This window comes from Halobacillus salinus (assembly GCF_004684905.1).
GTDB lineage: Bacteria > Bacillota > Bacilli > Bacillales > Halobacillaceae > Halobacillus > Halobacillus salinus.
The window spans coordinates 1-115,343 of the sequence record NZ_SRJC01000005.1 but is presented as its reverse complement, the minus strand read 5'-3'; the positions used below and the strand labels follow the sequence as shown (position 1 = coordinate 115,343).

General features: G+C 47.0%; 115 protein-coding genes (1 of these 115 running past the window's edge). 20 read left to right on the top strand and 95 right to left on the bottom strand.

Features of this window, described 5'->3' with window-relative positions; all coding sequences use genetic code 11:
- The 4 genes from E4663_RS20290 to manA all read right to left on the bottom strand — a co-directional run.
- A protein-coding gene (locus E4663_RS20290) for a hypothetical protein (RefSeq protein WP_277752123.1) crosses the window boundary here: on the bottom strand, positions 1–30 show its 5' end (the start). Its footprint begins 96 nt before the window's first position; 30 of the gene's 126 nt are visible here — the first part of the coding sequence; the start codon lies at positions 28–30; its stop codon lies off the left edge, out of view.
- Between the two features lie 304 nt (positions 31–334).
- Positions 335–796: an IDEAL domain-containing protein gene (locus E4663_RS16155; protein ID WP_241657223.1), complete on the bottom strand. Its 462-nt coding sequence runs from the start codon at positions 794–796 to the stop codon at positions 335–337.
- A gap of 578 nt (positions 797–1,374) precedes the next feature.
- Positions 1,375–3,081 carry a phospho-sugar mutase gene (locus E4663_RS16150; RefSeq protein ID WP_135328374.1) on the bottom strand — a complete coding sequence of 569 codons (1,707 nt, stop codon included), beginning with the start codon at positions 3,079–3,081 and terminating at the stop codon, positions 1,375–1,377.
- 24 nt (positions 3,082–3,105) lie between these two features.
- A complete protein-coding gene (gene manA / locus E4663_RS16145) occupies positions 3,106–4,065 on the bottom strand; it encodes a mannose-6-phosphate isomerase, class I (RefSeq protein WP_193554861.1) in 960 nt (319 codons plus the stop codon).
- 325 nt (positions 4,066–4,390) lie between these two features.
- Here manA and E4663_RS20090 point away from each other — a divergent pair, with 325 nt between their 5' ends.
- Positions 4,391–4,573: a hypothetical protein gene (locus E4663_RS20090; RefSeq protein ID WP_135328372.1), complete on the top strand. Its 183-nt coding sequence runs from the start codon at positions 4,391–4,393 to the stop codon at positions 4,571–4,573.
- Between the two features lie 56 nt (positions 4,574–4,629).
- Here E4663_RS20090 and E4663_RS16135 read toward each other — a convergent pair whose 3' ends face one another.
- The 3 genes from E4663_RS16135 to E4663_RS16125 form a co-directional block, all read right to left on the bottom strand.
- Positions 4,630–6,033: a sucrose-specific PTS transporter subunit IIBC gene (locus E4663_RS16135; protein WP_135328371.1), complete on the bottom strand. Its 1,404-nt coding sequence runs from the start codon at positions 6,031–6,033 to the stop codon at positions 4,630–4,632.
- Between the two features lie 156 nt (positions 6,034–6,189).
- Entirely contained in the window at positions 6,190–7,179 is a 990-nt protein-coding gene (locus tag E4663_RS16130; protein WP_135328370.1) for a LacI family DNA-binding transcriptional regulator, read from the bottom strand.
- Between the two features lie 247 nt (positions 7,180–7,426).
- Positions 7,427–7,660 carry a hypothetical protein gene (locus E4663_RS16125; RefSeq protein WP_135328369.1) on the bottom strand — a complete coding sequence of 78 codons (234 nt, stop codon included), beginning with the start codon at positions 7,658–7,660 and terminating at the stop codon, positions 7,427–7,429.
- 314 nt (positions 7,661–7,974) lie between these two features.
- Between E4663_RS16125 and E4663_RS16120 the strand changes: the two genes are divergently transcribed.
- The 4 genes from E4663_RS16120 (at position 7,975) to E4663_RS16105 (ending at position 12,370) form a co-directional block, all read left to right on the top strand.
- Positions 7,975–9,270, top strand: coding sequence for a homoserine dehydrogenase (locus tag E4663_RS16120; protein ID WP_135328368.1), 1,296 nt, complete (start codon positions 7,975–7,977; stop codon positions 9,268–9,270).
- A gap of 1 nt (position 9,271) precedes the next feature.
- A complete protein-coding gene (thrC, locus tag E4663_RS16115; RefSeq protein ID WP_079478006.1) occupies positions 9,272–10,327 on the top strand; it encodes a threonine synthase in 1,056 nt (351 codons plus the stop codon).
- Positions 10,324–11,238 (top strand): homoserine kinase, encoded by a 915-nt coding sequence (gene thrB, locus E4663_RS16110; protein WP_135328367.1) that lies wholly within the window; start codon positions 10,324–10,326, stop codon positions 11,236–11,238. Before thrC ends, thrB begins: the two co-directional genes overlap by 4 nt.
- Before the next feature lie 745 nt (positions 11,239–11,983).
- A complete protein-coding gene (locus tag E4663_RS16105; protein WP_079478004.1) occupies positions 11,984–12,370 on the top strand; it encodes a hypothetical protein in 387 nt (128 codons plus the stop codon).
- 45 nt (positions 12,371–12,415) lie between these two features.
- Here the strand turns inward: E4663_RS16105 and E4663_RS16100 are convergent, their stop codons facing one another.
- Positions 12,416–12,907 carry a sigma-70 family RNA polymerase sigma factor gene (locus E4663_RS16100; RefSeq protein WP_135328366.1) on the bottom strand — a complete coding sequence of 164 codons (492 nt, stop codon included), beginning with the start codon at positions 12,905–12,907 and terminating at the stop codon, positions 12,416–12,418.
- Between the two features lie 191 nt (positions 12,908–13,098).
- Here E4663_RS16100 and E4663_RS16095 point away from each other — a divergent pair, with 191 nt between their 5' ends.
- The 3 genes from E4663_RS16095 to E4663_RS20015 are packed head-to-tail and all read left to right on the top strand — an operon-like array spanning position 13,099 to position 14,096.
- Positions 13,099–13,557: a sigma-70 family RNA polymerase sigma factor gene (locus tag E4663_RS16095; protein ID WP_158290519.1), complete on the top strand. Its 459-nt coding sequence runs from the start codon at positions 13,099–13,101 to the stop codon at positions 13,555–13,557.
- A 52-nt stretch (positions 13,558–13,609) separates the two neighbouring features.
- Positions 13,610–13,897 (top strand): hypothetical protein, encoded by a 288-nt coding sequence (locus tag E4663_RS16090; RefSeq protein ID WP_135328364.1) that lies wholly within the window; start codon positions 13,610–13,612, stop codon positions 13,895–13,897.
- A 37-nt stretch (positions 13,898–13,934) separates the two neighbouring features.
- On the top strand, positions 13,935–14,096 hold the full coding sequence (locus tag E4663_RS20015; RefSeq protein ID WP_168927360.1) for a hypothetical protein: 162 nt from the start codon (positions 13,935–13,937) through the stop codon (positions 14,094–14,096).
- A 277-nt stretch (positions 14,097–14,373) separates the two neighbouring features.
- On the opposite strand, the gene E4663_RS16085 is transcribed toward E4663_RS20015, so the two are convergent.
- Both E4663_RS16085 and E4663_RS16080 read right to left on the bottom strand, forming a co-directional pair.
- Entirely contained in the window at positions 14,374–15,267 is an 894-nt protein-coding gene (locus E4663_RS16085; protein ID WP_135328363.1) for an AEC family transporter, read from the bottom strand.
- 572 nt (positions 15,268–15,839) lie between these two features.
- Positions 15,840–16,481: a M15 family metallopeptidase gene (locus tag E4663_RS16080; protein WP_135328362.1), complete on the bottom strand. Its 642-nt coding sequence runs from the start codon at positions 16,479–16,481 to the stop codon at positions 15,840–15,842.
- A 116-nt stretch (positions 16,482–16,597) separates the two neighbouring features.
- Here E4663_RS16080 and E4663_RS16075 point away from each other — a divergent pair, with 116 nt between their 5' ends.
- Both E4663_RS16075 and E4663_RS16070 read left to right on the top strand, forming a co-directional pair.
- Positions 16,598–17,404 (top strand): CHY zinc finger protein, encoded by an 807-nt coding sequence (locus tag E4663_RS16075; RefSeq protein WP_079477998.1) that lies wholly within the window; start codon positions 16,598–16,600, stop codon positions 17,402–17,404.
- Between the two features lie 72 nt (positions 17,405–17,476).
- Positions 17,477–18,196, top strand: a complete 720-nt coding sequence (locus E4663_RS16070) for a DsbA family oxidoreductase (RefSeq protein ID WP_135328361.1) — start codon at positions 17,477–17,479, stop codon at positions 18,194–18,196.
- Between the two features lie 453 nt (positions 18,197–18,649).
- Here the strand turns inward: E4663_RS16070 and E4663_RS16065 are convergent, their stop codons facing one another.
- The 7 genes from E4663_RS16065 to E4663_RS16035 form a co-directional block, all read right to left on the bottom strand.
- Complete coding sequence (locus E4663_RS16065) at positions 18,650–19,000, bottom strand: hypothetical protein (RefSeq protein ID WP_135328360.1); 351 nt, start codon at positions 18,998–19,000, stop codon at positions 18,650–18,652.
- Between the two features lie 56 nt (positions 19,001–19,056).
- Positions 19,057–21,009 carry a beta-galactosidase gene (locus tag E4663_RS16060; RefSeq protein WP_135328359.1) on the bottom strand — a complete coding sequence of 651 codons (1,953 nt, stop codon included), beginning with the start codon at positions 21,007–21,009 and terminating at the stop codon, positions 19,057–19,059.
- A complete protein-coding gene (locus tag E4663_RS16055; protein WP_135328358.1) occupies positions 21,010–21,957 on the bottom strand; it encodes an aldose epimerase family protein in 948 nt (315 codons plus the stop codon).
- A 20-nt stretch (positions 21,958–21,977) separates the two neighbouring features.
- On the bottom strand, positions 21,978–24,191 hold the full coding sequence (locus E4663_RS16050; RefSeq protein ID WP_135328357.1) for an alpha-galactosidase: 2,214 nt from the start codon (positions 24,189–24,191) through the stop codon (positions 21,978–21,980).
- 15 nt (positions 24,192–24,206) lie between these two features.
- Positions 24,207–25,016: a carbohydrate ABC transporter permease gene (locus E4663_RS16045; protein WP_135328356.1), complete on the bottom strand. Its 810-nt coding sequence runs from the start codon at positions 25,014–25,016 to the stop codon at positions 24,207–24,209.
- A 14-nt stretch (positions 25,017–25,030) separates the two neighbouring features.
- Complete coding sequence (locus E4663_RS16040) at positions 25,031–25,942, bottom strand: carbohydrate ABC transporter permease (RefSeq protein WP_421803884.1); 912 nt, start codon at positions 25,940–25,942, stop codon at positions 25,031–25,033.
- A gap of 345 nt (positions 25,943–26,287) precedes the next feature.
- Positions 26,288–27,598 (bottom strand): ABC transporter substrate-binding protein, encoded by a 1,311-nt coding sequence (locus E4663_RS16035; RefSeq protein ID WP_135328407.1) that lies wholly within the window; start codon positions 27,596–27,598, stop codon positions 26,288–26,290.
- A 243-nt stretch (positions 27,599–27,841) separates the two neighbouring features.
- Here E4663_RS16035 and E4663_RS16030 point away from each other — a divergent pair, with 243 nt between their 5' ends.
- On the top strand, positions 27,842–29,059 hold the full coding sequence (locus E4663_RS16030; protein ID WP_135328354.1) for an ROK family transcriptional regulator: 1,218 nt from the start codon (positions 27,842–27,844) through the stop codon (positions 29,057–29,059).
- A gap of 65 nt (positions 29,060–29,124) precedes the next feature.
- Here the strand turns inward: E4663_RS16030 and E4663_RS16025 are convergent, their stop codons facing one another.
- Positions 29,125–30,018, bottom strand: a complete 894-nt coding sequence (locus tag E4663_RS16025; protein ID WP_135328353.1) for an ROK family protein — start codon at positions 30,016–30,018, stop codon at positions 29,125–29,127.
- Entirely contained in the window at positions 29,996–30,430 is a 435-nt protein-coding gene (locus E4663_RS16020) for a hypothetical protein (protein WP_135328352.1), read from the bottom strand. The genes E4663_RS16025 and E4663_RS16020 overlap by 23 nt, the downstream gene beginning before the upstream one ends.
- 141 nt (positions 30,431–30,571) lie before the next feature.
- Between E4663_RS16020 and E4663_RS16015 the strand changes: the two genes are divergently transcribed.
- Entirely contained in the window at positions 30,572–31,933 is a 1,362-nt protein-coding gene (locus tag E4663_RS16015) for a TrkH family potassium uptake protein (RefSeq protein ID WP_135328351.1), read from the top strand.
- Between the two features lie 611 nt (positions 31,934–32,544).
- Here E4663_RS16015 and clpP read toward each other — a convergent pair.
- The 8 genes from clpP to E4663_RS19850 form a co-directional block, all read right to left on the bottom strand.
- Positions 32,545–33,120: an ATP-dependent Clp endopeptidase proteolytic subunit ClpP gene (gene clpP, locus E4663_RS16010; RefSeq protein ID WP_135328350.1), complete on the bottom strand. Its 576-nt coding sequence runs from the start codon at positions 33,118–33,120 to the stop codon at positions 32,545–32,547.
- A gap of 17 nt (positions 33,121–33,137) precedes the next feature.
- Positions 33,138–33,740 carry a sigma factor-like helix-turn-helix DNA-binding protein gene (locus E4663_RS16005; RefSeq protein ID WP_135328349.1) on the bottom strand — a complete coding sequence of 201 codons (603 nt, stop codon included), beginning with the start codon at positions 33,738–33,740 and terminating at the stop codon, positions 33,138–33,140.
- Between the two features lie 169 nt (positions 33,741–33,909).
- Complete coding sequence (locus E4663_RS16000) at positions 33,910–36,294, bottom strand: immune inhibitor A domain-containing protein (RefSeq protein ID WP_135328348.1); 2,385 nt, start codon at positions 36,292–36,294, stop codon at positions 33,910–33,912.
- Positions 36,295–36,613: 319 nt separating this feature from the next.
- A complete protein-coding gene (locus tag E4663_RS15995) occupies positions 36,614–37,582 on the bottom strand; it encodes a sugar phosphate isomerase/epimerase family protein (RefSeq protein ID WP_135328347.1) in 969 nt (322 codons plus the stop codon).
- A gap of 16 nt (positions 37,583–37,598) precedes the next feature.
- Positions 37,599–38,627 carry a Gfo/Idh/MocA family protein gene (locus E4663_RS15990; RefSeq protein ID WP_079477987.1) on the bottom strand — a complete coding sequence of 343 codons (1,029 nt, stop codon included), beginning with the start codon at positions 38,625–38,627 and terminating at the stop codon, positions 37,599–37,601.
- Positions 38,624–39,664: a Gfo/Idh/MocA family protein gene (locus E4663_RS15985; RefSeq protein ID WP_135328346.1), complete on the bottom strand. Its 1,041-nt coding sequence runs from the start codon at positions 39,662–39,664 to the stop codon at positions 38,624–38,626. The genes E4663_RS15990 and E4663_RS15985 overlap by 4 nt, the downstream gene beginning before the upstream one ends.
- A gap of 14 nt (positions 39,665–39,678) precedes the next feature.
- A complete protein-coding gene (locus tag E4663_RS15980; RefSeq protein WP_135328345.1) occupies positions 39,679–40,398 on the bottom strand; it encodes a ThuA domain-containing protein in 720 nt (239 codons plus the stop codon).
- 182 nt (positions 40,399–40,580) lie between these two features.
- Positions 40,581–40,736, bottom strand: coding sequence for a hypothetical protein (locus E4663_RS19850; protein WP_158290518.1), 156 nt, complete (start codon positions 40,734–40,736; stop codon positions 40,581–40,583).
- 199 nt (positions 40,737–40,935) lie between these two features.
- On the opposite strand from E4663_RS19850, the gene E4663_RS15975 reads away from it, so the two are divergent.
- Positions 40,936–41,679, top strand: coding sequence for a sugar phosphate isomerase/epimerase family protein (locus E4663_RS15975; RefSeq protein ID WP_135328344.1), 744 nt, complete (start codon positions 40,936–40,938; stop codon positions 41,677–41,679).
- A gap of 336 nt (positions 41,680–42,015) precedes the next feature.
- Here the strand turns inward: E4663_RS15975 and E4663_RS15970 are convergent, their stop codons facing one another.
- Positions 42,016–42,321 carry an XRE family transcriptional regulator gene (locus tag E4663_RS15970; RefSeq protein ID WP_079477983.1) on the bottom strand — a complete coding sequence of 102 codons (306 nt, stop codon included), beginning with the start codon at positions 42,319–42,321 and terminating at the stop codon, positions 42,016–42,018.
- Positions 42,322–42,413: 92 nt separating this feature from the next.
- Here E4663_RS15970 and E4663_RS15965 point away from each other — a divergent pair, with 92 nt between their 5' ends.
- Positions 42,414–43,133 (top strand): CBS domain-containing protein, encoded by a 720-nt coding sequence (locus E4663_RS15965; protein WP_135328343.1) that lies wholly within the window; start codon positions 42,414–42,416, stop codon positions 43,131–43,133.
- Positions 43,126–44,850, top strand: coding sequence for an ABC transporter ATP-binding protein (locus E4663_RS15960; protein ID WP_135328342.1), 1,725 nt, complete (start codon positions 43,126–43,128; stop codon positions 44,848–44,850). The genes E4663_RS15965 and E4663_RS15960 overlap by 8 nt, the downstream gene beginning before the upstream one ends.
- A gap of 257 nt (positions 44,851–45,107) precedes the next feature.
- Here the strand turns inward: E4663_RS15960 and E4663_RS15955 are convergent, their stop codons facing one another.
- From E4663_RS15955 to E4663_RS15935, 5 genes are all read right to left on the bottom strand, one after another.
- Positions 45,108–46,064 (bottom strand): class F sortase, encoded by a 957-nt coding sequence (locus tag E4663_RS15955; protein ID WP_135328341.1) that lies wholly within the window; start codon positions 46,062–46,064, stop codon positions 45,108–45,110.
- A gap of 27 nt (positions 46,065–46,091) precedes the next feature.
- Positions 46,092–47,411 (bottom strand): copper amine oxidase, encoded by a 1,320-nt coding sequence (locus E4663_RS15950; protein ID WP_135328340.1) that lies wholly within the window; start codon positions 47,409–47,411, stop codon positions 46,092–46,094.
- 126 nt (positions 47,412–47,537) lie between these two features.
- On the bottom strand, positions 47,538–50,606 hold the full coding sequence (locus E4663_RS15945) for an efflux RND transporter permease subunit (RefSeq protein ID WP_135328339.1): 3,069 nt from the start codon (positions 50,604–50,606) through the stop codon (positions 47,538–47,540).
- Between the two features lies 1 nt (position 50,607).
- Entirely contained in the window at positions 50,608–51,936 is a 1,329-nt protein-coding gene (locus tag E4663_RS15940; protein WP_135328338.1) for an efflux RND transporter periplasmic adaptor subunit, read from the bottom strand.
- A 447-nt stretch (positions 51,937–52,383) separates the two neighbouring features.
- Entirely contained in the window at positions 52,384–53,004 is a 621-nt protein-coding gene (locus E4663_RS15935) for a hypothetical protein (RefSeq protein WP_079477976.1), read from the bottom strand.
- A gap of 185 nt (positions 53,005–53,189) precedes the next feature.
- On the opposite strand from E4663_RS15935, the gene E4663_RS15930 reads away from it, so the two are divergent.
- Both E4663_RS15930 and E4663_RS19845 read left to right on the top strand, forming a co-directional pair.
- Positions 53,190–53,369 carry a YjfB family protein gene (locus E4663_RS15930; protein WP_135328337.1) on the top strand — a complete coding sequence of 60 codons (180 nt, stop codon included), beginning with the start codon at positions 53,190–53,192 and terminating at the stop codon, positions 53,367–53,369.
- A 137-nt stretch (positions 53,370–53,506) separates the two neighbouring features.
- The gene (locus tag E4663_RS19845) at positions 53,507–53,683 is read left to right on the top strand and encodes a hypothetical protein (RefSeq protein ID WP_158290517.1); all 177 of its coding nucleotides are present in this window, start codon (positions 53,507–53,509) and stop codon (positions 53,681–53,683) included.
- A gap of 21 nt (positions 53,684–53,704) precedes the next feature.
- On the opposite strand, the gene E4663_RS15925 is transcribed toward E4663_RS19845, so the two are convergent.
- Both E4663_RS15925 and fabZ read right to left on the bottom strand, forming a co-directional pair.
- Positions 53,705–54,007, bottom strand: coding sequence for a hypothetical protein (locus tag E4663_RS15925; RefSeq protein WP_135328336.1), 303 nt, complete (start codon positions 54,005–54,007; stop codon positions 53,705–53,707).
- An 86-nt stretch (positions 54,008–54,093) separates the two neighbouring features.
- Positions 54,094–54,516 (bottom strand): 3-hydroxyacyl-ACP dehydratase FabZ, encoded by a 423-nt coding sequence (gene fabZ, locus E4663_RS15920; protein WP_135328335.1) that lies wholly within the window; start codon positions 54,514–54,516, stop codon positions 54,094–54,096.
- Between the two features lie 142 nt (positions 54,517–54,658).
- Between fabZ and E4663_RS15915 the strand changes: the two genes are divergently transcribed.
- Positions 54,659–54,802, top strand: a complete 144-nt coding sequence (locus E4663_RS15915) for a lmo0937 family membrane protein (protein ID WP_135328334.1) — start codon at positions 54,659–54,661, stop codon at positions 54,800–54,802.
- Between the two features lie 49 nt (positions 54,803–54,851).
- On the opposite strand, the gene E4663_RS15910 is transcribed toward E4663_RS15915, so the two are convergent.
- The 50 genes from E4663_RS15910 to rpoE form a co-directional block, all read right to left on the bottom strand.
- Complete coding sequence (locus tag E4663_RS15910) at positions 54,852–55,343, bottom strand: GNAT family N-acetyltransferase (RefSeq protein ID WP_135328333.1); 492 nt, start codon at positions 55,341–55,343, stop codon at positions 54,852–54,854.
- Between the two features lie 93 nt (positions 55,344–55,436).
- Positions 55,437–56,519 carry a class I SAM-dependent methyltransferase gene (locus tag E4663_RS15905; protein ID WP_135328332.1) on the bottom strand — a complete coding sequence of 361 codons (1,083 nt, stop codon included), beginning with the start codon at positions 56,517–56,519 and terminating at the stop codon, positions 55,437–55,439.
- A gap of 5 nt (positions 56,520–56,524) precedes the next feature.
- Positions 56,525–57,847 carry an FAD-dependent oxidoreductase gene (locus E4663_RS15900; protein WP_135328331.1) on the bottom strand — a complete coding sequence of 441 codons (1,323 nt, stop codon included), beginning with the start codon at positions 57,845–57,847 and terminating at the stop codon, positions 56,525–56,527.
- 154 nt (positions 57,848–58,001) lie between these two features.
- Positions 58,002–58,313, bottom strand: a complete 312-nt coding sequence (locus E4663_RS15895; RefSeq protein ID WP_079477969.1) for a DNA-directed RNA polymerase subunit beta — start codon at positions 58,311–58,313, stop codon at positions 58,002–58,004.
- A gap of 19 nt (positions 58,314–58,332) precedes the next feature.
- Positions 58,333–59,154, bottom strand: a complete 822-nt coding sequence (locus E4663_RS15890) for a flagellar hook-basal body protein (RefSeq protein WP_079477968.1) — start codon at positions 59,152–59,154, stop codon at positions 58,333–58,335.
- A gap of 15 nt (positions 59,155–59,169) precedes the next feature.
- Complete coding sequence (locus E4663_RS15885) at positions 59,170–59,997, bottom strand: flagellar hook-basal body protein (protein ID WP_135328330.1); 828 nt, start codon at positions 59,995–59,997, stop codon at positions 59,170–59,172.
- Between the two features lie 74 nt (positions 59,998–60,071).
- The gene (mreB, locus tag E4663_RS15880) at positions 60,072–61,067 is read right to left on the bottom strand and encodes a rod shape-determining protein (RefSeq protein WP_079477966.1); all 996 of its coding nucleotides are present in this window, start codon (positions 61,065–61,067) and stop codon (positions 60,072–60,074) included.
- Positions 61,068–61,281: 214 nt separating this feature from the next.
- Entirely contained in the window at positions 61,282–61,554 is a 273-nt protein-coding gene (gene spoIIID / locus E4663_RS15875; RefSeq protein WP_135328329.1) for a sporulation transcriptional regulator SpoIIID, read from the bottom strand.
- A gap of 362 nt (positions 61,555–61,916) precedes the next feature.
- Positions 61,917–62,783, bottom strand: a complete 867-nt coding sequence (locus tag E4663_RS15870; RefSeq protein WP_241657222.1) for a stage II sporulation protein SpoIIQ — start codon at positions 62,781–62,783, stop codon at positions 61,917–61,919.
- A 121-nt stretch (positions 62,784–62,904) separates the two neighbouring features.
- Positions 62,905–63,894: a stage II sporulation protein D gene (gene spoIID / locus E4663_RS15865; protein WP_079477963.1), complete on the bottom strand. Its 990-nt coding sequence runs from the start codon at positions 63,892–63,894 to the stop codon at positions 62,905–62,907.
- 273 nt (positions 63,895–64,167) lie between these two features.
- Positions 64,168–65,478, bottom strand: coding sequence for a UDP-N-acetylglucosamine 1-carboxyvinyltransferase (murA, locus tag E4663_RS15860; RefSeq protein WP_135328328.1), 1,311 nt, complete (start codon positions 65,476–65,478; stop codon positions 64,168–64,170).
- A gap of 33 nt (positions 65,479–65,511) precedes the next feature.
- On the bottom strand, positions 65,512–66,207 hold the full coding sequence (locus tag E4663_RS15855) for a YwmB family TATA-box binding protein (protein WP_135328327.1): 696 nt from the start codon (positions 66,205–66,207) through the stop codon (positions 65,512–65,514).
- A gap of 93 nt (positions 66,208–66,300) precedes the next feature.
- Positions 66,301–66,534, bottom strand: a complete 234-nt coding sequence (locus E4663_RS15850) for a DUF1146 family protein (protein WP_079477960.1) — start codon at positions 66,532–66,534, stop codon at positions 66,301–66,303.
- Between the two features lie 201 nt (positions 66,535–66,735).
- Positions 66,736–67,140 carry a F0F1 ATP synthase subunit epsilon gene (locus E4663_RS15845; RefSeq protein ID WP_079477959.1) on the bottom strand — a complete coding sequence of 135 codons (405 nt, stop codon included), beginning with the start codon at positions 67,138–67,140 and terminating at the stop codon, positions 66,736–66,738.
- 74 nt (positions 67,141–67,214) lie between these two features.
- Positions 67,215–68,627: a F0F1 ATP synthase subunit beta gene (gene atpD, locus E4663_RS15840; protein ID WP_079477958.1), complete on the bottom strand. Its 1,413-nt coding sequence runs from the start codon at positions 68,625–68,627 to the stop codon at positions 67,215–67,217.
- Positions 68,628–68,747: 120 nt separating this feature from the next.
- Positions 68,748–69,614, bottom strand: coding sequence for a F0F1 ATP synthase subunit gamma (locus E4663_RS15835; protein WP_079477957.1), 867 nt, complete (start codon positions 69,612–69,614; stop codon positions 68,748–68,750).
- A 115-nt stretch (positions 69,615–69,729) separates the two neighbouring features.
- Complete coding sequence (gene atpA / locus E4663_RS15830) at positions 69,730–71,238, bottom strand: F0F1 ATP synthase subunit alpha (RefSeq protein WP_135328326.1); 1,509 nt, start codon at positions 71,236–71,238, stop codon at positions 69,730–69,732.
- A gap of 15 nt (positions 71,239–71,253) precedes the next feature.
- Positions 71,254–71,802 (bottom strand): F0F1 ATP synthase subunit delta, encoded by a 549-nt coding sequence (locus tag E4663_RS15825; RefSeq protein WP_079477955.1) that lies wholly within the window; start codon positions 71,800–71,802, stop codon positions 71,254–71,256.
- A complete protein-coding gene (atpF, locus tag E4663_RS15820; protein WP_135328325.1) occupies positions 71,799–72,323 on the bottom strand; it encodes a F0F1 ATP synthase subunit B in 525 nt (174 codons plus the stop codon). Before atpF ends, E4663_RS15825 begins: the two co-directional genes overlap by 4 nt.
- A gap of 231 nt (positions 72,324–72,554) precedes the next feature.
- Positions 72,555–72,767 carry a F0F1 ATP synthase subunit C gene (gene atpE / locus E4663_RS15815; protein WP_079477953.1) on the bottom strand — a complete coding sequence of 71 codons (213 nt, stop codon included), beginning with the start codon at positions 72,765–72,767 and terminating at the stop codon, positions 72,555–72,557.
- A 48-nt stretch (positions 72,768–72,815) separates the two neighbouring features.
- Positions 72,816–73,538, bottom strand: a complete 723-nt coding sequence (atpB, locus tag E4663_RS15810) for a F0F1 ATP synthase subunit A (protein WP_079477952.1) — start codon at positions 73,536–73,538, stop codon at positions 72,816–72,818.
- Positions 73,539–73,562: 24 nt separating this feature from the next.
- A complete protein-coding gene (locus E4663_RS15805; RefSeq protein WP_079477951.1) occupies positions 73,563–73,931 on the bottom strand; it encodes an ATP synthase subunit I in 369 nt (122 codons plus the stop codon).
- A gap of 1 nt (position 73,932) precedes the next feature.
- Positions 73,933–74,154, bottom strand: a complete 222-nt coding sequence (locus E4663_RS15800) for an AtpZ/AtpI family protein (protein WP_135328324.1) — start codon at positions 74,152–74,154, stop codon at positions 73,933–73,935.
- Positions 74,155–74,367: 213 nt separating this feature from the next.
- Positions 74,368–76,467, bottom strand: a complete 2,100-nt coding sequence (locus tag E4663_RS20285; RefSeq protein ID WP_135328323.1) for a S8 family serine peptidase — start codon at positions 76,465–76,467, stop codon at positions 74,368–74,370.
- A 92-nt stretch (positions 76,468–76,559) separates the two neighbouring features.
- Entirely contained in the window at positions 76,560–77,687 is a 1,128-nt protein-coding gene (gene wecB, locus E4663_RS15790) for a non-hydrolyzing UDP-N-acetylglucosamine 2-epimerase (protein ID WP_135328322.1), read from the bottom strand.
- Between the two features lie 36 nt (positions 77,688–77,723).
- On the bottom strand, positions 77,724–78,356 hold the full coding sequence (gene upp, locus E4663_RS15785) for a uracil phosphoribosyltransferase (protein ID WP_079477948.1): 633 nt from the start codon (positions 78,354–78,356) through the stop codon (positions 77,724–77,726).
- A gap of 831 nt (positions 78,357–79,187) precedes the next feature.
- Positions 79,188–80,441 carry a serine hydroxymethyltransferase gene (locus tag E4663_RS15780; protein ID WP_079477947.1) on the bottom strand — a complete coding sequence of 418 codons (1,254 nt, stop codon included), beginning with the start codon at positions 80,439–80,441 and terminating at the stop codon, positions 79,188–79,190.
- Between the two features lie 23 nt (positions 80,442–80,464).
- Entirely contained in the window at positions 80,465–80,995 is a 531-nt protein-coding gene (locus E4663_RS15775) for a TIGR01440 family protein (protein WP_241657225.1), read from the bottom strand.
- A gap of 139 nt (positions 80,996–81,134) precedes the next feature.
- Positions 81,135–81,575 carry a ribose 5-phosphate isomerase B gene (rpiB, locus tag E4663_RS15770; RefSeq protein ID WP_079477945.1) on the bottom strand — a complete coding sequence of 147 codons (441 nt, stop codon included), beginning with the start codon at positions 81,573–81,575 and terminating at the stop codon, positions 81,135–81,137.
- A 49-nt stretch (positions 81,576–81,624) separates the two neighbouring features.
- Positions 81,625–82,950, bottom strand: a complete 1,326-nt coding sequence (locus E4663_RS15765) for a methyl-accepting chemotaxis protein (protein ID WP_135328321.1) — start codon at positions 82,948–82,950, stop codon at positions 81,625–81,627.
- Between the two features lie 25 nt (positions 82,951–82,975).
- Complete coding sequence (locus E4663_RS15760; RefSeq protein WP_135328320.1) at positions 82,976–83,584, bottom strand: low molecular weight protein arginine phosphatase; 609 nt, start codon at positions 83,582–83,584, stop codon at positions 82,976–82,978.
- A gap of 77 nt (positions 83,585–83,661) precedes the next feature.
- A complete protein-coding gene (locus tag E4663_RS15755) occupies positions 83,662–84,198 on the bottom strand; it encodes a manganese efflux pump MntP (protein WP_135328319.1) in 537 nt (178 codons plus the stop codon).
- Positions 84,199–84,258: 60 nt separating this feature from the next.
- On the bottom strand, positions 84,259–85,296 hold the full coding sequence (locus E4663_RS15750; protein ID WP_135328406.1) for an L-threonylcarbamoyladenylate synthase: 1,038 nt from the start codon (positions 85,294–85,296) through the stop codon (positions 84,259–84,261).
- A 239-nt stretch (positions 85,297–85,535) separates the two neighbouring features.
- Positions 85,536–85,847: a hypothetical protein gene (locus tag E4663_RS15745; protein ID WP_079477941.1), complete on the bottom strand. Its 312-nt coding sequence runs from the start codon at positions 85,845–85,847 to the stop codon at positions 85,536–85,538.
- 70 nt (positions 85,848–85,917) lie between these two features.
- Positions 85,918–86,514: a stage II sporulation protein R gene (gene spoIIR / locus E4663_RS15740; protein ID WP_079477940.1), complete on the bottom strand. Its 597-nt coding sequence runs from the start codon at positions 86,512–86,514 to the stop codon at positions 85,918–85,920.
- A 125-nt stretch (positions 86,515–86,639) separates the two neighbouring features.
- Positions 86,640–87,506 carry a peptide chain release factor N(5)-glutamine methyltransferase gene (prmC, locus tag E4663_RS15735; RefSeq protein ID WP_135328318.1) on the bottom strand — a complete coding sequence of 289 codons (867 nt, stop codon included), beginning with the start codon at positions 87,504–87,506 and terminating at the stop codon, positions 86,640–86,642.
- Entirely contained in the window at positions 87,499–88,569 is a 1,071-nt protein-coding gene (gene prfA, locus E4663_RS15730; RefSeq protein WP_079477938.1) for a peptide chain release factor 1, read from the bottom strand. Before prfA ends, prmC begins: the two co-directional genes overlap by 8 nt.
- Positions 88,570–88,644: 75 nt before the next feature.
- Positions 88,645–89,043: a hypothetical protein gene (locus E4663_RS15725; protein ID WP_079477937.1), complete on the bottom strand. Its 399-nt coding sequence runs from the start codon at positions 89,041–89,043 to the stop codon at positions 88,645–88,647.
- A gap of 96 nt (positions 89,044–89,139) precedes the next feature.
- Positions 89,140–89,436 carry a four-helix bundle copper-binding protein gene (locus tag E4663_RS15720; protein ID WP_079477936.1) on the bottom strand — a complete coding sequence of 99 codons (297 nt, stop codon included), beginning with the start codon at positions 89,434–89,436 and terminating at the stop codon, positions 89,140–89,142.
- Between the two features lie 345 nt (positions 89,437–89,781).
- Positions 89,782–90,399: a thymidine kinase gene (locus E4663_RS15715; protein ID WP_079478459.1), complete on the bottom strand. Its 618-nt coding sequence runs from the start codon at positions 90,397–90,399 to the stop codon at positions 89,782–89,784.
- 301 nt (positions 90,400–90,700) lie between these two features.
- The gene (locus E4663_RS15710; protein ID WP_079477935.1) at positions 90,701–90,946 is read right to left on the bottom strand and encodes a type B 50S ribosomal protein L31; all 246 of its coding nucleotides are present in this window, start codon (positions 90,944–90,946) and stop codon (positions 90,701–90,703) included.
- A gap of 146 nt (positions 90,947–91,092) precedes the next feature.
- Entirely contained in the window at positions 91,093–92,394 is a 1,302-nt protein-coding gene (gene rho / locus E4663_RS15705) for a transcription termination factor Rho (protein ID WP_079477934.1), read from the bottom strand.
- A 418-nt stretch (positions 92,395–92,812) separates the two neighbouring features.
- Positions 92,813–93,781: a class II fructose-bisphosphatase gene (gene glpX / locus E4663_RS15700; protein WP_079477933.1), complete on the bottom strand. Its 969-nt coding sequence runs from the start codon at positions 93,779–93,781 to the stop codon at positions 92,813–92,815.
- Positions 93,782–93,842: 61 nt separating this feature from the next.
- Positions 93,843–95,129, bottom strand: coding sequence for a UDP-N-acetylglucosamine 1-carboxyvinyltransferase (locus tag E4663_RS15695; RefSeq protein WP_079477932.1), 1,287 nt, complete (start codon positions 95,127–95,129; stop codon positions 93,843–93,845).
- Between the two features lie 69 nt (positions 95,130–95,198).
- Positions 95,199–95,840: a fructose-6-phosphate aldolase gene (gene fsa / locus E4663_RS15690; protein ID WP_079477931.1), complete on the bottom strand. Its 642-nt coding sequence runs from the start codon at positions 95,838–95,840 to the stop codon at positions 95,199–95,201.
- 113 nt (positions 95,841–95,953) lie between these two features.
- Positions 95,954–96,820 (bottom strand): class II fructose-1,6-bisphosphate aldolase, encoded by an 867-nt coding sequence (fba, locus tag E4663_RS15685; protein WP_079477930.1) that lies wholly within the window; start codon positions 96,818–96,820, stop codon positions 95,954–95,956.
- Between the two features lie 153 nt (positions 96,821–96,973).
- The gene (locus E4663_RS15680) at positions 96,974–97,345 is read right to left on the bottom strand and encodes a response regulator (RefSeq protein WP_079477929.1); all 372 of its coding nucleotides are present in this window, start codon (positions 97,343–97,345) and stop codon (positions 96,974–96,976) included.
- A gap of 303 nt (positions 97,346–97,648) precedes the next feature.
- The gene (locus tag E4663_RS15675; protein ID WP_135328317.1) at positions 97,649–99,250 is read right to left on the bottom strand and encodes a CTP synthase; all 1,602 of its coding nucleotides are present in this window, start codon (positions 99,248–99,250) and stop codon (positions 97,649–97,651) included.
- A 203-nt stretch (positions 99,251–99,453) separates the two neighbouring features.
- Positions 99,454–99,819: a hypothetical protein gene (locus E4663_RS15670; RefSeq protein ID WP_338323654.1), complete on the bottom strand. Its 366-nt coding sequence runs from the start codon at positions 99,817–99,819 to the stop codon at positions 99,454–99,456.
- A complete protein-coding gene (gene rpoE / locus E4663_RS20330) occupies positions 99,764–100,003 on the bottom strand; it encodes a DNA-directed RNA polymerase subunit delta (protein WP_338323653.1) in 240 nt (79 codons plus the stop codon). The genes E4663_RS15670 and rpoE overlap by 56 nt, the downstream gene beginning before the upstream one ends.
- A 254-nt stretch (positions 100,004–100,257) precedes the next feature.
- Between rpoE and E4663_RS15665 the strand changes: the two genes are divergently transcribed.
- Positions 100,258–100,578 (top strand): hypothetical protein, encoded by a 321-nt coding sequence (locus tag E4663_RS15665; protein WP_079477926.1) that lies wholly within the window; start codon positions 100,258–100,260, stop codon positions 100,576–100,578.
- Between the two features lie 514 nt (positions 100,579–101,092).
- Here the strand turns inward: E4663_RS15665 and icmF are convergent.
- From icmF to E4663_RS15625, 8 genes are all read right to left on the bottom strand, one after another.
- Positions 101,093–104,338, bottom strand: coding sequence for a fused isobutyryl-CoA mutase/GTPase IcmF (gene icmF, locus E4663_RS15660; RefSeq protein ID WP_135328316.1), 3,246 nt, complete (start codon positions 104,336–104,338; stop codon positions 101,093–101,095).
- Positions 104,339–104,340: 2 nt separating this feature from the next.
- Positions 104,341–104,976 (bottom strand): TetR/AcrR family transcriptional regulator, encoded by a 636-nt coding sequence (locus tag E4663_RS15655; protein ID WP_135328315.1) that lies wholly within the window; start codon positions 104,974–104,976, stop codon positions 104,341–104,343.
- A complete protein-coding gene (gene meaB / locus E4663_RS15650) occupies positions 104,969–105,913 on the bottom strand; it encodes a methylmalonyl Co-A mutase-associated GTPase MeaB (RefSeq protein ID WP_135328314.1) in 945 nt (314 codons plus the stop codon). The genes E4663_RS15655 and meaB overlap by 8 nt, the downstream gene beginning before the upstream one ends.
- Before the next feature lie 87 nt (positions 105,914–106,000).
- Positions 106,001–107,143 carry an acyl-CoA dehydrogenase gene (locus E4663_RS15645; protein WP_135328313.1) on the bottom strand — a complete coding sequence of 381 codons (1,143 nt, stop codon included), beginning with the start codon at positions 107,141–107,143 and terminating at the stop codon, positions 106,001–106,003.
- Between the two features lie 12 nt (positions 107,144–107,155).
- Positions 107,156–108,301: an acyl-CoA dehydrogenase gene (locus E4663_RS15640; RefSeq protein ID WP_079477921.1), complete on the bottom strand. Its 1,146-nt coding sequence runs from the start codon at positions 108,299–108,301 to the stop codon at positions 107,156–107,158.
- 21 nt (positions 108,302–108,322) lie between these two features.
- Complete coding sequence (locus E4663_RS15635) at positions 108,323–109,174, bottom strand: 3-hydroxybutyryl-CoA dehydrogenase (RefSeq protein WP_079477920.1); 852 nt, start codon at positions 109,172–109,174, stop codon at positions 108,323–108,325.
- Positions 109,175–109,191: 17 nt separating this feature from the next.
- On the bottom strand, positions 109,192–110,379 hold the full coding sequence (locus E4663_RS15630) for an acetyl-CoA C-acetyltransferase (RefSeq protein ID WP_079477919.1): 1,188 nt from the start codon (positions 110,377–110,379) through the stop codon (positions 109,192–109,194).
- A gap of 173 nt (positions 110,380–110,552) precedes the next feature.
- A complete protein-coding gene (locus E4663_RS15625; protein WP_135328312.1) occupies positions 110,553–112,685 on the bottom strand; it encodes a (Fe-S)-binding protein in 2,133 nt (710 codons plus the stop codon).
- 167 nt (positions 112,686–112,852) lie between these two features.
- Between E4663_RS15625 and E4663_RS15620 the strand changes: the two genes are divergently transcribed.
- On the top strand, positions 112,853–114,031 hold the full coding sequence (locus E4663_RS15620) for a phospholipase D-like domain-containing protein (RefSeq protein ID WP_135328311.1): 1,179 nt from the start codon (positions 112,853–112,855) through the stop codon (positions 114,029–114,031).
- A gap of 3 nt (positions 114,032–114,034) precedes the next feature.
- On the opposite strand, the gene E4663_RS15615 is transcribed toward E4663_RS15620, so the two are convergent.
- Both E4663_RS15615 and E4663_RS15610 read right to left on the bottom strand, forming a co-directional pair.
- Positions 114,035–114,214, bottom strand: coding sequence for a XapX domain-containing protein (locus E4663_RS15615; protein ID WP_079477916.1), 180 nt, complete (start codon positions 114,212–114,214; stop codon positions 114,035–114,037).
- Positions 114,215–114,528: 314 nt separating this feature from the next.
- Positions 114,529–115,343, bottom strand: an 815-nt coding sequence (locus E4663_RS15610; RefSeq protein ID WP_135328310.1) for an IS256 family transposase, incomplete at its 5' end; no start/stop codon positions are given.

The following is a 115,343-nucleotide window of genomic DNA, read 5'->3' as shown; positions in this document are numbered from 1 at the left end:
ATTCTCCAGCAATTCTTTTAAGCCTTCCATAGCTCCTCCTTCTAATCGGGAACAATCGACTTCTAAACACTTTATTCGCAAACTGTCAGAGCTTTGTGACTGTTCTTGTATGTAAACCAGAAACTACCATTCGACTTCAAAACCTATCAAAGTGACTGAATTTTCTATACGTAATTCCAAAATACAACATTTTATACATAAATACAACAATTATTAAAAGTTTACCTCTCTTTTTTTTGCAAGTTATGAAAGATTATTAACTTAATAGGTAGTAACTACTTGCAAACGCACAAAAAAATCCCATGGCATGATATCCACGGGATTCGCTCTTCTATCAAGAATGCGAGGACTGTTGTCTATTTAAGTTATTCCATAGATTCGTCAGCACTTCGAACGATTCACGGTCTTGCTCATCAATAGAGCGATCAATCAAGCGGCGCAAGTTCTCTTTCTCCAGCTGTACAATGATTTCCTTCGCTTCCTCCATACTTTCCTGCCCTTCTAGTTGTTCATCGTCGTCATAGTAAGGAGACACAATCGAATCAAGATGAGTGATGAATTCTGGAATGGCTAATAGGTCGGCGACCGAAACGTACACGATCTTCTTCTCTCGTTGGAAAACGAAAATATCAAATACGTTATGAACACGTTTCCGGCTTCTGTCTACGATGATTTCTCTCGACTCCATCGGGACGAATTGATACAACTCTTGATCAATGAATAATGAAAAATACTGGTAGGCTAACACGACTCGAATAAAGCGTTTATCTTCCTTGACGTAGTACGGCTTCAACATCTTTATGTTCAGCAAATTGGCCCACCCTTTCATTAAATCTGAATTTTCAGTATTTTATTCCATTATGGCTGATTTGGTAACGAATTGAAAGTCTTTTCTGAGATTCCGCGCTTTCAATTTCGTCTCAATCCTGACATGTTGGGAAAAGGAATTTTGATTTGTTTCCTCTTTAATTCCCTCATCTCCCTTAATGAAACTATTATGATGATTTTCGGGTGGGTATTGGTGTATTCTATGTCGAATCGGAGCTTCTTGGGTAGGCGATTTAATGCTTATTTACTTATTTAATTATGGAGTATGGTTCTGTTACAAGTTAGGTTTACAGTGGTGTGAAAAACATCTCCCTTTCCGCGGCGGACGCCGAGCTACCTCAGGCTTTGCCTTCGGGGATCTCGCCGTTGTCCGTGCATCCCGCAGGAGTGTCGATGTTTTCCACACCACTGTGCTATAAATTTCAAGAACAGAACCTAGCTTTATCAGATTAGCAAAAGTGGCCACTATTTTTATGAGACAAAATAACCAACTACCTTTAAGAATAAATAAAAAGACTCCAACGCAATGCGCTGGAGTCTTTTTTATTAGATCAGTGCGTGCAGTCGTTCGTTGACTGTGGACTTCAGTGAGGCAAGCAGGTCGTCGCTTGCTTGTTTGGAGTCAGTTTTCACGCCGTAATAGAATTTGATTTTCGGCTCTGTTCCAGATGGACGGAGGCAGAACCAACAATCGTCTTCCAAGATGAACTTCAATACGTTCGATGTTGGAAGGTCGATTTCTTCTTGCGTACCTTCTTGAACATAGTGACGCTTCGTAGTCGCATAGTCTTCGATAGAGATGACTTTCTTGCCACCGACTTCTTTGATGTCCGCCTCGCGGAAATCATCCATGATCTTCTTGATCGTGTCTGCTCCTGATTTCCCTTCAAGCTTCACAGAATGAAGGTCTTCTAAGAAGTAACCATGTTTTTCATATAGATCGTTCAATGCATCAAGGAGCGTCTTCCCTTGGTTCTTCCAGTGAGCAGCTACTTCTGCGATCAACACGGCAGCTTGGACGGCGTCCTTGTCACGCGCGAAGTCTTTTACAAGGTAGCCGTAGCTTTCTTCGTAACCGAACAGGAAGCTGTATTCGCCTGTTTCTTCATACTCACGGATTTTCTCTCCGATGAATTTGAACCCTGTCAATGTATCCAGCGTTTTCGTATTATGCGCATCAGCGATGACGCGACCGAATTCGGACGTTACGATCGTTTTGATCAATAGTCCATTATCTGGTAGATTCGTAGACTGTTCCAAGATGTAGTCGAGCATCAAAGCACCCGTCTGATTTCCTGTTAGTACTTTGTATTCACCGTTCTCATCCGGTACTGCTACACCTAGGCGGTCCGCATCCGGGTCTGTCGCCATCAGTAGGTCAGCACCGATTGCTTTACCTTGATCGATTGCTACAGCAAACGCCTGGTGTTCTTCCGGGTTCGGCGACTCGACGGTCGAGAACTCTGGATCCGGCTTCGCTTGTTCTTCGACGATGTGCACTTGTGAGAAACCGATCTGTTTTAGACCTTTCTCGACTAGGTCACGCGCCGTACCGTGAAGTGGTGTGAACACAAGCGAGATATCCTTCTTAACTTCCGGCTGGATGGAGACCGTTTTCAGTTTCTCCATATAAGCAGCATCGACTTTTTCATCGATCCAGTTCAACAGACCGGACTGCTCCAGTTCTTGTTGATCTGCTGCTTCGACGTTCAGTTCGTCTTCCACTTTGTTTACGAAGTCGATCATAGATGCCGCTTGTTTAGGTGGAAGCTGACCTCCGTCTTCGTTGTAGGCCTTGAATCCGTTGTATTCCGGTGGGTTGTGGCTTGCAGTGACTACTACTCCCGCTGCAGTCTGTAAATGACGGACCGCAAATGAAAGCTCAGGTGTAGGTCTTAGCGAAGTGAATACGTAGGACGGGATACCGTGATGCCCTAGCACACGTGCCGTTTCGACAGCGAACTCTTTTGACATGTAACGGGAGTCATAAGCAATTGCTACGCCGCGCTTCGACAACCCTTGATCGTTTACATAGGAAGCTAGTCCTTCTGCTGCTTTTCTTACTGTGTAGATGTTCATGCGGTTCGTACCAGGTCCGAGTTTGCCTCTCATGCCACCTGTTCCGAATTCCAAATCTTTATAAAAAGCGTCTTCTAATGATTGTTCGTCCTTCTCGATGGTAAGGAGTTCATCCGCCAACTTACTATCTAACTCCGTAAACGCTTTCCATCGATCATATTCTTCTTTCCACATGTACATCACTCCTGTTCTGTTTTGTTAGGCTTTATTAGAATGAGAGACAATCAATTTTGCTTGTCCCTTCAATTGAAATGAATCCATTGTTGCTGGGATGATGAAATGATCTCCTTTTTCTATGGAGAACGTTTTGCCATCTGTTACGACTTCTCCCTCTCCTTCGAGGACACTCATCAATTGGTAGGTTTCTGTCTTCAAATCCTGACTCGTTCCATCAAGGGTCCAGTGATAAACCGAGAAGTATGTCTCTTCTGTCAGAGTTTCTTTACGCAGTCCCGCTTCTAAGCTATGAGTACGCTCGATTGCAGGATCCTCGTGAGGTGTGTTCGTCACCTCAAGCGACTTCTCCAAGTGAAGTTCACGCTTCTTGCCATCGCTCCCGACACGATCGTAGTCATAGACACGGTACGTGATATCTGAGCTTTGCTGGGTTTCGAGGATTTGAATACCTGCTCCGATTGCGTGGATCGTACCACTCGGAACGTAGTAGAAGTCTCCAGGTTGAACCGGAATTCTACGTAAAAGGCTCTCCCATTCTCCATTCTCCACCATTCGCTCTAATTCCTGTTTATTTTTGGAATGATGTCCAAAAATAATTTCCGCGCCAGGCTCACAGTCGATGACGTACCAGCATTCGGTCTTCCCGTAGTTCTGGTTTTCTACTTCGCGGGCATATGTATCATCAGGATGGACTTGCACGGAAAGATCCTTCTTCGAATCGAGGATTTTGACGAGCAAAGGAAATTCTTCCCCTGATTCATTCGCAAATAATTCGCGATTGTCCTCCCACGCTTCTTTCAACGTCTTCCCTTCCAGTGCACCATTCTGAATGACGTTCGGTCCATTAGCGTGGCCGGAAATGCACCAAGCTTCTCCTGTCTGTTCAGACGGGATGTCATAGCCGAACTTATCACGGAGTGCGGTGCCTCCCCATATACGTTCTTTCATTTCTGGTTGTAAGAATATCGGTTCTCTATAGATGGTCTCTACCTTCTTTCTATGGTGAATTCTTACATGAATTGTATCATATTTTTATCATTATATTTGCCTATATTTATGAAATGGTAATAAGTCATTGTTAGAAACTTAAACTTGCAGGTTAAGAGAATGGTTCTGTCTCACTCGTTAAGTGGATAGCGGGGTGGGAAACGACTCTCTTTCCGCGGCGGACGGTGAGCTACCTCAGGCTATGCCCTCGGGGATCTCACCGTTGTCCGTGCATCCCGCAGGAGTATCGCCTTTTCCCACCCCACTTTACGAGAAATAGAGAAACAGAACTTATCTATCTTGTATCATTTTCTTTCTAATGAGCAAAAGCAGAATCAACCAACTAGAGCGTAGGCAACATACGCAGACTCCTGTGGGAACAGCACGAGGTGAAGACCCCGAATCAAAGCGTTCTTTGCTTTGTGAGGAGGCTGAGGCCGTGCCCGCGGAAAGCGAAGTATGTTGCCGGAGCGGAGCGATGCATGTACATATGACGGCATAAACAAAACCCGAACTAACCGTTCGGGTTTTGTAGTAAATACATTCTATTAGATTACCTTATTTTTTCTCTAACATCTTATCATCGTAACCGAATGCCCACGTCAATCCGAACGCTACACCAATCGCGATGGCGTTAGCAAGGAAGTAGAGTACGAGTGAGAAGATCGGGTCGAGATACAGTAGCATCCCTGGAATAACGGTTATCGCCATACCAGAAGCTGTGATGTTCATAATCGCTGCAGCGAATCCTCCTGCTGCTCCTCCGATCAGTCCCATTACGAATGGTTTTACGTAACGGAGGTTGACACCGAAGATTGCTGGTTCCGTGATGCCTAGGAACGCTGACAGTGCAGATGGCAGTGCCAATGCTTTCATTTTCTTCGCTTTCGTTTTCAGTCCAACGGCTAGCGCTGCGCCACCTTGAGCTGCGATCGCAGCTGTGATCAGTGGGTTGAAGGCGTTCTCACCCATACGCTCTAGAAGCTGAATCTCAAGCAAGTTGAAGATGTGGTGGACACCAGTGATAACGATGACTTGGTGAAGTCCACCGATGATCAGACCACTAAGTCCGAATGGCAAGTCCAATACAAATAGTGTCGCAGAGAAGATACCATTTTCTACTATGTGGAAGATTGGTCCGATGACGAACAAGCCTAATGTAATCATAATCAATAGTACTAAGAAAGGCGTCAGAATCAAGTCGAGCGCTTCCGGCACCCGTTTCCGTAATCCTTTTTCAAGCTTGGCACCGACGATACCGGCGATGAACGCTGGCAGAACGGAACCTTGATAGCCGATGACTGGGATAAAGCCTAGGAACATGATCGGTTCGACTTCACCGCCAGCTGCTGCCCATGCGTTCGGCAAGGCTGGCGACACGAGCATGAGCCCGAGTACTATACCGAGAATCGGACTGCCCCCGAACACTTTGAATGTCGACCAAGCGACGAGTGCTGGTAAGAAGATGAACGCGGTGTCCGTCAGAACCTGGGTAAACAGAAGGAAGTTCTCCGAAATGTCATCAGGTGTAAGTCCGATTAGAGCAAGAATTTCAGGTTGTGTCACGAGACCACGTAGTCCCATGAACAGACCCGTTGCAACTAGGGCTGGGATAATCGGTACAAAGACGTCACCGAATGTACGGATCCAGCGTTGGAATACGTTGCCCTGCTGTTTCGTCTCCTCTTTCATTTCCGATTTCGATTTGCCCTCGATATCAAGTTTCATGACCTCTTCGTACATTTTGTTAACAGTACCTGTACCAAAAATGACTTGAAGCTGTCCTGAGTTGTAGAAAGCTCCCTTCACTTTATCCAGTTCTTCAATCGCGGAGATATCCGCCTTTTCTTTATCGTGCAGCATAATCCGAAGACGCGTCGCACAGTGGGCTACAGAAGCTACGTTATCCGCTCCACCCGCTGCCTCAATGACCTGTTTTGCAATAGTTGAGTTGTCAGCCATCTGTCCATTCTCCTTTCTGATTGTGGTGTAAACATGTAATCGATTACACATCAGTTGAAAATAATAGCGTAATCAATAATTGAATTAGGAACACAAAAGATAAATGCTTAAAAAAGCAATGTGTGAACGATTACATGATTACGCTTACAGTTGGAACTATACACTATTTCTCATAATCAGTCTATAGGTCAATTCGAATTTTTTGTCTATTTTTTCATTTTTCAGTTGGCGAAGTAGCAATTCCGCCGCTTTCTTCCCGGCATCTTTGTTATGGTAATCGATTGTCGTCAAAGATGGTGTGATATATTTAGACAACGCGGAAGCACCGATGCCGACAACCGCCATCTCTTCTGGGATGGTGTAGCCTTGCTCTTTCAAGTACTCCATCGCTCCAATTGCCATACGGTCCGTTACGGCGAATAATGCAGTAGGCTCTTGCCCTTTGCTGCGTTTCAAAATGGACTTCATTTGTTCATAACCGGATTCGATGCTGAAATCGCCTTGCCCGATCCAGGTTTCCTGTATCTCGAGACCGTTCACCTTCATCTTATCTCGGTAAGCTTGTTCTCGTAGTCCACCGACAGATGGATCATCGTGTGTTACCCCGATAAAAGCGATGCGCTCGTGCCCTTTGTGGATGAGCATGTTCGTTAGGTCCGCAGCTGCATGGTAGTCGTCATAGACTAACGAGGGCACTCCCGGCAGTTCCTGCCCAATGGCAAGTACAGGGATGTCGATATTGTGAATCGCCTTGATCAGTTCTTCATTCACATTCGTTGCAAGCAGAATGATGCCGTCGACGTGACGGGTTTTCAACAAGCGGATATATTCGATCTCTTTTTGCTTATTCAGTTCTGTATCGGTCAATAGAATTTGGAAGCCTTCTTTGGCAAGCTCTTCATTGATTCCGTTGACGACTCTCGTGGACGTCTCGGTACTAAGGCGCGGTAATATAATGCCGATGACACCAGAGCGCTTTGTTCTAAGAGACTTGGCCGACTGGCTCGGCATGTAGCCGGTCTCTTCGACGATTTTCATGATGCGCTTCCTGACGTCTTCACTTACATAACCACTATTATTCAATGCTCTCGACACGGTCGTACGAGAGACTTTCGCCATTTGTGCGATATCGTTGATTGTTGTCATAGCTTTGGTCCTCCATGGAATCGTTTTCACCTTTATCGTAGAAGATATGTGGGGAATTGTCTAGAGGATCCGCTTGAAAAAAATGCGGAAGGAGCGACAAGGACAAAGGGTGTGGGGTAAATAGAAGTCTAAACGTAGCGATTGAATGGTGCAAAGCCAAGGAGATGAGTGCCTGTTCCAAACCGATATATAGACATATTACCGAATAAAAGAGGAAGCCGTCCTTCCGGTTGATGCGTTCCGTATGTCAGCCGATCGCTGAGCGGATACTGCTTCTGATATGCCGGTACATTTTCACATTACGCTGCGCAGGCTGAATGTCTGAATCGATGACTTCATCTGCCCGGTAGACGGCTTCCCTGCCCACTTGCTGGAACTCTTCCACTTTCCCGTCCAGCCCGTATTCCCCAATGATTTCTCTGATATACCCTTCATACACTCTCAGTGGACCGCGTAACGGTCCGAATGGCGTTTCGATCATACCTAACTCCTCCTTCTTTTGAACTATATAGTTATTATCAAACTATTTCCAAATTTAGTCAAGAACTGATTTTTTATAATAATTGTCGACTATTCTCTATATAAAGGGACAGAAATTAACTTTTTCATTATAGGAACTGCTGTTTTCTTTTCTTATTTTATTGTAAAAATAGGAAATCCCCTCTTTTCATTTTATCTCATAAATCTTAATATAAAGTTAATTCAGACATTTTCTTGTAAGTGCTTCTGGTTTCCGTTACAATGTCCTTTATATATAGAATATTGTACTCATCAAGTGGACAAGGAGTGTGAATGATGCAACAGACGATTACCGTGGGATTATTAGGGTTAGGAACCGTCGGAAGCGGGGTCATTGAGATCCTTCGCGACCATCAGGAACAGATTCAACATAAAACAGGGTGTGCCGTTACCATTAAATCGGCATTAGTCAGTGATTTATCGAAGCCGCGCGATCTACATGGCGAGGCTATTCAGCTGACCGATCGTTATGAAGATATTACACGCGATGCAGATATTGATGTCATCGTCGAAGTAATGGGTGGAATCGATCACACCTTACCAATATTATTAGAAGCTATTGAAAATAAGAAACATATCGTGACGGCGAACAAGGATCTGATCGCCCAGCACGGCGCTGCATTATATGAAGCGAGTCAACAGCATCAAACCGACCTTTATTATGAAGCGAGTGTTGCAGGTGGTATTCCTATCATACGCTCTATCATAGACGGCTTGGCTTCAGACCGTATTACGAAAATGATGGGAATCGTCAACGGAACGACGAACTACATCATGACGAAGATGGCCCAAGATGGCGTCGACTTCGATACCGTGCTGAAAGAGGCACAGGATCTCGGGTTTGCAGAAGCCGATCCGACCGCTGACGTAGATGGACTCGATGCCGCGCGTAAGATGGCGATCTTGTCGATTCTCGGATTCTCGATGCCTTTCCAACTCGATGATGTGGAGGTGAAAGGGATACGCGGGGTGACGCAAGACGATATCCGCTATGCAGAAGAGCTCGGGTATCGGATCAAATTGATTGGAGTGGCAGAACACGATGAAGCAGGCGTTGCCGTCAGCGTCGAACCGTGCCTACTCCCTGTCCAACATCCCCTCTCCTCTGTAAACGATGAGTTCAATGCCGTTTACGTTTACGGAGAAGCTGTCGGCGAAACGATGTTCTACGGTCCAGGAGCCGGTAAACTTCCGACCGCAACGGCCGTCGTCTCGGATTTGATTGCTGTCGTGAAAAACATCCGCCTCGGTACGACCGGTACGGACCAAGTACAGCCGCAGTTCCCGAACCAATTGAAAGATAAGAAAGAGAAACAGACGAAGAAGTATATCCGTCTCCAAGTTCTGGATGAACCTGGTGTACTGAATGAAATTACTCAAGTGTTCGCGGGATACGGCGTTTCATTCGACCAAGTGATCCAGCGTTCCACTGACCAGCCGGATCAGCGGGAACTTACGCTGATGACCCACCTTGTCAGTGACCAGGACATCGAACAGGCTACGCACGACCTTGAAGGCATGCGTTCCGTCTCAGCGATCAACAGCATTTATCGAGTAGAAGGAGGAAACTAACATGTGGCAAGGCTTACTTCATCAATACCGTGATTTATTACCGGTGACAGACCAGACTCCTGCTCTGACGCTTCACGAAGGGAATACACCGCTGCTTCCGATTCCTACTATTTCGAAAGAGTTCGGCATTGAAGGCTACGTGAAAATCGAAGGTGCCAACCCGACCGGATCTTTCAAGGACCGCGGTATGGTGATGGCGATGGCCAAAGCGATTGAAGAAGGTTCGAAAGCGGTCATCTGTGCGTCGACCGGAAATACGTCGGCTTCCGCTGCCGCTTTCGCCGCTCGCGCCGGTCTCCGCTGCATCGTCGTGATTCCCGATGGGAAGATTGCACAAGGTAAGCTCGCCCAAGCCGTCATGTACGGCGCTGAAATTTTCGCCATTAAAGGGAACTTCGACCAGGCTCTGCAGATGGTTCGTAAGATTGCCGAAGAAGAGCCGATCACGCTTGTAAACTCGGTGAACCCTTACCGGATTGAGGGCCAAAAGACGGCTGCTTTCGAAGTGTGCGATGCGCTCGGCGAAGCACCAGACGTCCTCTCCATCCCTGTCGGCAACGCTGGTAACATTACGGCTTACTGGAAAGGTTTCAAAGAATACCACGACAAGCACGGTTTTGGATTGCCGAAGATGGTCGGTCATGAAGCGAGCGGTTCCGCCGCTATCGTCCGCAACCAAGTGATAGAAGAGCCGGAGACGCTTGCGACCGCCATCCGTATCGGTAACCCTGCTAGTTGGAAAAAAGCCATCCAAGCGAAGGAAGAATCAGGCGGCTTAATTGATGAAGTGACAGATGACGAAATCGTCGAAGCTTATCAACTGCTCGCCGAGAAAGAAGGCGTATTCGCAGAACCCGCTTCGTGCGCTTCCATCGCCGGCATGATCAAACAGGTGAAAGCAGGTACGATTCCACAAGGCTCGAAAGTCGTCCATGTGCTGACAGGAAACGGACTGAAAGACCCGGTGACAGCGATTGATACTAGCCCAGTCAAACCGACGGTCATTGAAAACGACTTCCACGAGTTCAAGTCAGCGTTATCCGGAGTCACAACATGAATCCGTTCCGAATCCATGTCCCGGCCACTTCTGCGAACTTAGGACCGGGATTCGACTCGATCGGCATCGCCTTATCCAAATATGTCACGCTCGACTGCCAGCAAGCAGAAGACTGGCAGTTCATCGTACCGGAACAGGACCAAGCCTATATTCCATCCGGTAAAGACAACTTGATTTACAAGTCAGCGATTTACACGGCACAATCACAAGGTCATGAGTCACTTCCCGCTTGCGAGGTCCATTTGACGAGTGACGTCCCGATCGCACGCGGCCTCGGCAGCTCTTCTACTGCCGTCGTCGGTGGGATTGAACTCGCCGACCACCTGCTGGGACTCGGGCTTTCTTCTTTTGAAAAGTTGAAAGTCGCCTGCGATATCGAAGGGCATCCGGACAATGTCGCCCCTGCGATATTCGGTGGGATCATGATTTCTACTTTTGACGGAGAAAATCTCGATTACGTTCCTTTCACCGAAGGACTCGAGAAACTGACGTGGCTTGCCATCGTTCCGGATTATCATGTGGAAACGGAGAAAGCGAGACAATTGCTTCCGAGAGATCTTTCTTATAAAGATGCGGTCCATGCGAGCGGCACGGCGAATGTACTTGTCGCAGCGCTCGCCCAGCAAAATTGGCCACTTGCCGGGAAGATGATGACGCGTGATCAATGGCACCAGCCCTATCGCAAGCAATTGATTCCATGCTTCGAGGATGTTCAGCGGATCGTCGAGGAAGCTGGTTCGCTCGGCATGTACCTCAGTGGTGCCGGTCCAACTATGGTTGCCCTATTCGACCAGTTCGACCGTGACACACTCGATTACTTGTCCAGGAAGCTTGCGGATTACGCCGTCTATCCTTTGCAAGCGGATTTGAATGGTGTTTATACCGAACCTCATGCCGTATCTAAGAAATAAGCCATAAAAACAGACGCCTAAGGTGCTTCCTTAGGCGTCTCAGTGTGTCTATGGAGTATTTTCGGTTCTTCCAGGTGTAGAAAAGTGGTGTTGGAGAAACGGTTCGCTTTCCGCAGGCGTCCGGTGAGCCTCCTCGCTCCCTTCGGTCTCTGTGGGGGCTCACGCTGTACTCCGATCCTGCAGGAGTCTACCCGTTTCTCCAACACCGTTACAAAATCAGCAGGAACCTCTTATGCTTCCCGACCAAGAATAGCTAGCAATAATGGCCCACACTAAGGGAATTTCCACTCATAAACGCACGGTTTTGTTTGCGCTAACTATGGATAAGGGGGCTGGAAAACAACTCGACTCCTGTGGGATGCACGGGATAGTCGAGATCCCGCAGAGAGCAAAGCGATCGAGGAAGCTCGACACTCGCCCACGGAAAGCGAGTTGTTTTCCAGACCACGAAACACTATGCTTCCTAACAAAACCAAACTATACACTTCTTCAACAACCTACGCCTAAGACGCTTCCTTAGGCGTCTGTTTATGGTTGAAAAAGTAAAAGGTACATTTCATTACCTTACCATACATATTCTTTCTAACTTATTCGTCTCTTCCAATATTGGGGCATGTTAGTATACTATTATTTTACAAAACGTTCAATTAAACAAAAAAATAAAAAAAATCATTATAGAATACTATTAAAGTTGTACATTTTTGTATACAATGTGAGTAGATAATAAAAAGAAGGGGATATAGATATGGCAAAAAAGAGTAAACAATACGACTACGACTTGGAAGAAGTAAAACGCCTGATCGGCGAGACCGACAAGAATTACCGCGAGATCTCAGCCGAAACTGGCTGCCCTTACGCGAGTGTCGTCTATCACGGCAGAAAGATCCGCGGACGCGTTAACCGCTCGCATAAGTATGACGCGATGGAGCAGACTACTCCATCTCCGGCATCTTTGCAAATGCCTGTCTTCACGGAAGAAGCGCAGAGCACATCATACGAAACTTCTGGGACTACGTTAAGTATCTCCCGCAAAGACATATCAATCGACGATGCACAAGCGGAAGCTGAGAGAATGATTCAAGCAGCTCGAGCGCTCGGATTGAACAGAATCAACCTTACAATAGAAAAATAATCGAGATCCGCGCATGGACTGACTACCCATGCGCGCTTTTTTATGTCATTCGACTCGAAGCCCTTCTTTCAACTTCCTGCGCGCATGTCTCCCCCAGTTTTTCACAGCGTCCCGCGAAACGCCCTCTAGTGCTGCAATTTGTTCCACAGAATAGTCCTTGATGATGAAATAGGTTACCCACTTCCATTGATTATCAGATAAGAGTCCCTTCACTTGTTCCCACAACTCATGGTCGACCATATAATCTTCGACAGAACAGCATTCTTCCTCGGATCTCTGATCACGATATGCCTGGTCGTTATCCTGTTGGCGGGAGAGTTTCCGTATGTAGTCGATCAGGGCATTGCGAATTTTCCAATTGGCGTAGGTGGAGAAAGCCCCCTTCTTCTCATCATGTGTAAGAGCTGCCTGCCATAATGCTTCTTGTCCGACGGCATAATACTCGCCTGTACCGTCATAAATATGTAAGTGATGAATATGAAAATGTATCCGCTCTTTATTCTCCGACAAAATACGCTCGAACCTGATATCATCCACTGCAACGAACCACCTTTTCCTATTATTTCCTTTCTACTACTATAATCGTTATAAAAACGCTTTTTGGTGTCACGTTTTTGCGAAAAATTCAATTTTTATCCAATTTTGTTGTTAAAAAGTGAATTTTGTACTAGAAAATACTTCCATTTAATATGTATTTAGATAATAATAGAATAGAAAGGAGGGAACCTATGAAAATCCCGACATTCGTAGAGTGTGAGAAATTCTTGTATGCTTCTCTACGGAAATTCGGCATCGCCGAACCGTTTGATGACTTCCTGCAGGACGCGTATTTCATCTACCATTCATGCTGTGAAAAGTATGACGGGTCCTTAAGCAAATTCACTACCTACTTCGTGTACAAATTCGAGTATCACCTCAAGTCCTACCTCAGAGATGAACACAGAAAACGACAGACGCTCCACTTACTTCACAGTCCGCCTATGGTCGAATGTCCAATGGATGAGCCACTCCTTCTCCTAGATATCCTCCACCACCATCGCTTGACCCCACTGGAGCAAGAGATTTTTCTTCTTTCGTACAAAGGCCTTCCGATGAGCCTTATCGCCACTCGAAAACAGATCAGTTTATCCACCGTCAAACGGACCCGTAAGCAAATCAAACAAAAACTACTGTTGGATGCTGTTTAAGCATTTTCAGAAAAGGGAATTCTAGTAGTATTACACGAACGGAGGAATCGTATTGGAACAACCTTCTCGTTCTCTCGTACCTTTGAAGAAGATTTGGTTAGATGACACACCGACTGGCTTTACCCATGCATTCGTCGAGCGCCTCGCTTATGAATGGATGATCGAAATCGTAAACCCCGTCCCTATCCCCCTCATGGAAAACCGGGAGTATGTACTGACCCTTTCTTTCGAAGAGCAGGACGGCTATTTCTTCTCTTCTTTGAATATCGAATCGTTCGAGATTGCAGAAGGAAATGATTTTACCGTGTACAGATTTTTTATGTATCCGGCCGATCAATGATATAGTGGTAACAGTCTGAACGAAAGGAAGAGTCGTTTTGGTTTACTTAATTTTCGCGTTGTTCTTTCTCGGTTATTTCCTAGTTGGCTCCCTCACTGATATGGTGGAGCTTTCCTCGATTGCAGCTATGATAAGTATTGTGTTTGTTTTCGGGAATATATATATGTTCTGGAAAGAGAGAAAGAAAAAAGAAGACTAAAAAAGGAGTCCCGTATTGGGACTCCTTTTTGTATTTAGTGGATGTACTATCGGTTCTTCCAAGTTGAAGAGTAGCGGTGTTGGAGAAACGGTTCGCTTTCCACCGGCGGTCGGTGAGCTTCCTCGTTCGCTCGCTCACTGCGGGATCTCACACTGTCCTATTATCCGGTAGGAGTCTACCCGTTTCTCCAACACCTCAGCTAGGACTAGAAGGAACCTCTTCTATTTTTTCTATGAGGTACGTCCTTTTCTAGTCTTACAAAACCATTATTCCTCGCCTAAATAATCGTAAGGACAATGGGGATTGTCAGGACGCTTATTAGGGTGGTGACTAGGGTGATGCTGGATACTAGGTCTGGTTTGGCGTCGAATTGGACGGCGTACATCGTTGTTGTAGCGGCGGATGGCATGGCGGTCGCTACGATCAAGACGCTTGCCATCAGGTCGCTCATCGGGAGAACGATGGTGAGTGCCCAGGCAATCAGTGGTGAACCGACAAGGCGCAGGCTGGCTGCGAAAGATATTTTGCTCCAGTCGAGATTCTTCACCGTGATATTAGCAAGCTGCATCCCTAGTAGAATCATAATCGTCGGAATCGTCGCGTTCCCGACCAAATCTATACTCGACATGAAGTTATCTGATATTGGAATGCCTGTGTATTTGAAAAGTAAGGCGATCCACACGGCGTGGGTCGGTGGCATTTTCAGTACGGTTTTGACAGCCATGCTGATTCCGGTCGTTCCTTTCGCTGCGTAATAAACGCCGAAGAAGTTCATGACGATTTGTTGCAGCACCATGAAGGAGACGGCATAAACGAACCCTTCGTCGCCGAACGCGAACAAGATAATTGGTGAACCATAGTTCCCCGCGTTCATGAATGCAGTTGATAGAATCGTGCCACTTTCGGTTGCTGTGTCGTACCGAAGTACTTTGGCAGCGATTTTATTGATAAAAATAATAGCAAATAAAAGTAGTATGGAAAATACGATCATCATGAAATAGTCTCGATCGAATTCCGCGTTATAGAACGTCTCGAAGACTAAGCAAGGTAACATGATATAGAGAGCCACCGTTGAGATGGACTTGATTTCGAGTTTCAGGATTTTCTGAAGTGCATAGCCGGATGCGAATACTAGAATGACTGGAAGGACTACTTGAAAGAAGATCCCCATTTCCGACTCCCCCTCTCAAACTTTATAACTGTAATAGTTTATCAGAATATGGGATTTGATGATACCGAAATGCAACGTGGTTGAGAAGAAGTGGGGAGAATGGTTTTGTTATGAAATGTAGTGTGTCGTGGTCTGGAAAACAACTCGCTTTCCGTGGGCGAGTGTCGAGCTTCCTCGCTCGCTTTGCACGCTGTGGGATCTCGACTATCCCGTGCATCCCACAGGAGTCTCGTCGTTTTCCATCCCACTTCGCGACGTACGTGCGAACAAAACCTACGCTAATGAGTGGAGATTCCCATACGTGTGGACTATAATAAACCCCTATTCTTGGTCCGGAAGCATAAGAGGTTCACACTTATTTTAGTGAGGTGTTGGAGAAACGGGGAGACTCCTGCAGGACCGGAGTACAGCGTGAGACCCCACAGAGACCAAAGGGAGCGAGGAGGCTCACCGGACGCCTGCGGAAAGCGGACCGTTTCTCCAACACCACTTTCCCACACATCGAAGAACCGAGAATACTTACTCGACACCCTGAAAACCCTATCTTCTATCTAGAAGATAGGGTTTTTGTATTAATGTCTACTCAATAACGATTGCGTGATTGGTCCGACGAGTCCGTCTACTTCGATGGCATGATCCTCCTGGAACTGTTTGACGGCTGCTTCTGTGCGGGGGCCGAAGCTTCCGTCTATTTTTAAATGGTAGCCGCTTGCACAGAGGGTCCGTTGAAGTTCTGATACAGCTCGTCCTTTGTCCCCTCGCCTGAGAACATCGTACGATGATTCCGACCACTCCAAATGTGGATAATCAGGAAAAGAGCTCCAGTCCCCTCCCCATAAGAACCCGATTTCTTTTGCAATGGCTGCCACCCGCTTCCAACGATTATCGACGTTCCACAATGCTTTCGAACCGTCAGACGTCACTAGGAAAAAGTCGACAGCGCGTCCTTCGTTGTGTACGCTTTGGCCTGGTTTGGCATTCGTGACAATGGGACCAGCGCTTCCGTAAGACTTCCCTCTCCACACATAATCCTTCCTGCCTTGTCCGTATAAAGCAGCCTGCCTCTCAAGAGAGCGATACCCTGACGAGATTTGTACGCATATTTTTTCTTCATAAGCTCGTGCGATCAGTAGTAATGCTTTTTCTTTGACGATGGGTTTCACTTTGCCCATCCGCTCTGCACTCCGTTTTTTCAACGTTTGTAATGCAATCATGTCATCCCCTCCTGCTTCTATAATCGAAGCAAGTCGAGAAAAGGTAGCATGATTCCGGCGATTGATTTATACAATGATACAAAAGGCTTGGACTTTTTCAGAAAGGAAGATCGCTTATGATTTGTGTTCATTGTCAATACGAACAAGAAGCCGGCAACTACTGCAACGTGTGTGGCACACCTTTCTACGATTCATTGATGGTCCCGGAAGATGGGCCGGTCTATGAAGTATTGGACGCCGCCGAACCGCGGAGCGAATTCCGTTCAACCCGTCACGAGAAAGATAAAATTCCCTTCTCCACGTATTTGAAAGAACACCTAAAACAGCCTGGTAAAGGGTTTGCGGCAGAGGAAGACATGTTTACGTATGGGCTGATGGTTATCGTGTTCTACATGTTCGCCTTTGCGTTGAGCTTCTATTTCTTGGCGAACAAACTCTACACGATCATGTTGGGCGGCCTTGCTACGCTATTCACGGAAACCGGATACCAACAGTCGCTCCCTTTTCTCAACTTGACGTCCACCATCCTATTCTTCATCGCCTTGTTCACCTTCTCTACTTTGTTCTGTCTGTACGTCGCGGCGAAATGGATGGGGGAAGGTCTGTCGGTGCGGTTGCTCGTGGCACAGTTCGGCAGCGTCATCTTACCGTTTACGCTCGTGAACATTCTCGCACTATGCTTCGGCCTTGCCGGTGCTGGTGGTTTGACGCTTTTCACAACTGGGGTATCGCTCTTCTTCCTCATTGCGATCATGCCTGCTCTACTCATCTACCACAGAGGGATGCGTAGCTCTAGAACATTGAATATCGTCTATTGGAGTATCGGAACGACGGGTGCTTCGATGTTGATTTCTTATTTGATTATCCGTTATTTCATCATCGATTTCGTCAAGCAGCTACAGGACGTCGCACCGTTCCTGTAGAGAAACAGATTGATGGCTTTCATTATCGAACGGGCGTACAATGGAAGTGAATCTTGATACGAGGTGATGATGATGAAAATCGAAGTATGGTCAGATTTTGTCTGCCCGTTTTGTTATATAGGAAAAGCTAGACTGGAGAATGCGCTGGAAGCATTCCCACAAAAAGATCAGGTTGAATTAGTGTTCAAAAGCTTTGAACTCGATCCTCAAGCAGAGAAGAACACAGGACAGAACATCCATGAAAAATTGGCTGCCAAATACGGCCGTTCCCTTGAAGAAGCGCGCGGCATGACGGCAAACATGACGGAACAAGCGAAAATGGAAGGGCTTGATTTCCGCTTTGACGACATGGTGCCAACGAACACCTTCGACGCTCACCGTATTGCGAAGCTAGCGGAATCGAAAGGAATCGGATTGACTGTCGCTCAACGCTTCTTCCAAGCTGTCTTCACAGATGGCGAAGACGTCGGTGACCACGACACACTGATCCGCCTTGCTACAGAAGCTGGGTTAGACGAAAGCAACGTGAAAGAGACGCTTGAAAGTGATGCGTTCACGGAGCAAGTACGTTCTGAACAAGGCGAAGCTTATCAAATCGGCGTCCAAGGCGTACCTTTCTTCGTCATCAACCGTAAGTACGCTATTTCTGGCGCCCAGCCGAAAGAAACATTCACGCAAGCGTTGGAGAAAGCTTTTGAAGAAGAAAAAGCGACACCTCAATTTGAGACGTTTTCTCAAAATGAAGATGCCGCTTGTACGGAAGATGGCTGCGAAGTCCCGAAAAATCAATAAGTCATATGAAAAAGCCTCGCTGAATAGCGAGGCTTTTCTAGTGTTGAGACGTCGGTTCTACTAGATATTGTAGCCCGGGTTTGGAGAAACGGGTCGCTTTCCACGGGCGTCCGCTGAGCCTCCTCACTCCCATCCGGTCGTTGCGGGGTCTCAGACTGTACTATGTTCCCGTAGGAGTCTCCCCGTTTCTCCAACCCCTTTACGTTAACGAGTCTGAACCTCTTTTGCTTCCTTTTATATGTATGTAGAGCAATTGATTTCTTAATAGGGTAGGTTCTGTTCCCACACATTTGAACAAAGTGGGGTGGAAAACGACGACACTCCTGCGGGATTATACGGACAACGGCGAGATCCCCGAAGGCGAAGCCTGAGGTAGCTCGGCGTCCGCCGCGGAAAGGGAGTTGTTTTCCACCCCACGCCCCACTAACTCTAAAAACAGAACCGTTCTCCAGTTTACTTTAATTGCTGCAAAACCATACCCTCGAGAACATGAACATCCGTCGATCGAAACCGTATCCCCTGATTGTCGATGATGAGGATGCTTCCATCCCCCACATTCAACCCCGTTTCATACTCCTCATCCAACACTTGATGCTTCACATGCGCTTGAATCCCTTTACGGAGGAGTAATGATTTCAGCGGCTGGAATTCCGATTTCGGTATAGGTTCTTCCTCATAGAAAACGACGATGTTCCACTCTTTCTCGGTCGTTGTCAAAAATGGGTTGAGCAACTGTTGGGTCGAGACCTCGCCCCCGCATCCGACAAGCAGAAGGAAGATACATAGCATGGCGCTTCGCTTCATGGCGTCACCTTCTTTTTGTACTATCCTACGCTTGTCTTCCTCGGGATATGAACGAGCTATGGCTTCATGATTTTACTTTCGTACGGGTCGAGGTTCTCGTTGTAGAACGTCTTCACTTGATCGGTGTGGTTCATTACGAACAAGTAATCCTCTCCGTTCACGCTGCGGTGGTAAACTTCCACTCCGTCATCCGATTCGATCGTGTCGATGCCGTGCGATTGCAATACGTTTTCTGCAATCAAATCGAGCGCCGCTTCGTCGAGACCTCCGCCGATGTAGAAGACGCGCCCCTTCCCGAACTGGTTCTCCGTGACGGCTGCGTATTTTTGATAAAAGGAATCGGAGTACTGATACAGGACTTCGGCAGACTCTGGCACAAGAAGGTCTCTCCAGACGGACATGTTGGCAGGAACTTCTGCAAACTCCCCGTGCCCTTTCAGCGGCAAGGCATGTTCATTCGTCAAGGACTCGATTTCTTCCACTCGCGCTCCGACAAGGTCCCGCACAGGTCCTGGGAGTACGTGGCCGAGTCGCAAGTTGTTCGTCTTATCTTTCAATCCGGCACGGAAGGAGAAGATGACCGTTCCACCTTGTTCCGCAAAGGTACGCAGTCGATCCGCTAACGCTTCGTCCAGCACCAGCATGACCGGAACGACGACTACTTTGTATTTTTCCAGTGGACGATCTGCCGGAATCACGTCTAGATGGATATTCTTTTTATAAAAAGGACGGTACAACCGCAGCAGTTCTTCGTTGAAATCAAAGTCTTTACTCTGGATCTGGGAGCGCCATGACCAAATGTTGTCGTAGTCATACAGCACCGCGACGTCGGATGTAATCTCAGAATCTAACAGTTCGCTGTGAGACTGGATTTCGTTGAATACCGACTGCACTTCGTGGTACTTGCGTCCGTACACGTTGTCGTGGTCGACGACGCCATAACAGAATTGTTCCGCGCCTTTTGTCATCCCGCGCCAACGGAAATACAGCATATTCGAGCACCCGTGCGCGAAGGCTTGATAGGACCACATTTTCGCCTGGTTCGGTCTCGGCAAGTAACCGATGACGTCATGCCCTTGGGCGCCCATCAATTCTTCGACGATCCAGTAATTCTGGTTGAGCAGTCCGCGGTTGAAGTCGTGCGTCATCGCGATTGCTTCTGGAGGAATCGGCTTCTCGAGCCCTCCCCATACCGGGTAGTTATCGTAAGAGACATAGTCCATCACTTGGACGTTATCGGCATGGTCGAACCATTTATCGAAAAATCCGCCCGAGACGTTCGTCGTCACAGACTGGTGGTTGCCTTTGAATTCACGTACGATTGCCGTCATTTCGTGGGTGAAGCGGTTCACGGAAACTGAACGGAAGCGTGCCCATTCGAGCTTCAGGCTCGGGTTGTGCGTCGTTACCGTCGGCTTCGGCACCGGGATTTCCGAGAAGTCATTGTACGTCTGCCCCCAGAAAATCGTCCCCCACTCTTCGTTCAGCGCATCGACTGATCGATATTTTTCTTCCAAGTAGGAGTGGAAAGCAGCCTGGCATTGGTCGCAATAACATTGGTCACTGCCTTCGTGTCCGAACTCGTTATCGATCTGCCAGGAGACGATCGCTTCTTCTTCTGCATACTGCTGGACGAGCTTCAACGTGATCCGTCCTGCATATTCCCGGTACACTTCCGAGTTGAAGCAGTACTGTCGGCGTCCTCCAAAGACGCGCTTGTTGCCATATTCGTCCTCGGCTAAGATCGAAGGATTCTCTTTCGCCAGCCAGGCTGGGAACGTCGCTGTCGGGGTTCCGAACATGACGTGCATGCCTTTTTGCTTAATCTTTTCAATCGCTCCGTCAAAGAAGGAAAAGTCGAATTTGCCTTCTTCGGGCTCCATCAAGTGCCAAGCGAATTCCCCGATCCGCACCATGTTGGCTCCTAACCCTTTGATTCCTTCCAAGTCTTCCTCGATCATCGCTTTCGGCCAATGTTCTGGATAGTAATCTACACCTAAATAGGTCATTTATGCCCCTCCAAACTCCATAGTAAATGTCCATTCATACGTGCCATGTGCGGGAATGTTGGAACACTTCCCAATTTTATTCGCGACGTAGACATCATCAAACAGACCGGTGCACGGTTCTAATGCCACGTTGTATTCGCCGCGGTAACCGCCTCTTGTTTTCCAAACGCCTAAGTAAGGTACTTTTTCGTGTGGGAAGTGGTACGTCAACTTTTTACCGATTTCCGGCTGGACGAGGGAACACCATCCTTCTTTCAACCGCTCAGCGAAGTACACTTTTTCTATCGTCCCGTCTTCTAGAGGTTGAAGCTTCGACAAGTCGATGTCTTCTTGTGAAGAGAGAGACTGTGTAAGTGGATAAGCATGCTGCTTGCCCCAGGTCCCGAGGTGACGGGTTCCTTGCTCGACGTTGATGACGTTATCCAAATGAGCCGGCACTTCGATACGCGAATCGTCACGTAGACGAAGAAGCGCGTGAGGCGTCCAGATGAACGGAAACTCCTTCTCACTGTGGTTCGTCGCCTCATACTCGATGTGGATCCCATTTTCCGTAAGGCTCAACTTCTTGTGCAGCGTGTATGGAAAAACAGCACTCTTCACTTGTAAATGCAGTGCCCCCGCTTGTTCGGTAAACTCCCATGGCATTGCCCATACTTCGCCGTGGTCCGGGATGATGTGAGGCCAAGTCGGATGAGGTCCTTGATCGATTCCTGGGAACATTTCATCGAACCCACTGGAGTCGTAAGCAGAGAAATCGGCACCATAAGGCGGGATCTCTAACCCTCGCTCAGACTGGAACAACCATTCATAATCCGCTTGTTTATCATAAAGACTGACCATCTTCCCTCCATATGATGGAAGGAGGATGCATCTGACAGCATCGTTTTCGATACAGACCGCATCGATTCCTTGAAAGGTGACGTGTTTAGAACTCGGTGTATGGATCATATGTCTTCTCCCTTCTGTCCTCACTGATTACTGACTTTTCTTATCCACCAAACCTGCGATTGATCGTCTCCACCACGGTCTGCACCGTTATGGTTCGCCCCGTTGAACTCAGTACCGAGCGGAAGCCCACGGCGCATCAATTCATCGCCGCCGTACCGCTTGCCATTCACTTCGTACTCGGCCTCCGCTTCCAATCCAGCAAGTTGGAGCGCTTGATTCGACTTCGGATTAGGACGGAAATTCGGCTTATACCAAGCAACCACTCCGCTTCCTTTCGATTCGTCAAACACCATCCAAGCCGTTTCTTCTCCGTCAAAAGGACTCGCAAGCCTTGTGAATGTACCGTGCTGGATAAGTGGCTGGGTGTTTTTATACTGCTCGATCTGTTTTCCGACTTGTTCCTTTTCTTCTTTTGTTAAAGCGGAAGGATCGAGTTCGTAACCGAATGTTCCGAAGTACGCGACATCCGCTCGGAAGGAAAAAGGAGTTTCCCTCAGCGTCTGGTGATTCGGAACGGCGGAAACGTGCGAACCCATCGTAGTCAAAGGATACGCGATGGACGTTCCATACTGGATCTTCAGCCGTTCCACGGCATCTGTGTTATCACTCGTCCAGGCTTGCGGGGCGTAATGCATCATCCCTAAATCGAAACGACCGCCACCACCAGCGCATGATTCGAATAGAACATGCGGATAGGCTTTCGTAAGACGATCATACAATGCATAAACACCTAGTATATAACGGTGGAAGAATTCCCCTTGATTCGTTAGGTGAGAAGAAATCGGCTCCGTGATGTTCCGGTTCATATCCCACTTGATATAGTCGAGATCCGCTTCTTCGATGATCGTACTCATACGATCATACAAGTAATCGACAACTTCCTGGTTGGAAAAGTCGAGCACTTGCTGATTCCGTCCGAGCGTCTGGTGACTCGCTGTGGCGCCTACTACCCAATCGGGATGAGCCGTAATCAACTCACTCTCCGGGCTGATCATTTCCGGTTCGAACCAGAGCCCGAACTTCATCCCCTTGTTCTTCACTTGGCTGGCAAGCTTTCCGATCCCATTCGGCAGCTTCCGCTTATCAACGAACCAGTCTCCTAAAGAGGTCGTATCGTCATCTCTTTTTCCGAACCATCCATCATCTAAGACGAACAGTTCGATTCCGAGCTGCTTCGCTTCTGTTGCGAATGCCTCCAATTTTTCTTCATTGAAATCGAAGTACGTCGCTTCCCAGTTGTTGACCAATACCGGACGTTCCGCTGTCCTCCAACGTTCCTGGATCAGGTGATAATGCACCCACTGATGGATGGACTGGCTGAGCCCGTTCAACCCTTCGTTGGAATACGTCAGCACTGCTTCTGGAGATTGGAAATACTCATTCTCTTGAAGCTTCCAGGAAAAACGAGTGGGATGGATCCCGACTTGGAGCCTAGTCGTCCGGTAATGATCCACCTCAGCCTGAGCTTGGAAGTTTCCGCTATAAACGAAATGGACTCCAATCACTTCCCCGTTGTGTTCCGTCGTCTCCGGCCGCTTCAAGGCAAGGAAAGGATTGTGCTGATGGGAACTTGCGCCCCGCTGGCTAGCAATCTGTTGCGTCCCTTCTGCTAATCTATGAACGGCAAGGTGGCGCTCACGAGCCCAAGCCCCTGTAAGGTGCACCATATCAAACTCGGAGTCTGGTAAATCGAGATTAAGAGAAGCGACCTTCTGGATGGTCACTTCTCCTTCTCCAACGTTTACGACACGCAAGCTTCTCGTTATCACCGGCACGTCTTGGAATAGGGTGTAGCTCAATTCCACTTTGACACCTGATTGATCATCTTTCAGTGTGACGATGAGTGTTTTCGCTTTTTCAGAATCAGCATGTCCTGCCGGAAGCCCTTCTAATGAAGGCTTCCCTTCTAGGATGTGGTGTGTTTCATACGACAGATCAGATATCACTTCACCGGACGGTCCTTCGAGGAGCAATGCGGCGTCCCTGAAGTCCCCTTTTCCATAAAGCGGGAGTTCCTGCTTGACCGTTTCTAAAGAAAAGCCAGGTCTCCCTTCATAAGGGTGAGTTGTATTCGGCACGACATTGTCATACGTCTGGAAGTGGCTGTAGTCCCTTCCTTGCTTGAGAGATTCCCCGTAATACAAGTGGCCGAGCTGGCCATTCGGCATCACGTGGAAAATGTAGCTGATCTGTCCATTCGATAAGTGGAACTGTCCGTTCTCGACTGTAATCATCTTGACTCCTCCTCTCTATTCCTTCACCGATCCGCCTAGGATACCGGAGATGAACTGCTTCTGTAATAGAAGGAAGAAAATCATGATCGGCAGCGTCGACAGCGTCGTACCCATCATCACTTGTCCGTAGTCGATACGGGACATCCCGACAAGACTGGAAAGTGCGACCGGCATCGTGTACATGTCCTGAGACTGCAATACAACGAGCGGCCAGATGAAGTTATTCCACTGGAACATGAACAAGAAGATCGCAACAGCGGCAAGCGCTGGTCGCATGACCGGAAGTACGATGCGGAAGAAGATATGGAATTCTCCAGCTCCATCAACACGTGCTGCTTCAAGGAGCGAATCCGGAATCGACTGCATGTTCTGCCTCATTAGGAAAATCGCGAACGGATACGCGACTTGCGGCAGGATGACCGCTTGGAACGTATTCAACCAATCTACTTTCGAGAAGATCTCGAACAATGGAATCAATGTAACGTGATACGGAATCATGATCGCAACAAGTAATAGGAAGAAGATCTGGTTTCTTCCTTTGAACTGGAACTTCGCAAACGCGTAACCAGCCGCCGTACAAATTAAAGCAGACAAGACGGTGAAGGTCAGCGTGATGAACAATGAGTTCCCGAGCACGCGGATGATGCCTACATTTTCATTCAGATTCGTGAAGTTCTCCCAACCGTGTGTACCTGGGAAGAAGTTAGGCGGAACTTTGAAAATTTCTCCGGACGGGTTCGTCGCCCCGACAAACATCCAATAGAACGGAAAGACGGAGACAATTACGCCAACGAATAGAAAGATATAGAGTAGTGTTTTTTTCATTGGACTCATTTGCTTCATTTGTCTTCACCTGCCCATTTCATTTGTGCCCAAGATAGGACGCCGATGATCAATACTAAGACGTATGCAATTGCGGATGCATATCCGAAATCAAAGTAGCGGAAACCATTTTCATATAAGTAAAGGGTGATTGTAAGTGTCGAGTTGTTCGGTCCGCCCTCTGTCAAAATGTAAGGCTCGTCGAACAGTTGCAGCGTTCCGATTGTGGATAAGACGAACGTGAATAAGAAGATCGGCTTCAGCTGTGGAATCGTAATGTAGAAGAATTGACGGAGCTTACTCGCACCGTCCATCTCTGCTGCTTCATAAAGGGAACCAGGGATGTTCTGAAGACCGGCCAGGAAGATAACCATGTTATAACCCGTCCATCTCCAAGTGATGGCAACCATCAAAGCAACCTTCGCCCAGAATGGGTCGGACAGCCAAGCGATCGGTTCAACGCCGACAATCGATAGTAAGTAGTTGACCAAACCGTAGTTCTCATCAAGCATGATCATAAAGATGATCGAAGAAGCAACGAGTGCAGTAATCGCCGGCATGAAGAAAGCTACTCGGAAGAAGCTCTTCATCTTGACGAACTGCGAGTTCAACGCCACTGCAATCACGACAGCCAAGAATAGCTGGATCGGAACTTGGATGATTAAGATGAGGAACGTATTCCCAAGGGATTTGTAGAATAGAGGATCCTGGAACAGTCGAGTATAGTTTTCTAAGAAGACAAATTCATAATCTGATCCTACTCGTGTTTGGAAACTTAATAATAAAGACGAAATGACTGGATACACGGTAAAGATCAAGAAAAACAATACAGCCGGCAGAATGAAGATATACGGGACTGTCTTCGGTGTAATCCACTTCTTCGGGCGCTTTCGTTTTTCCTTCGCCTTGACCTGTGATCCTCCTTGCACATTGCTCTGACTCAAAGAAATCGACCTCCTTAATGATGGTTCGCCTATCAAAATATAAGCGCTTTCAAAATAGGTTACTTTATTAATTAATTTAATTAACTATAGAATAACATAGAAGTACGTGCTTGTGGGTCGAAATCTCAAAAAATTCGAAACCTTTTTATGTAGGTGGAATGTGGGCTTTCTTATCCTTTATTGATGCGCTGTTGCGGGGGGATTTTGTTTGGGGACGGTTCTCGTGTTTTGTTAAAACACGAGAACCGTCCCCAACTCAAATGCATAACTCAAATCATAAAAAGAGGACTCATTAATAATGAGCCCTCTTCCGATCGATCACGTATGGACTTAGTTAGCCGTACGTTCTGTTTCACCTTCTAGTTTTTCCGCAGCGTCTTGGACAGCTGTCTCAATATCTACACCATCAAGCAAGATTGTTGCTTGTGTATCCGACATTGTATCGAATGCACGGGCGTAGTCAGACGTGTAATTTGCTACAGGAATATCAGCCACTTCTTCTGCGAAGAGCTTCCATACTTTCTGGTTCGCGAAGAATTCAGACTCTTGGTCGAAGTAGTCTTCTTCGTATGTTGTATTAAGAGATGGGAAGATCCCCTTCTCTTTCAGCGCTGTCATTTGAGGGTCCACTTCTGTTGTGAAGTACTCGACGAACGCATATGCTGTTGATTGATTCTCAGAAGAGGATGGGATTACTAGATCGGAACCACCTAAGTTGGCAGCACGGTTTCCACCTTCTTCAAAGGCCGGCAAGTAGAATACTCCCCAGTCTCCGCTTTGGTCAGGAGCTTGGTCCATGATTGTTCCAGAGTACCAAACGCCGAATGGGACTGTTGCAACTTCGCCGTTAACTGTAGCGGATACGACACCGTTCCAGCCATCGTTGTTCAAAATCAAATCATCTTCATTCAATTGTTTGATGACTTCGAATGCTTTCTTGGATTCTTCAGAAGTAACGTCGATGTTACCTTCTTCATCAAAGTAGTAAGCACCTTGTTGGTTCAACATCATACGGTATAGCGCATCATCTTTTGCGATGTCGACCGGTACCATTTTCGTGCCTGTTTTCTCTTTGATTGTTTTACCAGCTTCGATGTAATCATCCCATGTTTTAATATCATCCGGATTTACGCCAGCTTCTTCAAAGATGTCTGTACGGTAGAAGACACCAGCGGGTCCGACATCCCATGGTGCTGCAAAGAATTCACCGTCTTGGTTCTGTGTAACAGACTGTTTATACTCACCGAATTTGTCGGCATGTTCGTCATAACCCATTTCAGATAAGTTCGTTAAAGCATCTGGGAATTGTTCCTGGTAGTTCGCAAGTCGATCCGATTCGACCATGACGACGTCAGGTAATCCATTCCCTCCGGAAGCAAGTCCTACAGTAAGTTTTTCATAAACGTCCAGACGACCGATATCCTCGACCTTCACTTCTACATCTGGATACTCTTCTTTAAATCCATCTACTGCAAGTTCCATTGACTGAGCGGCAACGTTCCAACCCCAAACAGTAATTTCGCCAGAAGGCTCTCCATCAGAACCTTCTCCTGTCGCTTCATCTCCGCCGTCCCCAGAACATGCGGCAAGTAGACCGACGACGAATATAGCCATAAGTAAACCTTTGAACCATGCTTTCATCAACAACAGCTCCCCCTTTTGATAGCGTTTTCAAAACTTAATAAAATAAATTAACTAACTTACTACTAACCTAGCATAAGCAACTTGAAATGAAAAGTCTTTTTTTCAGAATTTAATAAATTTTTCTAGAGGACGATATAAATGGATATAATTAGAAGCGAATTCAACGCAACTTAATAAAATAAATTTAATAAGGGTACAAATGTGTTATGATAGCGCTAACAGAAATATGGAGGAGATCGTATGAGCACAAAATACAAACGTGGCAGCTTTCAATTGATGAAATCGATGAACCGTTCCACGATCTTGAACATGATCCGTGAAGAAGGTCCGATCTCCCGGGCTGACATAGCAAAGGAAACGAAACTCACCCCTCCCACCGTCAGCAACATCGTGAAAGAGTTGATTTCCACTCAGTTTGTAGTGGAGACGACCCAAGGAATGTCCAAAGGTGGCCGGAAACCGACGCTGCTTGAAATCAATGCCGAACAGTTCTTCACGATCGGCGTCGATGTGGGGACAACGCAGATGAAGTTCGTCATTACGAACCTCTTCGGAGAAATTAGAGAGTTCACAACACTCGAAATCCCTCCCTACCCGGCTCATGAAGATATCCTTTCGATTATGAAGCAAGGGATCCACCACTTGATCAAGACGAATAAAGAAAGCTTCGATAAATTTCTTGGCATCGGCGTCGGTATGCACGGTATCGTAGACCCGGAAGAAGGACGTTCCTTATTCGCACCTGCCTTCCAGCTGAATGATATTCCGATCAAAGAAGTGCTGGAGTCGGAGTTCGATATGATTGTAAAAGTTGAGAATGATGCGCGTGCGATGACGCTCGGAGAGTACTGGTTCGGACACGGTAACGATGCGGACAACATGTTAGGCGTCAACGTCGGGAACGGAATCGGTGCTGGATTGATGGTAAAAGGACGACTCTTCCACGGAGAACATAATTTAGCGGGAGAGATCGGGCATATCACAATCGATTTGTCGGGTCCGAAGTGTACATGCGGCAACTATGGATGCCTGCAGACACTCGCAGCCGGCCCCGCGATTGCTGAACGCGCTAAAAAAGAATTGAAAGCAGGTCGTGCTTCGTTGATCCATGACCTTGTTGACGGAGATTTTGAAAAAGTGGACGGGTGTATGGTGTATGAAGCAGCGACGCAGCAAGATGCGTTCAGCATCGAACTCTTGAATCAGACAGGAAGATATTTAGGGATCGGCCTCACGAACCTGATTCATACGATCAACCCGAAACGGATGATCATCGGTGGAGGTGTTTCCGGCGCGGGACGTTTCTTGATGGATGGAATTGAGGAGACGATTCAGTCGCGTGGATTGACGGATAAGGCGAAAGAAACGTCGATTGTGCTTTCGAAACTAGGGGAGCATGCTTCTGCGATTGGTGCTTGTGTATTGGTGCTCGAGGAGTTCTTTATAAGACAAGACTGACCTTCTCCCATAGATTTTTTCATATAAAAAGAACCGAACATCATAGTGTTCGGTTCTTTCATTTTTTATTGTTGTGGCAGCAAGGCTGCGCCGATGACTCCTGCTTCTCCGCTGAGTGCGGCGGGCTTCAGGTTGATGTGTGGTACAAGTCCCGGATATAGATAGTCTTCCAGCCGGTCACGAAGAGGCACCCAGATCAGCTCCCCTGCATTCATGACGCCACCTCCGAGGACAAAGACGTCTGGATTGACGATGTGCGTGATATTTGCAATTCCCATTGCTAGATATTCGATTGCTTCATCCACGATACGCTGCGCTTTTTCATCGCCTTGGCTCACTAAGGAGAAGACATCTTCCGCTCCACCATAACTTCCGAAATGTTCGTGAAAACGCTCGGCCATCGCCGTTCCACTGGAGTAGCTCTCTAGCGCTCCTTTGTTCAAGTTGCTGTACTGGTAACCATGTGGGTTGAGGATCATGTTGCCGATCTCCCCAGCATAGCCCTGTACTCCGTTCAACACTTTTCCGTTCAGGACGAGGCCACCGCCTACCCCTGTACTGACCGTAATATAAAAGACACTTTCGTACCCTTCGCCACTACCAAAGCGTGCTTCTGCCAAGGCAGCTGCGTTGGCGTCGTTATTCAACTGGACGGGAACGTCGAAATGATCGGCGAAGTGTTTCACAATTGGCACCTCATCCCATCCCGGCAAGTTCGGGGGATCGAGGATGACGCCGCGTGTCGGATCGAGCGGTCCCGGTGCTCCGATGCCGATTCCTTCAATTTCCTTTCCTTCTGAGATGGATTCCACCATGCGGATCATTTTTTCTATCGTATAGCGCGAGCCTTGTTCTGCTTCCGTCGCCTCCTGCATTATTTCTTCCACTTCCCCATTTTCTGTCACAGAAGCGACCCTCACATTGGTTCCACCTAAATCAATTCCGATATGTACGCCCATTTCTTCTGCTCCTCCTTCCTGTTTTCTTCCGTTTTCTCCTTCTCGACCATTCGATGATTCCTTTAATGATAAAGTAGACTATGCAAAATGCTAGAAACCCGAGGATTCCGGCGACGGCGTCGTTGAACTCCATATTGCCGCTCCCTTTTATCTTCTGTTGGATCTCAAGCGCGAATACAGCAACGAGTACAATCGCTAAGCTGAACAGGAATGACATGGCGGTGATGCTGTACCTTGCTAAGAAGTGGAATATGACATCCACTACCAATAGGCCGATGACTCCGAGAATCCCGACGATCCAGAAGTGCAGCTCCTTATCAGTCAGCCCCCATCCCAGGGAATCAGACAGCTCCCACAGCATGTCATGCCAGAAATCTACAAACTCTGATAGTAAAAAAATCGTTTCCTTCATCATATTCCCCTTTTTCTCTGTATAATTCTTCCCTTACAACCAATTCCCCATCTTCCATCCTATTTCCTTCTTTGCAGTTGTCAATAAGTCTCATTCACTATACAATCAATCCATACCGTATTTAATGTAAGGAGTTTCAAAATGGATGTGAATAAGCAGTGGAATCGATGGTTCAACCAATTATCTCCTTTTCAAATCATTGTAGCATTCTATGCATCAGCGGCCGTCATATCGACGATTCTGCTGAACTTGCCGTTTTTACATAAAGAAGGAATGAGCTTGTCATTCCTGGATAGTCTCTTCACCGCCGTGAGCGCTATCAGTGTAACGGGGCTTACCGTAGTCTCGACCGCGGATACGTTCAACACCGGCGGATATTTCGTCCTGATGTTCATCCTCCAATTCGGAGGAATCGGCGTCATGACACTAGGTACCTTCATTTGGCTTTTACTCGGTCAGAAAATCGGGTTGAAACGACGACAGCTGATCAAGACCGACCAAAACCGGAGCACGTTTGCCGGAATGGTCAAGTTGATCCGCCAAATCCTACTGATCATCGTCATCATTGAAATCATCGGCGCACTTATTCTCGGAGTCTATTTCACCCAATACTTTCCGACGATTGGGGAAGCGTTTGTCCAAGGAGCCTTCGCATCAGTCAGTGCGACGACGAACGCCGGGTTCGATATTACAGGGTCATCGCTTGTTATGTTCCAAGAGGATTATTTTGTCCAGTTCATCAATATCTTGCTGCTGACACTCGGTGCGATCGGATTCCCGGTACTTATCGAAGTGAAGGATTACATGACGAAGAAGCCAAAGGATTTCTTCCGGTTTTCCCTATTTGCAAAAGTGACCTCAGTGACGTTCGCTGCACTAATTGTAGCGGGTACGGTCCTGATCTATTTGTTCGACCGGACTCATTTCTTCGCAGGCAAAACGTGGCACGAATCCTTCTTCTATGCATTCTTCCAATCGGTTACGACGAGGAACGGCGGACTTGCCACGATGGACGTGAGCGAATTCACACCAGCGACACTTCTGGTTATCTGTGTACTCATGTTCATCGGGGCTTCGCCTAGTAGTGTAGGTGGAGGTATTCGGACAACGACGTTCGCCATAACGGCTCTTACCATTTTGGCTTACGCGCGCGGGAAACGGAATGTACGCGTCTTTGCTCGAGAGATTCATGAAGACGATATTTTCCGTTCGTTCATCGTCATCAGTACTGCCATTTCCATCACGGGATGCTCGATTATTTTGCTCAGCTTGTTCGAGCCCCAGTTCGAATTGCTGCCGATCATTTTCGAAGCCTGTTCCGCATTTGGGACGACTGGCTTATCGATGGGCATCACCCCTGATTTACATGCGGGTGGTAAGCTGATCATCATTGGTCTCATGTTCATCGGTCGGATTGGGATCTTCTCGTTCTTGTTCATCTTAAGAGGGCGTGGCGTGAAGGATAGTTATCATTATCCGAAGGAGTCGATGATTATCGGCTAGTATTCATTAATTAGATAAGGACCTTCCTATGGGAGGTCCTTATTTTTTTTGGCAGGGGCGTGGCTCTCTCTGCCTTTTTCGTTCTTTATTTTGATCGAAAAGGAAGCTATAAGGCTCCTATCTGACTTTTTGGGATTCATAGGGCGTGAAAATGTCAGATAGGACGGCTTTCTCTGCCCTTTTGAACGATTTGACGATTCGAAAGGGAAGCTAGCGCCCGGCTCTCTGCCCTTTCAAGGCTGATCATCACCCGAAACGTCGGAGAGACGGAAGATAGATTGTTCCCGCCGGTGAGCTGGTATCTTCCAGCCCTTACTCTCTCTGCCTTTTTCCATCCTCTTTTTGATCAAAAAGCAAGCTATAAGACGCCTATCTGACTTTTTCCGATTCAAAAGGCGTGAAAATGTAAGAGAGGACGGCTTTCTCTGCCCTTTTCATCTATTTGACTATACAAAAGGGAAACTAGCGCCCAGCTCTCTGCCCTTTCAAGGCACTTCATCCACAGAAACGGCAGAGAGACCAAGCCCCCCATAACGCCAGAACCGTCCCCAAATAAAATTCCAAACCAAAACCCGCACATACTCTTCTGTACATGCGGGTTTGTCATAGACTCATTTAATGATTTGATCGATAACACCGTAGGCTAGGGCTTCTTCGGCATCCATGAAGTAGTCGCGCTCCATGTCGTGTTTGACCTTTTCTTCTGGTTGTCCCGTCCAATCTGCGATCATCCGGTTCAGGCGGGATTTCAATTTCAATATGCGGCGAGCGGATATGTCGATGTCGGTCGCCTGGCCTTTGGCGCCGCCTAAGGGTTGGTGTATCATCAATTCGCTGTTGGGGAGTGCATACCTCTTCCCCTTCTCCCCCGCCATCAACAATACGGCACCGAACGAGGCTGCCATTCCTGTACAAATGGTCCTGACGTCAGGCTGGATATGATTCATCGTATCCAAAATGGCGAAGCCGGCGCTGGTCGACCCTCCTGGGCTGTTGATGTAGAGCGAGATGTCTTTTTCCGGATCATCGGCAGACAAGAAGAGCAGCTGCGCAACGATGGCGTTGGCTATTTGATCGTTGATTTCATCTCCGAGAATCACAATCCGGTCTTTCAATAAGCGGGAGAAGATATCGTAAGAACGTTCTCCGCCTTTTGATTGTTCGATTACGTAAGGTATTGTCGCCATGATAGACCTCCATCATCCTACGCGGCTAGGCACATAGGAGAGAAGGATGTCGATTTTGAAAGGGAAGGAAATAGGTGCAGCTTCGGTAACTCGTCGAATAATTCGGTCGGATCATTTTCTTGTAATGCTTTGACCAACATCCGCTCCAGTGTTTCTTTCACCTCAGGTTCGATTGGGTCGATAGAACGGATCTCCGGCTGGTTCAACCTTCTCCTCGCCCGGTGAAGTAACGCTTTGACCGATTCATCACTCATCTGGAACATCGATGCGAGTTCTTTCGTCTGGTAATGGAAGGACTCTTTCAGAAAAAAGAGCACGGCCTGTTTCTCCGTCAGTTGTGACAAAAGTTGATCCACGACCTCTTCGTAATATTCCAGTCCGGATAGATCACGCTCCTCCGGAAGTTGATCAACCAACCACTCTCGGCTTCGTTTCCGCATGATATCAATCCAGCCGTTTTTCATCATCTGTTTGTACAGTGCCACATTCTCTTGGTCGCCGTACTTTTCCAATGATTTAGCAGCCGCTTCCTGAACGAGGTCATCCGCATCCCAACCGTTCTTCGTCACCCATCGTCCGAACTTATTCAACTCTTCTACCTGCTGTTTTGTGAAACTCATCTTCCTCCTCCTTTCTCATCCTCTCACACCTTAAACGAATGAAGGCTGTAAAAAGATATGGGGTCTCCTACTTTTTTATGAAAAAATTCTGCTCATCCGATTTCTACTTACCTTCATCATACCCTATTCATGAAAAAACCCCTCACATAACGTGAGGGGTTCAGACTTCTTATTTGTAGATTAATACTTCACCGACTGTGCGGTCTTTACTTTGTCCACTGACACGGAACTTCAATCCGTATTCCGGAACGTTACGTCCAGCGTCTACTAGACCTGGGTTGGAGTAATCAGCACTGTCATCGAACAGTGGATTACGTTTAGTGAAGTTATCTTTCAGCGTCGTTCCAAGAAGATCACGGTAATCTAGGAACATCTTCTCAGACTTATCCAAGCTGAATGCAGCGTCGTGCACTTGGTAACGAGTAGAAGCTACAGAACCGTCGCTCCACTTGTTCACGCGCTGGTCTGCATCCACAACTCCGACGAAACCGTCACCAGGGTGGATTCCTGTCCAGTTCTCGGAGTACTGCTTGTCGACATACCAGACAACTAATCCATCATCGAATGTCATCAGGCTGTCCCCACGGCGGATGTTTGCTAGTCCTTCATCGACACCGTTGTGGCTTCTCCATTCAAGCAGGTAGTAGTGGTCAGAACGCTTGATTCCGTCTGTCTTCGTGAATCCTTGAAGATCGAACTTGGCATCGCCTTCTACATCGTCAAACACGACTCCTTCTCCATCTACTACGATGGATAGGTCGTCTGCATAGAGACCAGGATTGGAAACAGCTGTGTCCGTTACGTACTCGATCGCAACTTCGACTTCTTGACCTGCATAAGCAGAAAGGTCGAAGGATGCATCAATCCAGCCATCAGAGCTTCCGGTAATTCCGTTACCTAGGTTGGAATCGTTCGGGTTTTCGTTTGTCGTGATATCGCTCGCAACCGGCTCACCATTGACGGTTACATAAGCGTAATCCCAATCTTTCTCGATATCGTACCAAGCTTTGAAATTGAATTCAGCGCTTGTAGCATTTGTTAGATCAACTGTTTTTGTTAATTTGTTACTCAGATCATTATCACTTCCAGAGAAGTACTCATAGTCTCCACTTGCAGGAGTGTTGATCACGGTTTCTTTCTGTGGCAAGTTCACTTTGACGACGTCATTGTTGGTACCTTTCGTATTCGCTTCGTCCAGCAAGAACTTCATGCCTTTGCCATTTACATCTTCAAGATCGATTTCTGATCCGGATAACCAGTTCCCTTTCGTTCCTTCGTTATCAACAACAGCGGATTCTTGAAGCATTTCTTTCATGTACGGGCTGAACCCTGTCGGCATTGATCCTGGGACATCACCGGCCCAGCTTCCGCTCGCCATGATCGACCAGTAGCTTACTGGTTCACCTTCCCCAGTGTACTGTGTATCATATTCATCTGGAAGACCAAGGTCGTGACCGAATTCGTGCGCCATGACACCAACCGCACCATCTTCTGGTTCGATTGTGTAGTCATAAGCAGCCATTGAACCGCCCCAATAACCGACGGTTGCTTCCGTACCGGAGATCGGAGTAACGCCACCTAGGTTCCAACGGTGGGACCAAATTGCGTCCGATCCTAGAGAACCACCACCAGCTTCTTCGCCGACACCAGAGTGGATAACCATCAAGTGGTCAACAAGACCGTCTGGCTCAAGGTAGTCTCCATCGCCATCCAGGTCGTAACGATCCCACTGGTCATAATCACCAATGTTTACATTCGGATCATTTGCAGCAGCTGCTAGTGCTTCTTTTACCAGGCCACGTGCGTTGACGTCACTGCCGTCCGGTTGTGGATCGTTTGCACCGTATGCAGCGGCAGGTTTACTAGCTGTGTACCAGCCAGCAACTTCCCCTTCGACGGAATAACTTCCGCCTGATTGCTGTTCATAGTACTGTTTCATAGATACATAGGTTTCACCGTCTGGACCTGTCCAGCCGCCTGTGCCGAACAACATGTCCTGATAGTGCTCGCGGGAGTATGCATCGTCTCCCTCATAGTGCATATCCGTCTCACTCGCATCTAGAGAATTATGTGGTTTATCCGGATAATCGACGAGCAAGACAAGTACTTTATCTGTTCTCATCTCTCCGTCATATGCTTCTTCTTCGACTGAATCTGGTTTTGAAGCTTTACCGAGCTTGTTCCCTTTTCCTTTGGTCAAGCTGTCGGTGCCCTTCATTTCCTTCTTCAGTTTCGCTTTTGTTTCTTTTTCTTCATCTTCTAATTCGCCAGCATCTTTCTGAGCGGACTCCATTTTCGATTGCATGAATTCCTGCAATTCTTCCTGAGCTTCTTCAGGTGAAGCGTTCTTGGCGATATCTCCGCTCTTCTTCAGCATTTCAATGAGTCGATCATCGTTCGCAATCGCTGCATCAAACGGCATGCCTACGTGCGATTTATGTACGCTCGGCTCGTGTTTCGGCGTATCGGGCAACTCTAGAGCACTCGTGCTCACAGGGCCAACGGCAAGTGCAAGCGCTAAAGCAGAAGTAATGATTTTACCTGTCTTTTTCATCAAAAGACTCCTTCCATTGATACTATTTTTTAACCTACATTTACTAATCTATCAAACTTTTACAATTAATCAACGCGAATGTTGTAATATTCAGAAAAATAAGAGAAAAAGACTATCCATCGGAAGGAATGGGTTTTTGTCGACAATATAAAGGGTAAATATGTAAATTTATTGCAGTTAAATACATCTAATGTAGACATTTTGTCATTTTTTACACTGGATCATTGTGGGTATTTAGATGTATACCCACCCGTTTCCTTCCTCTTTTTTCGACAAAAAAATCATCCCTTTCCTCTAGTAGGAAAGGGATGATTGGTTATTACGCCCACCACATCTCTGTGGCTGGTTCTTCTATAAGGACAGACTTCAGATTCTTCACTGCCTGGTTGAAACCCTCGTTGATCGACATGATCGGATCTTCGTGTTCGATACTGACTACGTAATCGTATCCGTAGGTTCTTAGGGCACTGATGATATTCGACCACTCTTCCATACCGTGTCCGTATCCTACAGAACGGAACGTCCAAGCTCTTGTCTTCACGTTTCCGTATGGCTGCATGTCGGTCAGGCCGTACATGTTCACATTCTCTTGATCGATGTACGTGTCTTTTGCGTGGAAGTGGTGAATGGCATCGGCTGTGCCTAGGATTTTGATCGCAGCAACGGGATCGATTCCCTGCCACCATAAGTGACTCGGATCCAAATTCGCCCCGATTGCATCATTCGTCGCTTCGCGAAGCTTCAGCATCGTGTAAGGGGTATGGACTAAGAAGCCGGCATGGAGTTCAAGACCTACCTTCACGTTGTGTGCTTTGGCAAACTCGCCTTGCTCTTTCCAGTAAGGAATCAATTTCTCATTCCACTGCCATTCGAGCGCATCGGAGTATTCTGGTGGCCACGGTGTTACCGGCCAGTTCGGAGACTGATCGGATTCGTTCCCACCAGGTGTACCGGAGAATGTATTGACGACTGGAACGCCCATCAAACTCGCAAGCTTGACCGTTTTGACGAAGGCTACGTGCGACTCTTCAGCAAATTGCTTATCTGGTGAGATCGGATTGCCGTGGCAGCTGAATGCGCTTATCGTCAAGCCGCGCTCCTCTACTTTATCTAAGTATTCTTTACGCATTTCTTCACTCTCTAACAGTTCGTCGACTTTACAGTGCGCATCTCCTGGATACCCTCCTGTACCGATTTCGACTGCTTTCAAACCGGATTCTTTCGCACGATCCAGCATATCTTCGAATGATTTATCGGAAAATAGTACAGCAAATACTCCTAGTTTCATAGAATCTCCTCCTCCATTATAATCGTACGCTTGTACCTGTTTCACTGCTCTTGTATATTGCCTCGATCAACTGACTTACTTTGAGCGCTTGCTCCGGCTTGACGACGAGTTCTTCCTTGCCGAGGCAGCTGTTCACAAAGTTTTCTGCCTGGACGAGGCCGGCTTCTTGTTCGCCGCCCTTCACTTGAGCCGTCTGGTCGAATAAAGCACCGTACTTCGCTTGATAAAGTTCAAACGGATAGACGCTGAGTCCCCCGTCCACCCCTGAGATCGTCAGAGTCGTATGGTCTTCTTTGATATTGGCAGCCCATGAGCATTCGAACTGCATCGAGGAACCATCCTCGAACGTGATGTAGCTTGTTACATGGTCGTCGACATTGAACGTTTCATGATCGAAAGCTCCCCAGTCGTTGACTTGGCCTGGGATCTTACTTAAACGGTCATACGTTTTGCCGATGACTTCTACCGGTTTTGGATCGTCCAACAACCAAAGGGAAAGGTCCAATAAGTGGCAGCCGAAATCGATCAAGCTTCCTCCACCTTGAAGATCCTTGTTCGTGAATACTCCCCAGCCTGGTACTTTGCGGCGGCGCATCGCTTGAACCCTTGTTACGAGAGGATCTCCGACTTCCTGCATTGCCTGCTTTGCGAGCTTTCCTTCCGCAGTATGACGATAATGGTAGGCAATCGAAAGCAAGCGGTCGTTTTTCTCTGCCGCTTCGAGCATCGCTTCACACTCTTCCGTCGTCATTGCCATCGGTTTTTCACAAAGGACGTGGACTCCTGCTTCGAGTGCTGCAACCGTAATGTCAGCATGGAATTTGTTCGGCGTACAAATGGTGACGGCGTCTACTTTTTCAAAGAGGTCCTGATACTGCTCAAAAGCATGTGGGACAGCGAATTTCTCTGCTACTTCTTGAGCACGGGTCAGATTGACATCTTGGACAGCCGTTACTTCGACGTTCTCCATTTGTTTGAAGGCAGGGAGGTGCCTCGCTTGGGCAATCCCCCCTACTCCGATGACGCCCATTCGGAGCTTACTCATTTGGTCACGTTCTCCAATTTACTGATCTGTCCCGTTTCCCCTGAGCGGAGTGCAGCTAGAATGACATCGAGTGATTTCATACCTTCTTCTCCTGTTACCAGCGGTTGTTTATCCTGGAGAACGCTGTCTACGAAGTGGTCAATGACGTGGGAGTTGCTTTGTCCACCATCGTCGTTGGATTGGATCTTGCCTAGTTGATAGTTGACGACATCCCCGTTCGTATACTGGGCAATGAGGGAATACTCTGGGTCGTCTTCTAGACGCAATGTACCTTTTTCTCCGTAAATGATCGTCGAGTTGTCTTCACTCGGCTTGTACGCCCAGCTTGCGGCCATCGTACCGACGATTCCGCTCTCGGAACGTAGGATGCATACGGCGTTGTCATCGACAGTGATATCAGACTTCGCGTTATTTTCTACAAAACCGGCTACATCTACGAATTCCTGTCCCAGGATGTAACGAAGTAGGTCGGCCTTATGTACGCCGAGGTCACCCATCGCTCCGATGAAGGCTTTTTCCTTCTTGAAGAACCAGCTGTTTGCTCCGTCGGCACTCCAGCCTTCCGGTCCGCCGTGTCCGAATGCTGTGCGGAAGCTGTACACTTTCCCAATTGCGCCGGACTCGATCAATTCTTTTGCTTTCTGGTGGGATGGAACGAAACGTTGGTTATGCGCAATCATCAACTTCTTGCCGCTGATCTCTGCTGCTTCAATCATCTGCTCCGCTTCTAAACGGGAAGTGGCCATCGGTTTTTCACAGAGGACGTGGGCACCTGCGTTGAGCGCTGCAATCGACACTGGCGCGTGCAGGTAGTTCGGCAGGCAGACACTGACGACGTCGACATTTTCTTTGGCAAGTAATTCTTCGTAGCTTGTGTATGCTTTCGCGCCGTACTGCTTAGCAACCTTTTCTACACGTTCTTCTACTAAGTCGCAAACGGCTGTAATCTCTACGTTCTCATTTGCATTGTATTCCAGTAAGTGACGATGCTGAGCGATACTTCCACAACCAATAACGGCTACTTGTAATGTTGACATGTTTCCCACTCCTCTTATTTTTTAGTGATGGTTTCAAGTGGCTGTGCATTTCCATAGATCGGTGTCGGTGTTTCGTTGTTGACGGCCCACTTCACACCGTTCTTGATGACTTTCTGCACTTCTTTGTGATAATACGTCGGGTACGTTTCGTGTCCCGGACGGAAGTAGAAAATCTTCCCGCGGCCGCGGCGGAATGTCGCTCCGCTTCGGAATACTTCTCCACCTTCGAACCAGCTGACAAACAGCAATTCGTCCGGTGCCGGAATATCGAAGTGCTCTCCGTACATCTCTTCTTTTTCGATATCGATGTACTCACCTAAGCCTTCCGTGATCGGATGAGTCGGGTCCACTACCCAAATGCGTTCTTTGTCATCCGCTTCGCGCCATTTCAAGTCGCAGGATGTGCCCATCAATTTCTTGAACGGCTTCGAGAAGTGAGCGGAGTGCAAGACGACAAGGCCCATGCCATCGAGAACGCGCTGCTTCACTTTTTCTGCGACTTCTTCGCTTACTTCATCGTGCGCTTTGTGTCCCCACCAGACGAGTACATCCGTTTCATTAAGTACTTCATCTGTTAGACCGTGCTCCTCTTCATCAAGGGTAGCTGTCTTCACTGTCGGGTGGTCCTCTCCGAGAAATTCAGCGATTGCACCGTGGATTCCTTCTGGATAAATATCAGCCACTACGTCGTTCTCTTTTTCATGTCTGAATTCATTCCAAACTAAGACGTTCATAAGTATCTGCTCCTTCCAACTACCTTTCTTTGAAATCGATTTCAAAACGATATAAAAAAAGGAGTTTCATTCCTGGGTTATGTTTGTGAATGCGTTTACAATAGAGGTCAAAAAATAAGCACCGAAGTGCAATAATTATGTAAATCGTAACATTGTTTCAGTTTTTATACAATAAAAACAAATCAATTCATCATCGTTTCTTCATAGCAAGAATAGCACAGCTCTGCAATCGTTGTTTCCCCTTCATCAACCACCATCAAGTCCTCTCTCGATAACGGTGTGCGGCACTTCCAGCAGTAGGCTTCGGTTTCTTTAATCCTCTGTAAGATATCCTCCATCATCCGTTCCCTCCTTTGTTTTTTTCCATTATAGAACGGATCGCTACTCTGGTCTAATAATGAAAAATACATTATAGATGCCCTCTCTCGTCGAAAAGAACCGAATCTCCAGAGCATTCATCCATTTCCTGAAGGGTTATCGTTCGAAAAATGAAAATATTGTTATATAATGGGGCAAATAGATAAAGGAGCTGAGAACATGAGTACAACACCTGTAGCAGCACAATTGTACACGTTACGAAATGAAACAGCAGAAGATTTCAAAGGTACATTGAAACAAGTCGCGGACCTTGGTTTCGACGGTGTCGAGTTCGCCGGATTCGGTGGTCATTCAGCGGAAGAAGTCAAAGCAATGCTTGATGAGTTCGGATTGAAAGCGGCCTCCAGTCACGTTCCTTTGACTGATTTGAAAGAACGTTTGGATGATGTCATCCGTGATCAGAAGACGATTGGCAGTTCTTATATTGTATGCCCTTACATAGAGGACCGCTCGGAAGAGGATTATGAGGCGTTGATCAAAGATTTAGCTGTTGCAGCGGCAAAATGCGAGCAGGCTGGTCTGACGCTTTGCTACCACAACCATGACTTTGAACTAGAGAAGTTATCGAATGGCAAAACCGCACTGCAAACGATTTTCGAAGAAGTACCAACACTTCAGACGGAGTTCGATGTGTACTGGCTTCAAAAAGCGGACGAAAATCCGGTTGAATGGTTGGACAGCTACTCGGACCGCTCCCCTCTCGTTCATATGAAAGACATGACGACCGATGACGAACAGTTCTTCGCGGAACTCGGTACGGGCGGTGTCGATGTCGACCGCGTCTGGGAGAAAGGAGAAGAGGTCGGCGTGAAATGGTTCATCGTCGAACAAGACGAAAGCCGTCGCACACCGATCGAGAGCTTAGAAATCAGCATGAATTACGTGAAGAATAATCTGAAATAGTTTGGGGACAGGGCATTCGTCCCACTTGGCTGGGAAACGGAAAGATCGTCCTTCTTCATGAATACTGAATCGCAAAAGGCGAAGTCCCTATTCGGACTTCGCCTTTTGCGTATGGTCGAGCATCGCACTATAAATTGAATAGTTCTCAGAGGTTCATGCTCTTATGATAGAGGTGTTGGAGAAACGGGGAGACTCCTACGGGAGCATAATACAGCGTGAGACCCCACAACGACCGTAGGGAGTGAGGAGGCTCACCGGAAGCCCGCGGAAAGCGAGTCGTTTCTCCAACACCGCCTCACAACACCCATTAAGTACATTCGGCACTCTAGGGACAGATTACCTGTCCCCTTGTCTCCATTCCTCGAACTCTATATATTCGCGGAGCCATTGTTTGGAGATTCCGGCTTGTTGGGCGGCTCGGGCGAGTTCTATCCATTCTTCGTCGGTTTCACCGTAGAGTAGCTTTAAAATCGAGACGTTGAGTTCGTCGGAGATCTTCTGCAGGAATTGGATCGAAGGGTTGGTTTTGACGTTTCGTTCGATCGAGCTGAGATAGGATTTGGCGACTTCTGCTCGAGCTGCTAGTTCCGATAAGGAGAGTTGTCGTTCTTGTCTATATTCTTTGATGCGTGTTCCGAGCATTGTTTCACCCTCTTTCCTCTATAAGTGTAGCATATTGATGTGTAGTTAAGCACAAGTCAGATATAATAAGAAGTAAGATAGGAGTGATACGAATGGCTGATGTTGTAGAACGGTTCGAGGTGGCGTTTAACCAAATTCACCAGCACCTCAAAGAACTGAATGGATTTCCGAAAAACGATAACTTCGTCGAGCTGTTGCAGCATTCGAAGTTGAAACATAGTGTCATACGCATCTATTTCGACAAGTTGAAGCAGTATGCCAAACTGAGAAATGCGATCGTCCATGAGCGGATCGATGAAGAATACTATATTGCGACGCCTCATTTAGACGTCGTGGAGGATCTTGAACGTATTAAACGAACGCTTGATCAACCGCCTCAAGCGCTTGATTTCGCCACGAGACCTGTCCTTTATTTCAAAACCGACACGGACTTGACTCATATTCTCGAAGCGTTCGAAAAGCACCCGATCTCACAGTTTCCGATTTACGGGGACAAATTCGAGTTCAAAGGGCTCCTCACCAACGACCTGATCGTCAGGTGGATGTCGCGTTCGCATGAGCACGGCAGTCTAAGACTCGAGGGTGTGAAAAGTATCGACGTTTTAAAAGAAGAGGACATGCCGAACGTCCAGTTCTTGAAATCTGACCGCACGGTTTACGACCTAGAGGAGCGTTTCGAGGACAGTTTACAGAACAACCAAAAGTTGAAGGCCGTCATCTTGACTGAAAACGGCGAAGCAGACGAAACGCCGGTCGGCATCGTAACGACGTGGGATTTGATCAAGGTTGATAGGAGAGATCCCGATGAGTGATGAAAAACGGAATATTCGGCAGTTCTTCTCGTTCATCAAAGGAGGACTACCCGCCAAATGGCTCGTCTTTGTTGCGATTGCGCTCAGCCTGATCGAAACAGCGGCGAGCCTCGTCGTGCCTCTCTTCACCCGGAACCTCGTCGACCAATTATCAGCCGGGGATCTGAGCGGTGGCGTCATTGCTTTTCTGATCGCGACCTTTGTCATACAAACGATTTCGAGCGGATTCTCCTACTACATCCTCGCCTACATCGGCGAGTCGATCGTAGCCTTTATACGTCGCCAACTGTGGGAGCGAATATTGCGTCTGCCTGTCAGCTATTTTGATGAACACGAGTCCGGGGAAACGATGAGCCGGATTACGCAAGATACGAATACGGTAAAAGCACTGATTACCAATCACCTCGTCTCCTTTTTGACAGGAATCATCAGTATAATCGGTGCCGTAATTATCTTATTGACTATCGACTGGCGGATGACGATCATCATGCTTGTTGCCGTACCGGTGGCGTTTATCGTCGTCATTCCACTCGGCCGGATGATGTATCGCATTTCGAAAAAGATGCAGGATGAAATGGCCGACTTCAGTGCCAACCTCGGTCGTGTCTTATCTGAAATCCGACTCGTCAAAGCATCGAATGCGGAAAATGCAGAAGAGCGAAAAGGAACAAACGGCATCCGCGAACTGTTTACATATGGACTGAAAGAAGCCCGCATCCAAGCGGTCATCTCCCCTTTCATGACGACGATCATCATGGTCGTCCTCGTCGTTCTGATTGGGTACGGAGGCGTCCGCGTCGCATCCGGGGCTCTAAGCGCAGGTTCGCTTGTCGCGATCATCATTTATATGTTCCAAATCGTCGTCCCGTTCAGCCAGATGGCGACGTTCCTGACCGCTTTCCAGAAAGCGATGGGCGCAACCGAACGGATCCAATACTTGTTGGGACGCGACACCGAAGCAGACAAGCAGCCTCATGCTTTTGAAAAAGGAAGCCTCCGCTTCGAAGATGTGTCGTTCGGCTATCAAGCAGACGCACCGATCTTAAAGAACGTATCGTTCTCCGTGAATCCGGGCGAGACAGTTGCGTTCGTCGGGCCTAGCGGAGCAGGAAAGACAACGATTTTCTCACTGATCGAACGGTTTTACTCGCCTTCTGAAGGAACGATCACGATGGCTGGAACGCCTCTAGAAAAAGTCAGTCTGAGTGACTGGCGGCAGTCGATCGGCTACGTATCGCAAGAAAGCCCGATCATGGCAGGAACGATCCGTGACAACATTGTCTACGGACTGGATCAGGAGATTTCCGAATTACAGATGGAAGCAGCACTCCGTCAGGCGAATGCACACGACTTTGTAATGGCACTGCCAGAGCAAATGGACACCACCGTCGGCGAACGAGGTGTGAAATTATCCGGTGGACAGAGGCAGCGGATCGCTATCGCACGAGCATTATTGCGAGACCCTGCCATTCTCTTATTGGATGAAGCGACCTCGAACCTTGATTCCGAGTCGGAAGCTGCGGTCCAGGATGCATTGAAGACGCTGATGGAAGGCCGGACCACCTTCATCATCGCCCACCGCCTGTCGACTGTCGTAGAAGCAGACAAGATGATTGTCATCGAAGCGGGCCGTGTAACTGGTCAAGGGCCTCATGAAGAATTGTATCGCTCGAACGCCACCTACCAGCAGCTAGTCAATCAGCAGATGATCTCGTGAGTAGGGACGTGGGGTCAGGCTCTCTGTCCCAAATAGAAAAAAGGCAGCCACTTCGCAGGTGGCTGCCTTTTTGAATGGAGGCGGACATTGATGTCCGGCTCTTTGTTTATCTTCGAATTGAAAGGTATATCAATCAGGGTAAGCGAGCCATTAACGATATGGCTTGGGGTTCTTCGTAGCTGACTTATCTACGAAAAACAGTATTTATCCATCAAACTGCCAGATGGGACGGATTCCCTGACCCCACGTCCTACGGGTCATTCTCCTGCTATAGTGGATGGCTCTGATTCTGTTCCATCTTTATTGACCGCCGTTACATAGTATTCATACTCACTCGCTTTCGGTTCGGAGTATGCTTTTCTTTCATGTTGGGAGACGCTTGCGACCTTGTCGAAGGTTTCGCCTCCGTCGCGGCTCTCATACACACGGTATCCGGCGATGTCGTCTTCTCTGACGGCATACCAAGTGAGGAATGCTCCGCTCACTTGCACGTTCGTCGGCGAAGGAACGGTCTCTTTTGGTTCTTTCAATGTCGAGTAGACAACAAGACGATCCTGGTGTCCACCTTTGTCGCGGATGAATTCGCCTGTACATGTAATCAGGTTCAACCGCTTTTCATTCGTCGATCCGAAGATCTTCTCAATTGGAGAGTTGTATTGCGGGTAGCTCTCCAGTTTTTGTACGACATACGTTTTCTCTTTTCCGTCTTTTCCAGTGACGGTGAATTCATCGCCTTTTTTCATTTGGTCTAAGTGATAGAAGACAGCAGGACCCGTTTTGCTATCTACGTGTCCGGCGATTACCGCATTCCCTCGATTACCTGGCTGGGTGCCTGGTTCGAACCAACCGGCTTTCAATGGATCTTCAGGAACGCCCATTTCTCCGTTGTCGAGGACACCTACACTTTCGATTTTGGCATCGACGTCAATGGAGGGAATCCGGATGCGGGTCGGAATGATGCCTTCTTCGGCTTGCTTTTCGTTCTTGACGACCTTCTCGTCATTCATATTCTCATCTTTATTGATGACGGTGAATTCACCTTCTAGGATTTCTTTCTGTTTCTCTTCAGGAGCTGATTGCGACTGAGGGTTTTCGACTCGGACGACCTGTGTGTCCTCTTTTGTCCAAACCGCCCACGCATTCGTTTCATATATGACCAGGAAAAGGGCAATCAAGCCCATGACGGTGAAATATAGCCTCCAATTCAACTTCATTGTCCCTTCCCCCTTTTATCAAAAAAATTAGGCTTTCTTACGATAGACGATTCCGGCAGATACCAGTGCAAACAGTCCGAAGGCTGTCCAAATCAATGTGGAGTTATGGTCACTCATGCCGCCCATTCCGGTGTCCGGCATTTCTTCTGGCATTTGATCTTGAGCGAACTGATCAGGCATTTGCTTCACAATCGCATCTCCTAACGTTTCTCCGATGCCGAACATGAACCCGTATCCTTCACGGAAAGTATCATAAGATGCTGCATAGTCTTCTGATACGTATTGGTCGAATGTCTGCAATACTTGTTCTTCATGCTTCCAGACAGCTTCTGTTGCTGCGTCTTCCGGTAGGTTTCCTTCTGTTGCTGTCGCTAGAAATGCCCCGAAGTCCTCAGCGAAAGTCATTAGGCTGTCTTCTGCCATTTGGCGTGCTTCTTCATCTTCTTCCAGTGTAGCAGTTACGACGTCTGATTGTGCATTGATATGATCTTGCTGCCATACTTTTTCAAATTGAGCCGCTCCTTCTTCCCCGTACAAGGAAGCGATCGCTGCTTTGAATTCAGCGGTATGTTCGTTCTCCGCCCATGTTACGAAATCATAGTCAGCTGATTGGTTGTAGCCTTTCTGCATCTCCAACACGGCTAGTGCGAAGTGTTCAGAAGCTAGGGCATTCAGATTCGAACGCAGATCCGCTGCTGGTGTGTCTGCTTTTGTTTGTTCAAACTTATCCGGCATTTGTGTGACAATCGCAGAAGACAAGGCTTCACTGATGTCGAACATACGGTGGAATCCGTCACGGAATGCTTGATAAGATTGTTGGTATTCTTCATTTACATAGTGATCAAAGACTTTCAGTACATCTTCTTCATGCGCAGCTAGTACTTGCTTCGCAGCGTCTTCAGGAAGGTTCCCTTCTGTAGCGGTCGCTAGGAAACTTCCGAATTCATTGACGAATTCATCGACTTCCTGCTCGGCCATTTTGCGAGCTTCCTCATCATTATTCTTAGCTGCTTCTACGAATCCATCGGCATAGTCGTTATGGCCACGGAAAATCTCTTCGAACTGCTTAGCCGCTTCCTCTCCATAAACTGAGGCAATCGCCGGTGTCATGTCAGCCGCGTTTTGATCGAGCTTCTCCCAAACGGCATCACGATCTGGCGCTTCATCATAAGATTTCATCATGTATGTTGTTGCCAAAACGAAGTGTTCCGATAAAAGCTGATCGAGTGTTGCTCTCAAATCAGATCCAGGGGTTTTGACGGTTGTAGTACCGTTCGCCATGGCAACAGATGGGACGAGCATCATAATAGCTAGTAACGAGATCAAGATACGTTTTACGTTTTTCATGAATCTCTCTCCTTTGTTATGTGTTTTCTTGTATAGCTATCGAAACAGAAAGGAGATTGGATCACTTTTTTCTAAAAAAAAATATAAAAAAGCACTTTGCTGCTGTGAGCAAAGTGCTTATACCATCTACACACGCTTACGGAAGAAGCCTGTGATCTTATTGGATAAATCATCGAAATACGTGTACACGACCGGAATGAGAATCAGCGTAAAGAAGCTAGATACCGTCAGACCGAAGATGATCGTGACAGCAAGTGGCTGCTGAGCTTCTGCACCGCGGCCGATGCCGATCGCAAGTGGCACCATTCCGAGTACGGTCGTCAGCGTCGTCATCAGAATCGGACGCAATCGGTTCGGACCTGCTTCGAGAATTGCTTCATAGCGGTCGTAGGATTTACTCCTCAGAATGTTGATATAGTCGACAAGCACGATGGCGTTGTTGACGACGATTCCGGCGAGCATGATGATCCCGACGAACGCCGGCAGACTGAATGGCAGGCCGGTAATGAAGAGCCCTACCGTGATGCCGATGATGGTTGCCGGCAGCGAGAACATGATGATGAACGGGAACAGGAAGTTCTCGAACTGGATCGCCATGACTGCATAAACGAGGAATATCGAGAATAGTAAGGCGAGCGACAAATCACCGAACGCTTCCTGCATATCCTGTGCCTGTCCACCTATTTCATACGAATAGCCATCAGGAAAATTCAAGCGCTCAAGCTCTGCACGGACTTCTTCGGTCGCCGTACCGAGATCCTGTCCGACAACTTCCGCCTCAACGTTCACCTGCGGCTGCTGGTCCTGTCTGAGCAGCGTAACCGGACCTTGCACCTGTTCCAAGTTTGCGATCGTCGCAAGAGGAATCAAGCTTCCAGTCGGTGTCTGGACCGACATTCCTTCAAGGTCTGCGATGGTTTGACGCTGTTCTTCCGGTAAAATCAAACGCACATCGATCTCGTCGCTTCCATTACGGTAACGGGTCGCGATTTGACCGTTGAATCCAAGGCGCACTTGACCGATCACTTCTTGATAGCTCAAACCATATTGCGCTGCTTTCTCACGGTTGACGTCGATCTGCAATTCCGGTCTGCCTTCGTCGGTTGAGGAAGTCGCATTGCTGACACCGTCGACTTGGTTCATGACATAGGCAACTTGGCCAGCGATCTGGTCGAGGACTTCGTATTCGGTTCCGTTCAGCTGCACTTGAAGTGGCGCACCTGTACCGAGGCCGGCATCCATTTCACTGACTTGGATGTCTGCTCCTGGAATGTCGGATACCGATTCTTGAAGTTGTTCGACCATTTGAGCCGTCGTCCGCTCCCGGTCCCCAGGATCGATGAGCTCGATTGTATAGGAAGCGAAGTCGGACGATCCGTTGCCGATGCCCGTCATCCCTCCACCACCAATGGTGACGTAGCTGACATCAATGATGTCGCTATATTCACTGAGTCTCTCATCAACGGTATTGGTCAGTTGTTCTGTTTCATCGATGGAAGTTCCCTCTGGCATGTTGACGCGCATCGTAATCTGTCCTTGGTCAGATGCTGGAATGAATTCCGTTCCGATCAGCGGTACAAGTGCACCACTCCCTACTACTAAGAGAAGGGTCACCAACACCGTCGACTTTCTCCACTTCAATACGAAGCGCAGCAACGACCGGTAGCGATCGTTCACTTTTTCCATGAAGCGGTCGAACCAGTAACGACGTCCACTCATTTGGAGTGGTTTCGTCAATAACTTAGACGAGAGCATCGGAATCAAGGTCACCGACACCGCAAGTGAGGCAATCAAAGCGAACATGATCACGAGCGCGAGCGGTGTGAACAGCTCGGACGCAATCCCTTCAACGAAAATGATCGGCAGGAAGACAACGAGTGTCGTCGTCGCAGAGGCGATAACGGCAGGCGCAAGTTCGGAGGCCCCTTGCTTCGCCGCTTCTACCATCGTATATCCTTGCTGCCTGTAGCTGACGATATTTTCTAAGATAACAATCGAGCTGTCGACCATCATCCCGATTCCGAGGGCGAGCCCTCCCATCGTAAGCACGTTCAACGTCTCGCCAGTGAAGTACATGAGCGTGAACGTCGAGATGATCGCAATCGGTATAGATAAGCCGATAACAAGCGTTGCACGTACACTCTTCAAAAATAGTAACAAAACAAGCACAGAAAAGACGCCACCTAGGAGAATGTTCCATACGACGCTGTTGATCGATGTTTTGATAAATTCAGAGGTATCTAGAATGACGCTCGTCCCTACCTCTTCCGGAAGATCCGCTCGTAATTCCTCAATCGCTGCGCGTACTTCATCGGCAGTCTCGACGGTGTTGGCATCTGTCTTTTTCAAAATCGAAAGTACGACAGACGGCTCGCCGTTCACTTTCGAAATGGAATTCGAGTTTACAAGCGTATCTTCGACATCTGCGATTTGACCGAGCTTCACGCGCGCACCAGTCTGAGACTGGATAATCGTGTTTTCGACGTCTTCAATCGAGTCGAACTCGCCTTCTAGACGGATCTGTAAATCTTTCTTCCCTTTTTCAATCGCTCCGGCTGAAGCCGATTGATTCGAAGTCGTCAGTGTCTGGACGATTGTCTGGGAGTTCAGTCCGTACTGGGAAAGTTGAGCTCGGTCGACCAAGACTTGAACTTCCCGGATTTTACCTCCTTCAATACCGACAGAGGCAACACCTGACTGTCGTTCAAGAAAAGGGACAATCCGGTTTTCCGCCACTTGCTGCAGCTCTTCTGGTGTGTCACCGGATAAGCCTATGTTCATGATTGGAAGCTGTCCGGGGTCGAAGCGAAGCACGTTCGGTTCGCCTGCTCCATCCGGGAGAATGCCCTGAGCCTGATCGACTTTCTCGCGGACTTCGAGCAGCGTGCTGTCCAAATTGACGCCCGTATTGAATTGCATAAGTACAAGAGAGGAGCCCGCTTGAGACTGGGATTGCAACACTTCAAGTCCCTCAATCGAACTGACGGAGGACTCTACCGGCCGGCTCACCAGTTTCTCTACTTCCTGCGGAGCTGCCCCTTCATAGCTCGTCGACACAACGGCAATCGGCAGTTCGATTTCCGGATATAAGTCGATCGTCAAACTTCTAAGCGACACGAAGCCGAGGCCGAGTAAAGCCACGACAATCATGATAACGCCGACAGGACGCTTGACGGATAAGTTGACCAAATTCACGTTAAGCGTCCTCCTTCATGATGGACACTTGTCCGCCATCGGTCAGTGTCAGCTGGCCTGAAGTGATGACTTCCGCTTGTTTCGGAAGATCCGCCTCAATAGCCATCTTATCCGTCTGTGCTTCAAGAATCTTCACATCAACGCGGACTGCCTTTTCATCCACTACATGATAGAGATACGCTTCTCCACCGTTTTCAACAACGGCATCCGTCGGGACAATCAGTGAACTCTCGACTACGATCTCTGGTAAAAGGAAAGTTGCCATCATGCCTGGCTTTATGTTCTCGTCATCATTCGGAACCGTCGCCTCGACGGGGTACAAACCGGTATCATCCGGAACAGAACTTATATAATTAATCGTAGACGTCACCTTTTGGTCGATCGAATCCACCTGCACCTCGAGCTCCTCCCCTTTTTTAAACAGCGAGAGTTGTTCTGGTGTAAGGGAAGCCGTGACGGTCATCGGGTTCAATCCTACAATCGAAGCAAACGGTTGCTGATTCGTGACAAAGTCACCAACACTCGCATTCAAAGTGGACAATTCTCCGGAAGCTTGCGCTGTGACCGCTTGGTTAGCAGTTTGATCTTTTGCCTGCTGCAATTGCACATTCGCCTGTTCTACCTGCAACTCCGCCTGCTCAACGGCATTTTGAGCTTGCTCGAGCTGTTGGTTCGCTTGGTCTACTTGGGCTTCTGCTTGAGCAACTGCGGACGATGATTGCGGCTGTTGTCCCTGAAGCTGTTGGACTTGAGCGTGTGCCTGGTCGGCCCTATTCTGCGCCTGGACAGCCAAACTTTCTGGTACAACACCTTCCTCTACGAGCTGCTGGGTCTGATTAGCCAGTTCCTGGGCTTGTTCATACTGTTGCTTTGCCGCTTTCACGGCTTGGCTCGTTTGACTTTGTTCTGCGTTCGATGCTTTATTCGCAAGCTCAACTTGCTCTTCTGCATTCTCGACACCCAGTGCCGCTTGCTGTTTTGAAATACGGGCGTTTTCCAACTGCTTTTCCGCCTGGCGGACAGCCAGCTGTTGCAGTTCGATCTGGTCCTCTCCTGAACCTGGGTCGACTACTCCGATCGTGTCGCCTTTCTCTACACGATCACCCTTCTCAAACTTCAGTGATACTAATTCCCCTGGAGTTTCCGAAATGACTTGTGATGTTTCGGCCGTAGTCGCACGTCCGACAATCTCTCTTTCTACAATAAAATCGCCCCTCGAAATCTCAGCGGTTTCGACCGGCGTCACTCGTGGCTCTTTATCCTCGGCTGCTTCCTGGTTTGAACAGGCTACAACCGTCATCAGTAGTATCAGCGCGACGAAACGTTTCATGTTCAGACTTCCTCTCCTTCACTCTCTTCTAGCCCCTATGAATCACGTACTTATCTGTCTATTTAGTTTCTCCGAAAAAAGTCCCTGCATACTTCTTTTCACAGTGCTGACCGAGTAGTCATAATTAAGGATAATGTTACTAAAGCACGAATCTTATTGCAACTTGTTGGAGTGTGAATAGATTGACAAATTTTTGTCGAAAGTGCCTTGTTCAATCAAAAAGCCGGACTCTAGGAATGGAGTCCGGCTTTTTGAAGCGATTCTGCACAGTAAGATAGTGCTTCGTGGTCTGGAAAACAACTCGCTTTGCAATACTTTACATGAACAACATCATTGACCTTTGAGTGGAAACCACTCAGGTGTGGACCATAATTGGAAGAACCGACAATACTTGCTCGAAAATCTGAAAACCCGGACTCTCTATTCAGAGTCCGGGTTTTCTTTCAATCAGGAAAGCTTGTTTCCTAGTTGAGCGACAATCAGATCCAGTTTCTTCACTTTCGGAAGATCATAATCGCGGAATCTTTCATCAAAATGATTGAAGATCGGCTCAAGGGATTCTTCTTCAAGCAACTGATTGTACGTACGGAATGTGTGCTGATACTGTTCCATGTACCGCTTCATCTTCTTATCGAAGCCAGATAAGTGGTACGTTGATGAAAAGTCGAATGCTTTCACAATGTCACCGTCATACGTCGGGAATTCAGGATTCATCGTATGCAGCATTGCCGCTGCAAGCGGGAATTGCATTGTCGGGTTTCCTTTATGGTTCTTGACATCATACAAATCCTTCGTAATGCGTACAATATTCGGACGTTCCTGACCACGCTGGTTCTCCATCAGTTTGAAGTACTCATCCTCGAATTCGCTCGTCAGACTAGGGTTGTCCAATCGGAAGAAACTACGGAAGACGAATCGGAACAGATGGTCATCCGGTACATACGTGTCTTGAAACAATTGATGTAAGTAGATGTACACATCCAGTTTCTCTTGTGGAATCTGGTTGACGACAGATTCATGTTCCTCTAATAATAAATCTCTTAAATCATCGGCTGTACGATATTTCATTTGTCATCACCTCTACTCGCTTTTTTTCCGTTCACGCGCGCTTTGAAACTATTAAAAGGTTGTTATCTTTCATTTTACAGAACCCGGGCTCATTTTCCAACAGATTTCAAAATCGCGAACTTAGTCGTATTTTGCTTGATAGAATATATGGAGGAACCGATAGGAAAAGAAAGGGAGGGAATTATATGGATATCGCCGCGCTATCGATGGCGATGAGTGCCGTCGACTTGAAGCAACAGTCGAGTCTGAAAGTTATGGATAAAGCGATGAACAATGCCGAATCTGAAGGCAAACAAGTCGTGAACATGATAGAGGAATCCATTCCTCATCCGAGTCTTGGGAATCAAATTGATCTTAAAGGCTAGTACTTAAGGGAGACAGTTGATGCTGTCTCCCTAGACTATGGAGCATAGTTTTGTTTAAAGAAGGTAAATTGCGAGTGGATTTCTTTATCGACAGTACTTCCACTTTCCCTACTTTATTGAAAAGGAAGGATGCCATTATGAGTCGAACATTAGCGATCTTTGGGTGGATAGCATTTTTCTGTGGTATCGGTTTATATGTACTGGATATCCTCTGGTTCCTTGATGTCCTTGTGCCTGTCTTCACCATCGGTGGCTTGAGTTTACTCGCTATTGCCATGTTCCTATCGTTCAGCGAACAAAAAAAGAGCCGCTGAGATTAGCGGCTTTAGTGCGTCTTACTCGTTTTTATCGTCTTCACTGTTTTCCATCGTGTCTTCGTTCGTCATGTCTTCATCCGGGTTCTCCCCGTCCGTCATGTCGTTCTGGTCCTCTTCCAACTGATCTTCCTCTTGCTGCATTTCCTCATCATTCTCTTCTTCCATGTTTCCGTCGTCGTTGTTATCATCCCCGTCCATATTCTCTTCCGTGCCGTTGTTGTCGTTTCCGTTCTCATCAACCGGCTCTTCGTCAGAAGCACAAGCACCTAGAAGTGTAATGGCTAAGAGAGCGGTCAACAATTTCAATGATAGGTTTTTCATGTCTTTTCCTCCTTTTATTGTTGTCGCCTCCTAGTCTGCCCCAATTCTTTATTCCTATAAAAAAAGAGCTGAGCAATATGCTCAACTCATTTCAGCGCAAACATGATCTCCGCTTCACACGCTACTTCACCATCGACCGTCGCTTTCGCTTTGCCTTTGCCGATTGGTCCTTTCAAACGTACGATTTCAACCTCAAGGCGCAGACGATCGCCTGGTTTCACTTGGCGCTTGAAGCGACACTTATCAATGCCCGTGAAGAAAGCAAGCTTGCCTTGGTTCTCTTCCTTCTTCAGCATCGCGACAGCACCCATTTGCGCCAGCGCTTCTGTGATCAGCACGCCAGGCATGACAGGGTAATCCGGGAAGTGTCCTTGGAAGAAAGGTTCGTTCATCGTAACATTTTTGTATCCGACTGCTTTTTCCCCTTCCACCACTTCTTCTACTTGGTCAATTAACAAGAATGGATAGCGGTGAGGGATGATTTCTTTGATTTGTTCAATATCTAACATGCATAAACTCCTTTCCTAACTACTAGTCTTATTATAAAGGTCCTGAGTCATTTGGACAAAATTTCTTTCCCTCGGTTTCGGAATGGTTATTTTAGGATAAGGAACAATAAGAAGGCACTCATTGGGAAGGAGGGAACTGTCCATGTTATACACAATCTTAATTGTTTTGCTTGTTCTATGGTTGCTCGGTCTCATTGGCGGTGTTGGTGGTAACTTAGTCCACTTATTGCTGGTGATCGCCCTTATCGTACTTATTGTTCGACTTGTGCAAGGAAGACGGCCTTAGATATACTCCGCTTACAACACGTCTAGTTGTAGGCGGAGTTTTTTTATAACTAAATTTTATACTGATAAAATTTAGTATCAACCTTTACTACAGGAAAACCTTCCGGTAAACTGCTTCGCTCCAATTCTACAAATCCGTTCTTCTCATAAAATCGATGAGCTGCTTTGAAAGCCGACGTCGTACCTAACAAAATAGATTCAACAGAATGAGATTCTGCCCACTCTAACGCTTGTGATAATAGCTGATCCGCCGTCCTGAATCTTGAACCGCGAAATTCTGTATGTACAAACATTTTCCTCAGAGCCAATCGGTTATCCCCTATGTCTAACAGGGCGATTGTGCCAATCACTCTCCCCTGTTGCTCGGCCACCCAGAAGTTTCCCTTTCCCTTTTGATAAAAGGTTGGGATCTCCTCTAAATCAGGTTGGTCTTCCCTCGTGATGGCTATCCCGTATTCATCCTGTTGGATTTGTAAGATAAGCTCTAAGACGCCTTCTTGATTCTCTTCCTCATATTCCTTGATTGTAATACTTTTCTCCATTAACGAACCCCCATGACACAGTTAACCTCATTATAAATGACTCTCTTTCTTTTTCCATAGAAAAAGCGCCCGTTTATCGGACGCTTACTACGTTTAGGATGTACGTGTCAGTTCTGCTTTGGCACGATCCGCTTGAATGCTCTGTTCACTACTGCCTGCCATCGTAGATTGACGTATCTCATTGACTGGCGAGCTCGGAGCCAGCCAGAACGTGTACCAGGATCCTTCTTTGATGATCGGATCAAAGTCGAACATCTCGAATTGACAATCGTCTGAGATATCCTCCAGTTCCTCTTTCTTCGGCAGGGCGAACAGGTTTTCATGGGCGATGAAGAAACTGTTGAATGCGGAAGAAAAAGCGTGACCATAGCCGCTCTCACTGATCGGAGTAATGACAGAAATCACTCCTTGGTCGGTTACGTACTGGTGCAAGTGATCTAATAGCTCCCCACGCTCATCAGGGTGAATGTAGTGGAAGATATTATGGAGCAAGACGACGTCCGTTTTTTCCTCAGGCTCCCATGACTTGATGTCGCCCACTTCAAAGGAAATGTTCGGATATCCTTCTGACAGGCGGCGTGCTTTGTTGACGACTTTCTGGTTGATGTCGACTCCGATCATCTGAACACCAGGGAACTCTTGAGCCAGTTTACGCAAATAACCACCGTGGCCACAGCCCAAGTCTACTACCGTTCTCACATTGCGGTGGCGGAGCATTTTGAAAATCTTCTTCATGGCGAAATGCTCTAGTAGTGCAGAGGTTTCCGCCACGATTTCCCCGTGACGCTCGTGATCGAATTTCGCACGATGGTGGGAGCGCATGATTTCTGGATATTGGAGCATCGTTGGAATATGGAGCTCCATCATTTCTTTCAAAATGGCTTTCAACCCTGGGGAAACGTCACCCATTAATGTGGAACAACGCTGTTTGGACGTACGGAACCGTTCATTGGGGCGTTTTTTCAAGTGCTTCACCGCGACACCGACTCGTACCCAAGACGCAAGCAAGTCCCTCGGATACCCGGTATTATCACTGACCTCATCTATCGTTATCGACTTTTCAAACTCATTGAACAAGTCCAGTTCCACTCCGACATAAGCATGCCAGCTCGGGAGGAACGATTCATTCTTCTTCATCCACTTTCTAGCCTGCATGGCAATTACCCATTCATTCATGTCTCTCATCCCTTCTCCTGGTATCTCCAAGGATAATCTTCTTTCTCAGAGAACAAGTATTTTTTCTGTTGTCGATCGCTTACTTTTTTCTTTCTAGGGGGAAGGATATTCCCTTGGATAGCCCGGTCGAAGAGACTGAAGTCCCAGCGCCCGAGACCGGATATATTTAACATTTGTTTCACGTGAAGCGGATCATCGTCATAAATCCGCTGTACAGCTCTCGAACGGAACTGGCGCCATAGTTCGAAACGGAACGAGTACACGAGGGCGGAAAGGTGACTTAAGTTAAGTAGAAAAGATACGCGCGGTTTTCGGACATCTTCGTAGTAATGAAGATATTCATCATAGGGCTTGTCTTCTTCTTTACACCACGCCAATAGTTCTCCGAGTACATCCGCATCTTGGATAGCGAGATTCATGCCTTCTCCGGCCATCGGGTGTACAGTATGTGCTGCATCTCCGATAATGGCAAGGTTGCCAGAATAATAGTGGTCGACATGGTAAGTGAACGGAATCATCAACTGGACGGTTTTCCAATCTTTGATGGCACGGACACCTTCTGCGAGCTCTGGTTCAAGCTCTGAGTAAGCTTGGTACAAATACTCAAGGCCCTTTTCCTTGATCGTCTTGTACTCTCCTGCCTTGATTAAAAACACTGTACGGACTTCGTTATCCGGGAGTGGAAACAGCCCGAGGAAGCAGCTTTCTGTCGTAATGATCTTTCCTTTTGTAAAAGTCTCAGGTCTCGGGATGGTGACGGTAAGGAAGTGGTGATTATAATCTTTCCGCTTAACTTTGACGTCCATCGCGTCGCGCGTAGGAGAACTTCTACCTTCCGCTCCCACATAAACTTGAGCCTGGATGAATTTGAACTCTTTATTATGTTTCACTTTAGCCATACCATTTTCAAAACCTAAGAAGCGCGCTCCTCCTAAATAATGAAAATACTCTTCATACGACTTTCCTTTATTCCTTAGGATGGCCTTCGTCTTCTCATGAGGAACCATCAAAGAGTGATCATAAATGCTGGCGACGCGTCCGTAATCGAGCTCGGTCAGATTGATCTCTTCCGGTTCCTGATGCGGTCTGCGCTTGATTTCCTGGAACCTGAGTTGGTCCAGGACATGTCCACAAGCTTCGATCTCCTCAATCACTCCGAGGCGTTCTAGTATGGCGAGGGTCTTTGGCTGCAATAGTTCTCCTTTGTAGACGGGTGACTCTTTGGTCAGCTGTTCCGCTATGGTGACATGGACACCCCGACTGGCTAATTTTGCAGCAAGCGCAAGGCCTCCGACGCCGCCTCCTGCAATGAACACATCTGTTTTCACATCGTATTCCCTCCCACCGTTCCAACATCAAATACTATCTTTACATAGTTCCCTGTTTGGGATTATGAAAACATAAAAAAAGACACGAGCCGGCGTCCGACTCGTGTCATATCTGTCCCTCTATCACATAGTATAAATAGTATAAAAGGACAAGCTATTCTGTTTTCGTCACAATATCAAAGATATGCTGCCACGTATCCCAATCCAATGCATCGGTAGGCTTTCCGTCCCCGATGATGCCATACCCGACCATTGCTCCTAAGACTAGAGCAACTACGCTGAGAAGAAGGACAATGATGATACGGACCCAAATGGGAAGTATTCGGCGACGTCCTTTTTTGCTTTTCTTTTCCCTCTTCGGTTTGGACGCCTTCGCTTCCTGCTTCGATGCTTTTTCAGTTTGTCGCTTGCGCTCTTTCTCTTCTCGAGGGGCTTTGTTCTGCCCGGCTTTAGGATCTGTTGCCATGGTCGTCAAACTCCTTATATTATGATCTCAATTGATTGACAAGTCCCATCATCTGATCACTTGTCGAAATCGACTTAGCGTTGAATTGATAAGCACGCTGGGCCATTAGCATATCGGTCAGTTCTTTGGACATATCAACATTGGAAGCTTCGAGCGTCTGGCTTTGCAGCTGTTGGTCATTGAAAGCTACATCCGCAAAAATTCCATCTACCTCTATATTATCAGGAATCCGGAAACGATTCTCGCCTGTTGCTTCAAGAATGCGCGGACGAACGGCTTCCACGACATCAATCTGTGCTTCGATCACTTGTTGTTCCCCGCGCGTGACCGAGATACCACCCTGATCTGTAATGGCAATACCATCTATACCATCGTCGAGAGCAATCGGCTCGCCACCCTCTCCGATGACTGGATTCCCATTACTATCGGAAAGCAGAAGCTGACCATTCTCAAGCGGGCTTAAATAGAAGTTACCGGACCTTGTGTACTGTGTCTCTGTACCTTCTTCTGTCGGTACTTGCACTTGGAACATATGGTTATCCGCTAGTAGTGCGAGATCGAGCTCCCGTCCTGTATTCTGAAGGCTTCCTTGGCGAAGGTCAATGTTCGTGTGTCCGAGCCTTGCACCAGTGCCGATCCGGACTCCATCCGGTGTAAGACGGTTTCGTTGGGCTTGGTCATCATCAAGATTATCGATCTGCTGCACGAGCAGAGAAGAAAAGTTCGAATTGCGACTCTTATACCCTGTCGTACTGCTATTCGATAAGTTGTTCCCGATCAAATCAAGTTTCTGCTGAAGTTGTCCCATCGTCACCGATGCTTGGATCATTGAACGATTCATCCGCCATACGCCCCCTTATCGTAGTCTCCCGATCTCTGTGACCGCTTTTTGCATGTTCTGATCATAGGCTTTCAATACTCGCTGGTTCATCTCAAACGACCTGTATGTATTCATCATTTCTGTCATCGTTCGGGCAGGGTCGACGTTTGATCCTTCCAGTACACTTTGACGTACATCAAAGGCTACCTCAGGATTCGCTCTCGCATTCACAAGAGCAGCCGCTTCCTCTCCAGGCTGATAGACGTCATTGCCCTCTTTCACCATATCTTCTGCGTTCGCTGCATAGGATAGGCCAAGTGGAATCTGTTGGTCACCAATTGTAAGGACACCTTCACCAGACACATCAAACTCCAGTCCATCCGTGTTGATCGGATTCCCCGCGTCATCCAACACGTAATTGCCTTGGTTCGTTGTCAGAAACCCTTCATTGTCGACGGTGAAGTTACCATTGCGTGTATGACTCAACTCGCCTTCTTCGTTCTGTACATTGAAGAAGACCATTCCTTTTTCATCTGGTACATCGCCTTGAATAAGAGCCATATCCGTCGTAATACCCGTTTCGCGAATATCCCCTTGTGAAAAGGATGGAACCGTCTCCTGGACATAGACACCCGTATTAAGGGATCCTACTTCTTGACGGACAGGAAGATTGATTCCGCCCGTAGTGGTCGGAATCTCCTTCGCTCCCATCTGCTCAATCAAGAGTTCCGGAAACGCACGCATCGTTCCTTGATCCGCTTTGTACCCTGGCGTATATGCATTAGACATGTTATTGGACAGTGTTTCCTGCATTCGCTGATTAGCTACCATCCCTGAAGCTGCGGTGTAGAATCCTCTTAACAACGGTAATCTCTCCCTTAATTATGTATCAAAGGCTCTCCGTCTTCAGACGGTCGCCTTCGTGTATGCTATAAGAATTACTTAGAAGAAACTCGCTTATCTAGGTGTTCAAGCATAATCCCTGTACCTGCTGCAACACAGTCCATCGGAGACTCTGCTACAAGAACCGGTACCTTCAGCTCTTCCGCAAGCAGCTGATCGATTCCGTGAAGTAATGCTCCCCCACCTGTCATAATGACACCACGATCAATGATATCAGCAGACAATTCAGGTGGTGTACGCTCCAATACTTGCTTGGCAGCTTGAACGATGACCTGCACAGATTCTCTGAGAGACCGCTCCACTTCTTCAGAATTCACCGTAATCGTGCGCGGAAGTCCGGATACCATATCACGGCCACGGATTTCGATTTCTTCGTGACGTGAACCTGGGAATACGGTCGCTACATTGATTTTGATGTCTTCTGCTGTACGCTCACCGATCAGAAGCTTATACTCTTTCTTGATGTATTGCAGAATTTCGTGGTCGAACTTGTCACCTGCCATTTTGATAGAGGAAGCTGTTACGATATCTCCCATAGAAAGAACCGCAACGTCCGTCGTTCCTCCACCGATGTCTACTACCATATTACCGCTCGGCTGGAAAATATCCATACCTGCGCCAATAGCAGCTACTTTCGGCTCTTCTTCTAAAATGACGTTTTTGCCACCTGATTTCTCAGCGGCTTCTTTAATGGCTTTTTGTTCTACCTTCGTTATGTTCGTCGGGCAACAGATCAGCATACGTGGCTTCGACAAAAAGCCGCGCACATTCGTTTTTTGAATGAAGTGCTTGAGCATGGCTTCCGTCACATCGAAATCGGCAATGACGCCATCTTTCAATGGACGCATCGCTTCGATATTGCCGGGGGTTCTTCCGACCATGCGACGTGCTTCTTCCCCTACTTCAAGCACTTTTCCCGTATTACGGTCCATCGCCACAACAGAAGGTTCGTTCAAAACGATTCCTTTTCCTTTTACATGTATCAGTACGTTAGCCGTACCTAGGTCAATTCCGATATCTCTTGCGAACATGTCCTGTAGATCCTCCCTATTGTAAAAACAATCCTATACCTATTTATCATTCAACAAAGCTTGTTTTTTTAGTCTTCTTGCAGCCCTTTATTTCTTCGGAGCATGCAAACATATCTAATTCTATATTCTATCACAAGAATACGACATTCGTCTTACTTGAAATGAAAAAAGTTCCTATATATCGAGGATTTCTGACAATGGAAGGACCTTTCGTTCAGGAAAGGGGTTGAGCAGGGCGTTCGTCTGTCCTATATTTCTTTCGAGTGGCTTCTCCACCGCGCAAGTGCCGGATTTCCTTGTGGTAGTCAAGAATTTTCTTTACTTCCCTTGCAAGTTCCGGATTCACCTCTGGAAGCCGCTCGGTCAGGTCTTTATGAACCGTACTCTTGGAAACGCCGAACTCCTTTGCAATCACTCGTACCGTTTTTCTCGTTTCGATCACGTGCTCTCCAATCTTGATGGTCCTCTCTTTGATGTAATCATGCACTCCACTCGCCTCCTGTGATTGACTATCCAAGGGGGTGGCTTGACGGAAAGCTCTTCTGTTATGAAATTGGTAAGGGGGCCTCTTGATGTTTGTCATAGCAGTTGACCCTGGATGTTACCGAGTGCTCGGTTATCCTCATTGTATTACTAAAAGATTGCAGATATGCTATTTATGTAACAGCCGAGTTTGTCATGTAGCGAATCACAAGCTTGTTCCATTCAAAGATCATGTAAGGAATATATAACCGCTTACCTGAGGAGTCTTGACCGTTCTCCCCATAGGAAAGCGAATCCTTGCAAAGCTTCCTCCTCTCCTCAACCACTTTTTCACACAAAAAAAATGAGGGTAAGAATACCCTCATCTTATGCTTGTGTTGTTGAGATTGATGATGCGCTATCTTCTTCTGGTGCTGGTTGTTCTTCGTCAGAATCTGTAGGTTCTTCAGATGGAGTACCTTCTTCATCTTCCTGTACAGGAGCGTTATCTTCTGCTTCGTCTTCTTGAGCTGGAGTATTGTCTTGTGCTTCTTCTTCATCTACTCCGTCTTCAGAACCGTCATCAATGTTTGAGACTGGTTGTCCAAAGAAATTCTCAGGGTTTACAGGCTCGCCTGCTTTACGTACTTCAAAGTGTACGTGTACGCCGCTAGCTTGTCCGAAAGAGTTGCTTCCTGCTGTACCTAGAACATCACCTTGTGTCACGCTAGCACCTGTTTCAACTTGTACTTGATCTAGGCTTGCGTAAACCGTGCTGACATCTTGGTCGTGTGTGATTTCAATAACATTTCCGTAAAGCGGATCTTCTTTGATCTCTGTTACCGTACCAGATAGGGACGCTGTAACTTCGAAGGATTCTCCATCTTCTCTAGTAATGTCTACGCCTTCACTTTGGTAATACTTATTGTTGTATAGGACCAGTGCACTTTCTTGTTCAGCTTCAGTTGCGTCGTAGTCATAGAAGTTGGTTACGATGGAAGCAGTCGCTTCATCCACAACCGGCATTTGCAAGTTCTCGTTTTGTTCCATGACAGGTACAGATTCGTCTCTAGTATTGTTTGTCAGGATTTCATCTTGAACGTTTGTTTCCGGCTCTTCTTGAACTTGATCTAAGTCACTTGCTCCTTGTTGGTACCAAAACACTCCGACTAACACTAATGCAGCTACCGACAGATACAAAGCTGGATACAACCACTTCTTGCGCATCAAGCGTTTAACCTTTAATTTAGTCACGCTTTTGTTTTCTTCCTCTCTCATGTTCATCACCTCAAAAACCATTCTGAACAGATTAGAGGAAATATATACATAACAATGAAAAATTTATTAAAGGCCAGGTGAGCACCTGGCCTTTTGTCTACTTCAAAGCAGTTTGTGTGCTCAAAGGAGAGATTTCGATCCCTTTATAGTAGTGCTTCACAATGTCTTTATACGTTCTGCCATCTTTGGCCATGCCGTTTGCTCCGTACTGACTCATCCCTACCCCGTGTCCATAGCCCTTCGTCGTAAAAATGATATGATCCCCTTTTTGGGACATCGTAAAATCACTGGACGATAGACTGAATGCTTCTCGAATCTCTCGACCTGTGAACGTCTTGTCTCCGAAATGCACTTCATCCACTCGGTTGCCTTGTGTCTTGGTAAGCGTCGTACCAGCAATAGTAGAAACGCCTAATGTTGCCTGCAATTCCTCTGAGCTGATGATCTTCTGGTCCTTGAACTTCGGTGAAGATTGATCCCAAGGGCTTTCTACACTTTTCAAATACGGAATCTCATTTTCCCAATAGTCTTCTGCATTTTCAGTAAACCCGTTGCTAGTCGAGAAAAAAGCCGCCGTGATCGGCTTGCGTTCGTACGTGATGATTTCTCCAGCCGTTGCTTTGACAGCTTCATTGATTTTCTTCATATTACCTTGATATGCGTCCTGCCATTGTTGTCTAAGTTCCACATCGTTTTTGTACACCTGATGCTGGACAGTGTCTGTTACGTCCGCTTTCTCTGACACAGGAGATCCGTTCTCCAATTGTCCCGTAATATACGTTCTCGCTGCCAAAGATTGTGCCTTCAAAGCCTCTACTTCGAAATTAGCCGGCATCTCCGAAGCGACCACTCTCGCCACATACGTCTCTAAAGGAACTTTCTCGACTTCCCCACTGCTCCTTAACACTCTGACAGTGAAAGGCGACAGGTCCTGAGGAAGTTCCGCTTGTTGTTCTTGAGGTGTCTCGCGAACTTGATCCATGTCATTGGATCCTGTAAAAGGTACAACAATCAAAGTTGGTATGATGAGTATGGCCATGAAAAGACCACCTACGGCGATGATACCTATCCAATTTTCTCTCTTCATTCGCATCCTCCCGGGCTTAGAATCGAGGGGACATCCCTCTAGTAAATATATATCCAGCATTGGGAGATGATAGAACCTTTCTATGTAAAAAAGTGGCGGTGGGACGTTAATCGGTAATCAGACAGGGTTACTTGAGAATTCAAGATCACTAATGGAGAAAACGACACCATACCTACGAAATACAACCTCATTATTAAGGAATGTTTTTCGACGCAAAAAAAAGCTTGCCTATCTCATCAAACAGATGAAATAGGCAAGCTCAGGTTGAATATATTATAAGGTCGATAATGATTCGCTTGGCTCGAGTTCTTCTTGGTAAGTTTCTACTTCATTCACGCGCTCGATATCTGCACCTAGAGCACGAAGCTTTTCAGTGAAGTTTACATAGCCTCGATCGAGGTGCTTAAGCTCTGTTACGCGAGTATAGCCTTCAGATACTAATCCCGCTAGCACAAGTGCGGCACCGGCACGTAAGTCGGTTGCAGCTACTTCTGCTCCTTGCAAGCTGGAAGGTCCTTCGACGATGACACTGCGACCTTCGATTTTCAGGTTCGCATTCATACGACGGAATTCTTCTACATGCATAAAGCGGTTTTCAAAGACTGTCTCTGTAATGACACTGTTACCCTGTGCACTCAACATAAGAGCCATCATTTGAGATTGCATATCTGTCGGGAATCCTGGGTGTGGCATCGTCTTGATGTCAGTTGCTTTCAAACGATCCGGTCCGATGACACGAACGCCATCTTCCTCTTCACGAATGGTTACACCCATCTCTTCCATTTTGGCAATGACAGAACGAATGTGTTCCGGCATAGCACCTTCTACAAGGACGTTACCGCCAGTAATAGCTGCGGCTACCATGAACGTACCGACCTCGATACGGTCAGGGATGATAGTATGTTCTGCGCCAGTGAGTTTCTCCACTCCCTCGATACGGATTGTTTCTGTACCCGCACCGACGATATGCGCTCCCATTTTGTTCAAGTAGTTAGCAAGGTCAACAATCTCTGGCTCTTTCGCACAGTTCTCAAGGACTGTCTTACCTTCTGCTAGAGCAGCTGCCATCATGACGTTTTCTGTAGCGCCGACACTCGGCACGTCAAAATAAACTTTCGCTCCTTGCAGGCGACCTTTCACTTCAGCTTCTACATAGCCGTTTCCTACAGTAACTTCCGCTCCCATAGCTTCGAAGCCTTTCAAGTGCTGATCGATCGGTCTTGATCCAATCGCACATCCTCCAGGCATAGCGACTTTAGCATGGCCATAGCGGGCCAAAAGTGGTCCCAATACAAGAACAGAAGCGCGCATTTTACGAACATATTCAATTGGTGCTTCGGTCTCGAGTTGACGAGAAGCATCTACCGTGACTGTATTTCCTTCGACATGTACATCAGCGTTCATATGTTTTATGACTTGGTTGATTGTCGTTACATCTGCTAATGCAGGAACGTCATGCAAAACGCTTTTACCTTCACTTGCGATTATACTTGCTGCGATGACAGGCAGTACGGCATTCTTGGCACCTTCAGCTTTCACAGTACCATTCAGCTGCCTCCCACCACGGACGATGATTTTTTCCAAGGTTCATTCTCCTTCGCGTCCATATTCATTATATTAATATTCAGCAGTAATAATGGGTGTTCCAATCGTTACGTTTGTCCTTCCGCCCAATGTTCTCGAAGCGAACTGCACGTTCATCTCTTCACTAAGTATTGGGAGTGATTGACCCCATTTGTTACTATGTCCGGACATACTTGTCCAACCATTGTCTTTGACTACGTTTATCGTTACAACATCGAATGCTTCTTTGAATTTCTCATACACTAAAACATCATCAATAATACCATTTTTCACTGACTTAATACAAGAGAAAATAGTGACATTTTCTGAGAAAAGTCGACTTTTCGTAAGATCCTTACGTGAGGCCCATTTTTGGCTTAGAGAGGCATTTCCCTTCCCATCTATAGCATAAACCCTTTCAGCGGAATTAATGGAATCATTTGGTATAATCAGGCTTAACGTTTCTATTATATCACCTGTCTGTTTCGTCCATGTCCGTTTCTCCGCGTGAATCGTTTCTTCAACTTCTGGTTCATCTTCGAAAAGGGAAGAAGCTTGTTGAGCCCACTTCTCTGTTTCATCTTGGTGGATCGGTTCTTTCGCGGTCCAAGACCATTCTGTAATCTCCAGCTGCTCGTCCTCAGCAAAGTCTGCAAATTGCTGTAACTGATTCTCTTCAGACCTCTCCTGTGGATAAACACCTGAAATCACCATTATCAACGACCCGATCAATGCAATTATCACTTTCATTTTTTATGCCTCCCCAAGCATCAACTTACTATAAGTTTGACCTAGGAAGACATCATTCATACGATGCAATTTCAAACAACTTTAGACATGTTTCTAAAACAGATAAATGAGACTGTTCGACCAAGAAATTAAGTCGAGGAAGAAGTTACTTACGGTCGTTCCGAGCGCAATCGTCACAAATATAATGAAGAGTCTCGCTTCGAATACGCGCTGCTTTCTGAAGAAAGCGTCGAAGTTCACCGCTTGTATCAGTCTCCAGGTAATAATGATGAAAATCAAATGCGATGTCATGCTGACTAGTGCATCTTGTGCGAAGTATTGTTCCACCTAAAAAAACACCTCTTTCCCCTATATACCAATGCATGACATAGTTCAAACAGGAATTGACAAGAAAGCAATATTATTTTTCATTTCCCGGGTAATAGTGACAATAATATACTATTCGAACACAAAGTGACAGGAGTTGCGGTCGAAATGAAATTTTTTCTTGAAAAGAAATAAAAAACTGCTCTCAAAGATGAAAGCAGTTTAGAAGTTGTTCTCAAAAACGTCCAAACGATTAATGGCTCGTTTGAGGGCCATTTCAGCCCGTTTGAAATCTATGTCGGATTGTTTATCTTGTAGACGGCGCTCGGCACGCTCTTTCGCTTTGCGGGCACGACTGATGTCGATATCGGATGGCTTTTCAGCTGACTGAGCTAAAATCGTCACTTTATCAGGACGGACTTCTAAGAACCCACCACTGACTGCGATACGATCTGATTTGCCTTCGCCTTTAAGACGAACCGCGCTGATTGTGAGAGGAGCGACCATCGGGATGTGTCCAGGTAGAATACCCAGTTCCCCGCTCTCCGCCTTACAACTAACCATTTCAAATGCATCTTCCAATACCGGGCCATCAGGAGTGACAACACTCACCGTTAGTGTGCTCATAGTAATTCCTCCTTGGCTGTAGCAAACGGTAAGGCGTCCTAAGAAGAACGCCTCCCGATTCCATCACCTATGGTTTATTGCATTTGTTCTGCTTTTTCAACAACTTCCTCAATACGTCCGACTAGACGGAACGCATCCTCTGGAAGGTCGTCGTACTTGCCGTCAAGGATTTCTTTGAAGCCTTTAACAGTTTCAGATACAGGAACGTAAGAACCTTTTTGACCTGTGAACTGCTCAGCTACGTGGAAGTTCTGAGATAGGAAGAACTGAACGCGACGTGCACGGGAAACCGTCAGTTTATCTTCATCAGAAAGCTCATCCATACCCAAGATAGCGATGATATCTTGAAGTTCTTTGTAACGCTGAAGCGTACGTTGAACTTCACGTGCTACTTCGTAGTGCTCATCTCCGACGATATCCGGATCTAATGCACGGGAAGTAGAGGCAAGTGGATCCACGGCTGGGTAGATACCTTGCTCAGATAGTTTACGCTCAAGGTTCGTTGTCGCATCCAAGTGTGCGAACGTAGTCGCTGGAGCCGGGTCCGTGTAGTCATCGGCAGGTACATAAATCGCCTGGATCGATGTAACGGAACCTTTATCCGTAGATGTGATACGTTCCTGAAGCTGACCCATTTCTGTTGCAAGTGTCGGCTGGTAACCAACGGCTGATGGCATACGACCAAGTAGGGCGGATACCTCAAGACCACCTTGCGTGAAACGGAAGATGTTATCGATGAAGAACAGAACGTCCTGTCCTTCTTCGTCACGGAAATACTCGGCCATTGTAAGACCAGACAAGGCAACACGCATACGTGCACCAGGCGGCTCGTTCATCTGACCGAAGACCATAGCTGTTTTCTTGATTACGCCAGAGTCTGTCATTTCGTAGTAAAGGTCGTTACCTTCACGAGTACGCTCACCAACACCAGCGAATACGGAGATACCACCGTGCTCTTGTGCGATGTTGTTGATTAATTCCTGGATCAGTACAGTTTTACCTACACCGGCACCACCGAACAAACCGATTTTACCACCTTTAACATAAGGGGCAAGCAAGTCTACAACTTTGATTCCTGTTTCAAGAATCTCTGTCTGTGTTGCAAGGTTTTCGAATTTCGGAGCTTCGCGGTGAATCGGGTCACGGCGTACATCCGCAGGAAGTGGTTCGTCAAGGTCAATGTTCTTACCTTCAACGTTGAATACTCGACCAAGTGTTACGTCTCCTACAGGTACAGAGATCGGCTCTCCAGTATCTGTAACAGATGTTCCACGCATTACACCATCTGTAGATGACATAGCAACGGTACGTACCGTGTTATCACCTAGGTGAAGAGCAACTTCTAGTGTAAGGTCGACGCTTTTTTCGTTTTCATTTTTCGCTTCGTAACTTACGTGTAGGGCATTATTAATATCAGGGAGATGTCCATCATCGAACGTGACATCGACAACGGGTCCCATGATTTGGGTCACGCGTCCATTACTCATCGATTTCCCTCCTAACTTTCTGTAAACAAAGGCGCTAGTACCCTCTCAGACATTTACATGTCACGAGGAACTGGAGCCCGACGTGGCTATCCACGCTATTCACTTAAAAAAATGAGACTTCTATTCGAGGGCAGCGGCTCCGCCAACGATCTCAGTAATCTCTTGGGTAATAGCAGCCTGACGTGCACGGTTATAAGAAAGCGTAAGATCGCCGATCAATTCATCAGCATTATCCGTCGCACTCTTCATCGCGGTCATACGTGCTGCGTGTTCACTAGCTTTACTGTCTAGCAGTGCTCCGTAAATCAAGCTCTCCGCATACTGTGGAAGCAAGACCTCAAGGATTCCTTCTTGGTCTGGTTCATACTCGTAAGAGCTGGATGGAGCTTTCTTAGTATCTAATTCAATGTCAGTCAAAGGAAGAACCTTCTTCTCCGTCACTTCTTGAGTGATGGCACTGACATAGTGGTTGTAATAAATGTATAGCTGATCGATTTCACCATCTGAGAACAATTGAACGGCGTCAGAGGCGATATCTTTAATATCAGCAAAGTCCGGCTGATCGGAAAGCCCTGTAATATCCATATCGACAGGCATATTACGCTTACGGAAAAAGTCGCGACCGATACGGCCCATCGTAATCAACGTATATTCATCAGCAGATGTATGGTGCTGACGGACTTGTTGATAGACTTTTCGCAAGACACTACTGTTGTAGGCTCCTGCTAAGCCACGATCAGATGTGATGACAAGGTAGCCTGTCCGCTTCACTTCGCGGGACTCAAGCATCGGGTGACTCGCATCACCGCCACCTTGTGCGATGTTCGCAACGACTTCCTGGATCTTCTCACTATAAGGAACGAACTGCCTTGCGTTCTGCTCGGCACGGTTCAGTTTAGAGGCAGAAACCATTTCCATCGCTTTCGTAATCTGCTTCGTCTTCTTAGTGGACGTAATCCGGCCTTTAATATCTCTAAGGGATGCCACGCTGTTTCACCACCCTTTCTAGCTGGTTCGGTCGATTTCAATCAAACGTTTGTTTAAGACCTGGAGGGCGGCTGAACAGCTCGTACGCCGCTGTTCAGTAACCCTTCATTCTTATTTATTCACTTGCTACAAATGTTTTCTTGAATGCTTCGACAGCTTCTTTCATATCTTCGTCTTCTGCTAGTTTTCCTGTTTCACGGATTGTAGCTAGAAGGTCTTTACGGTTATTGTCCATCCAGTTGTGGAACTCAGACTCGAAACGAGTGATATCTCCAACTGGGATTTCATCAAGGTGACCTTTTGTTAATGCGTAAATGATCATAACCTGCTTCTCGACAGCAAGTGGCTGGTGAAGACCTTGTTTAAGGACCTCAACGGTACGAGCACCGCGGTTCAGTTTCGCTTGAGTCGATTTATCCAAGTCCGATCCGAACTGGGCAAAGGCTTCTAGCTCACGGAAGGATGCCAAGTCCAGTCGCAGTGTACCTGCAACCTTCTTCATCGCTTTGATCTGTGCGGAACCACCGACACGGGATACGGATAATCCGGCGTTGATTGCTGGACGCACACCTGAGAAGAAGAGGTCGGACTGCAGGAAGATCTGTCCGTCTGTGATGGAGATTACGTTCGTAGGAATGTAAGCAGAGATATCTCCGGCTTGCGTTTCTACGAATGGAAGAGCCGTAAGGGATCCTCCGCCCTTTGCATCACTTAGTTTTGCAGCACGCTCTAGCAAACGAGAGTGCAAGTAGAATACGTCCCCTGGGAATGCTTCACGACCTGGTGGACGACGAAGTAGCAAGGAAAGCTCACGGTAAGCGGCTGCTTGCTTGGAAAGGTCATCATATACAACTAGTACGTGCTTACCGTTGTACATGAAGTCTTCACCCATGGATACTCCGGCATATGGAGCCAGGTAAAGAAGTGGTGCAGGTTGAGAGGCACTTGCTGTTACGACGATTGTGTAATCAAGCGCGCCGTGACGACGAAGTGTTTCAACAGTACCACGTACAGTGGATTCTTTTTGACCGATTGCAACATAGATACAAATCATATCTTGGTCTGCTTGGTTGATAATCGCATCGATGGCAACAGATGTCTTACCAGTCTGACGGTCACCGATGATCAATTCACGTTGACCACGACCGATTGGTACAAGCGCGTCAATCGCTTTGATACCTGTTTGAAGTGGCTCATCAACGGATTTACGATCCATAACACCAGGTGCTGGTGATTCGATCGGACGAGTTTTAGTCGTTTCAATTGGACCGCGGCCATCTACGGCTTGTCCAAGAGGGTTTACGACACGGCCCAGCATTTCTTCCCCTACAGGAACTTGCATGATGCGGCCAGTACGGCGAACTTCGTCGCCTTCTTTAATATCTGTATATGGTCCAAGAATGACAAGACCAACGTTACTTTCTTCTAGGTTCTGGGCTAGTCCCATAACACCGCTTGAGAATTCAACTAGCTCTCCGGCCATGACGTTGTCAAGACCATGAGCACGTGCGATACCGTCACCAACTTCGATAACTGTACCCACATCATTGACCTCTATATCTGTTTCATAGTTTTCAATCTGCTGCTTAATCAGCGCACTGATCTCTTCAGCTTTGATGCTCATGCCATTTCACCCCTATCATCTTTTGTTCGCGGATGTAAGTTCGCGCTCCATGCGGCGAAGTTTTCCGCTGATTGAACCATCGAAAATGCGGTTGCCGACTCGTAGGCGGATGCCTCCGAGAAGCTCTTTGTCCACAAAGTTTTTCAGGTTCAAAGAACGTTTGCCGACTTTCGGTGCAAAAGTTTCTGAAATACGTTCAAGCTCCTTCTCAGAAAGCTCACGTACAGAGTAAACTTCAGCGTCAGCAACACCTTTGGCATCATTCATTAATGTGATAAATTCGGAAACCACGTCAACGATGATTTCCTCACGATGGCGATCGACAAGAAGTTGAAGTGTATGAAGCACTTCTTTCGAGAACGATTGAAATGATTCCGTCACCAATTGCTTCTTCTGGTCCATCGTCACGCGTGGGTGCTGAAGGAAGTGAACCAGTTTCGGGTTGCTTACGTAAACATCACGTAGTGTGCGAAGTTCTGATTCTACCTGTTCCAGCTTGTTGTGTTCTTTAGCGAGTTGGAAGAGAGCGTCTGCATAACGTTTCGCAACGATCGTTACACTCATCGCTCTTCTCCTGCCTCGTCAATGTATTCATTGATCAATTTCTCTTGATCCTGTTCAGACAATTCTTTTTCGATTACTTTGGATGCAATCATGACAGACATGGAAGCCACTTGATCTTTAAGGGCTTGTACCGCTTTGTCTCGCTCCTGCTCGATTTCCTGACGGGCAGACTCTTTGATTCGTTCTGCTTCAGCACGAGCGGATTCAAGAATGTCACGTTCCTGTTGTCCAGCTGTCTTGCGTGCATCTTCGATAATACTCTGTGCATCTTGACGCGTTTTCTTCAACTCTTCAGACGCTTCACGTTGCATTTTCTGAGCTTCTTCACGACTCTTCTCTGCCGTGTTGATCTCGTTTGCAACGTAATCTTCACGCTCTTTCATCATGTTCATCAGTGGTCCCCAAGCAAAAATGCGGAGTAGCACTAGAAGGATAATGAAGAATACCAGTTGAGTAAGCATATCTCCGACTAGAAATCCTCCCTCTGCTCCGAGGACAAGACTATTTGTGAATACTTGCACAGTTTTCACTCCTTCCCACACCATCTCGTATCAGGCTTTTGCTGAAAATCTGTTAAAGACACTCCCCCTGTATAAAACAGGAGCTATACATGAGAAAAACCCGGCTTCAGCTTACTGCTGTCGTCGAAGTTTTCTTTCTTTCCCTTACGGGTATTGTGTTGTTCATAAAGGATAAAGCAAAGGCGAAGATCGAAAATGTGAACTTCGCCATAAAACGGTTGCTCGTCCTACTTAGCTACCTAATACGATAAACGCGATAACAACGCCGATGATTGGAACTGCCTCTACTAGGGCAACACCAATGAACATTGTCGTTTGAAGTGCAGAACGCAATTCTGGTTGACGCGCAATCCCTTCAACTGTACGACTTACGATAAGACCGTTACCAATACCAGCACCTAGTGCCGCTAAACCTACTGCAATTGCAGCTGCTAATAGACCCATAATTAAAATCCTCCTCAAATATTTTAAATAGAAAATTTATTCTTTATATTAATGGTCATCGCTCACCTTGTGAGACATATAAACCATCGTTAACATAACGAAAATAAATGCCTGGATGAAACCAATAAAGGTACTAAAGCCCATCCATGCGATCATTGGGACGGTAGCTCCTAAGAATCCTAAGAAACTTGAAGTAGCCATCGATACGAGTAAGCCCAGTAATATCTCACCCGCGTAAATGTTTCCGTAAAGACGGAGACCAAGCGTTAGTGTGTTTGAGAATTCCTCAATCAATTTGAACGGTAATAAGAATGGTAGAGGACGTATAAAACCTTTCGAGTACTCTCGTCCACCCTTCAGCTTCACTCCGTAATAGTGTGTCAACACAACAACCATTGTCGCTAATGTCAGAGTGATGCCTGGATCTGCCGTTGGTGATTTCCACCAGAGATGGTGATCCACTACACCGTTGGTTACGACACCAAGCATGTTTGATACGAATACGTAGGCGAATAAGGTCAAACCTAATGGCAAGAATAACTTACCTGTCCGCCAGTCCATGTTCGAACCGATGATGCCTTTGATAAAGTCGATTAACCATTCCATGAAGTTTTGGAATCCTTTTGGATAGCGCTTCATGTTTCTTGTTGCAGCTACACCAAGAATAAATACAATCAATGACGCTACGAACATCATTAATACGTTGGATAAGTTGAAATCCAACCATGAAATCCCAAAGACGTCTTGCACTATTGGTGATTCGTGATTCAATCTGTTCACCTACCTTCCATCATGCTAAGCTGTAGATTTGTTGAAAAGGTAATCTATTAAAATGACAATGTAGGCTGCCATTAAGCCCAATACTACTGAAATTAAATGGAAATATTCTTCAAACTGAAGGGCGATGACAACGGCTAAAGCTCCGGATGCCAATCGCGTGAAAGTACCAATCCCTCTCACAGACAGGTTGTCTGCTGTAGCTTCGCCAAGCTTGCGGATTTTTCGTTGCATAAGCCAGAGGTTGTAAAAGCTTAGTAGTGCTCCTAAAAGAAGCCCGAGGAATATGGGTTGCCAAGGTGTGACTCCCCAACCTAGTACTAGTAATGCCAGAAGGTAGAACATCCATTTTCGTTGACGGGCAATAACCTGTTGATAATCTTCCATGTTAATCGTCTCCCGTGTACTTGCGTACTAAATGAATGGTTCCGTATGTACCTGCCCCTAATCCAAGGAAGATTCCGATGATTAGAAACGTGGGTGCTGTGGATAGTTGGCTGTCGATCCATTTTCCCAGGTAAACTCCGACGAGTGGTCCGCCAGCGAGTTGAGAAACGATCGCGCTTGTGAGTGCCATGGCTTGAAAAGGCGGCTTTGACTTCACATGCATCAAGCCTTTCTACATTAGGTATGAAAACCTTATCATTCCACACTATGTAAGAATACATTAGGGTTCTTTTCATGTCAATGCAATTACGATTAAAAATACAAATGTCTGACAAGAAACGATCACAAATTCGTCACAATTGTACAGCACCTTGCAAGAGCCCTGCTCTTACAAGGTACCACACAAAAATGCATATCATTTAGAACCGCCGTAATGTTAGAAAAAGACGGGGAATGTGTAGGTGAATTCCTCTCCATCTATGGTGGCCGTAACGGCTGCCACGTAGGCACCTTTCCATTCCTTCCTCGTATCGATCGTGCCTTCCACCATTCCAGCGTGGTTGTTGTCTATTTCAAGAACACGCCCTTGGTCTACCATGGTACCGGAACGGTATAGGTCAACCGACAGCTTTTGTGTCTGTTCTGAAAGGTAGAACCGGTAGCGTACTTGATCATTTAAAGTGCGGGACAATTCAAAGCCTGATACCTTTGCATAGGTTCCGGATTCCTTAATATATAAATAGGGGATGTGGTATTCATCGGATGAAGACTCGACGACCAGGTATCCTTCATGGACTCCATCAGAGAGCATCGAACCAGAGATCTGTAACTCCACCTGCAATTCTTCCGTTGCACCAGGAGAAATATACGTCGTTCCCGGAACCGACCACGTTTCACCAGGATTCTTCCCTGGCTGTCTCATCTGGACTTTCACTTCTTTGTCTGTCGGATTCGTGATGGTTACCGTTTTCGAGTCTCGGAAGAACTTGTCCTGCACACGCCCGAATTCAAGTTTCCCGTCCAAGAGAAGGCTCGGCTCAATAGAACGTTCGATATCGATATAACCCATTCCTTGTTCTGTTGGCTGAACCCCGTCCAACACCTCTGCACCACTCATCAATGCTTGCTTCACTTTTTTTGGTTCCCAGTCTGGATGTGCTTCTTTGACCAGTGCAGCCAACCCTGCGACATGCGGCGCAGCCATACTTGTCCCTTGCAACGGAGCGTACCCTCCAGGAACCGTACTCATTATATCCACACCAGGCGCAACGACATCAGGCTTGATCGCCCAACTCGAGGTGATCGGTCCTCTTGAACTGAATTCTGCCATTCTTTGATCCAGCTCTTCCCAAACCGTCGCGGCCCATTGATCTTTTTGTTCTAAAAGCCATTCTCCCTCTTTCTTTGTCACGGCGACTACAGGAATCGGGAGGTTCATGCCGTTCAAGGACCCTTGGAATCCGCCTTCTTCATTATTATAGATAATGGCGGCTTCCGCTCCTGCTCTATAAGCTTTCTCTGCTTTTTCATAAAAAGGAACAATGCCTCGTTCGAAGACGACGATCTTTCCACGAGCGTTCTCTATTTCCCCTTCTCCCTTACCAGCGAAATGGAGGGGATATTTCTTCGTAAGCGACCATTTCGAAGATCCAAGTAAAGGAGTGAGCATAATTTTTCGCCGTCCTATCTCGAGCACCGGCATTTCGGATGGTAAAGCAACTGCGCCGACGGTGATGGCGTCCGGGGAGGTTGCCGGAGAACCGACCGTCCAGTCATCCGGCCCTGAATTCCCCGCCGCGACAACAACTGTCGTGCCCATCTCTATCGCACGATCCACTGCATGGGAAGTCGGCCAATCGGGACCGTTCACATCGTTACCGAGCGACAAGTTGATGACATCCATCCCGTCCTCTACCGCTTCTTCAATTGCCGCAATGACTTGGACAGAAGAACCCATACCACCAGGCCCTAGTGCACGGTAGGCATAGATTTCAGCATCTGGTGCAATGCCGCGCATTTTTCCATTTGCACCGATTACACCAGCGACATGCGTGCCGTGGACCGTTGCCCCTTCTGTCAAAGTTTCCATTGGATCATTGTCAAAATCGACGGTATCGAATCCTCCGCGGTAATTTATTTGCAAATCGGGGTGAGAATAATCTATCCCCGTATCAATGACTCCCACTTTCACGCCACGTCCCGTATAGGAACTATTACCAAGTGACCTGATTGTATCGGTCGAAAAGGAAAGCGGCTCTTGTTGGGTCCGGTAGGTTTTCACAGGGTGTTGATTGGTTACCGCATCCATTCTCGCTAATTTCTCTAATTCATCGACTGATCCCCGAACAGCCACTCCATTGAAGATAGTGTCGTACTGCGCGACCACTTCAAGCCTTGGTAATCTCGACTCGATTTCCGAGATGAAGTTTTCCGGTGATTCGTCCAGTTCGACGATGATGGTGAGTTGGTCTTTAGGTGGTGCTTGCGAAAATCCTGTGGTGATGATCAGAACACAGACCAGAAGAAATCGGCGCATAAAGGGAAACTCCTTTTTTCTGTTTAGTTTGTGTCGTGAGGAAAGAGCTATGCAGAAATAAAAAAAGAGAGACCGGACATGCCGGTCTCCCCTTACTCGATTTCAAATGGTTTCGGTTTATCTTGACGATGCTTGAAAAAATAGCGGATCGCTTCTGCAATACGTGCAGAGGCTTTCCCATCTCCATATGGATTCGAAGCTTTGGACATCGCTGCGTGCTTCTCGTCATCTGACAACAATTCATTTGCCAAATGGAAGATATATTCTTCATCCGTTCCGGCAAGCTTGAGTGTCCCGGCTTCGATCCCTTCGGGGCGCTCCGTCGTATTACGAAGCACAAGTACAGGCACACCGAATGAAGGCGCCTCCTCTTGTACGCCACCTGAATCCGTTAAAATCAGGTGGGCACGGGCAGCGAAATTATGAAAGTCAATGACATCAAGCGGATCGATCAGCTTGATCCGATCTTCATCACCTAGAATTTCATCCGCTGTTTCTTTCACTACTGGATTGAGATGAACCGGATAGATGACTTGTATATCCGAATGTTCATGGACTAAACGCTTGATCGCCCGGAACATTTGCTGCATGTTATTCCCGAGATTCTCACGACGATGTGCTGTCATCAAAACGAGACGTTTACCCCCTAATTCTTCTAAAACCTCAGAGGCGTAATCATTCGAAACAGTCGTCTGCATCGCGTCGATGGCCGTATTTCCAGTAACGAAAATACGATCTTCCTGCTTATTCTCAGCAAGCAGATTATCACGAGATTTATTTGTCGGAGCAAAATGAAGGTCCGCCATCACACCTGTAAGCTGACGATTCACCTCTTCCGGGAATGGGGAATACTTGTCCCACGTCCGGAGCCCTGCTTCTACATGACCGACAGGGATCTGGTTATAGTAGGCGGCTAAAGAAGCAGCAAATGTCGTGGTCGTATCTCCGTGTACTAATACGACATCAGGCTTCGCTTCTTTCATGACCCGATCCAATCCCTCAAGCGCACGCGTCGTAACTTGGGCTAGCGTCTGACGCGACTTCATAATATCAAGATCATAGTCCGGTTCGATTCCGAAAATATCTAGTACTTGATCGAGCATTTCACGATGCTGAGCCGTAACAGCAACAATCGGGTCGAATTGCTCGGATCGTTTCTTCAATTCGAGAACAAGTGGTGCCATTTTGATTGCTTCTGGTCTTGTCCCGAAAGTCGTCATCACTTTACACGGTCAGTCATGATATGCTCGCCCCCTTTATTTAGTACCGTACAGGCGGTCACCGGCATCGCCGAGGCCTGGAACGATATAGCCTTTTTCGTTCAGTTTCTCATCTAGAGCAGCTAAATAAATATCGACATCAGGGTGTTCTTTCTGAACTGCTTCAACACCTTCTGGAGCAGCCACAAGGCACATCAGACGAATTTGGCGAGCTCCGCGCTTCTTCAAGGAATGAATCGCTTCGTTCGCAGATCCACCTGTTGCCAGCATCGGGTCGATGACAATCAGTTCACGCTCTTCAATATCGCTAGGAAGTTTTACATAGTATTCGACAGGTTGTAACGTCTCTGGATCACGGTATAGACCTACGTGTCCGATTTTTGCAGCTGGAATCAATTGGATGATGCCATCTACCATGCCGAGGCCCGCACGCAAGATCGGAACAAGGCCGATTTTCTTACCAGTCAGGACTTTCGCTTTAGCATCAGATACGACAGGTGTATCAATTGAGACTTCTTCTAATGGAAGATCGCGTGTAATTTCAAACGCCATCAGTGCCGCTACTTCATCTACGAGTTCACGGAAGTCTTTCGTACCCGTTTCCGCTTTACGTATGTAGGTTAGTTTGTGTTGAATTAATGGATGGTCCAGTACATATACATTTCCCATTGCCGATCACTCCTCCTCAAAGTTTACATCCTTTAAATTGTACTGAAAATAAAACGTGACTTCAAGTTTAAACAAACGTTTGATTAAGACAATTTTTCATGCATACGAAGAAATTTTTCCCTACTTCAAAAAAATTAACCCTCTTTTTGATATAACTGTATTTTTCTGTCAATACAAATCGTCTACTGACAGCTATTGAAGGGTGTCTTTCAATTAATAATAAAAATCGTCTCTATAATAATTAGGTCAAACTATAAAAGCATAAAAAACACTCAGCGGAGGGCTGGGGGTTTAACAGGTTTTTGAAAAGTGTAGAGTTTGGTTTTGTTAGGAAATGTAGTGTTGCGTGGACTGGAAAACAACTCGCTTTCCGGCCCAACAGGACGTTGGGTCGTTCGACGTTGCCACTTGATGTGGCGGTTTTAGATCGAACCTCCTTATCTTTCTTTGCTACCTCAGGCTACGCCTTCGGGATCTCGACTATCCCGTGTATCCCACAGGAGTCTCATAGCTTTCCAACCCACTTTCTCATATTACGTGCGAACAAAACCATGTGTTTATAAGCGTACATCCCCTCGCTCTATTCTTGGTCCGGAAGCACAAGAGGTTCCTACTTATTTTGTAACGGTGTTGGAGAAACGGCGAGACTCCTACGGGAACATAGTACAGTCTGAGACCCCGCAACGACCGATAGGGAGAGAGGAGGCTCAGCGAACGCCCGTGGAAAGCGAGTCGTTTCTCCAACACCGCTTATCCATACTGAATAGAACCGAAGGGAATTTCTCGACACACATAAAAAACCACCAGCGGATGGCTGGTGGTTCTAGTAGATTACTTCGTTTGAACTAAAGATTGATAGAGCGGGAAACGGGAAGTAAGTTGTTGAACACGCTGCTTGGCTTCTTTCATTTTCGCTTCATCTTCATGATGCTCCAATGTGAAGGCAATCAAGTCCGCAATCTCTTCCATTTCCTCTTCTTTGAATCCGCGACTCGTTACGGCTGCGGTACCGATACGGATTCCGCTTGTGACGAACGGGCTTTCCGGGTCGAACGGAATACCGTTCTTGTTCGTTGTGATGCCAATCTCATCAAGGGCTTTCTCAACGACTTTACCTGTCAGTTGGTTCTGACGAAGGTCAAGTAGTAGCAAGTGGTTGTCTGTCCCACCTGATACGAGGTTCACTCCTCTTTCCAGAAGAGCTTCGCCGAGACGTTTGGCATTTGCAATGATTTGACGGGAGTATTTCTTGAATTCCGGCTGAAGTGCTTCTTTGAAAGACACTGCTTTCGCCGCGATGACGTGCATCAACGGACCACCTTGCATACCCGGAAATACGGATTTATCGATTTTCTTCGCGAATTCCTCTGTGCAGAAGATCATGCCGCCACGTGGTCCACGAAGTGTTTTGTGCGTCGTAGTCGTTACGAAATGCGCATGTGGTACCGGATTCGGATGAAGACCGGAAGCTACAAGACCAGCGATGTGGGCCATGTCCACCATTAAGTAAGCTCCTACTTCATCAGCGATTTCACGGAATTTGGCAAAATCGATTTCACGAGGATACGCACTAGCACCGGCTACGATCAACTTTGGCTTCACTTCTTTCGCTTTTGCCAATACAGCATCGTAATCGATTCGTTGGTCCTGTTCGGTTACACCGTACTCTTCGAAATTGTAAAGCTGACCACTGAAGTTGACTGGGCTGCCGTGTGTCAGGTGTCCACCGTGATTCAAGTTCATGCCAAGAACCGTATCGCCATGATCAAGAACGGTGAAATACACCGCCATATTCGCTTGGGCACCGGAGTGCGGCTGAACGTTGACGTGGTCCGCTCCGAACAATTCTTTCGCTCGTTCGCGTGCCAGGTTTTCTACGACATCTACGTGTTCACAACCACCATAATACCTGCGACCAGGATAGCCTTCTGCATACTTATTCGTTAATACAGACCCCATCGCTTCCATGACAGCTTCTGATACGAAGTTCTCGGAAGCAATCAGCTCAATATTATCCTGTTGACGCTTTTGTTCGTCTTGAATCGCGGAAAAAATCTCTGCATCTGTTGACTTAACATGATTCATCGTTTCCCATTCCCCTTTCAAATCTAATCACAAGAACCTTCTGCTTGCTGTGTTTCATACACAGCTCGTGCCCCACCAATCAAAGGAGGTCTTGTCTTGGCTGCCGTGATATGCGCTTTGCCGATCGACTTCTGGTCCAACCGAAGTGGGACGGCAACTCGTTTCAGATGCATGCCGATCAGCGTATCTCCGATATCAAGACCACCATCTGCTTCGATCCTCTCCACTAAGACAGGATCCTGCATCTGTTTGTAAGCGTAAGACGCCATCGATCCCCCTGCTTTCGGGACGGGAATCGCCGCTACAATCGTCCAGTGATTTGCTTCCGCAACGGAACGCTCTACGACTAGAGCACGGTTCAAGTGCTCACAACATTGGAACGCGAGCTTAGTGCCCGTCTGATTACAGAGTTCACGCAATTCGCTGTACACTACTTCTGCAATTGCTTCACTACCTGAAGTCCCGATCCGCTCTCCTGCTATTTCACTGGTGGAACATCCGACGACGAATAGTCCCGGCTTGACGGTACCACTGCTTACGAGTTGCTCCACCACTTGTTTTACATCAGTTTGGATGGCTGCTACATCAGTCACGTACCTTCCTCCTTCACATTTACAAAAAGGAGAAGCGTCATGCTCCCCCTTTTTCACAAGCGTCCGCAATAGCCGCTTCCGCTTTCTACGTTACATTGTATTACTTATTCTCGTATTCGGCAATCTTCCCTACACGCTTTTCGTGTCGACCCGCTTCATATTCTGTGGATACCCACGTCTTCGCAATTTCGCGAGCCAATCCCGGCCCTATGACGCGCTCTCCCATACATAGAATATTCGAGTTATTATGTTCGCGTGTGGCCTTTGCTGTAAATAGGTCATGAACCAGTGCTGCACGGATTCCTTTGACTTTATTTGCAGAAATGGACATGCCAATTCCTGTACCGCAGATGAGAATCCCCTTATCAAATTCTCCATCCGCCACACGTTCAGCAGCTGGGATGCCGTAGTCCGGGTAATCGACAGACCCTTCACAGTCGCAGCCGATATCTTCGAATTCAATGTTCATCTCATCTAATACATCCGCTACTTCTTTTCGCAGTTGAACGCCGCCGTGATCGGAAGCTAATATGACCTTCATCTTGTTTCCTCCCCTAAGAAATTACTTGAGAAAGTGAAACTCCCTCAGGTTACTTTGCCTTCATCGTGCCAGTTTCCTGATGGGCTGTCAATTGGAACTGAAGAATCTGTTCCTTAAGGGAAGAGGCTTGTCTCTCCAAAGCGTTCGCGAGCGCGTCTACATTTTCGATCAAATTCGTTTGGTCGTCGATTGATGCGCTCACTTCCTGGGCACCAGCCGATGTTTCTTCTGCAACTGCCGCTACTTCCTGCGATTGTCTGGAAGATTCCCGGATGGATGTCAATTGTTGCTCTACCATCTCCGAAATGTCTTGTATAGTGGAGACGACTTCTTTCACAGACGTATCCATTTGCTTGATCGCATCGGTCGTCGCTTGTCCTTTTTCCGCTTCTTTCTTCGAATTGTTCATCTGCTGCGTCATTTGGCGGACGACTTGTTGGACGTCGTGTTGAATGGTCTCAATCAAGGAAGCAATCTTCTGGACAGAGGAGGCACTCTCATCTGCCAGCTTGCGCACCTCATCTGCCACTACGGCAAACCCTTTTCCGTGTTCTCCCGCCCGCGCGGCTTCAATCGACGCGTTTAATGCAAGCAGATTCGTCTGCTCTGAGATATCACCAACAAGGCCGATGATTTTCTCGACTTCTTGGGCATTCTTATTCAACCTCTCCACATCTTGCAAGGACTCTTGTTGATCATCTGCGACTCGCTGAATTCCTTGAACCAGATGCCGTACCACTTCTTCTGATTGCTTCAATACGACCAGCATCTGCTCGGACTTATCTCTTGAGGAAGACGCTTTTAGCTGCACTTGCTCCGCTAAATGAGTGGCTTCCTCCACTGACTCGGCGTTATGTTGAACGGCAGCGGCGGATGTCTCCGCGCCTTTTGAAATCTCTTGTGTCGTATGGCTGATCATTCTTGCCTGATCTGTCGCTTTATCAGCTGATGCCTTCATCTTTACGACCGTCTGATGTGTCTCTTCGAAGTGCTTATCGATATTACCAACAACGCTGCCCAGGTTGTCGATCATTTTATTGAAAGCGATGGAAAGGGAGCGTATTTCATCATCTGATTTCCGTACCTCCACCCTTTCCGTGAGCCTGCCCTTTGCTGCAGCCGTCGCCGCTTTTTCTAAACGGTTGAGCGGGCGAGTGATGAATCCTGAAATGAAATACGCAAGAATCCCAGACCAAATGACACCGAGTAGTAAAGTGATCACGGTAAAGGATTCTTGCGATATCTGCCAGTACGTCTCGACGTACCCTTGTAACCCATAGATGAATAAAGCCGTAAAGGAGTATGTAATGATGGCTAGTCCTGTTATGAACAAGACTAACTTAAGGCGGAGACTGGACTTATACTTACGAGACACAATAGAAAACCTCCCAGAGAACTAGTTATTTATCTCTATTCTCTAACTTTTTTACTAGGAGTTCAATATGCTTTTCTAGTTCATCTCTCGTTTCTCGATAAATATTCACATTTCCGCCAAATGGGTCGATGATGTTCACATCAGGCAGCTGCTGTTCAATTTGCTGAATCTGCTTAATTTCTTCTGCTAGTTCTTTTCTCAATTTATCTTCTAAAGCTCCCGGAGACAAATCCGTCCCGTTCTGCATAATCTCAGACCGCTTCTCTTCAAAAGCAGCGTACAGTTCTTTCAACTGCTGCCACTCCTCTTGATCGATGAGAACGTATTCCTTCAATGTGAAATATTTGTCTTCATGATGAGGAAACTGAAGCGCAAGTGCCTGCTTGTGGCGGTCCGTCATTGTAAGGATCAAGTCAGCCCATTCCAATAATTCCTCTCTTACTTGCGTCGTTTGGTGGTCGAGGCTAAATCCATTCTCTCGAAGGACTACATCCGAATTAGCCGCCATCGGCTCCCCTTCTCCTGCAAAAACCCCAGCCGAACGGACTTTCTCTTCCGGCCACTTCGATTTGAGAATCGCTTCTGCCATCGGGCTTCTGCACGTATTTCCTGTACAAACAAATAAGATGTTCATTGGTATCGTACTCCTTACCTAGTCCATTTCTTCCATCATATCACACGTTTTATTTCGAACGAATCCTAACGTCACTATTAAAAGATTGTATACAACCCAAGGGCACAAAGAATACTCCCTCCGAGCAATTCACTATATGTCCCCAGCAATGCTCCAGCACGTCTTCCGACAACGAAACCTGTCCATGTCAGGACCATACTGAAAAACCCGAATGAAAGCACCGAAATCCAAAACTCCGAATCCCGAAGCCCCAAACTGAAGCCGACAGGAAAACTGTCGATACTGACACTTAAAGCGAACAACCAGATGCCCGCTCCAGCTAGTGTATATCCTGTAGATTGCTTTTCAGACAATGATGCAAACACGGTATAGCTACCTAACCCAAACAAGAGAATTCCGCCGCCCAGGGTCGTCCACTGACTGGCACTGTCAGACAGCCAATCGCCGAGTAACATTCCAAGTCCAGGCATCACGACATGCGCACCACCTACCACAATACCTGCTGAAAAAGCGTGTTTTAAACGGACCCGTTGCAACCCCATCCCGAGCGATACAGAGAAAGCATCCAGTCCCAAAGCCACTGACAACAGCAATAAAGAAGTCCACTGTTCCAACGACAAATCCCCCTTTCATGCAAACCTCTAACAAGTTATGCGTGAAAAGGGGATTCTATGCTAGTCCTCGGAAACGACTTGTACAGCCGCTTTCCGAAGACGGTTCATCACAGCGGCTCCTACACCTTTCTCTGAGAAGGCTTCCGTCAAAATGATGTCCACTTCTGAACGTTTGAATTCTCTTAAAGCATCATACAACTTGACCGCAACTTCTGATAATTGGTCGCGCGATCCGCAACGTATCACAGGTGCATGGTCGAGCTTGCCAGCCAGCTCATGGCTTGCAATGACACCTACGCGCTGCCCGTCCCGTTTCAACTGCTCCAATTGCTCGATGAAAAAGTCATCTTCTCCCTCGACTAACCATAAAGGGGACTCAGGAGCATAGTGCGTATATTTCATTCCAGGAGATTTCGGTTTGTCGCTCTCGCTTCCAGCAAGCGCTGGATCGATTGCAACGTGAGGAAGCACTTCTTCCAATTGTTCTTTCGTTATGCCGCCTGGTCTTAAAATGACCGGTACATCTGACGTACAGTCAAGCACGGTAGATTCAAGACCAACGCCTGTTGTTCCGCCGTCCAATATTCCAGCCACTCTGCCATCAAGATCCTGTTTGACGTGATCTGCCTTTGTCGGGCTCGGGCGTCCGGACCTGTTGGCACTCGGTGCAGCAAGCGGTTTGCCCGTCGCTTCCAACAAAGCGAGGGCTAAAGGATGATTTGGCATACGAATCCCGATGGTTGATAATCCAGCTGTCACATTGGAAGCAGCGGCCCCATTACTCTCCATAATGAGTGTCAACGGCCCCGGCCAGAATGCCTCCATTAAGGAATAAGCTACATCGGGAATGTGGTTCACCATCAAATCCACCTGTTCCCGGTTGGAAACGTGAACAATCAGTGGATTATCAGATGGCCTTCCTTTCGCTTCGAAAATCCCGGACACGGCTTTTTCGTTGGTCGCATCAGCCCCCAATCCATAGACTGTTTCTGTTGGAAAAGCGACGACTTCTTGGTGGTTCAATAACCGGGCTGCTTCTTGGATGGAAGCGTCCTTCGGATCAGATGGATTTTCAGGTATCCACATCTTCGTTTGCATGCTCATCTTGATACTCCTTCTCTGACAAGTTTCGATACTACTACTATAAAAGAATTCTACATTTTTTAGCAAATTTCGACGTTATTCACAGGATGTCCTCAACATGTCCTCAAGTTATCCACAAAGATACCCACATATCCAAAGAATCCGTTAGTTATTTATCTGTCTGAATTTTCTCTATTCACACGATATCCACAATTGTATAGGTTTTTGTGAATAAATGAGGCAGTTATGCACAATTATGTGTGATTAACTTGATATTTCCACAAGCGTTTTTCGACATCCTCTAATTTAAATTGTTGATGTTGTAGTAAAAAGTCGAGAGAATCGGAGTGGCTTTCCACATAGAGAGCAGGAATGTCTTCTTTCCACGCATAAGCTTGGATCAATTCGAATATAGCAAGGACTCCCCCAGCATTGATTTCTTCACTGACCTGCAGCTTTTCGATTTTACGACCTTCGTCCTCCACAGGCACCAGATGAAAATCACCGATTTTCTCTTTTCCTTTTTTCAATTGATAGAGATGATCTTCTACTTTCTCGATATACATAGTAAATCCACACCCTTTCTACTACACTCTATGAGAAAGGATGTGGATAATATGTTCGGTACTCTATGATTTATGAAAAGATTTTGTTCCACAATGTCACTAGGAAGAATTCGACTTCCTGCTCTTTCGGCTCTGTCTCTTGTGCAGGTGCCTTCTCTTCCGCTTCAGCTACGCTTGTACCGTTCGAGAAGTCCAGGAAGCAAAGTGGTGGGAACAATACACACCACCAGTTATCGCCTTCCCCTTCCCCAAGTGTAATCAGGATAGCTTCATATTCTCCGGCAGGATAGATATAAGAACCGTACAATTTGGTCGGGAACGTCACGTTGGTATCGTAATCAGCCGTGTAGTCGTACTCTAAGCCTTCTTCTTTCAACGTCTCTCCTACAATCGTGCGAATCTCAGGAAGGCGCTCTCGGATAAGCTTTCGGGCGGCTTCGATAGACGTCAAATCTTCTACCCATAACGTAATCTCTTCATTGACACGATCTCTCACTAATCGTTTGATCTGCTGATCACTTTCGTCGTTGCTGTCAGCCAGGATCCGGAGACGGATCGCTTCATCCGGAATGACTTGGTAGTCCCTCGCAGCATCCGTTTGTTCACCCCAAGGTAGTACAGTAAGAATAATGATAAGAGATATTAATAATAGCATAGTATTTTTCATCTTTATTTCCTCCCCCGTGTTGCTTCTAGTCGTAAGTATGGGCAGGAAAAAAAGATGTTAAACCTATGAATCTCAAAAACTGATAAACGCTTCGGAAAACCCGTATGGACACGGACTCCCTTAAATCATTTCTCCTTCAGAACAGCAAATATCATCCGGTCTTTTCCGTTCAAGTCTTGTCGGACTTCTACATCGTAACCATCCAACTGTCCTTCTATGATGTTGGTCACGGCTTCCCCTTGCTGATAGCCTATTTCGAATGCAATCAAGTACGGTTTCCGCTCCCAACCACTGATTTGCTCGACAATCGTCTGATAAGCAGCGAGTCCCTCCTGATCCGTGAACAGCGCAAGTTCTGGATCGAAGTCGACGACTGTATCGTCCATTGTCTCTTTTTCATGATAGGCAATATATGGCGGATTCGATACGACGATATCCACAGCTTGATCTTGAAGCGGCTCAAGGAAGTTCCCTTGTAAAAAGTCCACACCAGCTTCATGCAAGTGGCTGTTCGACTTCGCTACCTGCAAAGCTTCTGTTGATATGTCTGATGCAATCATGTTCACATCAGGCTGTTCGAGCGCGATTGTAATCGCAATGACGCCACTACCCGTTCCGACATCCACAACCTTCGGGTTATCCAAGTCCCATTTCCGAATCATGTCGACCACACCGACAACCAGTTCTTCTGTTTCCGGACGTGGAATCAACACGTTTTCATTCACATGGAACTCCCTGCCATAGAACGGAGCTGTTCCGATGATATGTTGAACAGGAACGCCCGTTTCTGCATGCTGCTCGATACTTCGCACAAAGCGATCACGTTGTTCTTCAGGGAACGGATCTGGGCCGGAGGCGAGCAATTTCGCAAAAGGCAATGCTAAATAATGTTCGAGTAACAAATCAGCAACACGTGTTTCTCTACCATTTTCCCGCAAAAAAACGGAAGCCCAGCGGCGGGCTTCCTCAATGGTCGTAAACGTATTATTCACCGATCTGCTCCATTTTCTTCGTCTGTTCTTCAATAAGAAGAGCTTCGATGATTTCTTCCATGTTCCCTTGAAGAATTTGATCGAGCTTCTGAAGTGTAAGACCGATACGGTGATCCGTTACACGTGTTTGCGGGAAATTGTACGTGCGGATTCGCTCAGAACGGTCCCCAGTACCGACAGCAGACTTACGGCTTTCGTCCAACTCAGCTTGCGCTTCACGCTGGAACTTGTCGTAAATACGAGCACGAAGTACTTTCATTGCTTTTTCCTTGTTCTTGATCTGGGATTTTTCATCCTGACAAGAAACAACAATTCCGGTCGGTTCGTGTGTAAGACGCACGGCAGACATCGTCGTGTTTACACTCTGACCACCAGGACCACTGGATGCGAATGTGTCGACACGGATATCTTTATCGTGCACTTCTACTTCCACTTCTTCCGCTTCCGGCATAACGACAACAGTCGCTGTGGACGTGTGGATACGACCACCAGACTCGGTTTCCGGTACACGCTGCACACGGTGTGCGCCGTTTTCGAACTTCATCTTAGAGTAGGCACGATCCCCACTTACCATAAAGATGATCTCTTTGTACCCGCCTACGTCATTAGCGTTCGCTTCAATGACTTCTGTTTTCCACCCTTGTGTTTCGGCGTAGCGGGCATACATACGGTATAAGTCCCCAGCGAACAAGGCGGCTTCGTCTCCCCCTGCTGCACCGCGGACTTCCATAATAACGTTCTTGTCATCATTCGGATCTTTCGGCAGCATAAGGATCTTCAGGCGTTCTTCAAGTTCCACTTTACGCTCCGAAAGCTCGTTGATCTCTTCTTTGACCATTTCCGTCATTTCATCGTCCAGCTTATCTTCAAGCATAGACTTAGCATCTTCTAGCTGACTTTTGACATCCTTATATTCACGATAAGCTGTCACCGTTTCAGTCAAGCCAGACTGCTCTTTCGAGTATTCACGCAGCTTATTTGTATCCGAAATGACCTCAGGATCACTCAATAATTCATTGAGTTTCTCATATCGATCTTCTAATGTTTGTAACCGTTCGATCAATGGTATACACCTCTTTCTCCATAACATTCTAATTATATTATAGAGCAAGCACGGATACAACCACAGCTAAAAGAGTCAGTTGATTTTCACGTGCGTATTATAACGGGGAACAGCACGATAAATCGCTTGCTTCACTTCGGTCTTCCAGTCTTTCAGTTCCTCTTCTGACAAATCCTCTGCCCCATCAACATCAACCGTCACCCATACTTGACTTGCTTCCATAATCAGACGTTTCACTTTGACACCAGGGATTTGATCGACTGCTTGTTTCATCAGCTCGCGGTCCTGCTTCAAGCCCCACGTAGTACCCGGTTCATTCACGACACGGGGATTCTGTGTCTGCTGCGTTGCATCATCGTTCATTCCCATATTCTCTACGTCATCCCGACTAGTCTGACCTTGATAATGTTCTGTTTGTAATCCACAAGCGGACAAGAACATGATTGCACCTATTACTAAGAGTGTTTTACTCATCTCAGGTTCACCTCTTCTTCTTTTTTGTTAGTGTTGCCTGAAGAGGTGAAGATATGTAAAAGTCTCCATTAAAAAAACCCCGCTTATCACAGGGTTCTAGCTGCTTTCTTTCAACTGCGCTTTCTCATATGCGGGTTTATTGTTTCCGATGATTTTCTCACACAACACGGCATATTGATAACACATGTTGTATAACTCCTCAGCGAGCGCATCATGATCAAGCGACAGACACTCTTCTGCGCTCTGATAACAAACCTCTGCACAAGAACGGGAGATGTCTTCTGCCATCACACTGTTCTTGGAGACGACCTCTACAGCATACGCATAAGCATCCGCACATTCTTTCAGCAAGTTGGTTCTTTCCACGAGTATTTTCGGATCACAAACAGACATTGCTGACTCCACCCTTCTCTGATTTAAGCGGTCAGGTAACCTTATTATGTGGCTTCCTCAACTGCTTCAAGTTTAAACCGATTCGAGCCGATTCAAAAGGGGTTTCAGCACATCGGAGCATATTGGATGTGTGTAGCGGTGTCGGAGAAACGACTCGCTTTCCATGGGGCGGCGCTTAGCCTCCTCACTCGCTAAGCTCCCTCCAGGGTCTCACCTATCCACTTCGTCCCATAGGAGTCAACTTTGTTCTGTACAGCGGAACCAGTAGAGCTCGTTTTTAATAACAGAACTTTTTGACACAAAAACCCCGACAGTTCCGTGACTGCCGGGGTTTTATGACAGATATTATTTTTCAGCGTAGGCTGCTTTCACTTCCTGTTGCCTGGGCTTGTTGGGTACTTTATGATGGTGCCTGCATCTAGGCTCGTACGACTCGGAAGCGCCGACCAAGATGATCGGATCATCGTAAGAGGCAGGCTCACCGTCGATCAGGCGCTGCGTCCTGCTGGCAGGTGAACCGCATACCGGGCAAATGGCGTTCAATTTCGTCACGCTCTCACACAGCGCCATCAGTTCAGGCATTTTACCAAACGGCTCACCTCGGAAGTCCGTATCCAGCCCCGCTACAATCACGCGGATGCCGCGATCGGCTAGACATTCTACGACTTCCACGATGTGTTCATCGAAGAATTGCACTTCATCGATGCCGACGATATCGACTTGATCGTCTACTTCTTTCAATATATCCAGCGATTCCTTCACTGGTTTGGCCCACACGGATGTACCGTTGTGGGAAACGACTGCATCTTCATGATACCGATCGTCTATCGCAGGTTTGTAAACTCTTACCGCCAAGTTACCGAACGTCGCACGACGGACTCTACGAATCAACTCCTCTGACTTACCGCTGAACATACTTCCACAAATGACCTCTACCCAACCGCTTTGCTTCATTACATACACGTGCACTGTCGCTCCCTTCTCGCTTCTCACCACATTCATCAAAAAAGAGCCCTCCCGGTGACCAGCACTCGAGCATCACCACGGACAGCTCCCCATTTATCCTTTTTCCACATAACCAAAACTACAAAGTCGCTCTCTAGAGCCACATCATAGCTTCAATGATGTGGATAAGTACGCTATTTATCATGAACTTTCTTACGTTACCCTGTTTTTTTGACAAAAAAACAGGCAAACGGTCGAGACAATTTGCCTGTTTTTGTTCAAAATGATGCAGTTTTCATCGAACGATGAGCCCTGAATATTATGAAAGGTTATATTTTTTCTTGAATCGATCAACACGGCCGCCAGCTTTATCAGCTTTCTGCTTACCAGTGTAGAACGGGTGTGACTCAGAACTAATCTCAACGCGGATCAATGGATACGTGTTTCCATCTTCCCATTCGATTGTTTCTTCAGAGGATTGTGTAGATCCTGTTAGAAACTTGAAATTAGAACTTGTGTCAAGGAATACAACTTTACGGTATTCTGGATGAATTCCTGATTTCATGTTCTTCCACTCCTTTTTGCCCTGAATCCTTTAGAAACAGAGTTATTGTAAGAGCCGTCGAAGGTTGATTAACATCACCTTTTACTGAAACTCACATAGAAAGATTATAACAGTCTCGTCTTACCATTGCAAGATAAGAACGTAAATTATGCTTCTGTTCTAGAACGGCGTGGAGACGTCTTTTTACCTTGCATCTCTTTGTCCATCAAGTCGAAGAATTCGTCATTGTTCTTCGAAGACTTCAGACGACGCAGGAATCTGTCTGCAAAGTCCTGGGAATCAGACATTGTCTTTCTGATCGCCCATACTTTATCGAGGTACGACTTCTGCATAAGCAGTTCTTCTTTTCGTGTACCAGAACGAAGTACATCGATAGCTGGGAATATGCGGCGCTCGGCAAGATTGCGATCCAAGTGCAGCTCCATGTTTCCTGTCCCTTTGAACTCTTCATAAATGACATCGTCCATACGTGAACCTGTGTCGACTAGAGCCGTTGCCAATATCGTCAGACTGCCGCCTTCTTCGATATTACGCGCAGCACCGAAGAATCGTTTCGGACGGTGGAACGCTGCAGGGTCGATACCACCAGACAATGTACGGCCGCTCGGTGGGATGACCAAGTTGTAAGCACGCGCAAGACGCGTAATACTATCCATCAATACGATGACGTCACGCTTGTGTTCTACAAGACGCATCGCCCGCTCAAGTACAAGTTCTGATACTTTGATGTGGTTCTCTGGCACTTCATCGAACGTCGAGCTTACAACGTCGACGTCTGCCGCTACAGAGCGTTCGATATCCGTCACTTCTTCCGGACGCTCATCGACCAGCAAAATAATCAATTTCGCATCTGGATGATTCGTCGAGATGCTGTTTGCAATTTGCTTCAAGAGCATCGTCTTACCAGCTTTAGGCGGTGCAACGATCAATCCACGCTGTCCGTACCCGACCGGAGACATAACGTCCATGATTCTCGTAGAAAGCATCTTCGATGATGTTTCGAGTTTCATTTGGCGGTCTGGATACAACGGTGTCAGCGCCGGGAAGTGAACACGTTCTTTTGCAGAGTCCGGGTCCTCCCCGTTCACCGCATCTACGTGCAGTAAGCCATAATAACGTTCATTTTCTTTCGGCGGACGTACTTTACCGGAAACCTTATCCCCGTTCCTCAAATCGAATCTGCGGATCTGGGAAGCGGAAATGTAGATATCTTCAGCACTAGGGGAGTAATTAATTGGTCGAAGGAAACCGAACCCTTCTGATGGAATAATTTCTAGAATTCCGTCCATAAACAAAAAGCCATCTTTCTCAGCTTGCGCCTTCAAGATTGCAAAAATCAATTCTCTCTTTGTCAGTTTCGCATAGTAAGAGACTTTGAACTGTCGAGCTTTTTCATAGAGCCCTTTCAAAGTCATCGTCTCTAGTTGAGAGATCGTTAGTTCTGCCACAAAATCACCACTTTTATGAATTTTTCTATACTGCCTGATTGGGCATGTATTGTAAGCTTACGAATTTGAAATGTATTAGACTTCTCTACGTGTAATAGAAGAAATGGGAGAATCGAGTAGAAGTTATGTGTTTGAAGCTTACGGAGGCTAATTTAAGAATATTTTCTTCTATCTCTATCAAACAACCTTTATTGTACTCCTCGGAACGAAAGGTTTCAATGCTCATGTGTGAAAAATATTCAATAGACTAGGAGGAAACTGAAGTATTGGTGGGAGATGCTATGGGCTGCAGGTGGTTCTGCTGGTGGTCTCGTTTTACATATCTCCCAGTAATTACATCTCTAAGTGTGTAACAGAACCATCCCAAAAGAAGAATAGCCGCTTCTCGCGGCAGTTCTTCTTTGGTTTGGTCAACTATTTATGGTTTTATAACTAAGTTCGGTTTTTTCTTCAAACTGTGGTCCCCGTCGATGAAGCGTACGGTCCCGGATTTGGCCCGCATGACAACGGTTTGGGTCGTGGCTTTCTGACCCTTGAACTGGACACCCTGCAGCAATTCACCATCTGTCACGCCGGTTGCTGCAAAGATGGCGTCTTCCCCGCCACAGAAATCATCCATATACAGGACTTTATCGATATCTTCTATCCCCATCGACTGGCAGCGGTATAGCTCTTCGTCGTTGGAAGGGATGAGTTTCCCTTGAATCTCTCCTCCCAAACACTTGAGAGCCACTGCTGCTAACACGCCTTCTGGGGCTCCGCCCTTTCCGAACAGAATATCGACACCGGTATGATCGAAGGCTGTGTTGATGGCTGCTGCCACATCCCCGTCCGGAATAAGCTTGATCCTGGCACCAGCCTCACGGATCTCCTCAATGATCCGCTGGTGGCGCTCACGGTTCAAGACAACCGCAACGACATCTTCCACATCTTTGTTTTTCGCTTCCGCAACGGCCTTCAAGTTCTCGCTGACCGAAGCGTTGATATCAATCTTACCGACGGCTTCCGGTCCGACCGCGATCTTATCCATGTACATATCCGGAGCATGCAGCATCCGGCTGTGATCGGCGATTGCAATCACAGCAAGTGCATTCCATGTCCCTTGGGCAACGATGTTCGTCCCTTCTAACGGATCGACAGCGACATCGACCCTAGGACCATATCCGTTGCCAAGCTTTTCACCGATGTACAGCATCGGGGCCTCATCCATCTCCCCTTCGCCGATGACAACGGTCCCCTTCATCGGGATTGTATCGAAAACGTCGCGCATCGCAGACGTTGCGGCATCATCCGCTTCTTCCTTTCGCCCTCTCCCCATCCAGCGGGCGGAAGATAATGCTGCCGCCTCCGTCACTCGAACTAATTCCATTGATAAACTTCTTTCCATGGTAACCTCTCCTCATTTGGGTTCAAAAGATTTTTCCTCATCTCCCCATGGAAATCGGTCTTTAGCTATTCTGAAATTGTTCTACTTCAGCTTCTGACATTTTTTCATACCAAACATTCGCACCAAGCTCGATCAGCTTGTTCGTGATATTCTCATACCCTCGCTCGATATGGTCCACACCTGTGATTTCCGTGATGCCATCTGCCATCAAACCGGCAATGACAAGTGCTGCTCCCGCTCTCAAGTCGGTAGCTTTCACTTTGGCTCCTTGCAGGTGGGATTGGCCCGTCACAATAGCGGAACCACCTTCGACTTTAATAGAGGCATTCATTCTACGAAGCTCATCGACATGCTTGAAACGAGCCTGATAGATGGTGTCCGTAACAACACCTGTCCCTTCTGCTTTCGTCAGTAAAGATGTGAAGGGCTGCTGCAAGTCGGTCGGGAAACCGGGATAGACCAGCGTCTTAATATCAACACTGCTCAATCGCTTGCCTGGCCGCACATAAAGTTGCTCATCATTCTCCTCAATCGTCACGCCCATTTCACGCAATTTGGCAATCAAAGATTCCAAGTGTTGGGGAATGACGTTATCAATGATCATCTCATCGCCTTGAGCGGCGGCCATGATGGTGTAGGTTCCCGCTTCAATACGATCCGGAATAATCGTATGTAGACACCCTTGCAACTGATCGACACCTTCAATGCGGATGACATCCGTTCCAGCACCTTTGATCTTGGCACCCATGCTGGTAAGAAGCGTAGCTACATCGATGATTTCCGGTTCTTTCGCCGCATTTTCAATCACCGTTTTCCCTTTGGCACGGACGGCGGCGAGCATGATGTTGATGGTGGCACCTACACTGACTACATCCAAGTAGATCCGTGCCCCACGTAGTTCTTCAGCGCGAAGATAAATCGCACCTTGTTCATTGGTTACTTCTGCACCTAGCGCTTCGAAGCCTTTGATGTGCTGGTCGATTGGGCGTGGTCCCAAGTGACATCCACCAGGCAGACCGATGACCGCTTTATTGAAACGACCAAGCATTGCGCCCATGAAATAATAAGAAGCACGGAGCTTCTTCACTTTTCCATTCGGCAGCGGCATCGAGATCATTTTGGAAGGATCGATATAGACGGTACGTCCATCTTTGTGAACCGTACCTCCGATTTCCTCAAGCAGATCCGATAAAATCCCCACATCCGAAATGTTCGGTAACCCTTCGATTGTGACTGGTGACTCAGCTAAAATCGCTGCTGGCAACAAAGCTACGGCACTGTTTTTGGCTCCACTGACACGGACTTGTCCGCGCAGCTTCGTCCCGCCTTCCACTAAAAGTTTATGCATGAAATACTCCTCGCTTTATTGGTAAAGATGATACACCTAGTATGTGCAATAATTTCCATTACACTCTAGTTATTTTTGATTATTCCAGTCATTGAGGAATTTTTCAATCCCCTGGTCTGTGAGTGGGTGTTTGACGATTTGTTGGAAGACTTTGAAAGGAACCGTCGCGATATGCGCACCGTGAATAGCAGCTTCCGTTACATGAACCGGGTGACGGATCGATGCTGCGATGATTTCTGTATCGATGGCATGACGGTCGAAGATTTCTGAAATCTGAGCAATCAAATCTACTCCGTTGTGACCGATATCATCCAATCTTCCAAGGAAAGGAGATACATATGTTGCGCCAGCACGTGCCGCAAGTAAAGCTTGGTTAGCAGAGAATACGAGTGTTACGTTCGTCTTGATTTTCAAATCTGAGAACGCTTTGACAGCCTTCAAACCTTCGAGGGTCATCGGGACTTTAACCGTAATGTTCGGTGCAATCGCAGCAAGTTCTTTCCCCTCACTGATCATCCCTTCCGCGTCTTCTGACACGACTTCTGCACTGACTGATCCTTCAACTTCCGCTGTGATCTCTTTCAAGCGATCGTGGAAAGAGACGCCCTCTTTCGCCACAAGACTTGGGTTTGTCGTCACCCCATCCAGAATTCCTAGAGCATTCGCTTCCCTGATATCTTCAATATTGGCCGTATCAATAAAAAATTTCATCCTGCTCACCCCTGTCAAAAATAATGTAGAGTTTTCCCGAAATTCATCAAATGATGGCGTTTTCATAACTGATGCAAAGGAAACCGTTACTATGTAACGGTTCCTGAATGTACTTATTTAGCTTGTTGAGAAGAACCGAATTCGCGCATTTTGCCGATAACGGTTTGTTTGATTGCTTCACGGCCAGGTCCAAGATATTTACGAGGGTCGTATTGTTCAGGCTGTTCAGCAAGAACTTCACGAACCGCTTTACCTTGAGCGATCTGGTTTTCCGTGTTTACGTTGATTTTAGCTGTACCGAAAGAAATAGCTTTCTTAATGTCAGCTGTAGGGATTCCTGTACCACCGTGAAGAACAAGTGGCTTGTCTACAAGACCCATGATTTCTTCCATACGGTCGAAGCCAAGGTTCGGTTCACCTTTGTAAGGACCGTGTACAGATCCAAGTGCTGGAGCGAATACGTCAACGTTTGTTTCGTCAACTAGTTGCTTACACTCAGAAGGAATCGCGTATGCAGCTTCTGCATCGTCTACGATAAGATCGTCTTCTTGTCCACCTACGCGGCCAAGTTCTGCTTCAACAGAAACACCGTGGATGTGAGCAAGTTCTACAACTTTCTTCGTAACCGCGATGTTTTCTTCAAGTGGATCGTGGGAAGCGTCAATCATAACAGATGTGAAACCTGCGTGGATTGCTTCTGCACACTTCTCGAAACTTGAACCGTGGTCAAGGTGAATAGCGACAGGTACAGTTGTACCGTAAGCTTTCATAAGGGCTTTAACCATGTCTACAACAACGTTGAAGCCTCCCATGTAACGTCCAGCACCTTCAGATACACCAAGGATAACTGGGGACTGCTCTTCTTCAGCAGCCTGTAGGATTGCTTGAGCGTACTCAAGGTTATTTAAGTTGAACTGCCCAACACCATAACGGTTTTCTTTAGCAGTTTCTAGCATTTCTTTCATAGATACTAACGGCATGAAAGATCCTCCTTTGAAAAATACGTTCGACTATTTACAAGTGATTTTTGGATAAAAAGCACTGGTAACTTAAGCTACAGTAATAGAATACCAATACCCACCCATCGGTGCAACAACCGCAGCTATTATAGAGCGCTTACATCCAAAAAAAAGTTAGGTTCGGCTTTTTTCTAGTACATTGCCTACCTTGTTTTGAAAATCTTGGATGTCGAACGGTTTGCTTATAATATCTTTCACAAAGGAATGATCCACCTGTTCTCTAACGGACTCTTCTGAGTCACCTGTGATAATGATGACGGGAAAATCACATTCCATTTCTACCATTTTATTCAGCACATCACGTCCGTGCATGACAGGTAAGTTAAAGTCCATGATCATCAGATCCACGTCGTGGTCACTAGCAAGCTCGCACGCCTGTTTCCCTGATTTCGCTGTGAGTGTTTGATATCCAGCGCTTTTCAGTACTTCCTCTAAGAGAAGTCGTATTCCGCTTTGGTCGTCTACTATTAGAATTGGATTCGCCATCTTATACCGCCTTTCAAATAGAAATCTCTATACCCCTCGTCCTATTTATATATCTAGTCTCTTCACTTACTTTCGATGAAAGCCGACTTAGTTCCTGCCGTATGTATGTTCTATTTCGCTAATTTCTTCTATTTTTGGAAGAGGATATCTGATCTGAACTTGTTGGGTTTTGTTTGGGGACGGTTCTCGTGTTTGGTCAAACACGAGAACCGTCCCCAACTCAAATGCACAACTCAAATGCACAACTCAAATGCCCAACAGCCTGAAAATAGCTGAGGTGAAAACCTCAGCTATTTTTGTTACTTATTTTTGATTGATTGCTGCTCCGATGAAGCCGTGGAAAAGTTCTTGAGAACGAGTCGGGCGGGACTTGAACTCTGGGTGGAACTGACTTGCAACGAACCAAGGGTGATCTTCTACCTCGATGATTTCGACAAGTCGGCCATCCGGGCTTGTACCAGAGAATAAGAAACCAGCCGCTTCCATTTGTTCACGGTAGTGGTTATTGAATTCAAAACGGTGACGGTGACGCTCGTACACCACTTCTTCCCCATAAGCTTCCATCGCTTTCGTGCCTGCTGTAAGACGAGATGGATAAACGCCTAAGCGTAGTGTTCCACCAAGATCTTCGATTTCTTTCTGTTCCGGCAATAGGTCGATGATCGGGTGTGGCGTTGCAGGGTTGATTTCTGCAGAGTGTGCTCCATCAAGACCGAGTACGTTTCGTGCAAATTCAACCGTTGCAAGCTGCATCCCTAAGCAGATTCCAAGGAAAGGCACTTTGTTCTCACGAGCATAACGGATCGCATCGATTTTTCCTTCAATACCACGGTCACCGAATCCACCTGGAACTAGAATACCGTCAACGTCCTTCAGCTGTTCGGATACATCTGTACCTTCAAGCTCCTCGGAGTTGATCCACTTCACATTGATATCTGTATTGTAGTCATAACCAGCGTGCTTAAGTGCTTCTACAACAGAAATATAAGCATCTGGAAGTTCTACATATTTACCGACAAGTCCGATTGTCGTTTTTCCTTCCAGGTTCGTCACTTGGTTGATCAACTTGTTCCACTCTGTCATTTCTGCCGGAGGGCAGTTCAGGCCGAAGTGATCACAAGTCAGTTGATCGAGATTCTGTTCCTGCAAAGTGATCGGTACGTTATAAAGAGTCTCCGCATCGCCCGCTTCTATGACAGCATCTTTATTGATATCACAGAACAACGCGATTTTTTCTTTCATATCTTCTGAAATAGGCATTTCTGTACGCAAAACGATCGCATCTGGCTGAATACCTAGGGAACGCAATTCCTTCACACTGTGCTGGGTCGGTTTTGTCTTCATTTCACCAGCAGCTTTCAAGTAAGGTACCAATGTACAGTGAAGGTACATAACGTTATCCCGGCCGATATCGCTCTTGATCTGACGGATTGCTTCTAAGAATGGAAGGGATTCGATATCTCCGACTGTTCCACCGATCTCCGTAATGACGACATCTGCATTCGTTTCGTGCCCTGCACGGAAGACACGGTCTTTGATTTCATTCGTGATGTGTGGGATGACCTGGACGGTACCACCTAAGTAGTCTCCACGTCTTTCCTTCTTGATTACGCTTGAGTAGACTTTACCTGTTGTCACGTTACTGAATTTGTTCAAGTTGATGTCGATGAAACGCTCATAGTGACCAAGGTCCAAATCCGTTTCTGCTCCGTCTTCCGTTACGAACACCTCGCCGTGCTGATAAGGACTCATTGTTCCCGGGTCGACGTTGATGTACGGATCGAATTTCTGGATCGTCACTTTCAACCCTCTGTTTTTTAACAAACGACCTAGAGAAGCCGCCGTGATTCCTTTTCCTAACGATGACACTACTCCACCTGTTACAAAGATATATTTTGTTGCCACGGATATCCCTCTTTCTTATATATGATTTACCTATTGGTTCTTTATTTCATAAGGGGTCTTACCTATACGGTATCCTAATTTGCTATAAAAAATAAAAAACGCTCCCCTGGTCCAGGGGAGCGTTATATCGTTTCGTTCTGAATTTAAAGAGCCCAAATTAGATTGTACTGATTTGGCTTTTGAAAGTCAACAGCGTTTTCGAATTACTCTTCTTCTTCGTCATCGTCGCCGATGAAACTGATGTCATCCTCAACGATTTCTTCTTCCTCTTCATCTAAATCGTCGTCTTCGTAATCGCCATCGAAGTCGTCATCATCGTCATCATCAAGATCAAGATCTTCATCCGTCAGATCGATGTCATCTTCTAGATCATCGTCATCTGAAGAATCGTATTCGGATACACCAAGTTCATCTTCAAGAAGCTTGGATGGTTTTTTCTTCTTCTTTTTCTTCTTCTTGCGCTTCTGTGGAAGATTCGCAATTTCCTCTTCCATTTGCTCTACAGGGTACCACTTACGAAGTCCCCAGCGGTTTGTTCCGATCGTCATATAACGACCATCGATATTCATATCTGTACAAAAACTGCGCGATGTTGTTTTCTTTTTGTTGTTCAGTGAAGTTTTTCAGGGAAGCAATACGGTTGAATAAATCATTAAAGTCCATTGCTTCTCTTTCTTCTTCTAAAATGATCGTTGCAAGTTCAATCATTGAAATCTCTTCAATTTGCTCTTTGCTTAGTTCTTTTAAGCTCACGATCTCAGCACTCCTTTATCTACACATAATAGAAAATATGACTTGATAGGCATACGAATCACATTTAATCATACCATCCATTATATGATTTGGAATCACAAAAATCAAATCTATCGCTACAACCATTAGTAGCCAAACCGAATAGAATTTAAACCTCTACCTCAAAGTAAGTGGAAGACGGTAATTGTTTGGTCTTCGGGGCCTTTTCGTATAAAATAAACGTACCCATAACTAGATGAAGGAGAGAACACAGAATGCTAAAAACACACCCGTTCAACTGGGTCGCCACCATTATCATTGTTCTAATCGTTGGCGTCTATGTAGTCACGAATTACGGCATGATCCGCTCAGAACACTTGGAAGAAGCGACGGTTACTGAAAAACATCATGGAGAAGATGGTTATTATGTGATGGTAGATGACCAAAAACTCCATGTGAAGGATACGAGTACTTGGATGCTTCTTGAAGCAGACGAGACCTATAATCTGACGTATGAATGGTACGGGATGAAGAAGCCGTACATTACGGAAGTAAACCAGGCCCATGATGATGATCAGATCGGCGGAGGCCACTGATCCTAAATTAAACTGATAGCGGTCCTTTCACTATTGGAGTATGCAACGGGGTGGAAAATAACTCACTTTCCGCCGGGAACGCCATGCCTCCTCGCTCTATACCTTTTGGTATCTCACTCTATTGTTTAAGGAACTGCGCCTGCGTCTTCTAGTATCGCTCCGTAGCAAACTTTCTCGGCGCAAAGGTGCTAGGAAGATTACTCAAGTTGTACCTTTGCAGGAGTCTCGCCGTTTCCCCACCACCTTTACCCAAAATGGGTTGAACCGATGTTTATCGGACGGCTGCAAATACTACCATATAATTAGAGATACTTATAGAGCGTAGGCAACATACGTAGACTCCTGCGGGAATAGCGCGAGGTGAAGACCCCGGAAGAAAGCGGTCTTTGCTTTCTGAGGAGGCTGAGGCCGTGCCCGCGGAAAGCGAAGTATGTTGCCGAAGCGGCGCTTTCTATACTTCATTAAAAAACCCGAACGATACCATTCGTTCGGGTTTTCTATTTCTTTGTAGAAACTACATGTTTCTTCTGTATTGACCGCCGACTTGATAGAGGGCGTTGGTGATTTGACCGAGACTAGCAACTTTGACCGTTTCCATGAGCTCAGCGAAGATATTGCCATCGTTTGCCGCGACATATTTCAGTCGTTCGAGGGCTGCTTCCGCTTTATCTTCATGTGCTCCTTGGAAATTGCGGAGTTCTGTAATCTGGTGCTCTTTCTCTTCCTTCGAAGCACGCGCAAGTTCCATAGAATCAATGTCTTCTTCAGAAGGTGGATTCGGGTTCAGGTACGTGTTCACACCGATGATCGGCAATTCACCTGAATGCTTCTTACCTTCGTAATAAAGCGATTCTTCTTGGATTTTCCCGCGTTGATACTGGCGTTCCATCGCACCGAGTACACCACCACGGTCATTGATCCGTTCGAATTCTTGCAGAACTGCTTCTTCGACAAGGTCTGTCAGTTCCCGGATAATATACGATCCTTGAAGAGAGTTCTCGTTTTTCGTAAGGCCGAACTCTTTGCTGATGATCATTTGAATGGCCATCGCACGGCGGACAGATTCTTCTGTCGGGGTGGTAATGGCTTCATCATAAGAGTTCGTGTGAAGTGAGTTACAGTTATCCTGAATGGCGATCAGTGCCTGCAACGTCGTACGGATATCGTTGAAGTCGATTTCCTGAGCGTGCAGGGAGCGTCCAGACGTTTGGATATGATACTTCAGCTTCTGGCTACGCTCGTTAGCACCATACTTATTCTTCATGACAATCGCCCAGATTCTGCGGGCTACGCGTCCCATCACGGTGTACTCTGGGTCGAGGCCGTTCGAGAAGAAGAACGATAAGTTCGGTGCGAACTTGTTAATATCCATTCCGCGACTCAAATAGTACTCTACATACGTAAAGCCGTTCGCCAATGTGAAGGCGAGCTGTGTGATCGGGTTCGCACCGGCTTCTGCGATGTGGTAGCCGGAAATCGAAACAGAATAATAGTTACGCACTTCGTGATCGATGAAATACTGCTGGATATCTCCCATCATACGAAGGGCGAATTCCGTTGAGAAGATGCACGTATTTTGCCCCTGATCTTCTTTCAGGATATCGGCCTGGACAGTTCCACGGACGACATGAATTGTTTCTTCTTTGATCTTCGCTGCTTCTTCTTGATTCGGCTCGCGTCCGTTTTCTTCTTTGAAGCGATGAAGTTGCTGATCGATCGCCGTATTGAAGAACATCGCAAGAATAATCGGTGCCGGACCGTTAATCGTCATCGAAACGGAGGTCGTAGGGTCGACTAGATCGAAGCCATCATACAGCTTCTTCATATCCTCGAGCGTACAGATATTCACACCGCTCTCGCCGACTTTCCCGTAGATATCCGGGCGTTCATCCGGATCTTCACCATACAAGGTGACGGAGTCGAACGCCGTACTCAAACGCTTCGCATCATCGCCTTCTGATAAGTAGTGGAAACGTCGGTTCGTCCGTTCTGGAGTCCCTTCTCCTGCGAACTGGCGCTTCGGATCTTCCCCTTTTCGTTTGAACGGGAACACTCCCGCCGTAAACGGAAAGGCTCCAGGCACATTCTCTTTCAGCAACCACGTCAAACGATCGCCCCAATCCGAATACTTTGGAAGTGCGACTTTCGGTATTTTAAGCCCAGCTAGACTTTCGGTTGTAATGTCCATTGTGATTTCTTTTTCACGTACCTTGAACGTGTACGTATCCCCGCTATATCGTTCATGCAATCCGTCCCAGTCATCGAGTTTCTCTTTTGCTTCACGGTCGATGGACTTCTCGTAATCCTCTAGTAAGCGTTCGAGGCTCGCCTTCGTTCCCTCATCTTCCAGGCTTTCGATTGTGCCTTTCAGTTGATAAAGTTTGCGTGCCTTCTCTGCTTCATTCTCTGTCTGTGTGTGATAATCCCGGACAGCTAAGGCGATGTCACGGAGATACTGTTTACGGTCGTTCGGAATAATGACGTTCTGCTTCTCTACCTTATCGACACGTTCGAGTGACGTTGTATCTCCCCACTCGTATCGCTCGTTCAGCACGTCGACAATTGATGCGAACAATGTATTTGTTCCTGGGTCGTTGAACTGGCTGGCAATCGTTCCGTAGACCGGAAACTTCGAATCGTCATCGTGGAACAACATGTGGCTGCGTTGATATTGCTTCTTCACCTGCTTCAGGGCGTCTTCGGACCCTTTTTGTTCGAACTTGTTAATGACGATGAAGTCGGCGAAATCGATCATATCGATTTTCTCAAGCTGTGAAGGGGCACCGAACTCTGCGGTCATCACATACATCGACAGATCCGTGATTTCCGTGATGGCAGCATCTCCCTGCCCAATCCCACTCGTTTCTATGATAATGAAGTCGACACCAGCGGCTTTGACGACTTGGATCGCTTCTTCGACTGCTGTCGATACTTCCGATTTCGCATCACGTGTTGCGAGGGAACGCATGTAAACGCGTGGGTTGAAGATGGCGTTCATACGAATACGGTCTCCAAGAAGAGCACCACCTGTTTTCCGTTTGGTAGGATCTACAGAAAGAATCGCAATTTTCTTGTCCGGTATCTCATTGATGAAGCGACGGATCAATTCATCCGTTAGCGAGCTTTTCCCAGCACCGCCTGTACCGGTGATACCGAGAACAGGAATCTGTTTTTCCTGGGTGTTTTCCACCGCTGTCTCGAAAGCGGCGACTGCTTCACGCTCTTTTTTCGGCGTGTTCTCCACATAAGTGATGAAGCGGGCGATGGCTTGATGATTTCCGTTCGTCAACTGCTTGACGCCTTCTTCCACTTGTAATGGAGGAAGAAAATCGCACTCCTCTATCATCATGTTGATCATGCCTTGAAGGCCTAGTGAACGTCCATCTTCTGGTGAGAAGACGCGTGCTACGCCGTAATCATGTAGTTCCTTGATTTCACGCGGGATGATGACACCACCGCCGCCTCCGTAAACGCGAATGTGACCTGCCCCTTTTTCATTCAAGAGGTCGACCATATATTTGAAGTATTCGACGTGTCCTCCTTGATAAGAAGAGATTGCAATACCCTGTACGTCCTCCTGTACAGCTGCGTTTACGACTTCCTCTACAGAACGGTTATGTCCGAGGTGAATAACTTCTGCACCTGTCGACTGTAAAATACGCCGCATTATATTAATGGATGCATCATGACCATCGAAGAGACTCGATGCCGTTACAAAACGCACCGGATTCTTCGGCTTATATACCGTCGGTTGTTCCATCTTCATGCTCCTCCTTTGAATGGTTCGTATTCTCCTAATCCTTCAAGCAACAATTGAATCTGAAGGTCGGTGTATGATTGGATCGTGAACTGCCTTTGCAAAATCCAACGACGGAATCCCCACATTTGACCTTGGACGAAAATATTATTGGCTAAAAGCTGGACTTGCTGCTCTGACTGACTGTTGGATAGACTGTTCCGGATGACCTCTTCTAGCATCGCGACCATTTCGCGCTCTTTTTGCAGAACGTAGTCCTGGGCATCACGCGGCAGAGATTTGACCTCTTGGTACATGACCAGCACTTCATCCTGCATATCATCCATCAGTTGATAATAAGAGCGTATGGCGTGCACCAAGCTCTGGATGGTCGTTTCACGTGGATCAATGGATGCTTCCATTCGTTCTTTCACTCGTTGATAGATCGAATCACAAACTAGGAACAAGACATCTTCTTTCGTCCGGATATATTCATAGAGCGTACCGATGCTGAACCCGGAGGCTTTCGCAATTTCACGGGTTGTCGTCTTATGGAATCCTTTTTCAATAAAGAGGGTTACGGCACCCTTGATCATCTGATTTCTTCTCTTCGTGACGAGTGCTTCATCTTTAATGGAAGAAGGGACTTCTTTTTTAGCCATCATCATTCCCCTTTTTCATCCAATTTTGAACCCACGAGCGTGCCAGTTGATACGGATCGGCCTCTTCATGGAGCGCCTTCTGTTTCTCCTCATCCGCTTCCACCGTATTACTGACTTCTCTCCATAGTTCCTCACGTATCAAATCATAGACTTCGAGCTTGAGCTGTTGTTGCCGCTGCTTTTCTCCTTGCTTCGATTCATATAAGTACGATTTATGTTCGACGAGCTTCTCCCACAGTTCCTCTAACCCTTTGTTCTCGGTCGAGATGGTCCTGACAATCGGGGGCTGCCAGCCTTTAGGCTTTACGATCATACGGTATTCTTCCAATGTCGCTTTCAGCTTTCCGACACCTGGAAGGTCTGCTTTATTAATGATAAAGAGGTCAGCGATTTCCATGATGCCGGCTTTGAAAATTTGCAGGACGTCTCCACTATTTGGCGTCAGGACGAGCCCCGTCGTATCGACGACTTTCATAATATCCAGTTCCGACTGTCCGACGCCGACAGTTTCTACTAAAATGACATCAAAACCGTACGCATCGCATGCGCGGATTGCATCTTTTGTGGACCTTGCAAGCCCGCCTAGACTGCCTCGCGTCGCCATGCTCCGTATGAAAATGCCCGGATCCATGAAATGCTGATTCATCCGCGTCCGATCGCCCAGTAACGAGCCACCACTGAAAGGGCTTGTCGGGTCTACAGCGATGACAGCAACGGTGAGATCTAGACTCCTGATGTACGTCAGAAGCTGATTGATGAGCGAGCTTTTGCCTGCACCAGGTGAACCGGTTATACCGATATAATGGGCCTGCTTTTTGATAGAAAAGATGTCGCTCATGAGCTTGAGCTTATCATCGTCGTCATTCTCAATCAGTGTGATGGCGCGGGCGAGTGCGCGCATATCTCGTTTTTGGATTCGTTCGGCGAGTGGGTGCATCATCGGTCCACCTTCTGCATTCTTTAATGCTGATTCTATTCGGAAGTCAGGGATGGCACACAGTATAGCCGCCCCAACCTAGCTTTCTTAATCTTTTGTAACCATCCGTCCAATGACAAGACGTTGGATTTCCTGGGTACCTTCGTAGATCTGGGTAATCTTCGCATCACGCATGTAGCGCTCGACCGGATAGTCTTTCGTATAACCGTATCCGCCGTGAACTTGGACCGCTTCTGTTGTAATGCGCATTGCAGCGTCTCCTGCAAACAGTTTCGCCATTGCAGAAGCCTTGGAATATGGAAGGCCTTCCGATTCTAGGTATGCCGCTTGGTAAGTCAGCAATCTCGCTGCTTCAATTTCAGTCGCCATGTCTGCAAGTTTGAAGGAGATCCCTTGCAGTTTCGCAATCGGCTTACCGAATTGCTCGCGTTCTTTGGCGTAGGACACCGACTCATCGAGTGCACCCTGTGCGATACCAACAGCTTGGGCAGCGATGCCATTACGACCGCCATCCAGCGTCATCATAGCAATTTTGAACCCTTCTCCTTCTTCACCAAGCAGATTTTCTTTCGGAATCTTGCAATCTTCGAAAATCAATTCTGTTGTCGGAGAGGAACGGATGCCAAGCTTCTTCTCTTTTTTACCGAAGGAGAATCCTGGTGTTCCTTTTTCCACGATAAACGCGCTGATACCGCGGTTCCCTGCTTCTTGATCTGTCTTGGCGAACACGACATAAAGGTCCCCGACGCCACCATTTGTAATCCACACTTTGTTCCCATTCAGGATATAGTGATCGCCTTCCAACTGAGCAACGGTACGCATAGAGGAAACATCACTTCCAGCCCCAGGTTCTGATAATGCGTAAGCTCCTAGCTTTTCGCCTGAAGCGAGTTGAGATAAGTATTTCTTCTTCTGTTCTTCATTTCCGAACTTGTAGATCGGCCAGCTGGCAAGTGAAATGTGAGCGGATAGCGTTACGCCGGTTGAAGCGCAGACACGTGATAGTTCTTCGACGGCAATGACGTAACTGACGAAGTCCGATCCAATTCCGCTGTAATCTTCCGGCCACGGAATACCCGTCAAACCTAGTTCTGCCATCTTGTCAAAAATCTCACGGTCGAAGCGTTCTTCCTCATCACGCTCTGCAGCGGTCGGTTCGACTTCATTTTTGGCGAAGTCGCGCACCATTTTTCTCAGCATTTCCTGTTCTTCAGTTAATGTAAAATTCACGGTAGATCCCCCTTAGTCTCTGATCAGTTGATTGGCAATGACAATACGTTGAATTTCGCTCGTTCCTTCATAGATTTCGCATACTTTCGCATCGCGGAAGAACCGCTCTACATCATAGTCCTCCGTGTATCCGTATCCACCGTGAACTTGGACCGCCTCGATGGCCGTATCGACGGCTGTTTTCGAAGCGAACAGTTTCGCCATGGATGCTTCTTTCGCGCAAGGCTTACCTGCACCTTGGAGAGAAGCAGCATTATAAGTTAATAGTTTAGAAGATTCGACAGCTGTCGCCATGTCGGCGAGCTTGAAGGAGATGCCTTGGAGCTTGGCAATCGGCTTGCCGAACTGTTCGCGCTCTTTTGCATAAGCGATAGACTGTTCTAAAGCCGCTTCTGCAATGCCTAAGGATTGGGCAGCGATTCCGATCCGACCGATATTCAAGTTAGCCAAGGCGATTTTATACCCTTCGCCTTCCTCCCCAAGCAGCTGTTCAGCCGGCACTTTGCACTGGTCGAAATTGAGAGAAACGGTACTCGATCCGTGCAGCCCCATCTTCTTCTCAGCTTTCCCGACCGAGAACCCAGGTGTGTCACGCTCGACGATGAAGGCACTCAAGCCCTTGCCGTTGTGCTCCTCTTGGTTCGTCCGTGCAAATACGATGAATGTATCCGCGTTCCCACCGTTAGTGATAAACACTTTCGATCCATTGAGTACGTAATGATCGCCATCACGGACAGCACGCGTCTTCAAGCTGCTTGCGTCAGAACCTGCGCTTGGTTCGGTTAAGGCAAAAGCACCTAGATATTCGCCAGAAGCGAGCTTCGGTAAGTATTTCTGTTTTTGTTCCTCTGTACCGAAATAGAGAATCGGATTCGTACCGACGGATGTGTGAACGGATAAAATCACACCGATTGTCGCGCTCACTTTGGACAGTTCGTGGATAGCGATGATATAGGATGTGTAGTCCATTTCCGCACCACCATACTTTTCAGGAATCGGAATTCCCATCAGACCGAGCTCACCCATTTTCGGGATCAATTCCTCCGGGAAACGGTCTTCCTTTTCCATACGTTCCACCGCAGGAGCGACTTCCTTTTCAGCAAAATCACGAACCATTTTGCGCATCATTTCTTGCTCATCTGTAAACTTTAACTGCATTGACCCTCTCTCCTTCACCAGTTATTCGTAGATGTAAAACCCTCTTCCTGACTTTTTACCAAGCCAGCCAGCCTTGACGTATTGGCGAAGCAATGGACAAGGGCGGTATTTGCTGTCTCCAAATCCTTCGTGGAGAACTTCCATAATATAAAGACACGTATCCAGTCCGATGAAGTCAGCCAGCGTGAGTGGTCCCATCGGGTGGTTCATTCCGAGCTTCATGACAGAATCGACGTCTTCAGGTGAAGCTACACCTTCATAAACCGTATAGATCGCCTCGTTGATCATCGGCATCAGAATACGGTTCGAAACGAATCCTGGGAAGTCGTTCACTTCGACCGGTACTTTATTCAATTGCTTCGTCATATCTTCAATCGCTTGATACGTCTCATCACTTGTTTGAATCGCACGGATGACCTCCACGAGCTTCATGACAGGAACGGGGTTCATGAAGTGCATGCCGATGACTTGTGACGGGCGGTTAGTGACCGCCGCTATTTCGGTAATCGGTAGCGATGATGTATTGGTAGCTAAAATCGCGTGTGCCGGCGTCACTTCATCAAGACGCTTGAAAACCTGTTCTTTCACATCCATGTTTTCCACTACCGCTTCGATGACAAGATCACAGTCTGAAGCATCCTCGATATTCGTTGTACCTGATAATCGGTGGAAGGCCTCTTTCTGCTCTTCCTCTGTCATCTTTCCTTTTTCTACAGCACGGGCGAGGCGTTTTTCGATGCCTGCTAATCCTTTGTCCAGTGCTTCCTGCTTCATATCGTTCAGCTTTACGGATAAACCGGCTTGAGCGAAGACTTGCGCAATACCTGCACCCATCTGCCCTGCGCCGATGACCATTACTTGTTTGATTTCCATGTTCACCTCTCCCTTCGTTATTGTTTCGGTACTTCGATCAAGACTGCGTCGCCTTGACCCCCGCCGGAGCAAATCGCTGCAATACCTAGTCCGCCGCCGCGACGTTTCAGTTCGTAAGCAAGCGTCAGTAGAATTCTAGCTCCACTTGCGCCGATCGGGTGGCCTAGCGCAACAGCTCCACCGTTCACATTCACTTTTTCCGGATCGAGACCTGCGATTTTCCCACTAGCCAAGGAAACAGCTGCGAATGCTTCGTTCACTTCGAACAGATCGATTTCTTCTATGGATTTTCCTGCTTTTTCTAAGATTTTATTAATGACTAGTCCCGGTGTCTGCGGGAAGTCCTGTGCCTCTACTGCGATTTCGTCGTGAGCAAGGATAGTGGCTAAAGGAGTCGCTCCAACCTGTTCCGCCTTCTCATCTGACATCATCAACATTGCGCACGCTCCGTCGTTTACGCCTGGTGCGTTACCAGCTGTGATCGTTCCTTTCGGGTCAAAAACAGGACGGAGTTTCGCTAGAGCTTCCACCGTTGTATTCTTGCGAGGCGCCTCATCTTGATCGACAACAAGCGGATCGCCCTTGCGCTGAGGTACTTCAACAGCAGTGATTTCACTTGCCATTGTGCCGTCTTCTATCGCTTTCACTGCGCGCTGATGACTGCGGTATGCCCATTCATCTTGAGCTTCACGCGTGATTTCGAGTTCTTCAGCAGTACGGTTTCCGTAATTGCCCATGTGTACATTTTCAAAAGAACACGTCAGGCCATCATGCACCATCATATCTTTGACAGGAGCATCCCCCATGCGCAGACCCCAGCGTGCTTTCGGCATGAAGTAAGGTGCATTGCTCATGCTTTCCATACCGCCGGCAACGATGATGTCTTCTTCACCGAGTCGGATGAACTGATCCGCCATCGTCACACTCCGCATTCCGGAAGCGCAGACTTTGTTGATTGTTTCCGTTTTAACGTCCCATGGAATACCTGCTTCTCTTGAAGCCTGACGGGAAGGAAGCTGTCCTTGCCCACCTTGAAGAACGGTACCCATGATGACTTCTCCAACGTCTTCTGGACTTACGCCACTTCGTTTCAGTGCTTCTTTAATTGCTATTCCACCTAGCTGTACCGCTGTCAGCGGGGCAAGAGATCCTCCAAATTTACCAAAAGGTGTACGGGCTCCATCTACAATTACAGTCTTACGCATGTTGGTTCCTCCTCTTATTGATAACGCTTACAAAATTGACGATTGAACGCTCGCTCAATTTCGCTTCATAAGGAAAGTGTACCGAATATCGCGTACACTTTCCATAATTTTTCTACTATTTTTAATTTTAGTTTAATTAAATGGTAAGGTGTATTCCGCTCTAATCCCTTTGCTTAAGCGGTCTTTTCCCCTGTGTTTTCGAACATGGATTTCGCAAGAATTTCTGCGATATCCATTGTGCTCACTTCTTCTTCTACCTCTTTTGCCTTCGTCCCGTCGGATAGCATCGTCAGGCAGAATGGGCAGCCGCTTGAGATCATCGTCGGCTCGACCTCGAGGGCTTGTTCCGTACGGGCTACGTTGACGCGGTTTCCGGATTTCTCCTCCATCCACATCATACCGCCACCCGCTCCACAGCACATGCCGTTCGAACGGTTACGTTTCATTTCAACCACTTCGACTCCTGGAATCATCTCCAGTACTTCACGAGGTGGCTGGTACACTTCGTTGTAACGTCCTAGATAACAACTGTCATGGTACGTAATCTTCTCGTTGACGACACCTTCAGGTTTGAGGCGTCCTTCCTTCAACCATTCCGCAAGCATTTCCGTATGGTGGTACACTTCTGCTTCTAAACCGAAGTCCGTGTACTCATTTTTGAAAATGTTATAAGCATGCGGGTCGATCGTGATGATCTTCTTCACGTCATGCTTCGTGAACTCTTTCATGTTCTTCTCTGCAAGCTCTTGGAATAGGAATTCGTTCCCCATCCGGCGTGCCGTATCTCCAGAGTTCTGCTCTTTGTTTCCTAGGATTGCGAACTTGACGCCAGCAGCGTTCATCAGCTTGGCAAAAGCCATTGCGATTTTCTGACTGCGGTTATCGTATGATCCCATAGAGCTGACCCAGAATAAGTATTCGAAGTCTTCTCCGGATTTCTTCAGTTCTTTCACCGTCGGGATGTGTACGTCTTCATCAAGGCTACGCCAGTCTTCGCGTTCCTTTTTCGAAAGACCCCAAGGGTTACCTTGGCGTTCGATGTTCATCATCGCACGTTGACCGTCTGGATCCATCTTTCCTTCTGTCAGGACTAGGTAACGACGAAGGTCGATGATTTTATCGACGTGTTCGTTCATGACCGGACACGCATCTTCACAGTTTCGGCATGTCGTACATGCCCATAGTTCCTCTTCCGTGATGACATCGCCAATCAAGCTCTTATTGTTGACGGCTTCTACAGAAGCTGCCGCCTCATCCGTTCCTTGAGAGCGGGCCATCTGAGCAAGCGTGTTCCCCTCTGTTCCAGAGAAAGCGTAAGCCGGAACCCATGGAGACTGTCCTGTGACGGCCGCACCTTTTTCAGTCAAGTGATCACGAAGCTTCACGATTAAGTCCATCGGTGACAGCATCTTACCAGACCCGGACGCCGGACAAACGTTAGTACAACGTCCACATTCCACGCAGGCGTAGAAATCGATCATCTGTAATTGATTGAAATCTTCAATTTTACCGACACCGAAGGAAACCTCTTCTTCGTCAGCCTCTTCATCAATTTCAAAGTCGATCGGCTGCAATTTCCCTGGTGGATCCTGGCGACTTAAGAAAACGTTCGCTGGTCCTGCAATCAAGTGTGCGTGCTTCGATTGTGGCACGTACACCATGAAAGTAAGTAGTATCAGCAAGTGAACCCACCACATGACATAGAAGATGGTGGCTGCAACAACTGGTGGAACCCAGTAGAAAGCGCTTGCAATAATGGTCGCAACAGGTTCTGTCCAGGCACCGTCATAACCGAACCAAACTAGGCTCATTCCGTTACCGACAAGTACCGAAACCATTAGCGTCCCGATGAATATAAGTACAAGTCCTGCTTTGAATCCGCGCTTCAAGCGAACAAGCTTTTCAATATAACGGCGATAAAACGCCCAAATCACAGCAACTAAAATCGTCAGTGTCACAAGTTCTTGGAAGAAGACAAACCCTTCATAGAAAGGTCCCAGTGGCAGGTGCGACTGAGGTGCTAGTCCTTTCCAAATAAAATCGATAGCCCCGAACTGTACAAGCAGGAAGCCATAGAACATCATGACGTGGATTGCGCCTGACTTTTTATCTTTCAGCAATTTCTTCTGACCGAATACGTTGACCCATACTCTCTGTAATCGTTCTTTCAAATCCCCATCAAACTCGAATTTCCGTCCCATCTTGATGTAAGCGATACGTGTACGAACGACGCGAACGAATAAGTATAAACCATAGATCGTTACGCCAAGGAACAGAATCCAGTTTGCGATTAACAATGGATTCATCAGTTCTCCCCCTCTTTGATGTGACCGCATGCGCGGGTTCCTAATTTTCTGAATCTTATAGTTCTATCATAAATTATGAATGAGCATTCAGTCAACATGTTTTCTGCTTTTTCCTTTTGAATCAATTAGGAATGGGGAAAGCATACTAAAGTTAGGAGGTGGACCCAATGATGGTCGTTTTAATTATCATCATTCTTTTTGTCCTTTTATTGATCGATTTCAAGTTGGGCAGAAGACAGCATCATCGTCACGCCCGCAAATTATCCTTTGAACAAACGACCGCAGACTACACCCTTTTCAAGAACGGTTCACCTATGTATGAGAAGCTCTTCAACGACATCTATCAAGCCACCACTCAAGTGGACGTGTTCTTTTACTTAATCGACAAAGATTACATCAGTCGCAACTTCCTGCAAGTGTTGAAAAATAAAGCTAAGGAAGGCGTACCAGTCCGTCTTCTTGCCGACCGGCTCGGGAGCTACCGTTTGAATAAGCAGATACGGCAGGAGCTTGAAGATGCAGGAGTCGAGTTCCGTTTTGCTGAAGTACCGACATTCCCTTACCTTTTCTACAAGCTACAGCGCCGCAACCACCGTAAGATTGCCATCATCGACGGGGAGATCGGTTACGTCGGCGGTTTCAACATCGGGAAAAACTATATCGGGCAATCCTCTAAGTTCCGAGACTGGCGCGACTATCACCTAAGATGCACAGGACGTATGGTGAAAGAGTTGCACGAAGTCATGCTCGATGATTGGGATTTGGCTACTGGTGAGAAAATCGAGGCCTTAGAGTCTCCTGACACAGGATCCCAGAATGTCAGAATCGTTGCAACGGACGGTGTAGGACTCGAAGATGAGTTGAAGGAGATGATTGATAGAGCCGAACAAGAATTGATGATTGGTACCCCCTATTTCATCCCGACCGAGCGGTTGATGGGCGCACTTGAGGATGCGTTGCAAAGGGGCGTCGAGCTGTACATTATGGTGCCGCTCAAGTCCGATCATCCTTTTGTCAAAGAAGCAGGTATCCCTTACCTGAACCGGTTGTACCGATTAGGAGCGAACGTGGGCTTTTTCGATGCTGGATTCTATCATGCAAAAGTCGTGATCGTAGACGGTCAGCTTGCCGACTTAGGCACGGCGAACTTCGACCGGAGAAGCTTGTTCTTGAACAAGGAAGTCAACACGTTCATTTATGAAAAACCGTTCATCGACAACTTGAGGGATATGTATTTGGAAGACTTCGAAGACACGATTCCGTTTGACGATCACTGGCTTAGAAACCGCTCCGCCGGCACGCGGATAAACGAAAAGATCGCAGTATTACTGCGACCTTTTCTTTAGTTCCTATTTAATGATGTGGGTAAGCATAGGACTGACCCATGCGACGAGCTTGAAGCCTAGATAAATACCGACAATTCCGACTACCCCTGCCGCAGCGGGTGGTGCTGGAATCGGTAATTTCAGCAACGCGAATACGATGCCGACGACAAGTCCTGTAAGTAATGCAAATATGATTTCTTTCATGATGTGATGACTCCTTTTTTATAGTTTAAACGCTTCCAAAATTATGATACGCAAGGATTTCGGAGAAAGACGTGCGTGGGAAGCTGATTTTGAATTGGGGGTTTGCTAAGTAAGGGTGAGATAGGTTTTCTATCTGCCCTTTCTTTGTGTCTCTTACTCTAAAATGTCCAAGAGAACCACTTTAACTGCCATTTCTAATTGCTTTTTAGTCAAGTCCGCAATCTTGTGTAAATTGATATCCACAATGAAATTACCTATATGGTTGAGAAGATAGTTTTGATTTACCGGAGGAAAGGGCCCTTTCCTCCGGTAAATCAATTTCCACCTGGTTTCTTGTTTACGAAGAGAGGTCGTTTGAGTTTTAACATATCCACGTAATCCATCAATACAGCCCCTAGTAAACGAAAGGCTGATTGGGTGTTAGGGAATATGCGAATCACGCGTTCTCGGCGTCTGATTTCTTGGTTTAATCTTTCTAATGAGTTCGTACTTCGAATGTACACATGGTAATCTTTCGGCTCCGTCATGTACTGGATCGCATCATCAAATCCATCTTCTAATTTACGGATAGTTTTGTCTAATTTAGTATTATCACTATATTGAGTAATGAATTTTTCTTTGGATTCTCTAGCGTCTTCAGGAGAAACCGAATCAAAGATTCTCTTCAAGTCCCGTTTCGCTTCTTCCATATCTTTTTTCGGCATAGATTGAATCAAGTTCTTTTTGAAGTGAACCGTGCATCGTTGCCAAGAGGTACCCACAAACTCCTTTTGAATCGCCTTTTTTAATCCGGAGTGAGCGTCGGATATAATAAGTTTTGGCGATTGGAGACCTCTTCCTTTTAGTCTTTCAAAGAATTCCTTCCAAGCTTCATAGCTTTCTTCGTGGTCTACTTTCATACCTAATACTTCTCGTTCGTGTTTCGTATTAATGGCTGTCGCAATATACATCGCTTTGGATACTACTTTGTGGTGTTCTCTAACTTTAATATAGAGAGCATCAACGAAAATATAGGGATAGTATTCTGTATTTAAAGGGCGTTCCGCCCACTGACGCACAATGGGATCAAGCTTTTCCGTTAAGGAAGAAACGAAGGATTTGGATACAGATTCTCCACAAAGTTCCTTAA

Excerpts from the sequence above, each read along its gene's own strand:
- E4663_RS15905 (WP_135328332.1), bottom strand. The coding sequence starts at position 56,519 with ATGAATGAATGGGTAATTGCCATGCAGGCTAGAAAGTGGATGAAGAAG.
- E4663_RS15680 (WP_079477929.1), bottom strand. The coding sequence starts at position 97,345 with ATGGCGAATCCAATTCTAATAGTAGACGACCAAAGCGGAATACGACTT.
- E4663_RS15925 (WP_135328336.1), bottom strand. The coding sequence starts at position 54,007 with ATGAAAAACCTATCATTGAAATTGTTGACCGCTCTCTTAGCCATTACA.
- E4663_RS15640 (WP_079477921.1), bottom strand. The coding sequence starts at position 108,301 with ATGCAGTTAAAGTTTACAGATGAGCAAGAAATGATGCGCAAAATGGTT.
- E4663_RS15935 (WP_079477976.1), bottom strand. The coding sequence starts at position 53,004 with ATGAAATATCGTACAGCCGATGATTTAAGAGATTTATTATTAGAGGAA.
- E4663_RS15655 (WP_135328315.1), bottom strand. The coding sequence starts at position 104,976 with ATGGCTAAAAAAGAAGTCCCTTCTTCCATTAAAGATGAAGCACTCGTC.
- E4663_RS16095 (WP_158290519.1), top strand. The coding sequence starts at position 13,099 with ATGAAAATCCCGACATTCGTAGAGTGTGAGAAATTCTTGTATGCTTCT.
- E4663_RS16135 (WP_135328371.1), bottom strand. The coding sequence starts at position 6,033 with ATGGCTGACAACTCAACTATTGCAAAACAGGTCATTGAGGCAGCGGGT.
- E4663_RS16015 (WP_135328351.1), top strand. The coding sequence starts at position 30,572 with ATGGATGTGAATAAGCAGTGGAATCGATGGTTCAACCAATTATCTCCT.
- E4663_RS15895 (WP_079477969.1), bottom strand. The coding sequence starts at position 58,313 with ATGGCAACAGATCCTAAAGCCGGGCAGAACAAAGCCCCTCGAGAAGAG.
- E4663_RS15665 (WP_079477926.1), top strand. The coding sequence starts at position 100,258 with ATGCTAAAAACACACCCGTTCAACTGGGTCGCCACCATTATCATTGTT.
- E4663_RS15615 (WP_079477916.1), bottom strand. The coding sequence starts at position 114,214 with ATGAAAGAAATCATATTTGCATTACTTACAGGACTTGTCGTCGGCATC.
- E4663_RS15890 (WP_079477968.1), bottom strand. The coding sequence starts at position 59,154 with ATGAATCGTTCAATGATCCAAGCATCGGTGACGATGGGACAACTTCAG.
- E4663_RS15760 (WP_135328320.1), bottom strand. The coding sequence starts at position 83,584 with ATGAACATCTTATTTGTTTGTACAGGAAATACGTGCAGAAGCCCGATG.
- E4663_RS20090 (WP_135328372.1), top strand. The coding sequence starts at position 4,391 with ATGAGCAAAAGCAGAATCAACCAACTAGAGCGTAGGCAACATACGCAG.
- fabZ (WP_135328335.1), bottom strand. The coding sequence starts at position 54,516 with ATGTTAGATATTGAACAAATCAAAGAAATCATCCCTCACCGCTATCCA.
- E4663_RS16060 (WP_135328359.1), bottom strand. The coding sequence starts at position 21,009 with ATGACCTATTTAGGTGTAGATTACTATCCAGAACATTGGCCGAAAGCG.
- E4663_RS16035 (WP_135328407.1), bottom strand. The coding sequence starts at position 27,598 with ATGAAAGCATGGTTCAAAGGTTTACTTATGGCTATATTCGTCGTCGGT.
- fba (WP_079477930.1), bottom strand. The coding sequence starts at position 96,820 with ATGCCGTTAGTATCTATGAAAGAAATGCTAGAAACTGCTAAAGAAAAC.
- E4663_RS16120 (WP_135328368.1), top strand. The coding sequence starts at position 7,975 with ATGCAACAGACGATTACCGTGGGATTATTAGGGTTAGGAACCGTCGGA.
- E4663_RS15975 (WP_135328344.1), top strand. The coding sequence starts at position 40,936 with ATGAGTACAACACCTGTAGCAGCACAATTGTACACGTTACGAAATGAA.
- E4663_RS15940 (WP_135328338.1), bottom strand. The coding sequence starts at position 51,936 with ATGAAACGTTTCGTCGCGCTGATACTACTGATGACGGTTGTAGCCTGT.
- E4663_RS19850 (WP_158290518.1), bottom strand. The coding sequence starts at position 40,736 with ATGGAGGATATCTTACAGAGGATTAAAGAAACCGAAGCCTACTGCTGG.
- E4663_RS16070 (WP_135328361.1), top strand. The coding sequence starts at position 17,477 with ATGAAAATCGAAGTATGGTCAGATTTTGTCTGCCCGTTTTGTTATATA.
- upp (WP_079477948.1), bottom strand. The coding sequence starts at position 78,356 with ATGGGAAATGTATATGTACTGGACCATCCATTAATTCAACACAAACTA.
- E4663_RS15800 (WP_135328324.1), bottom strand. The coding sequence starts at position 74,154 with ATGCATGTGAAGTCAAAGCCGCCTTTTCAAGCCATGGCACTCACAAGC.
- E4663_RS15670 (WP_338323654.1), bottom strand. The coding sequence starts at position 99,819 with ATGAATATCGATGGTCGTTATATGACGATCGGAACAAACCGCTGGGGA.
- E4663_RS16020 (WP_135328352.1), bottom strand. The coding sequence starts at position 30,430 with ATGAAGGAAACGATTTTTTTACTATCAGAGTTTGTAGATTTCTGGCAT.
- thrC (WP_079478006.1), top strand. The coding sequence starts at position 9,272 with ATGTGGCAAGGCTTACTTCATCAATACCGTGATTTATTACCGGTGACA.
- spoIID (WP_079477963.1), bottom strand. The coding sequence starts at position 63,894 with ATGAAGAGAGAAAATTGGATAGGTATCATCGCCGTAGGTGGTCTTTTC.
- E4663_RS16000 (WP_135328348.1), bottom strand. The coding sequence starts at position 36,294 with ATGAAAAAGACAGGTAAAATCATTACTTCTGCTTTAGCGCTTGCACTT.
- meaB (WP_135328314.1), bottom strand. The coding sequence starts at position 105,913 with ATGCACCCACTCGCCGAACGAATCCAAAAACGAGATATGCGCGCACTC.
- E4663_RS15845 (WP_079477959.1), bottom strand. The coding sequence starts at position 67,140 with ATGAGCACACTAACGGTGAGTGTTGTCACTCCTGATGGCCCGGTATTG.
- mreB (WP_079477966.1), bottom strand. The coding sequence starts at position 61,067 with ATGTTCGCAAGAGATATCGGAATTGACCTAGGTACGGCTAACGTACTG.
- E4663_RS15745 (WP_079477941.1), bottom strand. The coding sequence starts at position 85,847 with ATGTATATCGAGAAAGTAGAAGATCATCTCTATCAATTGAAAAAAGGA.
- E4663_RS15985 (WP_135328346.1), bottom strand. The coding sequence starts at position 39,664 with ATGTCAACATTACAAGTAGCCGTTATTGGTTGTGGAAGTATCGCTCAG.
- E4663_RS16065 (WP_135328360.1), bottom strand. The coding sequence starts at position 19,000 with ATGAAGCGAAGCGCCATGCTATGTATCTTCCTTCTGCTTGTCGGATGC.
- E4663_RS16130 (WP_135328370.1), bottom strand. The coding sequence starts at position 7,179 with ATGACAACAATCAACGATATCGCACAAATGGCGAAAGTCTCTCGTACG.
- E4663_RS16150 (WP_135328374.1), bottom strand. The coding sequence starts at position 3,081 with ATGTGGAAAGAAGAATATGATCGATGGAAAGCGTTTACGGAGTTAGAT.
- E4663_RS15995 (WP_135328347.1), bottom strand. The coding sequence starts at position 37,582 with ATGAAACTAGGAGTATTTGCTGTACTATTTTCCGATAAATCATTCGAA.
- E4663_RS15955 (WP_135328341.1), bottom strand. The coding sequence starts at position 46,064 with ATGAAGTTGAATTGGAGGCTATATTTCACCGTCATGGGCTTGATTGCC.
- E4663_RS16155 (WP_241657223.1), bottom strand. The coding sequence starts at position 796 with ATGTTGAAGCCGTACTACGTCAAGGAAGATAAACGCTTTATTCGAGTC.
- atpD (WP_079477958.1), bottom strand. The coding sequence starts at position 68,627 with ATGAGTAATGGACGCGTGACCCAAATCATGGGACCCGTTGTCGATGTC.
- E4663_RS15780 (WP_079477947.1), bottom strand. The coding sequence starts at position 80,441 with ATGAATCATGTTAAGTCAACAGATGCAGAGATTTTTTCCGCGATTCAA.
- E4663_RS16030 (WP_135328354.1), top strand. The coding sequence starts at position 27,842 with ATGAGCACAAAATACAAACGTGGCAGCTTTCAATTGATGAAATCGATG.
- thrB (WP_135328367.1), top strand. The coding sequence starts at position 10,324 with ATGAATCCGTTCCGAATCCATGTCCCGGCCACTTCTGCGAACTTAGGA.
- E4663_RS16005 (WP_135328349.1), bottom strand. The coding sequence starts at position 33,740 with ATGAGTTTCACAAAACAGCAGGTAGAAGAGTTGAATAAGTTCGGACGA.
- E4663_RS15930 (WP_135328337.1), top strand. The coding sequence starts at position 53,190 with ATGGATATCGCCGCGCTATCGATGGCGATGAGTGCCGTCGACTTGAAG.
- E4663_RS15910 (WP_135328333.1), bottom strand. The coding sequence starts at position 55,343 with ATGGAGAAAAGTATTACAATCAAGGAATATGAGGAAGAGAATCAAGAA.
- clpP (WP_135328350.1), bottom strand. The coding sequence starts at position 33,120 with ATGGCGACAATACCTTACGTAATCGAACAATCAAAAGGCGGAGAACGT.
- E4663_RS15825 (WP_079477955.1), bottom strand. The coding sequence starts at position 71,802 with ATGAGTGTAACGATCGTTGCGAAACGTTATGCAGACGCTCTCTTCCAA.
- E4663_RS15855 (WP_135328327.1), bottom strand. The coding sequence starts at position 66,207 with ATGAAAGTGATAATTGCATTGATCGGGTCGTTGATAATGGTGATTTCA.
- E4663_RS15970 (WP_079477983.1), bottom strand. The coding sequence starts at position 42,321 with ATGCTCGGAACACGCATCAAAGAATATAGACAAGAACGACAACTCTCC.
- E4663_RS15960 (WP_135328342.1), top strand. The coding sequence starts at position 43,126 with ATGAGTGATGAAAAACGGAATATTCGGCAGTTCTTCTCGTTCATCAAA.
- E4663_RS16045 (WP_135328356.1), bottom strand. The coding sequence starts at position 25,016 with ATGAAAAAAACACTACTCTATATCTTTCTATTCGTTGGCGTAATTGTC.
- E4663_RS20285 (WP_135328323.1), bottom strand. The coding sequence starts at position 76,467 with ATGCGCCGATTTCTTCTGGTCTGTGTTCTGATCATCACCACAGGATTT.
- E4663_RS16125 (WP_135328369.1), bottom strand. The coding sequence starts at position 7,660 with ATGATCGAAACGCCATTCGGACCGTTACGCGGTCCACTGAGAGTGTAT.
- E4663_RS15980 (WP_135328345.1), bottom strand. The coding sequence starts at position 40,398 with ATGAACGTCTTAGTTTGGAATGAATTCAGACATGAAAAAGAGAACGAC.
- E4663_RS19845 (WP_158290517.1), top strand. The coding sequence starts at position 53,507 with ATGAGTCGAACATTAGCGATCTTTGGGTGGATAGCATTTTTCTGTGGT.
- atpE (WP_079477953.1), bottom strand. The coding sequence starts at position 72,767 with ATGGGTCTATTAGCAGCTGCAATTGCAGTAGGTTTAGCGGCACTAGGT.
- E4663_RS15720 (WP_079477936.1), bottom strand. The coding sequence starts at position 89,436 with ATGTCTGTTTGTGATCCGAAAATACTCGTGGAAAGAACCAACTTGCTG.
- icmF (WP_135328316.1), bottom strand. The coding sequence starts at position 104,338 with ATGGAACAACCGACGGTATATAAGCCGAAGAATCCGGTGCGTTTTGTA.
- E4663_RS15630 (WP_079477919.1), bottom strand. The coding sequence starts at position 110,379 with ATGCGTAAGACTGTAATTGTAGATGGAGCCCGTACACCTTTTGGTAAA.
- E4663_RS15950 (WP_135328340.1), bottom strand. The coding sequence starts at position 47,411 with ATGAAAAACGTAAAACGTATCTTGATCTCGTTACTAGCTATTATGATG.
- E4663_RS16055 (WP_135328358.1), bottom strand. The coding sequence starts at position 21,957 with ATGATCCATACACCGAGTTCTAAACACGTCACCTTTCAAGGAATCGAT.
- E4663_RS16105 (WP_079478004.1), top strand. The coding sequence starts at position 11,984 with ATGGCAAAAAAGAGTAAACAATACGACTACGACTTGGAAGAAGTAAAA.
- E4663_RS15635 (WP_079477920.1), bottom strand. The coding sequence starts at position 109,174 with ATGGAAATCAAACAAGTAATGGTCATCGGCGCAGGGCAGATGGGTGCA.
- E4663_RS15965 (WP_135328343.1), top strand. The coding sequence starts at position 42,414 with ATGGCTGATGTTGTAGAACGGTTCGAGGTGGCGTTTAACCAAATTCAC.
- E4663_RS15710 (WP_079477935.1), bottom strand. The coding sequence starts at position 90,946 with ATGAAATCAGGAATTCATCCAGAATACCGTAAAGTTGTATTCCTTGAC.
- glpX (WP_079477933.1), bottom strand. The coding sequence starts at position 93,781 with ATGGAAAGAAGTTTATCAATGGAATTAGTTCGAGTGACGGAGGCGGCA.
- E4663_RS15750 (WP_135328406.1), bottom strand. The coding sequence starts at position 85,296 with ATGCAAACGAAGATGTGGATACCTGAAAATCCATCTGATCCGAAGGAC.
- E4663_RS16075 (WP_079477998.1), top strand. The coding sequence starts at position 16,598 with ATGATTTGTGTTCATTGTCAATACGAACAAGAAGCCGGCAACTACTGC.
- E4663_RS15625 (WP_135328312.1), bottom strand. The coding sequence starts at position 112,685 with ATGAATCCATTGTTAATCGCAAACTGGATTCTGTTCCTTGGCGTAACG.
- E4663_RS15725 (WP_079477937.1), bottom strand. The coding sequence starts at position 89,043 with ATGAGTAAAACACTCTTAGTAATAGGTGCAATCATGTTCTTGTCCGCT.
- E4663_RS15915 (WP_135328334.1), top strand. The coding sequence starts at position 54,659 with ATGTTATACACAATCTTAATTGTTTTGCTTGTTCTATGGTTGCTCGGT.
- E4663_RS15990 (WP_079477987.1), bottom strand. The coding sequence starts at position 38,627 with ATGAGTAAGCTCCGAATGGGCGTCATCGGAGTAGGGGGGATTGCCCAA.
- E4663_RS15805 (WP_079477951.1), bottom strand. The coding sequence starts at position 73,931 with ATGGAAGATTATCAACAGGTTATTGCCCGTCAACGAAAATGGATGTTC.
- E4663_RS15695 (WP_079477932.1), bottom strand. The coding sequence starts at position 95,129 with ATGCATAAACTTTTAGTGGAAGGCGGGACGAAGCTGCGCGGACAAGTC.
- wecB (WP_135328322.1), bottom strand. The coding sequence starts at position 77,687 with ATGACGACTTTCGGGACAAGACCAGAAGCAATCAAAATGGCACCACTT.
- E4663_RS16080 (WP_135328362.1), bottom strand. The coding sequence starts at position 16,481 with ATGATTGCATTACAAACGTTGAAAAAACGGAGTGCAGAGCGGATGGGC.
- spoIIR (WP_079477940.1), bottom strand. The coding sequence starts at position 86,514 with ATGAAAAATACTATGCTATTATTAATATCTCTTATCATTATTCTTACT.
- E4663_RS16085 (WP_135328363.1), bottom strand. The coding sequence starts at position 15,267 with ATGGGGATCTTCTTTCAAGTAGTCCTTCCAGTCATTCTAGTATTCGCA.
- fsa (WP_079477931.1), bottom strand. The coding sequence starts at position 95,840 with ATGAAATTTTTTATTGATACGGCCAATATTGAAGATATCAGGGAAGCG.
- E4663_RS16025 (WP_135328353.1), bottom strand. The coding sequence starts at position 30,018 with ATGGGCGTACATATCGGAATTGATTTAGGTGGAACCAATGTGAGGGTC.
- E4663_RS16050 (WP_135328357.1), bottom strand. The coding sequence starts at position 24,191 with ATGATTACAGTCGAGAACGGACAGTTCCACTTATCGAATGGACAGATC.
- rpiB (WP_079477945.1), bottom strand. The coding sequence starts at position 81,575 with ATGAAGGTCATATTAGCTTCCGATCACGGCGGCGTTCAACTGCGAAAA.
- atpA (WP_135328326.1), bottom strand. The coding sequence starts at position 71,238 with ATGAGCATCAAAGCTGAAGAGATCAGTGCGCTGATTAAGCAGCAGATT.
- E4663_RS15620 (WP_135328311.1), top strand. The coding sequence starts at position 112,853 with ATGATGGTCGTTTTAATTATCATCATTCTTTTTGTCCTTTTATTGATC.